General features: G+C 33.1%; 105 protein-coding genes and 5 pseudogenes (2 of these 110 cut by a window edge). 93 read left to right on the forward strand and 17 right to left on the reverse strand.

The features are described 5' to 3' along the window. Both G9F72_RS06525 and G9F72_RS26935 read left to right on the forward strand, forming a co-directional pair. Nucleotides 1-242: the end of a B12-binding domain-containing protein gene (locus G9F72_RS06525; protein ID WP_164956536.1), read on the forward strand. 391 nt of this gene lie to the left of the window's left edge; the window shows 242 of its 633 coding nt (coding positions 392-633); the start codon falls outside the window, past its left edge; its stop codon occupies nucleotides 240-242. A gap of 25 nt (nucleotides 243-267) precedes the next feature. After that, nucleotides 268-399: a hypothetical protein gene (locus G9F72_RS26935; RefSeq protein WP_263486783.1), complete on the forward strand. Its 132-nt coding sequence runs from the start codon at nucleotides 268-270 to the stop codon at nucleotides 397-399. On the opposite strand, the gene G9F72_RS27560 is transcribed toward G9F72_RS26935, so the two are convergent. Then, complete coding sequence (locus tag G9F72_RS27560) at nucleotides 376-726, reverse strand: AraC family ligand binding domain-containing protein (RefSeq protein ID WP_164956537.1); 351 nt, start codon at nucleotides 724-726, stop codon at nucleotides 376-378. The two genes, G9F72_RS26935 and G9F72_RS27560, sit on opposite strands and share 24 nt — an antisense overlap. A 213-nt stretch (nucleotides 727-939) precedes the next feature. On the opposite strand from G9F72_RS27560, the gene G9F72_RS06535 reads away from it, so the two are divergent. The 8 genes from G9F72_RS06535 to G9F72_RS06570 all read left to right on the forward strand — a co-directional run bounded on the left by G9F72_RS06535 (nucleotide 940) and on the right by G9F72_RS06570 (nucleotide 9,317). Next, nucleotides 940-1,986, forward strand: coding sequence for a uroporphyrinogen decarboxylase family protein (locus tag G9F72_RS06535; RefSeq protein WP_164956538.1), 1,047 nt, complete (start codon nucleotides 940-942; stop codon nucleotides 1,984-1,986). Between the two features lie 508 nt (nucleotides 1,987-2,494). Then, nucleotides 2,495-3,757 carry a PocR ligand-binding domain-containing protein gene (locus tag G9F72_RS06540; RefSeq protein WP_164956539.1) on the forward strand — a complete coding sequence of 421 codons (1,263 nt, stop codon included), beginning with the start codon at nucleotides 2,495-2,497 and terminating at the stop codon, nucleotides 3,755-3,757. A 30-nt stretch (nucleotides 3,758-3,787) separates the two neighbouring features. Then, nucleotides 3,788-4,099: a DUF6951 family protein gene (locus tag G9F72_RS06545; protein ID WP_164956540.1), complete on the forward strand. Its 312-nt coding sequence runs from the start codon at nucleotides 3,788-3,790 to the stop codon at nucleotides 4,097-4,099. Nucleotides 4,100-4,216: 117 nt separating this feature from the next. Continuing rightward, the gene (locus tag G9F72_RS06550; protein WP_164956541.1) at nucleotides 4,217-5,572 is read left to right on the forward strand and encodes a uroporphyrinogen decarboxylase family protein; all 1,356 of its coding nucleotides are present in this window, start codon (nucleotides 4,217-4,219) and stop codon (nucleotides 5,570-5,572) included. Nucleotides 5,573-5,587: 15 nt separating this feature from the next. After that, entirely contained in the window at nucleotides 5,588-5,878 is a 291-nt protein-coding gene (locus G9F72_RS06555) for a thioredoxin family protein (RefSeq protein ID WP_164956542.1), read from the forward strand. Further along, nucleotides 5,865-6,956, forward strand: coding sequence for a GTP-binding protein (locus tag G9F72_RS06560; protein WP_164956543.1), 1,092 nt, complete (start codon nucleotides 5,865-5,867; stop codon nucleotides 6,954-6,956). The genes G9F72_RS06555 and G9F72_RS06560 overlap by 14 nt, the downstream gene beginning before the upstream one ends. Nucleotides 6,957-7,117: 161 nt before the next feature. Continuing rightward, nucleotides 7,118-8,236, forward strand: a complete 1,119-nt coding sequence (locus G9F72_RS06565; protein ID WP_164956544.1) for a hypothetical protein — start codon at nucleotides 7,118-7,120, stop codon at nucleotides 8,234-8,236. An 811-nt stretch (nucleotides 8,237-9,047) separates the two neighbouring features. Continuing rightward, nucleotides 9,048-9,317 carry a DUF5110 domain-containing protein gene (locus tag G9F72_RS06570; protein WP_224675998.1) on the forward strand — a complete coding sequence of 90 codons (270 nt, stop codon included), beginning with the start codon at nucleotides 9,048-9,050 and terminating at the stop codon, nucleotides 9,315-9,317. Here G9F72_RS06570 and G9F72_RS06575 read toward each other — a convergent pair. After that, nucleotides 9,280-9,777, reverse strand: a complete 498-nt coding sequence (locus G9F72_RS06575; RefSeq protein WP_164956546.1) for a hypothetical protein — start codon at nucleotides 9,775-9,777, stop codon at nucleotides 9,280-9,282. The genes G9F72_RS06570 and G9F72_RS06575 overlap by 38 nt on opposite strands. A 557-nt stretch (nucleotides 9,778-10,334) precedes the next feature. After that, the gene (locus G9F72_RS06580; protein ID WP_164956547.1) at nucleotides 10,335-10,586 is read right to left on the reverse strand and encodes a DUF4277 domain-containing protein; all 252 of its coding nucleotides are present in this window, start codon (nucleotides 10,584-10,586) and stop codon (nucleotides 10,335-10,337) included. A gap of 498 nt (nucleotides 10,587-11,084) precedes the next feature. On the opposite strand from G9F72_RS06580, the gene G9F72_RS06585 reads away from it, so the two are divergent. The 9 genes and pseudogenes from G9F72_RS06585 (at nucleotide 11,085) to G9F72_RS06625 (ending at nucleotide 20,363) form a co-directional block, all read left to right on the forward strand. After that, nucleotides 11,085-12,233: an efflux RND transporter periplasmic adaptor subunit gene (locus G9F72_RS06585; RefSeq protein ID WP_164956548.1), complete on the forward strand. Its 1,149-nt coding sequence runs from the start codon at nucleotides 11,085-11,087 to the stop codon at nucleotides 12,231-12,233. A gap of 20 nt (nucleotides 12,234-12,253) precedes the next feature. Continuing rightward, complete coding sequence (locus G9F72_RS06590) at nucleotides 12,254-15,082, forward strand: ABC transporter permease (protein ID WP_164956549.1); 2,829 nt, start codon at nucleotides 12,254-12,256, stop codon at nucleotides 15,080-15,082. A 22-nt stretch (nucleotides 15,083-15,104) separates the two neighbouring features. After that, nucleotides 15,105-15,782: an ABC transporter ATP-binding protein gene (locus G9F72_RS06595; protein WP_164956550.1), complete on the forward strand. Its 678-nt coding sequence runs from the start codon at nucleotides 15,105-15,107 to the stop codon at nucleotides 15,780-15,782. Further along, complete coding sequence (locus G9F72_RS06600; RefSeq protein ID WP_164956551.1) at nucleotides 15,775-16,686, forward strand: ATP-binding cassette domain-containing protein; 912 nt, start codon at nucleotides 15,775-15,777, stop codon at nucleotides 16,684-16,686. Before G9F72_RS06595 ends, G9F72_RS06600 begins: the two co-directional genes overlap by 8 nt. A 32-nt stretch (nucleotides 16,687-16,718) precedes the next feature. Beyond that, a pseudogene (locus G9F72_RS06605) lies at nucleotides 16,719-16,976 on the forward strand (1,3-beta-galactosyl-N-acetylhexosamine phosphorylase N-terminal domain-containing protein); the annotation flags it as partial. 273 nt (nucleotides 16,977-17,249) lie between these two features. Further along, complete coding sequence (locus tag G9F72_RS06610; RefSeq protein WP_164956553.1) at nucleotides 17,250-19,562, forward strand: hypothetical protein; 2,313 nt, start codon at nucleotides 17,250-17,252, stop codon at nucleotides 19,560-19,562. 127 nt (nucleotides 19,563-19,689) lie between these two features. Continuing rightward, nucleotides 19,690-19,920 (forward strand): GH39 family glycosyl hydrolase, encoded by a 231-nt coding sequence (locus G9F72_RS06615; protein WP_164956554.1) that lies wholly within the window; start codon nucleotides 19,690-19,692, stop codon nucleotides 19,918-19,920. Further along, nucleotides 19,905-20,108 carry a GH39 family glycosyl hydrolase gene (locus G9F72_RS06620; RefSeq protein WP_164956787.1) on the forward strand — a complete coding sequence of 68 codons (204 nt, stop codon included), beginning with the start codon at nucleotides 19,905-19,907 and terminating at the stop codon, nucleotides 20,106-20,108. Before G9F72_RS06615 ends, G9F72_RS06620 begins: the two co-directional genes overlap by 16 nt. A gap of 78 nt (nucleotides 20,109-20,186) precedes the next feature. After that, nucleotides 20,187-20,363 (forward strand): hypothetical protein, encoded by a 177-nt coding sequence (locus G9F72_RS06625; protein ID WP_224675999.1) that lies wholly within the window; start codon nucleotides 20,187-20,189, stop codon nucleotides 20,361-20,363. An 89-nt stretch (nucleotides 20,364-20,452) separates the two neighbouring features. Here the strand turns inward: G9F72_RS06625 and G9F72_RS06630 are convergent, their stop codons facing one another. Continuing rightward, nucleotides 20,453-21,499 (reverse strand): uroporphyrinogen decarboxylase family protein, encoded by a 1,047-nt coding sequence (locus tag G9F72_RS06630; RefSeq protein WP_164956556.1) that lies wholly within the window; start codon nucleotides 21,497-21,499, stop codon nucleotides 20,453-20,455. 219 nt (nucleotides 21,500-21,718) lie between these two features. On the opposite strand from G9F72_RS06630, the gene G9F72_RS06635 reads away from it, so the two are divergent. The 6 genes and pseudogenes from G9F72_RS06635 to G9F72_RS06660 all read left to right on the forward strand — a co-directional run. After that, nucleotides 21,719-22,546 (forward strand): AraC family transcriptional regulator, encoded by an 828-nt coding sequence (locus tag G9F72_RS06635; RefSeq protein ID WP_164956557.1) that lies wholly within the window; start codon nucleotides 21,719-21,721, stop codon nucleotides 22,544-22,546. A gap of 19 nt (nucleotides 22,547-22,565) precedes the next feature. Further along, entirely contained in the window at nucleotides 22,566-24,848 is a 2,283-nt protein-coding gene (locus G9F72_RS06640; protein ID WP_164956558.1) for a glycosyl hydrolase family 95 catalytic domain-containing protein, read from the forward strand. A 513-nt stretch (nucleotides 24,849-25,361) separates the two neighbouring features. Then, the gene (locus G9F72_RS06645; RefSeq protein WP_164956559.1) at nucleotides 25,362-25,499 is read left to right on the forward strand and encodes a hypothetical protein; all 138 of its coding nucleotides are present in this window, start codon (nucleotides 25,362-25,364) and stop codon (nucleotides 25,497-25,499) included. 166 nt (nucleotides 25,500-25,665) lie between these two features. Then, nucleotides 25,666-26,013 (forward strand): ASKHA domain-containing protein, encoded by a 348-nt coding sequence (locus G9F72_RS06650; protein WP_164956788.1) that lies wholly within the window; start codon nucleotides 25,666-25,668, stop codon nucleotides 26,011-26,013. A 25-nt stretch (nucleotides 26,014-26,038) separates the two neighbouring features. Further along, nucleotides 26,039-27,301: a PocR ligand-binding domain-containing protein gene (locus G9F72_RS06655; protein ID WP_164956560.1), complete on the forward strand. Its 1,263-nt coding sequence runs from the start codon at nucleotides 26,039-26,041 to the stop codon at nucleotides 27,299-27,301. Between the two features lie 6 nt (nucleotides 27,302-27,307). Next, a pseudogene (locus G9F72_RS06660) lies at nucleotides 27,308-27,445 on the forward strand (HAD hydrolase family protein); the annotation flags it as partial. A 381-nt stretch (nucleotides 27,446-27,826) separates the two neighbouring features. On the opposite strand, the gene G9F72_RS06665 reads toward G9F72_RS06660, so the two are convergent. Beyond that, entirely contained in the window at nucleotides 27,827-28,933 is a 1,107-nt protein-coding gene (locus tag G9F72_RS06665) for a Gfo/Idh/MocA family protein (RefSeq protein ID WP_164956561.1), read from the reverse strand. Then, nucleotides 28,926-29,588, reverse strand: a complete 663-nt coding sequence (locus tag G9F72_RS06670) for a ThuA domain-containing protein (protein ID WP_224676000.1) — start codon at nucleotides 29,586-29,588, stop codon at nucleotides 28,926-28,928. The genes G9F72_RS06665 and G9F72_RS06670 overlap by 8 nt, the downstream gene beginning before the upstream one ends. Before the next feature lie 147 nt (nucleotides 29,589-29,735). Between G9F72_RS06670 and G9F72_RS06675 the strand changes: the two genes are divergently transcribed. The 12 genes from G9F72_RS06675 (at nucleotide 29,736) to G9F72_RS06730 (ending at nucleotide 45,956) form a co-directional block, all read left to right on the forward strand. After that, on the forward strand, nucleotides 29,736-30,575 hold the full coding sequence (locus tag G9F72_RS06675) for an AraC family transcriptional regulator (protein WP_164956562.1): 840 nt from the start codon (nucleotides 29,736-29,738) through the stop codon (nucleotides 30,573-30,575). Between the two features lie 127 nt (nucleotides 30,576-30,702). Next, nucleotides 30,703-32,019: a xylose isomerase gene (xylA, locus tag G9F72_RS06680; protein WP_164956563.1), complete on the forward strand. Its 1,317-nt coding sequence runs from the start codon at nucleotides 30,703-30,705 to the stop codon at nucleotides 32,017-32,019. Nucleotides 32,020-32,086: 67 nt separating this feature from the next. Further along, complete coding sequence (locus G9F72_RS06685) at nucleotides 32,087-33,268, forward strand: ROK family transcriptional regulator (protein WP_164956564.1); 1,182 nt, start codon at nucleotides 32,087-32,089, stop codon at nucleotides 33,266-33,268. A gap of 11 nt (nucleotides 33,269-33,279) precedes the next feature. Further along, on the forward strand, nucleotides 33,280-34,806 hold the full coding sequence (xylB, locus tag G9F72_RS06690; protein ID WP_164956565.1) for a xylulokinase: 1,527 nt from the start codon (nucleotides 33,280-33,282) through the stop codon (nucleotides 34,804-34,806). A 24-nt stretch (nucleotides 34,807-34,830) separates the two neighbouring features. Beyond that, the gene (locus G9F72_RS06695; protein ID WP_164956566.1) at nucleotides 34,831-35,883 is read left to right on the forward strand and encodes an aldose epimerase family protein; all 1,053 of its coding nucleotides are present in this window, start codon (nucleotides 34,831-34,833) and stop codon (nucleotides 35,881-35,883) included. A gap of 361 nt (nucleotides 35,884-36,244) precedes the next feature. Continuing rightward, on the forward strand, nucleotides 36,245-38,419 hold the full coding sequence (gene gnpA / locus G9F72_RS06700; protein WP_164956791.1) for a 1,3-beta-galactosyl-N-acetylhexosamine phosphorylase: 2,175 nt from the start codon (nucleotides 36,245-36,247) through the stop codon (nucleotides 38,417-38,419). 7 nt (nucleotides 38,420-38,426) lie between these two features. After that, nucleotides 38,427-39,479, forward strand: coding sequence for a uroporphyrinogen decarboxylase family protein (locus G9F72_RS06705; protein WP_164956567.1), 1,053 nt, complete (start codon nucleotides 38,427-38,429; stop codon nucleotides 39,477-39,479). 30 nt (nucleotides 39,480-39,509) lie between these two features. After that, nucleotides 39,510-42,323: an alpha-mannosidase gene (locus G9F72_RS06710; protein ID WP_164956568.1), complete on the forward strand. Its 2,814-nt coding sequence runs from the start codon at nucleotides 39,510-39,512 to the stop codon at nucleotides 42,321-42,323. A gap of 22 nt (nucleotides 42,324-42,345) precedes the next feature. Next, nucleotides 42,346-43,335 (forward strand): HAD family hydrolase, encoded by a 990-nt coding sequence (locus tag G9F72_RS06715; RefSeq protein ID WP_164956569.1) that lies wholly within the window; start codon nucleotides 42,346-42,348, stop codon nucleotides 43,333-43,335. Between the two features lie 496 nt (nucleotides 43,336-43,831). Continuing rightward, the gene (locus G9F72_RS06720; RefSeq protein WP_187356043.1) at nucleotides 43,832-44,059 is read left to right on the forward strand and encodes a GTP-binding protein; all 228 of its coding nucleotides are present in this window, start codon (nucleotides 43,832-43,834) and stop codon (nucleotides 44,057-44,059) included. Nucleotides 44,060-44,168: 109 nt separating this feature from the next. Continuing rightward, nucleotides 44,169-45,212 carry a uroporphyrinogen decarboxylase family protein gene (locus G9F72_RS06725; protein ID WP_164956570.1) on the forward strand — a complete coding sequence of 348 codons (1,044 nt, stop codon included), beginning with the start codon at nucleotides 44,169-44,171 and terminating at the stop codon, nucleotides 45,210-45,212. Between the two features lie 111 nt (nucleotides 45,213-45,323). Next, nucleotides 45,324-45,956 (forward strand): corrinoid protein, encoded by a 633-nt coding sequence (locus G9F72_RS06730; protein ID WP_164956571.1) that lies wholly within the window; start codon nucleotides 45,324-45,326, stop codon nucleotides 45,954-45,956. Here the strand turns inward: G9F72_RS06730 and G9F72_RS26940 are convergent. After that, nucleotides 45,949-46,080 (reverse strand): hypothetical protein, encoded by a 132-nt coding sequence (locus G9F72_RS26940; RefSeq protein WP_263486785.1) that lies wholly within the window; start codon nucleotides 46,078-46,080, stop codon nucleotides 45,949-45,951. The genes G9F72_RS06730 and G9F72_RS26940 overlap by 8 nt on opposite strands. A gap of 110 nt (nucleotides 46,081-46,190) precedes the next feature. After that, nucleotides 46,191-46,529 carry a hypothetical protein gene (locus tag G9F72_RS06735; protein WP_164956572.1) on the reverse strand — a complete coding sequence of 113 codons (339 nt, stop codon included), beginning with the start codon at nucleotides 46,527-46,529 and terminating at the stop codon, nucleotides 46,191-46,193. A 467-nt stretch (nucleotides 46,530-46,996) separates the two neighbouring features. Here G9F72_RS06735 and G9F72_RS06740 point away from each other — a divergent pair, with 467 nt between their 5' ends. From G9F72_RS06740 to G9F72_RS06890, 31 genes are all read left to right on the forward strand, one after another. Further along, complete coding sequence (locus tag G9F72_RS06740) at nucleotides 46,997-48,613, forward strand: response regulator (RefSeq protein WP_164956573.1); 1,617 nt, start codon at nucleotides 46,997-46,999, stop codon at nucleotides 48,611-48,613. 13 nt (nucleotides 48,614-48,626) lie between these two features. Continuing rightward, nucleotides 48,627-50,405 carry a sensor histidine kinase gene (locus G9F72_RS06745; RefSeq protein WP_164956574.1) on the forward strand — a complete coding sequence of 593 codons (1,779 nt, stop codon included), beginning with the start codon at nucleotides 48,627-48,629 and terminating at the stop codon, nucleotides 50,403-50,405. Nucleotides 50,406-50,429: 24 nt separating this feature from the next. Next, a complete protein-coding gene (locus tag G9F72_RS06750; protein ID WP_224676274.1) occupies nucleotides 50,430-51,395 on the forward strand; it encodes a substrate-binding domain-containing protein in 966 nt (321 codons plus the stop codon). Between the two features lie 204 nt (nucleotides 51,396-51,599). Continuing rightward, nucleotides 51,600-53,099 (forward strand): sugar ABC transporter ATP-binding protein, encoded by a 1,500-nt coding sequence (locus tag G9F72_RS06755; RefSeq protein WP_164956576.1) that lies wholly within the window; start codon nucleotides 51,600-51,602, stop codon nucleotides 53,097-53,099. Between the two features lie 51 nt (nucleotides 53,100-53,150). Next, complete coding sequence (locus tag G9F72_RS06760) at nucleotides 53,151-54,131, forward strand: ABC transporter permease (protein ID WP_164956577.1); 981 nt, start codon at nucleotides 53,151-53,153, stop codon at nucleotides 54,129-54,131. A 110-nt stretch (nucleotides 54,132-54,241) separates the two neighbouring features. Then, nucleotides 54,242-55,234 carry an ABC transporter substrate-binding protein gene (locus G9F72_RS06765; RefSeq protein WP_164956578.1) on the forward strand — a complete coding sequence of 331 codons (993 nt, stop codon included), beginning with the start codon at nucleotides 54,242-54,244 and terminating at the stop codon, nucleotides 55,232-55,234. Nucleotides 55,235-55,531: 297 nt separating this feature from the next. Continuing rightward, entirely contained in the window at nucleotides 55,532-56,536 is a 1,005-nt protein-coding gene (locus tag G9F72_RS06770) for a LacI family DNA-binding transcriptional regulator (RefSeq protein WP_187356044.1), read from the forward strand. A 118-nt stretch (nucleotides 56,537-56,654) separates the two neighbouring features. Then, complete coding sequence (locus G9F72_RS06775; RefSeq protein ID WP_164956579.1) at nucleotides 56,655-57,080, forward strand: RbsD/FucU family protein; 426 nt, start codon at nucleotides 56,655-56,657, stop codon at nucleotides 57,078-57,080. Between the two features lie 11 nt (nucleotides 57,081-57,091). Continuing rightward, a complete protein-coding gene (locus G9F72_RS06780) occupies nucleotides 57,092-58,882 on the forward strand; it encodes an L-fucose isomerase (protein WP_318010973.1) in 1,791 nt (596 codons plus the stop codon). A 140-nt stretch (nucleotides 58,883-59,022) separates the two neighbouring features. Then, entirely contained in the window at nucleotides 59,023-60,699 is a 1,677-nt protein-coding gene (locus G9F72_RS06785) for a ribulokinase (RefSeq protein ID WP_164956581.1), read from the forward strand. A 15-nt stretch (nucleotides 60,700-60,714) separates the two neighbouring features. Next, the gene (gene rhaB / locus G9F72_RS06790; RefSeq protein WP_164956582.1) at nucleotides 60,715-62,211 is read left to right on the forward strand and encodes a rhamnulokinase; all 1,497 of its coding nucleotides are present in this window, start codon (nucleotides 60,715-60,717) and stop codon (nucleotides 62,209-62,211) included. Nucleotides 62,212-62,436: 225 nt separating this feature from the next. Then, the gene (locus tag G9F72_RS06795) at nucleotides 62,437-63,198 is read left to right on the forward strand and encodes a DeoR/GlpR family DNA-binding transcription regulator (RefSeq protein WP_164956583.1); all 762 of its coding nucleotides are present in this window, start codon (nucleotides 62,437-62,439) and stop codon (nucleotides 63,196-63,198) included. A 164-nt stretch (nucleotides 63,199-63,362) separates the two neighbouring features. Further along, nucleotides 63,363-64,208 carry a class II aldolase/adducin family protein gene (locus G9F72_RS06800; RefSeq protein ID WP_164956584.1) on the forward strand — a complete coding sequence of 282 codons (846 nt, stop codon included), beginning with the start codon at nucleotides 63,363-63,365 and terminating at the stop codon, nucleotides 64,206-64,208. A 23-nt stretch (nucleotides 64,209-64,231) separates the two neighbouring features. Next, nucleotides 64,232-65,896 (forward strand): propanediol/glycerol family dehydratase large subunit, encoded by a 1,665-nt coding sequence (locus G9F72_RS06805; protein ID WP_164956585.1) that lies wholly within the window; start codon nucleotides 64,232-64,234, stop codon nucleotides 65,894-65,896. Nucleotides 65,897-65,909: 13 nt separating this feature from the next. Continuing rightward, nucleotides 65,910-66,554 carry a propanediol/glycerol family dehydratase medium subunit gene (locus G9F72_RS06810; protein ID WP_164956586.1) on the forward strand — a complete coding sequence of 215 codons (645 nt, stop codon included), beginning with the start codon at nucleotides 65,910-65,912 and terminating at the stop codon, nucleotides 66,552-66,554. Further along, nucleotides 66,554-66,952 (forward strand): diol dehydratase small subunit, encoded by a 399-nt coding sequence (locus G9F72_RS06815; protein WP_224676001.1) that lies wholly within the window; start codon nucleotides 66,554-66,556, stop codon nucleotides 66,950-66,952. The genes G9F72_RS06810 and G9F72_RS06815 overlap by 1 nt, the downstream gene beginning before the upstream one ends. Further along, nucleotides 66,949-68,763, forward strand: a complete 1,815-nt coding sequence (locus G9F72_RS06820) for a diol dehydratase reactivase subunit alpha (protein WP_164956587.1) — start codon at nucleotides 66,949-66,951, stop codon at nucleotides 68,761-68,763. Before G9F72_RS06815 ends, G9F72_RS06820 begins: the two co-directional genes overlap by 4 nt. A gap of 59 nt (nucleotides 68,764-68,822) precedes the next feature. After that, nucleotides 68,823-69,155: a glycerol dehydratase reactivase beta/small subunit family protein gene (locus G9F72_RS06825; RefSeq protein WP_164956588.1), complete on the forward strand. Its 333-nt coding sequence runs from the start codon at nucleotides 68,823-68,825 to the stop codon at nucleotides 69,153-69,155. A 15-nt stretch (nucleotides 69,156-69,170) separates the two neighbouring features. Beyond that, nucleotides 69,171-70,139 (forward strand): cob(I)yrinic acid a,c-diamide adenosyltransferase, encoded by a 969-nt coding sequence (locus tag G9F72_RS06830; RefSeq protein WP_164956589.1) that lies wholly within the window; start codon nucleotides 69,171-69,173, stop codon nucleotides 70,137-70,139. An 11-nt stretch (nucleotides 70,140-70,150) separates the two neighbouring features. Continuing rightward, the gene (locus tag G9F72_RS06835) at nucleotides 70,151-71,566 is read left to right on the forward strand and encodes an aldehyde dehydrogenase family protein (protein ID WP_164956590.1); all 1,416 of its coding nucleotides are present in this window, start codon (nucleotides 70,151-70,153) and stop codon (nucleotides 71,564-71,566) included. Nucleotides 71,567-71,578: 12 nt separating this feature from the next. Next, nucleotides 71,579-72,793: a zinc-dependent alcohol dehydrogenase gene (locus G9F72_RS06840; protein ID WP_164956591.1), complete on the forward strand. Its 1,215-nt coding sequence runs from the start codon at nucleotides 71,579-71,581 to the stop codon at nucleotides 72,791-72,793. A gap of 10 nt (nucleotides 72,794-72,803) precedes the next feature. After that, nucleotides 72,804-73,118, forward strand: coding sequence for a BMC domain-containing protein (locus G9F72_RS06845; protein WP_164956592.1), 315 nt, complete (start codon nucleotides 72,804-72,806; stop codon nucleotides 73,116-73,118). Nucleotides 73,119-73,138: 20 nt separating this feature from the next. Continuing rightward, complete coding sequence (gene eutM, locus G9F72_RS06850) at nucleotides 73,139-73,417, forward strand: ethanolamine utilization microcompartment protein EutM (RefSeq protein WP_164956593.1); 279 nt, start codon at nucleotides 73,139-73,141, stop codon at nucleotides 73,415-73,417. 12 nt (nucleotides 73,418-73,429) lie between these two features. After that, the gene (locus G9F72_RS06855; RefSeq protein ID WP_164956594.1) at nucleotides 73,430-73,747 is read left to right on the forward strand and encodes a BMC domain-containing protein; all 318 of its coding nucleotides are present in this window, start codon (nucleotides 73,430-73,432) and stop codon (nucleotides 73,745-73,747) included. Between the two features lie 88 nt (nucleotides 73,748-73,835). Next, complete coding sequence (eutM, locus tag G9F72_RS06860) at nucleotides 73,836-74,114, forward strand: ethanolamine utilization microcompartment protein EutM (protein ID WP_164956795.1); 279 nt, start codon at nucleotides 73,836-73,838, stop codon at nucleotides 74,112-74,114. A gap of 21 nt (nucleotides 74,115-74,135) precedes the next feature. Continuing rightward, entirely contained in the window at nucleotides 74,136-74,771 is a 636-nt protein-coding gene (locus tag G9F72_RS06865) for a phosphate propanoyltransferase (RefSeq protein WP_164956595.1), read from the forward strand. Nucleotides 74,772-74,885: 114 nt separating this feature from the next. Then, nucleotides 74,886-75,161 (forward strand): EutN/CcmL family microcompartment protein, encoded by a 276-nt coding sequence (locus G9F72_RS06870; protein WP_164956596.1) that lies wholly within the window; start codon nucleotides 74,886-74,888, stop codon nucleotides 75,159-75,161. Nucleotides 75,162-75,204: 43 nt separating this feature from the next. Next, complete coding sequence (locus G9F72_RS06875; protein WP_164956597.1) at nucleotides 75,205-76,551, forward strand: 4Fe-4S dicluster domain-containing protein; 1,347 nt, start codon at nucleotides 75,205-75,207, stop codon at nucleotides 76,549-76,551. Beyond that, nucleotides 76,544-77,092: a BMC domain-containing protein gene (locus G9F72_RS06880; protein ID WP_164956598.1), complete on the forward strand. Its 549-nt coding sequence runs from the start codon at nucleotides 76,544-76,546 to the stop codon at nucleotides 77,090-77,092. Before G9F72_RS06875 ends, G9F72_RS06880 begins: the two co-directional genes overlap by 8 nt. 19 nt (nucleotides 77,093-77,111) lie before the next feature. After that, a complete protein-coding gene (locus G9F72_RS06885) occupies nucleotides 77,112-77,306 on the forward strand; it encodes a hypothetical protein (protein WP_224676002.1) in 195 nt (64 codons plus the stop codon). A gap of 34 nt (nucleotides 77,307-77,340) precedes the next feature. Then, nucleotides 77,341-78,633 (forward strand): class II aldolase/adducin family protein, encoded by a 1,293-nt coding sequence (locus tag G9F72_RS06890; protein WP_164956599.1) that lies wholly within the window; start codon nucleotides 77,341-77,343, stop codon nucleotides 78,631-78,633. Nucleotides 78,634-78,719: 86 nt separating this feature from the next. Here G9F72_RS06890 and G9F72_RS27350 read toward each other — a convergent pair. Then, nucleotides 78,720-78,923, reverse strand: a pseudogene (locus G9F72_RS27350) (L-rhamnose isomerase); the annotation flags it as partial. 89 nt (nucleotides 78,924-79,012) lie between these two features. On the opposite strand from G9F72_RS27350, the gene G9F72_RS06900 reads away from it, so the two are divergent. From G9F72_RS06900 to G9F72_RS06910, 3 genes are read left to right on the forward strand one after another with little or no spacing between them, the layout of a single operon-like run. Beyond that, nucleotides 79,013-79,936, forward strand: a complete 924-nt coding sequence (locus G9F72_RS06900; protein ID WP_164956600.1) for an NUDIX hydrolase — start codon at nucleotides 79,013-79,015, stop codon at nucleotides 79,934-79,936. Between the two features lie 49 nt (nucleotides 79,937-79,985). Beyond that, the gene (locus G9F72_RS06905; protein ID WP_224676003.1) at nucleotides 79,986-80,630 is read left to right on the forward strand and encodes a cysteine hydrolase family protein; all 645 of its coding nucleotides are present in this window, start codon (nucleotides 79,986-79,988) and stop codon (nucleotides 80,628-80,630) included. A 22-nt stretch (nucleotides 80,631-80,652) separates the two neighbouring features. Continuing rightward, nucleotides 80,653-82,143, forward strand: coding sequence for a nicotinate phosphoribosyltransferase (locus G9F72_RS06910; protein WP_164956601.1), 1,491 nt, complete (start codon nucleotides 80,653-80,655; stop codon nucleotides 82,141-82,143). Between the two features lie 117 nt (nucleotides 82,144-82,260). On the opposite strand, the gene G9F72_RS06915 is transcribed toward G9F72_RS06910, so the two are convergent. Next, nucleotides 82,261-82,908, reverse strand: coding sequence for a hypothetical protein (locus G9F72_RS06915; protein ID WP_164956602.1), 648 nt, complete (start codon nucleotides 82,906-82,908; stop codon nucleotides 82,261-82,263). Nucleotides 82,909-83,342: 434 nt separating this feature from the next. Here G9F72_RS06915 and G9F72_RS06920 point away from each other — a divergent pair, with 434 nt between their 5' ends. Both G9F72_RS06920 and G9F72_RS06925 read left to right on the forward strand, forming a co-directional pair. Next, nucleotides 83,343-84,476 (forward strand): SPFH domain-containing protein, encoded by a 1,134-nt coding sequence (locus tag G9F72_RS06920; RefSeq protein ID WP_164956603.1) that lies wholly within the window; start codon nucleotides 83,343-83,345, stop codon nucleotides 84,474-84,476. A gap of 61 nt (nucleotides 84,477-84,537) precedes the next feature. Beyond that, the gene (locus tag G9F72_RS06925; protein ID WP_164956604.1) at nucleotides 84,538-85,656 is read left to right on the forward strand and encodes a hypothetical protein; all 1,119 of its coding nucleotides are present in this window, start codon (nucleotides 84,538-84,540) and stop codon (nucleotides 85,654-85,656) included. A 77-nt stretch (nucleotides 85,657-85,733) separates the two neighbouring features. Here the strand turns inward: G9F72_RS06925 and G9F72_RS06930 are convergent, their stop codons facing one another. Both G9F72_RS06930 and G9F72_RS06935 read right to left on the reverse strand, forming a co-directional pair. Further along, nucleotides 85,734-86,066, reverse strand: a complete 333-nt coding sequence (locus G9F72_RS06930) for an SdpI family protein (RefSeq protein ID WP_164956605.1) — start codon at nucleotides 86,064-86,066, stop codon at nucleotides 85,734-85,736. 142 nt (nucleotides 86,067-86,208) lie between these two features. Next, the gene (locus tag G9F72_RS06935) at nucleotides 86,209-86,427 is read right to left on the reverse strand and encodes a hypothetical protein (RefSeq protein ID WP_224676004.1); all 219 of its coding nucleotides are present in this window, start codon (nucleotides 86,425-86,427) and stop codon (nucleotides 86,209-86,211) included. 264 nt (nucleotides 86,428-86,691) lie between these two features. Here G9F72_RS06935 and G9F72_RS06940 point away from each other — a divergent pair. The 3 genes and pseudogenes from G9F72_RS06940 to gpmA form a co-directional block, all read left to right on the forward strand. Then, nucleotides 86,692-86,772 (forward strand): annotated as a pseudogene (locus G9F72_RS06940) (IS607 family transposase); the annotation flags it as partial. Continuing rightward, nucleotides 86,773-86,919 (forward strand): annotated as a pseudogene (locus tag G9F72_RS06945) (RNA-guided endonuclease TnpB family protein); the annotation flags it as partial. Nucleotides 86,920-86,972: 53 nt separating this feature from the next. Next, nucleotides 86,973-87,710 (forward strand): 2,3-diphosphoglycerate-dependent phosphoglycerate mutase, encoded by a 738-nt coding sequence (gpmA, locus tag G9F72_RS06950; RefSeq protein ID WP_164956607.1) that lies wholly within the window; start codon nucleotides 86,973-86,975, stop codon nucleotides 87,708-87,710. Nucleotides 87,711-87,812: 102 nt separating this feature from the next. On the opposite strand, the gene G9F72_RS06955 is transcribed toward gpmA, so the two are convergent. The 4 genes from G9F72_RS06955 to G9F72_RS06970 all read right to left on the reverse strand — a co-directional run bounded on the left by G9F72_RS06955 (nucleotide 87,813) and on the right by G9F72_RS06970 (nucleotide 90,807). Continuing rightward, entirely contained in the window at nucleotides 87,813-88,787 is a 975-nt protein-coding gene (locus tag G9F72_RS06955) for an ABC transporter substrate-binding protein (protein ID WP_164956608.1), read from the reverse strand. Next, nucleotides 88,774-89,535: an ABC transporter ATP-binding protein gene (locus G9F72_RS06960; protein ID WP_164956609.1), complete on the reverse strand. Its 762-nt coding sequence runs from the start codon at nucleotides 89,533-89,535 to the stop codon at nucleotides 88,774-88,776. Before G9F72_RS06960 ends, G9F72_RS06955 begins: the two co-directional genes overlap by 14 nt. After that, the gene (locus tag G9F72_RS06965; RefSeq protein ID WP_164956610.1) at nucleotides 89,495-90,286 is read right to left on the reverse strand and encodes an ABC transporter permease; all 792 of its coding nucleotides are present in this window, start codon (nucleotides 90,284-90,286) and stop codon (nucleotides 89,495-89,497) included. The genes G9F72_RS06960 and G9F72_RS06965 overlap by 41 nt, the downstream gene beginning before the upstream one ends. A 209-nt stretch (nucleotides 90,287-90,495) precedes the next feature. Beyond that, nucleotides 90,496-90,807 carry a hypothetical protein gene (locus tag G9F72_RS06970; protein WP_164956611.1) on the reverse strand — a complete coding sequence of 104 codons (312 nt, stop codon included), beginning with the start codon at nucleotides 90,805-90,807 and terminating at the stop codon, nucleotides 90,496-90,498. A 448-nt stretch (nucleotides 90,808-91,255) separates the two neighbouring features. Here G9F72_RS06970 and G9F72_RS06975 point away from each other — a divergent pair, with 448 nt between their 5' ends. The 9 genes from G9F72_RS06975 (at nucleotide 91,256) to uppP (ending at nucleotide 104,594) form a co-directional block, all read left to right on the forward strand. Continuing rightward, complete coding sequence (locus G9F72_RS06975) at nucleotides 91,256-93,013, forward strand: sigma 54-interacting transcriptional regulator (protein ID WP_224676005.1); 1,758 nt, start codon at nucleotides 91,256-91,258, stop codon at nucleotides 93,011-93,013. Nucleotides 93,014-93,247: 234 nt separating this feature from the next. Next, nucleotides 93,248-96,268 (forward strand): putative selenate reductase subunit YgfK, encoded by a 3,021-nt coding sequence (gene ygfK / locus G9F72_RS06980; protein WP_164956612.1) that lies wholly within the window; start codon nucleotides 93,248-93,250, stop codon nucleotides 96,266-96,268. A gap of 35 nt (nucleotides 96,269-96,303) precedes the next feature. Next, nucleotides 96,304-97,632: a putative aminohydrolase SsnA gene (gene ssnA, locus G9F72_RS06985; RefSeq protein WP_164956613.1), complete on the forward strand. Its 1,329-nt coding sequence runs from the start codon at nucleotides 96,304-96,306 to the stop codon at nucleotides 97,630-97,632. Nucleotides 97,633-97,716: 84 nt separating this feature from the next. Further along, the gene (gene thrC, locus G9F72_RS06990) at nucleotides 97,717-98,955 is read left to right on the forward strand and encodes a threonine synthase (protein ID WP_164956614.1); all 1,239 of its coding nucleotides are present in this window, start codon (nucleotides 97,717-97,719) and stop codon (nucleotides 98,953-98,955) included. A gap of 38 nt (nucleotides 98,956-98,993) precedes the next feature. Continuing rightward, nucleotides 98,994-100,481: a pyridoxal-phosphate dependent enzyme gene (locus tag G9F72_RS06995; RefSeq protein WP_164956615.1), complete on the forward strand. Its 1,488-nt coding sequence runs from the start codon at nucleotides 98,994-98,996 to the stop codon at nucleotides 100,479-100,481. Between the two features lie 339 nt (nucleotides 100,482-100,820). After that, a complete protein-coding gene (locus G9F72_RS07000; protein WP_164956616.1) occupies nucleotides 100,821-101,501 on the forward strand; it encodes a response regulator transcription factor in 681 nt (226 codons plus the stop codon). A gap of 2 nt (nucleotides 101,502-101,503) precedes the next feature. Beyond that, nucleotides 101,504-102,877 carry an ATP-binding protein gene (locus G9F72_RS07005; RefSeq protein WP_187356045.1) on the forward strand — a complete coding sequence of 458 codons (1,374 nt, stop codon included), beginning with the start codon at nucleotides 101,504-101,506 and terminating at the stop codon, nucleotides 102,875-102,877. 159 nt (nucleotides 102,878-103,036) lie between these two features. Further along, nucleotides 103,037-103,717, forward strand: coding sequence for a VTT domain-containing protein (locus tag G9F72_RS07010; RefSeq protein ID WP_164956617.1), 681 nt, complete (start codon nucleotides 103,037-103,039; stop codon nucleotides 103,715-103,717). A 91-nt stretch (nucleotides 103,718-103,808) separates the two neighbouring features. Next, nucleotides 103,809-104,594 carry an undecaprenyl-diphosphatase UppP gene (gene uppP / locus G9F72_RS07015; RefSeq protein ID WP_164956618.1) on the forward strand — a complete coding sequence of 262 codons (786 nt, stop codon included), beginning with the start codon at nucleotides 103,809-103,811 and terminating at the stop codon, nucleotides 104,592-104,594. 75 nt (nucleotides 104,595-104,669) lie between these two features. Here the strand turns inward: uppP and G9F72_RS07020 are convergent, their stop codons facing one another. Beyond that, on the reverse strand, nucleotides 104,670-106,133 hold the full coding sequence (locus tag G9F72_RS07020; protein WP_164956619.1) for an amino acid permease: 1,464 nt from the start codon (nucleotides 106,131-106,133) through the stop codon (nucleotides 104,670-104,672). 437 nt (nucleotides 106,134-106,570) lie between these two features. Between G9F72_RS07020 and G9F72_RS07025 the strand changes: the two genes are divergently transcribed. From G9F72_RS07025 to G9F72_RS07060, 8 genes are all read left to right on the forward strand, one after another. Next, nucleotides 106,571-108,334, forward strand: coding sequence for an N-acetylmuramoyl-L-alanine amidase (locus G9F72_RS07025; RefSeq protein WP_164956620.1), 1,764 nt, complete (start codon nucleotides 106,571-106,573; stop codon nucleotides 108,332-108,334). 128 nt (nucleotides 108,335-108,462) lie between these two features. Continuing rightward, nucleotides 108,463-109,140, forward strand: a complete 678-nt coding sequence (locus tag G9F72_RS07030; protein ID WP_164956621.1) for a YczE/YyaS/YitT family protein — start codon at nucleotides 108,463-108,465, stop codon at nucleotides 109,138-109,140. A gap of 146 nt (nucleotides 109,141-109,286) precedes the next feature. Next, on the forward strand, nucleotides 109,287-109,499 hold the full coding sequence (locus G9F72_RS07035) for a hypothetical protein (RefSeq protein WP_164956622.1): 213 nt from the start codon (nucleotides 109,287-109,289) through the stop codon (nucleotides 109,497-109,499). A 408-nt stretch (nucleotides 109,500-109,907) separates the two neighbouring features. After that, nucleotides 109,908-111,329, forward strand: a complete 1,422-nt coding sequence (locus G9F72_RS07040) for an amino acid permease (protein ID WP_164956623.1) — start codon at nucleotides 109,908-109,910, stop codon at nucleotides 111,327-111,329. Nucleotides 111,330-111,506: 177 nt separating this feature from the next. After that, complete coding sequence (locus tag G9F72_RS07045; protein ID WP_164956624.1) at nucleotides 111,507-112,283, forward strand: EFR1 family ferrodoxin; 777 nt, start codon at nucleotides 111,507-111,509, stop codon at nucleotides 112,281-112,283. A gap of 14 nt (nucleotides 112,284-112,297) precedes the next feature. Further along, the gene (locus G9F72_RS07050; RefSeq protein WP_164956625.1) at nucleotides 112,298-112,726 is read left to right on the forward strand and encodes a MarR family winged helix-turn-helix transcriptional regulator; all 429 of its coding nucleotides are present in this window, start codon (nucleotides 112,298-112,300) and stop codon (nucleotides 112,724-112,726) included. A gap of 52 nt (nucleotides 112,727-112,778) precedes the next feature. After that, nucleotides 112,779-113,813, forward strand: a complete 1,035-nt coding sequence (locus tag G9F72_RS07055; RefSeq protein ID WP_164956626.1) for a DUF362 domain-containing protein — start codon at nucleotides 112,779-112,781, stop codon at nucleotides 113,811-113,813. A gap of 168 nt (nucleotides 113,814-113,981) precedes the next feature. Next, a protein-coding gene (locus G9F72_RS07060) for a diguanylate cyclase (protein ID WP_164956627.1) crosses the window boundary here: on the forward strand, nucleotides 113,982-115,343 show its 5' portion. It continues 180 nt past the right edge of the window; the window shows 1,362 of its 1,542 coding nt (coding positions 1-1,362); the start codon lies at nucleotides 113,982-113,984; its stop codon lies beyond the right edge, outside the window.

Here is a 115,343-nt window from a genome sequence, read left to right on the forward strand (position 1 = left end):
CAGATAAAGCAGAGGAAGTAGGGGCACAAATTGTTTGTCTATCAGCTCTTTTGACAACAACAATGCCTGCCATGAAAGAGATAATTGACGAGTTTACTAAACGTGGAATTAGAGAAAAATACGTATTCATGATAGGTGGAGCTCCAATCACAACTAATTTTGCTAAAAAAATAGGAGCAGATTATTATACAGCAGATGCTGCAACAGCTGCTGAAGTTGCAAAGTCATTATTGGTTAGCTAGTTCAAATTCGAAGGAAAGATTAATAATGACAGTTATGACCTATCCAGGACTTGCTATAGTTAATAAAAATATTATGGATGTCATTACAAATGGAGAAAATCAAGCAGAGTATTGTAATGTAAAACCATTAATTTCATTGGTATTTCCACCAAATTAAAAAGTGTAGTTTAAATCGTATTGAGAGAACATGTGGGTTAGCTTTGCCAAAAACAGTCAGGAGTGATTTTGAATAATTAAGTATAAAAGTGGATTCCTCCATTGGCATTTCACTATCAGAAACCTGACTGTGCATTACATAGGGACCAGTGATATAAAACTCTCCTTTATTTACTGTGAGATCGGTATCTTGAATATTTATATGTCCCCTTCCAATAGGGATTATGTGAAAATCAAAGCCCGAATGACAGTGATTCATAACAGACCAGTCACTGCCTGCCTCTAATTTTGCAAAACTGATTACATTAATGTTAATACAACCTATCATTATATTTAAATTTACATTTTCAAGGTATTTTATGATTTTTTTTCATGATATCCCTCACTAATGTTATTTTTTCTTAATAAAATGTCATTATTTATCAACTAATATTATATAGAGTTATTCTATAATATATTTAAAGAAATAGATACTAGCTGAATGTATGGAAAAAAATGAGAAACCATTAATTTAAAAATAAAAACTGCAGGAGGAATTTTGATGAATTTTAAGCCGGATTATAACAATATGATTAAAGCCGCACGGAACATTAAACCAGACAGAATGCCATTATATGAACATATTATATGTGTGGAGATAATGGAGAAAATATTAGGCAAAAACTTTGCTGATTTGCTCAAGGGTAATAGAGATGAAAAAAAAGAGTTCTTCAGGAATTATACTAACTTTTTTAAGACTATGGGATATGATACTGTGAGTTTTGAGGGGTGTATTACTGAGATATTACCTGGGGGTGGCGCACTTGGAAGACAGCAACCTGGTGTAATTAAAAATAGAGAGGATTTTAAAAAATATCCCTGGGAATCAGTGCATGAAATATACTTCAATACCTTTGGCGAAGATTTTGAAGTACTTGGAGAAGTGATGCCGGATGGAATGAAGGCTATAGGAGGTGTTGGAAATGGAGTTTTCGAATGTGTTCAGGATTTAGTAGGATACATGGATTTATGTTATATATCAGTTGATGACCCTGAGCTTTACGCAGATTTATTTGAAAAAGTGGCATCAGTAATGAGAAGTATATGGTCAACTTTTTTGAGGAAATATGGAGATATATACGCTGTGTGCAGATTTGGAGATGACTTGGGCTTTAATACTTCAACATTAATATCCGCAGAGGATATTAAAACCCATATAATACCACAATATAAATCTATAGTTGAAATGGTACATAGCTATAATAAACCTTTTCTGCTTCATTCTTGTGGAAATATATTTGACGTAATGGAAGATATAATTAATATTGCTAAAATTGATGCAAAGCATTCTAATGAGGATGGGATAGCTCCATTTTCAGAATGGGTAGAGAGATACGGTAATAGAATAGGAAATTTTGGAGGTATTGATACAGATACTCTTTGTCAGCAAAGTCAAAATACAATTAAAGAACGAGTAAAAGAAGTAGTAGGATATTCTATAAACAAGGGTGGTTTTGCATTAGGCTGCGGGAATTCTATACCTAATTATGTACCGGTTGAAGGTTATCTTGCAATGGTAGAAATGGGTAGGAAGCTTAGGGGAGAATAACAAATTAATTAATGCTGTTAAAGCCGCAGTCAACAGGACTGTATATACCTAGGCATACTCTGCGTTCCAAGAATATAAATTCGGTTCACAGGGTATGCCTTATCTATGTTTACTCCTCAGCTATATTATTACTAACAGGTAAAACTTAGAAATTTTAAAATAAAACAGCATAATATTAGGTGCTTGTAGAACTACGCTGGCATAATTCCATTCTACCCAAAGACCCTTGTATTTTTGTTCACACAAGGTGTAACTTTATCATTTAGCTCAATGAAGTTAGAGCTATTTATATTAAAAATGAAAGTAAAAAAACCCCTAAAACAATATAGGGATTTTGTAATATATTGTGATGAGTATAGGTTATATTGTACGTAGATTGTTAGGAGCGCGGATGTAATTGACTTCAAAATAGATTTTGATTTTACTATTGAAGAAGATGAGCTTGATATTAATATAGGTGGAGTGATTAGCCTTTTACCCGGAATCTCAGGTTAAGGAGGAAAATTTAATGTATCTACAAAAGAGTAGTTTAGATAAAGAAACTTTAATAGATCATCTTAAAACCTATAATAAGTGTACTGGTGTGTTATGTTTTAATATTGATGAATTTGGTGAAACAATTCATTCTGAGGGAGAACCTTGTCAGTTTTGTATTAAATTCAAAGAATTAAGTCGAGAAAGATGTACCTGTAGCCAGTCACATCTTTATGCCAGCAAGCAATCAGAGAAAATTGGTGAGCCATATGTATATTTTTGTCCTAGTGGATTAGTCCACTTTGCAACTTCTATCGTTATTGGTGGGGTTTTTAAGGGAGCATTAATAGGTGGACCTATAAGAATGAACACCTCTGATGATTTTATGGTAGAGGATTTAGTTAAAATATACAATTTTTATGAGGATAGTAGGGAAATATTACAAAACTATGTTAAAAATGTACCTATTGTTGAACCTGGAAGAGTTAGGTATTTGGCAAAATTACTAGATATTATTTCAAAGGATATAATGTTTGAGGAAAGTATTATACTTTCCGAAAGAAAAAAGTTCTACGCTGAGCAGGCGGCAATTAATGAGGAAATACAAAATGTAAAATATAAAGACTATTCTGAACACATCTCAAATTACTATCCTGTAGAACTGGAAAAAGAACTGCTATCTAGAGTTAAAGTTGGGGATAAAAAAGGAGCAAAACTCATATTAAATGAGCTTCTAGGACATGTTTTGTTTAACGATGGTAGCAACATTGAAATAACTAGAGCCAGAGTGTTAGAGCTTATGATCGTACTTTCTAGGGCCGCAGTTGAGGGCGGAGGGAATCTGGAAATGGTTTTTGGACTTAATTTCAAATATTTAAGTGAGGTGTCTTCATTAAACAATGTTGAGAGACTTTGTCAGTGGATAATAAAAGTATTGGATACATTTAGTGAATGTATATATAATGTGGAGAATATTAATAATGTTCATATTATACAAAAATCTATGGAGTATATTAATGATAATGTTAGTGACAATATATCCTTAAATAGTGTAGCTGAATATGTTTATTTGAGCCCATCTTATTTTAGTAGATTATTCAAAAAAGAAATGGGCATAAATTTTATTGATTATCTAAATATGGTGAGAGTTGAAGAAAGCAAGAAATATTTGACGAATTTGAAGAGCGCATTAAGTGATATAGCTCATACTGTTGGATTTACAGATCAGAGCTATTATACGAAAGTATTTAAAAAAATTGAAGGGATTTCTCCAGGTCAATATAGGAAGATGACTTAATAAATATATCTATTAATGGAGGAGGTAAATATGAGCGTAGTTAATATTAATCCAGGTATTTGTGGGCTAATCTCTAAAATTATTATAGAAACTGAAGATATGCAGGAAGTGATCATTAAAATTGAATCGCTATGTCCATATATCATGGAAATGGCTAAGGAGATACAAGAAATTGACGGCTTTGTAGAATGTTTTGCGAAATTTCAAGATTCTAAAGTTTATAATGCAGCACAGAAGTATAGTAAGCATGTTGCATGTCCTGTTCCTTCCGGAATAATAAAGGGTATTGAGATAGCATGTGGGTTAGCTTTGCCTAAGCCAGTCAAAATAGATTTTGAATAATTTCATCACAATAAAATATTACTAAAAAGTATAGTCATATTACAATACAGAAGTTATGAAAAGGTTTATATTTGTATCATAGTAATAAATAATAAGAGTTTAGGAGGAATTATATATATGAATTCAAGAGAATTAGTTTTAGGAGCGTTGAAAAATGAAGAAGTTACAAGAGCTCCTTGGGTGCCTTTTGTAGGTTGCCATGGTGCAAGTTTAATTGGAGTAAACTGTGAGGAGTATTTTAAGTCAGTGGATAATATGGTTAGGGGTGTTACTAAGGCTTATGAACTATACAGGCCAGATGGACTTCCAGCATTATTTGATTTACAGGTTGAGGCGGAGGCTATGGGCTGTAAGCTTCAATATTCAGAAAATAATCCACCAGCAGTTACATCACATCCTCTTGAAGATGGAATAGAGTTAAAGGATTTGAAGATTCCAACAGAACTTGATGGAAGATTTCCAATAGTTTTAGAAGCTACAAGAAAAATTTGCAGCACCTTAGGTGATAAGATTGCTATCTATGGACTTATAACAGGACCTTTTACCTTGGCACTGCATTTAAAAGGTACAGATATATTCTACGAAATGATGGATGAGCCTGAAAATATTCAAGAGCTTATGGGTTTTTGCCTGGAGGTTTGTAAAAATACTGCAAGAATGTATATGGAGGCAGGAGTAGATGTAATTGCAGTAGTAGACCCTATGGTTTCTCAGATATCTCCTGAAAATTTCGAATCATTTGTTTCACCATATATAACCACCTTGTTTGAGTATATAAAGGGAAATGAAAAGCTGAGTTCTTACTTTGTATGCGGAAACGCCACAAGAAATATAGAACCTATGTGTAAATGCAAGTCTGACAGTATTTCTATTGATGAAAACGTTGCACTTGATTTTGCTAAAGAAATCTGTTCAAAGTACGGTGTATCTTTAGGCGGAAATATAAAGCTTACAGTTACCATGCTGTTTGGAACTCCTACGGACAATATTAATGATGCAAAAAACTGCTTACAGATAGGTGGAACTAAGGGTTTTATCCTTTCACCAGGCTGTGATATGCCTTTTAACACACCGGTTGAAAATGTTAAGGCTGTGACTAGTGTAGTTTACGGGGAGGTTTCAGAGTTCCTAGGAGCAGAGGGAAGTCTTGCAGATATAGATGTGCAGCTTCCAGACTATAAGAATGAACTTAAAGTAATTTTAGATGTTATAACTCTAGATTCAACTTCTTGTGCTCCATGCCAATACATGGTAGAAGCAGTTAAGGCTGCGGTTAAAGGACTTGAGGACAAGGTAGAGTGGAGTGAATACAAGATTAAGGAAAAAGAATCTGTAGTTAGAATGATTAAGCTTGGTGTTCAAAATATACCTACTATATGTATTGATGGAGAGATTAAATACATTAGTATAATCCCATCTGTAGAGGAATTAAGAAAGTCTATATTGGAAGTATTGAATAAAAAAGGATTGTAGAATAGGAGGCGAAACATGAGAGTGAAAATAGTTGTAGTTTTGCTGCAAGATCCATGTTCTGCCTGTTTTATTATAGGTGGACTTATGAGAGAAATGTTTGATAAACTGCAAAAGAAAATGGAAATTATTGATGTTGAATATAGGTGGCTTGAAAACTTGAAAAATCTCCACAGTATAGAAGGCTTAGAGGTAGAGAGTTTTCCAGCTATAATTATAAATGGAGAGCAGATAACCGCGGGAACAATACCAGATAAAAGAGAAATAATCAAAAGAATTGAGTGGGAGAGTGAGAATGGTGAGTGCTGAATTAATTGTTGTAGGCGGATTTTTAGGTGCAGGTAAAACAACTTCTATACTAAGTATAGCAAAATATCTTATCAGTTCAGGGAAAAAAGTTGGTATAGTTACTAATGACCAAGGTAGTGACTTAGTTGATACAAATTTTTTAAAAGCTTCCGGCATGACAGTACTTGAGGTAACTGGGGGCTGCTTCTGTTGCAATTTTGAAGAGTTTATAAATAAGGTACAAACCTTAGCAGAAAATGAAATGCCAGATGTGATTTTAGCTGAACCAGTGGGTAGCTGCACAGACTTAATTTCAACAATTTTCAAACCGATAGAACTAAAATACATGACAAAAGTAATACTAAGACCTCTTTCCGTAGTGGTAGATCCAAAGCGAATTAAAAGACTTCTAATAGAAGAAAATTCAGGCTTTCATTCAGAAATAAATTATCTATTTAGAAAACAGCTAGAGGAAGCGGATATAATTGTTTTAAATAAAATTGATTCTTTAGTCCAAGAAGAAATAAAAAAAATTACAGATTTTATTAAAATTAAATTTAAATCTGCTGATATAGTTTGTGTTTCGGCAAAAAATAATTTGAACATAGATGGATGGATCAACACAATTTACGACGTGAATGCCACAAAAGCAAGAACCTTAGATATTGACTACACAATGTACGGAGATGCAGAGGCAAGGCTTGGATGGCTCAACTTAACAGCTAGTTTAGTTGCAGATGAAAATGTTAATATAAGCAAGCTTATAGAAAAAGTTATGATTGAGTTGAAAGATGAGTTCATAAAAAATAGTTTTGAAATAGCTCATTTAAAAATCTACGGAGTTTCAGAAGATGATTGGTGCAAGGCAAGTATAACCACTATTCATGAGGAATTGGACTTCAGTAAAAAAGCTGAGAAAACTTCTTCAAGATGGAATGTTATAATCAATGCTAGAATTGATGCCAAGCCTGAGGTTTTAAAGTCTTCATTAGAAAAGATATTCTTTAGGGCAGTTGAGACAGAGAATATGAAGAGCGTAGAGTTAAGCATGGAATGCTTTAAGCCGGGAAAGCCTAATCCAACTTATAGAATGGCATAAAGTATGATAAAGGCATTTGTTATAAATTAGCACACAATTCATTGATGATTTTATATAAGGAAGAAAAAATGAAAGCTATTCTTCATGACATTACATTGATTTATGAATGTAATTATTCAAGGTGGAATTTAGGTTATTTTAAGAAATAAGGGGTGGAAAATATGAGTAATGCTAGAGCAAAAGTTATTGATGAAATTAAAAATAGGGTACAAGATTTGAATTTAAAGCAAGTTACAATTGGTATTGATGCTTTTATTGATAAAATTCAAAGGGTTGTAAAAAGTCAAACTGAAGAAAGGGAATGTGTTTTCTTTAATGATATTGGAGAATTTGGAGCACATTTAATTACTAAAAAGGGCATGAGTTGTGGTATTGAAGTTAGAGAAAGATTTACGAAACTAGGGGGAAATGCTCCTATAATGGCAAATGCACTTGGTAGTTTAGGTGTAAAACTTAATTGTGTGGCAGCAATGGGCTATCCGGAAATCCAACCAATTTTTAAAGAAATTTCTTATAATTGTACTTTACATACTATTGCCAACCCAGGATATACCACAGCATTAGAATTTAATGATGGCAAAATCATGTTATCTCAAAGGGAAGAACTATTAGAAATTACATGGAGCAGTTTAAAAAATTTACTTGGAATGGAAAAATTAAATGAATTTATATGCAAGGGAGATTTAGTAGGGCTTGTAAATTGGAATGGAATAAAACAATCAAATTCAATCTTTAGAGGGATATTACAAGATGTTTTACCAACTTGTGCTCCAAGCAAAGTGAAAGTAATTTTTTTTGATTTAGCTGATTGTTCAGAACGTAGCAAGGAAGATATTTGTGAAGCAATAGATTTAATAAGACAATTTGGAGACTATTTTAAGGTTATTCTTGGATTGAATGAAAATGAAACTAATTTGGTTTATAAAGCACTTAAATCTGAAAGGGGGAATAAAGATTTATTGACTATAGGTGATGAATTGTACAAAGAGCTTAAAATTGATGCATTAGTTGTACATACTCATAAAAGTTCTATTGCTTGGCATAAAGACGGAAGAAGTCAAATTAGTAGTTTATTTGTACAAAAGCCTAAGTTGTCCACAGGTGGTGGTGATAATTTTAATGCAGGGCTTTGCTTTGGTCAATTATTAGGCTTAAATTTTGAAAGTTCTATGTATATAGCAAATGCAACATCTGGCTATTATGTGAGAAATGGCAAGAGTCCTAGCATTGATAATTTAATTCAAACCCTAGTTGAGTGGGACGATTTGATGGAACAGTAATCCCTTCATTTTAAATAGTATATAATAAAATATTCTGAAAAGACATTGATTTTTAATTTGGGAAGTGTTTAATTTAATTAGCCTATCATCTATATATGTTAATCCTTATTTATATCTAAAGCAACATTGTCAATGCTTAATCAAATGCACGACGGCTTAAAATTCAAAAATGAGAAGCAACCTCGGTCGCAAGCTCCTTCGAAAAATTCCCCGGCAGACTGAGCGAAAACTATCAATAATTGTCCATTTATGGTATAATATAGTTAGAAGTGCGAGCTGCGAAGCGGCACGCGAAAGCGTGAAGTTTCCTCTTAAAAAGTAGAAGAAATCTATTTTCATTAGTAAGTTATTAACATATAGTAGGAAAATCCTATCAGGTAAGGTCTAACCAACTGCCTGTACCAAGTCCTTGGAGTTGAAGCGGTAACGTCAGATTTAAGCGTAGGATAGGGAGCAAACGAGCCGAAACAAAAGTGAGGTTATTGAGCCACAAAATTATTATCTAAATGAAGAGGTCGATACTGTGTTTACGGTAGCAGACAACATTATATACATCGTAGTGGTTAGATTTATATAACTCTTCCGGAGTCTGAGTGCTTGGCGAGTTTGATGATAAATGTGTTAATAGAACAGCTGAGGTCCTATAGTGTCTGAAATAAATCAGTATGCAAAATCAAGTAAGGGAACGAGCAAGACTAGCAAATGTATTATAGGAAGTCCGACTAATTCATAGTACCATAGAAACCTATGAAAGTAGGGGGAGGGAAGGGATTAGCACAACATAGACCAATTTATGTTCGGAAGCTCAATTATGTCAGCACCAATCGTAGAAAAGGACAAACATCCAGAAGGAACTATGCCTCTTTATATTAAGGAGAATTCCATAATTCCTACCCGTGAAGTTCAGCAGAAAACAGATGAAAAACCACTAACTAACCTTATACTTGATACTTACCTTGACGAAAAGGCTAACTATTCATTTTATGAAGATGATAATAATACCTTAGATTACAAGGAGAGTGGAGAGTTTAATATAACAAACTTCACAGTAGCAAAAAAGGTAATAAGCCGGGAGTTGTAGTTGGCGCTTTTTCACCTTTTTTTCCTTTTTTAACCTTGTGTTTACGTTTCTTCTGTTTTTGTGGTTTAAAGTTTTTATCATTAGATGCCCAAAGACGTTTAAAGAAGTCGTAGAAGGTGCCAACCCCAGGAATATGCCCAGGCTCAAAGCCACTAAGAATAGCGTAATATGGTACTCGTTTCATTTGATTAACCCATTCCGTAATGCCTATTTCAGGGTTGGTCATGAGGAAAAGAAGAAACGAACGAAGCATTGAAGCTGGGTCACGAGGCTTCAGACCCTTCGGGTCATAAGAATCTTGAAGCAAAGTAGTCAGGTAAGATAAGTCAATCATCCAAAATTTTGCGACAAGATGCCAGTCACTATTGACGATAACGAAGATGCCACCAGAATAGTGAACTCGGAGACGTTCAAGAACAGAATCTTGATAAATAGAATGTGAATTTAGTACAGGGTTCATATAAATACCTCCCATAATATTCAAAAAGGAAAATTTACACCTTTTTTAGCAATTATGGTGGCATTTTGAAAAAGTCAAGTGTTTTCGAGGAAAATTAGAAATATATTTGACCCTGACAAATTCCCATTTTGTATATATTAAAAACAAAATTCCTACCATAAAAGTAGGAGGAATGAACTAAAAGTATTTCAAGGGAAACCTTGAAACGCAACCCTCGGAAACAGAAACTTGCATACTTAAACCAAGAGAATGAATTTCTAAAAAAAATATTCAGATGGATCGACAGGCGAACTGGGAATACAAGCGGCACCATCCATCAAATATAAGCTCATCAAAGAAATGATTCAACGGGATAATAACCTGTTAAATATCAGCTGGCTTTGCGAATAGCTATATTTGTTATTTGATAGTATATTAATTTCTTCTTTTGTAAATATCTTATTGCTCATCTAACCTACTCCAATCTTCATTTGTTTTATTATACACAAAAATACCCTATAGAGTAGACTTTCTTTAATTGTCTACTCTATAGGGTACATTTTAATCAATGGGGTAGGCTATATATATATATATAGATAGGAAAGATGGGTTAGATCAATTTCACAATGAAAAATACCGTCTAAGTCAACAGCGGTATAAAACTCTTTAAGGTGATACAACGGCTGGTGTGTGCTACAAATATTAACAATTAACATTTCAGCTAAAACTCCGTAGGGGATATCAGATGTTCTACCACATTCTGAATCTAAGTATTTATTAAAAATATCAGGAACACCCATGCTCTCGCATAGTCCAACTGTAAAATTCATTTTCCCATTAAATATAATTACTTCGCTATAATGATACCTTAGTTTTTAAATTGATTATTTATCCTTAAATGAAATATAAAAACAGGAGTTTTGTTTACTTTTTGGAAAAATGTACGTTTTTTGGATAAATGTATGTTTTTTGATGTTTACATTTTTTAAATTCTGCTATATATTGAAAAGCAGTAGTCGTAAGGCTTTCCTTCCCATTTTTTTACACTAAATTCAGTATATACCCTTATAGAAAAAACCAAGGTAAAAGGACATTAACAATTAACTGGACTGTATGGGAAGAGACTGGCATGGCCTGTGAAATGGGATTTAACAATAAGAACAGCATATTTAAGTCAATAGCTATAAAAAAAATTCATAACTTGTTTAAAATAATTAGACATAAATAAAAAATGTTCCAAAATATATACAACATGGATAACTTCATAAGTATTTTGGAGCGATAGAATATAATATAATATTTAAGTGAAAAGGTGAGAGGTACATAATATGAAGAGTAAGAAAATGATTTCTAAAATTGTGTTAGCTACATTAGTTAGTAGCCTAATTGCATCAAATTTTACGGCCTGTAGCTTATATCCAAAGGAAGAACAAATGTTAGCGCCGCCACTAGTAGAAGCTCCCAAGCCTATTTATGACGAAGTCTCGGTAACTAAGGGAAATATTGAGAATAAGATAACAGGGACAGGTACTCTTGTTTCTGTAAACCAAGAAAATCTTTTCTTCAAATTTAAAGGTGGTACATTAAAATCCATTAATGTAAAGCTAGGGGATAAGGTTAAGAAGGGAGCTATAGTGGCAGAACTAGACACGGATAATTTAGATAGCAGAATAAAACAGCAGGAGCTTTCAGATAAAGAGGCACAGCTAACATTGGAGGATGCTAAGGCGCAGCTTTCTGAGGATATGAATAATCAAGCCACAGCGCAGGCAGCACAGGATGCTGTGAATGCTGCAAAAGCTCAAGGGAAGACTCCAAATCAAGAGGCTGAGGTAAAAGCAGCAAGGCTTCAAGATTTCATTGATCAAGTTAGAAAATCCACTTCTCAAGTTAAAAGAGCAGAATTTGATTTTGAAAGAAACAAGTTGGCTCTGGATGATTTACAGCTTGAGAAACAGAAATCAACCTTAACTTCTACCCTTGATGGGATAGTGGTTTATGTTGATACAATGAATGCTGGAGATTATGCAAATGCCTTTAAAACTTTAGTAACAGTGGCAGATCCCACTAAGCTTCAAGTTAAGTATACAGGAGACAAATTAGAGGTTTTTGATTTAGGCAAAAAAGTTGATTTAAAGTATAATTATAAGGATTATCAGGGCGTTGTAGTAACAAACCCTTCCAGTATGCCGTTTTCTACTAATACAGAAGCTAAAAAATATGTACAAATTAAAGTGGACAACCTCCCTAAAGAGGCATTAATTGGAGACGGCATAGATATAAATATGATTCTTGAAAAGAAAGAAAATGTTATAGTCTTATCGAGAAATTGTATACATAGTACTAATGGAAGAAACTATGTTGAAATGCTAGATAAAGGCTTAAAGGTTCAACGAAATGTAGAACTTGGATTACAGAATGCCACTGAGGTAGAGATTGTTAAAGGAATTAATGTGGGTGAAAAAGTAATAAAGTAGCTGTTAAAGAGGGTGAAAAAATGCTGCAAATGGTTTTAAGAAAAATGATAAAAAATAGATGGATGGTTTTATGTTTGTTAATTGGTGTCATCATTGCCACAGCTATGATGAGTAGTATTCCTGAATATACAGGCGGAATACTGCAGAAGGTTCTCACTAAGGATCTTGAAGATTATCAAGTGAAAAATAATGTTTTTCCAGGTACCTATTACTTAAAACATGATTTTTATTCCGATGATGTTAATGTAAGAAAATCCAAGTATGATGAATTTAATAATATTATAAAGGATGATTTTTATAAAACAATAAATATTCCCGCACTATATAAGGTAAATATCTTGAATTTTGAGTATTTAAATACTGAATTTATGAGTGAATATTTAAATAAAAAAGTAACAGAGAATATTATGATTAAAGCTATGTCTGATATGGATAAACATATTAAAATGCTTCATGGGCATCATCCTTCCAAAAGTAAAAGTGGGGATGTCTATGAGGTTATGATTAGCGAAACAGCAATGCATGATTTAGATTTAAAACTGGATTCCACCTATAATATAAAGAAAATAAATACTATAGATGATAATTTTAAGCCTATCAATGTAAAGATAGCAGGGGTTTTTGCTCCTGAAAGTACTAATGATACCTATTGGTATCAAGGAAAAGCTTCATATTCTGATAGTTTATTTATGGATTATTCACTTTTCTGTAATGAATTTATGAAAAGTAATGATTGTAAAGTATCAAGTGCTGAGTGGTATGCCGCCTTTGATTACCATAAAATTACGTTAAGTAATATAAGTGATATTACAACAAATTTGGATAATCAGTATAAATGGCTTAACTCAAATCAAGCAAAAGATATTAATATACCTTCCTTGGATACTTTAAAAAAATATGACGGAAGGCAAAAACAGTTGAAGACACTTTTGTGGGTGCTTCAGGTTCCTGTAATATTAATGCTGATATTTTATTTGTTTATGGTTTCTCAGCTTATTATGGAGGAAGAAAAAAATGAAATAGCTGTACTTAAGAGTAGAGGAGCTACTAGGGTACAAATTTTTAAAAGCTATCTTACGGAAAGTTTGATTTTAAGTGGTATAGCAATTATATTTGGACCTTTAATTGGTATGTGGATATGTAAACTTCTTGGAGCCTCTAACGGGTTTTTAAATTTTGTTCAAAGAACAAGTTTACCAATCTACTTAGATTACAATGCATATTTATATGCTTTAATAGCAATAGGTTTATTTATTTTAACCATGCTTATTCCTGCATTTTTTGCTTCTAAAACTACTATTGTTCTTTATAAACAGGAAAAGAGTAAAATTAATAAGAAAGCTATTTGGCAAAAATACTTTATTGATTTTGTGTTTATCGGTATTTCTAGTTATGGTATATACAATTATAATGTAAGACAGAATATCATGAATTACAATACTGGAAGTGTAACTGACTTACCTATCGATCCTTTACTATTTTTAATATCTACCTTTTTTATTTTAGGTGTGGGGCTACTATTTCTTAGAATTTACCCACATATTATTAAATTAGTGTTTTGGATAGGAAAAAAAACATGGTCTCCCACAGCTTATGCTTCCCTTTTGTCTGTATCACGTTCCACAGGGAAGAATCAGTTCTTAATTTTATTTTTGATTTTTACTCTTTCTATAGGTATTTTTAATGCAAAAGCTGCAAGGACCATAAATACAAATAATGAAGAGAAAATAAAGTATTCTATAGGGGCAGATGTTACCATAATGGCAAATTGGATTAATGGCGAACGTCCAAGACCCATGCCAGGAGCACCTATTACAGATTATGTAGTAACTTATACTGAGCCTGACTATAAACAATATGAAAGTTTATCAGGGGTAGCCTACGCTACAAAAGTATATACAAAAAATGACGCCTCTATAACTATGGGTGATAAAGACTCTAGAAACGTTTGTTTTATGGGTATTATCCCAAGTGAATTTGGTAAAACTGCGTGGTTTAGAACGGATTTACTAACTTATCATTGGTATAATTATTTAAATCTAATGACTAAGGATCCAAGAGCTTTTTTACTTTCACGTTCTTTCCAAAAAAAGTATAATATTAAGTTGGGAGATGAGGTAACTGTTACTCTTGGGGAAAGAGGATCCTTAAGTGGAATTGCTTATGCTTTTGTTGATTATTGGCCTACTTACAATCCACATCAAGTTAAGGATGAAAATTTACAGCAGGATTTAATAGTTGGGAATTTTAATTATGTGGAAGCAAATCTACCTATAGCGCCCTATGAGGTATGGATTAAAAAGCAAAATAATGTTACCAGTCAGCAGCTTTATGACGATATAAAAAAGAAGAATTTGAAAGTTAACAATCTAAAAGATACAAGTCAGGAGATTATAAAAAGTAAAAATGATCCTATCCTTCAAGGAATAAATGGGGCATTAACCTTAGGCTTTTTAGTTACCATGGCAATTACAGCAGTAGGATTTTTAATATATTGGATTATATCCATAAGGAGCAGAATACTTCAATTTGGTGTACTAAGAGCTATGGGGTTTACCTTCAAAGAGTTAATAAAAATGCTTATTTGGGAGCAGTTTCTTATATCTGTTACCGCAATTTTTATGGGAGTAATTATTGGTGGAGTTGTTAGTGATATCTTTGTACCTATGCTTAAGGTAGCTTTTAATACTTCGGAGCAGATACCACCATTTAAAGTTATCGCTTATGGTGGAGATTATATTAAAATATATGCAACAATAGGAATTATTTTATTGGCTGGTTTAATTATAATAGGAAGATTTGTATCAAAAATTAAAATTAATGAGGCAATTAAGCTGGGAGAAGATTAAGCTGTGTATTGGAGGTATAACAATGACAGAAATATTAAAAACACAGGGTATATGTCGTGATTTTAAATCGGGGAATGAAACCATACAAGCTCTAAAAAATATAAGCTTTAATGTAAAGAGCGGAACTTTAACCATTCTTAGAGGTCGCTCTGGTTCTGGAAAAACAACTTTAATAAATCTGTTGGGTGCTATGGATATGCCAAGTAATGGAGAAATATATTTTGATGGCGAAAATATTACAAACATGACTGAAATAAAAAGAGATATGCTGAGAAGAAAGCGCATGGGATTTGTTTTTCAGTCAGGAGCACTGATGTCTTATATGTCTGCGTATGAAAACGTTGATTTTGCACTTAGAATTGCAGGTTTTAATACTAAGGAAAGAGGAATTAGAGCTGAGGAATGTCTTGCCATAGTAGGCTTAAGTAAAAGAAAGGAACACAGACCTTCTGAAATGTCAGGTGGTGAACAACAAAGGGTAGCTATTGCTAGAGCAATTTCTCATAGACCTAAAATTATTTTTGCTGATGAGCCTACATCAGCCTTGGATTCATCTATGAGTATTCAAATAGTAAAAGCATTTAAAGAAATTATTGATAGAGAAGGCACCACTGTTGTTATGACCACACATGATCCAAGTATGATAGAAATAGCAGATCAGGTTATTACACTTCAGGATGGAGAGATGATGAATGAATAATGAAAGTAAGCCCATAATTGAATGTGAAAACTTAGTAAAAATATATAAAACTGAAGAAATAGAAGTAGTAGCACTTCAAGGCCTTGATTTAATTGTAGAAGAAGGGGAGCTAATGGCTATTATAGGGAATAGCGGTAGTGGAAAATCAACACTTCTAAATATGATTGGAGCTTTGGACAGACCATCTGCAGGAAAGCTATATGTAGATGGCAAGGATTTATTTAAGCTTACAGAAAAACAAATGGCTTTTTATAAGAGAGATACTGTGGGATTTGTATGGCAAAATAATGCAAGAAATTTAATTCCATACCTTACAGCTTTGGAAAATATAGAGCTTGCTATGAATATTGCAGGTAACAAAAATAAAAAAAGAGCATTAGAGCTTTTAGAAATGGTGCAGCTTTCTCATAGAAAAAACAATAAATTAAACCAGCTTTCGGGTGGTGAGCAGCAGAGGATAGCAATTTCAATTGCTTTAAGTAACAATCCAAGAATACTTTTGGCAGATGAACCTACGGGTGCAGTTGATACTAAAACTGCAGATCAGATACTTGACCTTTTTAGAGTTTTAAATTCTACTCAAAAACTTACCATTGTAATTGTTACACATGACAGAACTATTTCTAAGAAAGTGGATAGGGTTGTAGCAATCAGAGATGGCCGAACCAGTAGTGAATTCATAAGAAAAAAATCTTATGCAGAGGAACTAGAAGAGTTGGAAAAAGGTATAGTAGCTAATGCTGGTGAGGAAACTCATGAGGAATTAGCCGTCATTGATAAGTCGGGACGTCTGCAGATACCAAAGGAATATATTGAAGCTATAGGGATAAAAGGTAAAAACAAAATAAAAGTTGAATTAGAGGGTAAAAGAATCATATTGGTTTCACCTAATAGTGTTAAATAGTAGAGGTTTTATATCTTGTAATCAGTAAGTACTGGTTTGGCTATGGTTCAAGTGTAAGTCCTTTAACAATGGAAGGATTTGAAAAATCAAAAGGCTATAAGCTGAGACCTGAAGATATTATTGATGAAGGATATTATAACAATCCCTTCAGGATTCCATCAAGGCAATTTCTTGATTATATGGATTATATACAGGGTTTTGTGGCAGTTACAGCAAAAGAATGCGTTGATATTGCTCACAAACATGGCAGGGAAGCTATCATGTTCCTTGGTGACAATTGGATAGGTACCGTGTAATATTTTGGTGGATGTAATTCCACCGGAAAATGCCTTAGCAATGTATAAGACAGCACAAGAGTATGGTTCTTATAACAAATAAAATCAGAGTAACCATGGAAGATAGGACAATAAAATAAGAAAGAGGTAATAAAATTTTTTTATCACCTTTTTGAATTGTTTGAAAAAGATTCTGAATTTAAAGCTTTTTTGATGGACGGTAGGTCTTTATGAAAAGGCATGGCTAGAAATATGAAAAATAAAATATAAGCTGAGGAGGTACGAAAAATGTCAAATTTATATTTAAAAAAGTTTCAAGATAATAATTCTAGTCTGGGTATCAGCATAACAAAGTATGCTGGTTCTCACCCCATATATTCATGTGAAAGAGCTTTACATGAATTGGACGAAAATCAGAAGGTTTCTTTTTTAGATTCAAGCTGGGAGGTTAGCTATTCACTTACTGAGGTTCCAAATAATAAAGCTGCAATTGATGGAGAAATTACTTTCAAGCTTCTAAAGGGGCATTTAGAGCAGGCTAATATGTCTGTTAACATATTAGTTAATAACTGGTCAAAAGAAAACTACCTATTGATACCTGCTGCTGTATATAACGGAAATAGGTTTAAATCAGTTGAAATACCATATCCGCCAATGCTCACAAAGCAAGAGGATATAGGCGTTGATATTCCTGTTACCATCACCGATGTACCAAGGCTTAATGTTGCTAATGGAATGTCAAGAATTCAGCTTAGAACTGGAGATATGTCTACCCCTGCCATAGGTTTTCATGTAGCAAGCCTGAACAAGGGTTTTTTCATGATGACTACTCAGAATACCTCAATTGAAGATTTGGGAATTTCAATAGAGGAAAATGATGATAGAACTCAGGCTACAATATCGCTTTCAGCTCCTGTAGTTCGCAAAGATTATAAATATGGAATGTGTACCACTAAAGAAATATCGGATGATAGAGGATATGACTTTCATGAAAATGATGAGGCTACATTAAGGTTCAGAGTATACTTTTTTGATTGTGATAATATTCCTGACTTGTTTAAATATTTTATAAAAATAAGAAAGGATTTAACTGGAAAAGTTACCATGTATAACGAAATACCTTTTTCAAATGCTTGGGACATACAACAAACAAAGTATAACAAGGATAATTGGCAGAAAGAATTTGAGTTTTATAGGGTGTCGACTTCTGAATGTATATTTGGAGAATGGCAAACCGGATGGGTAGGTGGAGGAATGAACTCTTTTCCATTGCTATTTGAAGGAAATGAACTTTCAATAGAAAGGGCTATAAAAAATTTGGATTTTGCTTTTAGAAAAGCTCAGGCGACTTCAGGATTCTTTTATGGTATTGTATATCAGGGAAAGCCTTATGGAGATGGTTTTAATAATCTGGAGAATAAGTCAACTACACTTTTAAGAAAAAATGCGGATATAGTATATTTCATTATTAAGCAGTTTATGTTGATGGAAAGCAAAGGCCTTGAAAGTAAAATTTCTGATTCATGGAAGGAAGGTCTTAAAAAGGCCTGTGATGCGTTTGTACGCCTGTGGAACAAATATGGTCAATTCGGCCAATTTGTTGAAATTTATAAAGAAGAAATTATTATAGGTGGAACTGCAAGTGCAGGAATTGCACCTGCAGCACTTGCTTTAGCAAGTCATTATTTAGAAAATGACATATATTTACAAGTTGCAAAACAATCTGCTCAGTACTTTTATGATAATTTCACAAAAAAAGGAATCACCAACGGAGCTCCAGGAGAAATATGCCAGTGTCCTGACAGTGAATCTGCATTCGCACTACTTGAATCCTATATAATACTTTATGAAACAACTGGAGAGAGAAAATGGCTAGACATGGCAGAAGATGCAGCCAACCAGTGTGCTACTTGGTGCATGTCCTATGATTATAGGTTTCCTGAAGAATCTGCCTTTGGAAAGCTAGGGAGACACTCCGCAGGGGCTGTTTGGGCAAATGTACAAAATAAGCATGCTGCGCCAGGAATTTGTACAATGTCCGGAGATTCACTATTTAAGCTGTTTAGAGCTACAGGAAACAGTCTATATCTTGAACTCCTACAGGAAATTGCTCATAACATTCCTCAATATCTATCAAGGGAAGACAGGCCTTTGAGAATTTCTTGGTGTTTTGACAATGATGAGTATAATGGTGATGTTAGTACTAATGGTAATTACATACCTAGTGGCTGGATGAATGAAAGAGTTAATATAAGCGACTGGGAGGGAAGAGGAAATATCGGAGGTATACCCGGCGGTTCATGCTGGTGTGAAGTTTCTAATATGCTTACATATGTTGAGGTTCCAGGAGTATATATTCAGAAAGATACTGGATATGTTTGCGTAATTGATCATATTGAAGCAGAAGTAATTGAAAATAATGAGCAAAAGCTAGTTGTTGAATTAAAGAATACTACCAAATTTTCAGCGGAAGTAAAGCTCTTGGCAGAAAATACTTGGGATATGGAGAAAGTGTTAGGGCAGAATGCAATGCTTAATTGCCAGAGGGTAATTCTAGATCCATATTCAAATGAAATTATGACGTTTTATAAAAATATATAGTGTTGTCAAATTGAAGATTTGAGATTCATAAAATAAAAAATATTTTAAAGGGAGTTGGGATTGTGTTTAACACTATTCACAATATACAGGCTTCAACTCCCAATGAAAATATTTATTGGAGGTAACGATGACTAAAATATCTTTTAATGCAAATCAAACAGGAGAAGTTTTTGTTCCATATTGGCACAAACTTATTTGTGCGGGGCGAGCAGCAGAAGGTTTAAGAGAAGCTTGGAGAATTCAATTTAAGGAATTACAAAGGGAAATTGGATTTGAATATATAAGGTTCCATGGACTTTTACATGAGGATATGATGGTTTATCGTGAGAATAATATTATGGAATATCTGAAGTCTTAAAATGGTATTTTGAAGTTTGGAATGAACCTAACGATAACTTTTGGTCCTCTACCTTGGAAGAGTATTGCAAAATGTATGAATATACAGTTAGTGTAATTAAGTCAATAAATAATAATATAAAGGTAGGGCGACCAGCAGCTCCTGGTCATGCCACTGATGGGTTTTCAGATATTGTTGTAATTTTATAACTTACTGCGATAAAAACAATATTCCAGCTGATTTTATATCAACCCATCCATATCCCAACAGCTGGCCATTAGATATAGATGGAAATTGTGTTACAGCATATAGAGATTACTGCTTTAACTCAGTATGAAAGATATTCAATATTTAATGAAAAAAATCTCTCTGTGGAAATAGCTGCAGATGGACTTGAAGGTGATTATAGAATGTTAATAAAACCACATGATGTTGTGCTAATTGAACTTCAAAAACAGCTTTAAAATAAGCGGTAAATAACTAAGTGCTTAGTTATTTACTGCTTATTTGTAAATGAATATATATTTTGAAAGGAATAGTGTGTTGATATCTTTTAATGAATTGTTCCCTTATTTAGTCCATAATGGTAGCATTCATCTAATAGTGCCTCTAAACTCTCTAATTTGCAATCGTTGGTTAATCCGTTGCCTGCAGTAATCATAAACTTACCTTCTGGTCTGTAATAGGTATCCATTAAGAAGCGTACCTCCTGCCTTACTTCGTCCGGAGTACCCCAAGGAATTATTTGTTGTACATCGAAGCCTGCCCAGAAGCAGATATTTCCTCCAAATTTCTCTACTATGTTTTTTTCAGCCATTGTATATTTTTGAATAGGATGTATAACGTCAATGCCTATTTCAATAAATTCAGGCAAAAAGAGTTCAATATTACCGCAGGTATGTAGCCAAAAATGCATACCTAATGAATGGGCTTTATCTACTAATTCTTTGTAATAAGGTTTAAAAAATTCTCTAAATATTTCAGGTGAAAAGAAGGGACCTATTTGTGTTCCTATATCATCAGTTGTAAATATACCATCAAGGTTTAGTTCGCATTTTGCACGTTCAAGCACAGCAATGTAAAAATCAGTAAGTGCTCTAAACAAACGATGTATATTCTCAGGGTAAGTATAGAAGTCCATAAGTGCTTCGGTCATTCCACGGAGGCTCCAAAATCTTTCGAACAGCCAAAAACACCAGCATCCAATCCTATAACGACCATCATCTTCAGGATTATTAGGAAATATGCCTTTATAATTTGGATCAGGGAAATTATCTAAAATTCCTTGAAGCTGAGAATCCCAATCTGAAATTCCGATTACAGCGTCCAAGCCGACAGTTCCTTCACTAGAGGGTTTAGAATAATTAACCCATCTGTACTCAGGAGCATCTTCGGGAGCATCGAACACTTCTGGCATATTAAAGCATATTTGTTGAACATCTTCTGGATATTTACTTAGTAAATCTGCTACCTTATGCTCATTACTTTTAAAGGTACGGGGGTCTGTCCAAAAATTAAATATCATAGGTACACGATTGGCAGTTGATCTACCCTCAATTACTGATTTTACTACTTCACGAGTTAATGGATTAAAACTCATATTTACAGCTCCTAACTAATTTTTATTCTAAATATATCCAACCTCTTAATTCAATTTATATTTTAAAAGGAATTTAAGATCATGAATTAGATATTTATAAGATAATTATATAGTTCTAAAAATAAATAAAAAATAGGTTATATTGCTAATTACTGTATTATATTGCTGGAAAGTGATATAATTTTTTTTATAAATATTGTATCTAGACAGGAGAGAAAAATGGATATTTCATTTTTAAATTTAGTTGAACCAACTCTAGTAGGAGTAAACAGTGTTAATAAATTAAATTGTCCTCTAGCTGGCAGTAGATTTGGACCAAGAGTAGTAAAACATTATGAACTTGATTTAATAACCTGGGGTGAGGGGTATGTTATAACAGAAGGAAAGAAAATACCGGCCAATAAAGGAACCTTATTCTTCAGAAAACCAGGAATGGTAGTGGAAGGTATTACGCCATATTATTGCTATTTTATAGTGTTGGAGATGTTTAATAATGATGTAAATAGAAATATATCATTATCACATATACCAGATGTAATAGTTTTTGAGAATATATCATACATTGAAGAGTTATTTTTTAAATTATACAACGAATTTATTAGTCCAAGCGCTATAAGTCAATTCATTACTAAAACCTACCTTATGGAAATACTTCATTATGTTTTTACACAGTGGGAGTCAAAATATCGATTTAATAGTTCAAGTAGATCATTAAGGGCTAATTATCAAAAGATAATCTCAGTAAAAGAACACATTGAAAATAATATACAATTACAATTTACTCTTAATGAACTTGCTGACATGGTCAGCTTAAGCAGATATCATTTTTGTAGAATATTTAATGAAATAGTAGGTGAAACACCTATAAGCTACATTAACAAATGTAAAATAAACTATGCAAAAAGGCAGCTTATTGAAACTGACAAGAGCGTGAAAGAAATAATGCTTGATAGTGGATTTGAAAATGAATCTTATTTCTTTAGACTTTTTAAAAAATATACTGGAATCAGTCCATCAGATTATAGTAAAAAGTATAAATATTTATAGTACGTAAAGGGGAATGAAAATGGAATCATTAAGCATAGAAATACCTAATAAAAGACATGATTTATTTTTTGAGAGTCCCATAATGAACTGGGATGAAGCGCTGCCATTGGGAAACGGACTAACAGGATGCCTTGTATGGGGAAATGGGAATCCTATTAGTTTAAGTCTTGATAGAGGAGATTTATGGGATACAACACCAGCACCTGAAACTCTTGAGTCGGATTTTACATATAAAGAGCTGATAAAATTAGTAAAAAATCAAGATGATGAAGGAATAAGAAAAAAATTTGATGACTGCTATTCTAGGGTGACACCTACAAAAATTCCAACAGGTAAACTTGAGATAAGTTACGGAACATCCGCTGATATGGTAAAAAGTCACTTATCACTTAGTAGCGCTCTGACTGAAGTAAAACTGAATTTTGGAGAAAAGTGCTCCCGAATTACAACATTTCTTCATGCATCAAAAGCAGTTGGCTATATAGTTATAACTGGGGATGCAGTAATACCGGAGGTCAAAATTAAATCACCCAAGTTTGGGATAAAAAAAGAAAATGAAGTTGATAATATTCTTTCTGAAAAAGGAATATCAAATGGCTCTCTTCAGCAGCTTAAGTACCCTCCAGTGGAATGGGGAGAGGAAGGTTATCTTAATTGGTTTGTACAGAAGACTAGTGAAAGGCTTGAGTATGGTATAGTTCTGGCACAAAAGAAAATAGACGATAGACTTGAACTGTGCTATTATATCGCTTCAAATAATGATTGCAGCAAGGATTGGCTAGAAGAGGCAAAAAATAGAGTTATGAATGCGTTGGAAGAGGGTTTTGATAAAAATCTTAAAGAGCATGAAAAATGGTGGAAAAATTTTTGGCAGAAAAGCTCTATCTGCTTACCTGATAAAGAGTTTGAAAAACAGTGGTATCTAACAAACTATCTTTTCGGTTCATGTTCGCGAAAAGGAGCGCCGCCAATGCCGCTGCAAGGGGTATGGACTGCTGATAACGGACAACTCCCTCCATGGAAAGGAGATTACCATAATGACCTGAATACTCAGATGAGCTATTATCACTATCTTAAAGCGAATCATATGAAAGAAGGAGAAAGCTTTATTGATTTTTTATGGAACCTTGTGCCTCAGGCGCAAAAGTTTGCAAAGAAATTTTTTGATGCTCCTGGGCTTTGTCTGCCTTCTGTTATGAGTATTGATGGGAATGCTTTAGGAGGCTGGCCGATGTACAGCATAAATCTTACAAACCAAATTTGGCTTTGTCAGTCTTTTGAAAAGCACTGGAAATTTACAGGAGATGATGCGTTTTTAAGGGAAAAGGCATATCCCTATTTCAAAGAGACAGCCCTTTGTATATTGAGATGGCTTGAAACTGACGAAAGTGGTAAAATGATATTGCCATTGTCCAGCTCTCCAGAAATACATGATAATAGCCTAAAGGCTTGGCTCACTCCAAATAGTAATTATGACTTGGCATTGCTTAAATACCTATTTAAAAATCTTCATGAAATGTCTAGTATACTGAATAGTGATGACATAAAAAAGTGGCAGGAGGTACTTAGTAGATTGCCTGAACTTGCAGTAAATGAACATAATGTATTGATGTTAAGCCCTGATGAATCTCTTACTGAAAGCCATAGACATTTTTCACATGCAATGGCTATACACCCTCTTAATCTCATGGATTATAACGGATGTAATAGAGACAGGCAGATTGTTGACGCTACAGTAGAAAATCTTGAAGTGCTAGGTACAGGATACTGGGTTGGATTTTCATTTACATGGATGTCGGAGCTTTATGCGCTGCAGGGTAATGGAGAGGGTGCCGCTTACCAGCTGAAGCTTTTCTGGGACAATCTTTGTTCACAAAATGGATTTCATCTAAATGGGGACTTTAAAAAGCGAGGGATATCTTCTTTTCATTACAGACCTTTTACCCTGGAATCGAATATATGTGCTGCAGATGCACTGCAGGAGATGCTTTTGCAGACAAGTAACGGAGTTATTAGAGTATTTCCTGCAATTCTTGGTGCATGGAAAAAGGAAGGGGTTTCATTCCGAAACTTTAGAGGTGAAAATGGAGTTTTGATTTCTTCTGAAATAAAAAATGAAAAAGTTGAATACATAAAGCTGAAAATTGAAAAAGGAAGCTGTTTCAGAATACAGAATAGATTTGGAAAAGATGATATTGTTGTTGAAAATGCTTCGGGTAAACAGATGATTCATTGCAAACCAGGAGATATTTTCAGTATCAGTGTTCAAAAGGGAGAAGAATATACACTTAAAGTACAGTAATTCCAAAGAAAGAGAAAGATTGAGTCAATAACCTCCACTTGTAGAAGTGGAGGCTTGGGGATAAACCTCTAAGCCTTGATTGACTAGACTAAGTATTTAATTACTACGTTATTTAAATCATAATACCTACAAATGTTTAACCTAGTTTGTAGCTCTATTGCTTAATATTAAACAATTCTGAGGGGAGGAATAGTGTATTAAGTGTAAAAAGTTTAAATAACATTGTCTAAGGTTAACAACTCTGAAAGGAGGTAAACTTAAATGTTAGTTTACGTTATTAACAAAGAGGGAAAGGGAGCTTATAGAAGAGAATTTTTAGGGGAAATCAAGAATTATATGATAATGTTTTAACATTAAGGAAACTATCCTCTTTGCAAAAGTATTGGGGATAGTTTATTTTTATGATATATTTTGCACTTTATTGTCCATATTCAAATAATCATTACACTTAGGAACCTATTTGTAATATAATTGAATATATGTGTTATAAAAAAATGACGAAGCGCTGATATAATGAGAATTAGAACTGAATTTGATTTCAATATAGAAGAAAATGAAATAATAAGATTATTTGGCTATAAGGATTCGGAACCTGGGGATTATTTTAAAGGCGTGATTGTAGACAATATTAGGACAACATCTGTGGGGTAAATAAAATATTTTGGAGTAGTCTTGTAGATAATCTAAAAGGGACTAATCTGGGGATTACCCAAAGGTTATCCCCAGGTGATAAAGCTTGGCCTGTAAATGAATTTCAAAAGAGAAAATATACGAAACAATTTCTCATTGAAGAGAAAGGAAAGAATAATTTTCCTATATATTTTACTCAAAATACGTCCGTGAGGTTCAACTTGCAAAGGCAGCAATAAAAATATTAATTTATGAAAAAGGTAGTAATTTTTCACAAATAGAAAAAATATATGTAGCTGGTGGTTTCGGAAATTTTATGAATATAGATAGTACAATTAATATTGGAATGATTCCTAGGGAATTAGAAGGTAAAGTTTGTTCAATAGGTAATGGTGCTGGTAGCGGTGCTAAGATGTATTTATTATCAAAAGAGCAAAGGGAGAAAAAAATACAAATAAAGAAGGTTACAAAGTATATTGAATTATCAAATAGACCAGATTTTCAAGAACATTTTATGGATTCAATAATGTTTTGAAGCTCCCTACAAGGAGGAAAAATTAATGTATCTAAAAAAGAATAGTATAGATGAAGAAACTTTAATAGATCATCTTAAAACCTATAATAAGGGTACTGGTGTGCTATGTTTTAATATTGATGAGTTTGGCGAAACAATTCATTCAGAGGGAGAACCTTGTCAGTTTTGTATTAAATTTAAAGAGCTAAGTGGAGAAAAATGTACCTGTAGCCAGTCACATCTTTATGCCAGCAAGCAATCAGAGAAAATTGGTGAACCCTATGTATATTTTTGTCCTAGTGGATTAGTGCACTTTGCAACTTCTATAGTTATTGGTGGTGTTTTTAAGGGAGCATTAATAGGAGGACCTGTAAAAATGAATACCTCTGATGATTTTACGGTAGAGGATTTAGTTAAAATATATAATTTTAATGTAGACAGTAGGGAAATATTACAAAACTATGTTAAAAATGTACCTATTGTTGAACCTGAAAGAGTTAGGTATTTGGCAAAATTACTAGATATTATTTCAAAGGATATAATGTTTGAGGAAAGTATTATACTTTCCGAAAGAAAAAAGTTCTACGCTGAGCAGGCGGCAATTAATGAGGAAATACAAAATGTAAAATACAGTGACTATTCTGAACACATCTCAAATTACTATCCTGTAGAACTGGAAAAAGAACTGCTATCTAGAGTTAAGATTGGGGATAAAAAAGGAGCAAAACTCATATTAAATGAGCTTCTAGGACATGTTTTGTTTAACAATGGTAGCAACATTGAAATAACTAGAGCCAGAGTGCTAGAGCTTATGATCGTACTTTCTAGGGCCGCAGTTGAGGGCGGAGGGAACATGGAAATGGTTTTTGGACTTAATTTTAAATATTTAAGTGAGGTATCTTCATTAAACAACGTTGAGAGACTTTGTCAGTGGATAATAAAAGTATTGGATAGATTTAGTGAATGTATGTATAATGTGGAGAATATTAATAATGTTCATATTATACAAAAATCTATGGAGTATGTTAATGATAATGTTAGTGACAATATATCCTTAAATAGTGTAGCTGAATATGTTTATTTAAGCTCCTCTTATTTTAGTAGATTATTTAAAAAAGAAATGGGCATAAATTTTATTGACTATCTAAATATGGTGAGAGTGGAAGAAAGTAAAAAATATTTGACGGATTTAAAGATCACATTAAGTGATATAGCTCGTACTGTTGGATTTACAGATCAGAGTTATTATACGAAGGTATTTAAAAAAATCGAAGGTATTTCTCCTGGTCAATATAGGAAGAGTACTTAGGTGTAAAGGGACGGTTTGATTGCTATAGGAGATAACTTTAATGATATGGATATGATAGAATATGCAGGCCTTGGAGTTGCAATGGGAAATGCATCTGATTATTTAAAAGATGTGGCTGAATTTGTAACCAAATCTAATGATTAAGATGGAGTGAGACATGTTCTAGAAAAATTCACACTAAAATAAACAGAATTTTTAAAAGAGGTTGCATTAAAACCTGCAGTTCATATTTGAACTGCAGGTTTTTTTTGTAATTTCGAGATTTGTAATGTTTTCTTGTTTTAAGACTCTGTCCACGATAAAAATTGCTTTCTATCATTATATAAAGATTTATAACCTAAGTTTAAGGATAAGAAAACTGTAATACAAACAGAAGTACAAACTTTAATCATACCAGCGAGTGGTATGGTGTATTGAGGGTTGAATATGGATTATTCACAATCACTTACAAAAAAAATTAGAACAAAAAGCCCCATTGGCATAGTTTGATTCTAAATAATCAAACTATGCTTTTTATTTAACAGACTACTTGTCTAGTTTTCCAGGAAGAAGCCCTAAAGGCAAAGCAGAAGGACGTATTAGAGTACTTCTAAGCTGAATATGCTTGCCTTCTTTTGAAGAATCCTCGATAGCATGCATTATATCTAAAACATGGTAAGTTAAAGCTACATTAGCTCTATGATCTCGACCTGAGAGAAGCGCATAGGCCATATCTGCAACTCCAACTCCACGGCTATTTCCAGTATACCCATGAGTAAGAGGAATTTCCATCCACTCAGCTTGACCAGCTATTTTAATAAGAACGGGACCACCAAAGGTATTTGGATCAGGAACCTTTAAGGAACCCAAGCTTCCGTATATTTCAATATAGGGTAGATTTGCATCCCACACATCAAAGCTGGTTATAATTGTACCTATTGCACCACTAGCAAATTCTAATAAACCAGTTACATGAGTGGGTACTTCTACATCAATAACCTTTCCATAATTAGGTTCACTAGTAATAGTCCTTTGTGGAAAGGTTTTTCTTGTCATCCCTGAAACTGCAGCTACAGGACCCATTAAACTTAAAAGGGCAGTTAAGTAATAGGGGCCCATATCAAACATAGGCCCACCACCTACCTTATAGTAAAAATCTGGAGCTGGATGCCAGCTTTCGTGGCCGTGACAAGTCATAAAAGCTGTAGCGGCAACTGGTGTACCTATCCAGCCCTCATCTATTAACTTACGGCAGGTTTGTAAACCTCCACCCAAAAATGTATCAGGAGCACCTCCGACTAAAAGACCTTTTTCCTTGGCTTTATTAATTAATTTAATACCCTGTTCTCTTGTGAGCGCTAAAGGCTTTTCTACATACACATTTTTGCCAGCCTCAAGTGCAGCCATAGAAACTTCAAAGTGGGAATTCGGAGTAGTAAGATTTAGCACAATTTTAATATCTGGGTCGCGAAGGAGTTCTTCTACTGAACAGGCTTTTTTAATATTAAATTCTTCTGCCTTTTTAACTGCATTTTCTAAAATGATGTCTGCACAAGCAGAAACTTCGGTTATTTCAAACATAGTAGATAAATTTGTCAAATAAATTGAACTAATATTACCACAACCAATGATCCCAATCTTCACTTTATTCATTTTTACCACCTGCAGCCCATAGAAAGCCTCTTCTCATAATTTCAAGGGCAGATGGATTATTAAAAATATCTGCATGATGACCTAGAGAATTATAAAATACACGCCCCTTATTCCATTTTTTTGTCCAAACAACTGGCATCTCTACTACGCCGTTAGGAGAATGTGAACCTTCTACAATTGGGAAAGTGGTAGTAGCGAGAATTTTAATAGCTGGGTCTACATGTAGATAATATTGTTCGCTTTTAATAGTAAAATCCTGCAGTCCTTTAACTATTGGGCTGGTGCTATTTTTAATATTAACAGTATATTCTACACCATCATTTCCGGGATGAGCTACCCATTGCCCACCAGTCATAAATTGCCAATCACATGAATCTCTAAAAGAATCACACATTCCACCATGACATCCTGCAAGACCAACTCCAGAAGCAACAGCTTCTATAACGGGCGTCAGCTGCTGATTTGTTATAGTACCCATTGTCCAAACCGGAACTATTAGGTCCAAATTTTTCAATTTTTCACCATCTAAAAAGCTGTCTAATGTATCAGAAACCTCAACTTCAAAGCCGTTTTCAAATAATAATTTTTTAAAAACCTTAGAAACTTGAATGGGCTCATGACCACCCCAACCACCTTGTACAATTAATGCTTTCATTATAATAAAACCCCCTTTATCGCTAACTATATTATAGTAATAATTATAATGTTTATTAAATATATTACTAGCCAAATTAGTGGGTTGAGTAGACAGTTTTTGCTATGTTTGATATTATAAATATAACTTATTTTGAGGAGGTTTAGGATGGAAGCATTTCATGAAAATAGATCATACAGAGAAGGTATTCATTTATCAATTAGTAAAAGTAACAGTTTAGAATTTTTAGCCCATTGGCATGTTGATATTGAAATAATATACGTTTGTGAAGGGAACCTCCGTGTTGGGATAAATAATGAAAGTAGAATACTTACAAAGGGTGAATTAGCTATTTGCTCTAGTGGTGATATTCACTATTATGATAGTAAGGGTATGGAAAGCTCTAGTATCATATTAATATTTACTCCAGGACTTATTGGATTTAAGAGTGGATGGCCTGAGAATGGTAAATTTATATATCCCTTTATTGAGAGTGAGCTAAAGTTCAAAGGGACTAAATTACCTGAAGTTTCTAATGAAATTCTTAAATTACTTAATTGTATATATGAGGAAATGCAACAGGAAAATCAGTACTATAACTATTTTGTTAGGAGTAAGCTTTTTGAACTCTGTGGTATTATACTCAGATTTTTACCAGCGAGCTCAGTAGATATAAAAATAGATAATAGAAAGCTTCCTTTAATTAAAGCCATGAAGAAGACCATACATTATATAGAGAATAATTACAGTGAAGATATAACACTTGAATCTATAGCTAAGAAGGCAAATTTAAGTATGTTTTATTTTTCTAGAGTATTCAAGGATATTGTTGGAATGAATTATAAAACCTATTTAAATTGGGTAAGGGTCAATAAGGCAGAGAGCATGATAAAAACAAGCAATATGCCTATCACAGATATTGCTTTTGAATGTGGGTTTAATAGTATTAGATCTTTTAACAGGGTATACAAGGCAATAAAAGGAGATATACCCTCTAATTTGAGGTAATGGTTAAAATGTGAGTAATTTTTAATTCTAAAGATAATAAAATATAATAAAAATACTTTATAAAACCACTTTAAAAAGTTTGAAAAAATGTTATAATGTACTTAGGAAATATTTAGGAGGTAGTAAAATGAGTGAATTTTTTAGCGATATCCAAAAAATAAAGTATGAAGGCAAGGATTCTAAAAATCCTTTAGCCTATAAGTATTACAATGCAGATGAGGTTATTGATGGAAAGACAATGAAAGAGCATTTGCGTTTTGCTGTTGCTTACTGGCACACTTTCACAGCTGGTGGAAATGATCCATTTGGAATGCCAACTATGCAAAGAAATTGGGATAATTTAACTGGAATGGAGCTTGCAAGAGCTAGAATTCATGCTAACTTTGAGTTTGCAGAAAAATTAGGAATAGGTTATTTTTGCTTCCATGATAGAGACATTGCACCGGAAGGCGCAGACTTAGCAGAAACTAACAATAACTTAGATGAAATCGTTTTACTTGCAAAAGAACTATCAGAAAAATCTGGAGTAAAACTTCTATGGGGTACTGCAAATCTATTTAGCAATCCTAGATTCGTTCATGGTGCAGCTTCTTCTTCAAATGCAGATGTTTTTGCATATGCAGCAGCTCAAACTAAGAAAGCTTTAGAAGTAACAAAATTATTAGGTGGCCAGAATTATGTTTTCTGGGGCGGACGGGAAGGTTATGAAACTTTATTAAACACTGATATGGGATTAGAACAGGATAATCTTGCTAGGTTTTTCCATATGGCTGTGGATTATGCAAAAGAAATTGGGTTTACTGGTCAATTCTTAATTGAGCCTAAGCCAAAGGAACCAACAAAGCACCAATATGATTTTGATGTAGCTACAGTATTAGGCTTTTTAAGAAAATATGATTTGGACAAGTATTTTAAGATGAACATAGAAGCAAACCATGCTACTTTAGCTGGCCATACTTTTGAACATGAACTCCATTTAGCAAGAGTAAATGGTGTGCTTGGAAGTGTAGATGCAAACCAAGGAGATTCAAATCTTGGATGGGACACAGATCAATTTCCTACAGATCTGCGGTCAGCAACCCTTGCGATGTATGAAGTAATAAAGAATGGTGGACTTCATTCAGGGGGACTTAATTTTGATGCAAAAACGAGAAGAGCTTCCTTTGAAGCAGTAGATTTGTTCTATTCTCACATTGCTGGAATGGATACTTTTGCAAAGGGTTTTAAAATAGCTTATAAATTGCTTGAAGATAGAGTTTTAGAAAATTTTGTTGCTACAAGATACGAAAGCTTCAAGGACGGAATAGGTAAGGACATTGTTGAAGGTAAAGTTGGATTTAATGAATTAGAGAAGTACGCTTTAGATAATAGCAGTATTAAAAATGTGTCTGGCAGACAAGAAATGTTAGAATCTATTTTGAATCATTATATTCTTGAGGTATAATATTGATGACTTATAGAGCAGCGGTATATTACTGCTGCTCTAAATATTAGGATACGTGGTGAATATTATGTTAAATAGTAAAAGTAATATAGATCAAGAATCAATAAAAAATTCAAATAGAAAGAAAATACTTAATCTTATTGCTGAAAAAAGGGAGTATACAAAACAAAATATTTCAAAAGAAATTGGGGTAAGTATTCCTACCGTAATTGCAAATATCAATGAGCTACTAAAAGAAGGTTTAGTTGAAGAGGCAGGAGTTGAAGGATCAACAGGTGGAAGAAAACCTATTATTGTTAGATTTTTACCTGACTCTAAGTATTCGTTTGGAGTAGAATTCACATTAAATAATGTGAGAATTGTTTTAATTAATCTTGATGCTGAAATAAAATTTGATGCTAGTTTTAAAGTTTCAGATTTTAAAAATATTGATGACATTATTGAGAAAATTCATGAAATTACTAATAATGTGGTAGGGGAAGAAAAAATTAGTCATAAGGATATCCTTGGGATAGGTTTTTCACTTCCAGGTACAGTTAATGAAGAAAGCTTAATTCTTGAGTTAGCACCAAATATAGGTATGAAAAATGTTAGCTTTAAAAGATTTTTTCAGCTGTTACAGTTTCCTATATATATAGAGAATGAAGCTAATTCAGCCGCTTTTGGTGAGTTAAATCTAGGTATTGCTAAAAAAATGAGAAACTTAGTTTATCTTTCTATTAATGAAGGTATAGGAGCTGGTATAGTAATTCAAGATTGCCTATACAAAGGGAAAAATAAACGAGCTGGAGAACTGGGACATATGACCATTGTACCTAATGGAAAACTTTGTAATTGTGGTAGAAAAGGATGCCTTGAGCAATATGCATCTATAAAATCTTTAATGGAAGATTATAATTATAAAAACTCAAAGCCTGTAAGCACCTTAAATGAGTTTTTCTCTAGAGTGGAACAAAAGGAAGACCTTGCAATGTTAGCACTTGAAAAATATTTAAGTTTTCTTGCTATAGGAATTCAAAATATTTTGTTAATTCTTGATCCACATTATGTGGTTTTAGGTGGAGAAATAAGTGATTTTTCAGAGTACTATCTTAAAGATTTAAAAGAAAAAATATTTGTGGAAAACAGCTTTTATGATGATACTAATCTGAAAATATTTACATCTAAACTTAAAAAAGATTCTTCGATTTTAGGTGCAGCGCTACTACCTTTACAAAAATTATTTTCAATAAATGAAAAGATCATTTAGGAGGAGATTAAATGACCTATGTTTTAGGGATAGATATAGGAACTACCGGAACAAAAACTATATTGTTTGATGAAAAAGGTGTAGATATTTCAAGTGCGTTCAAGGATTATCCTTTGTATCAACCCAAAATCGGATGGGCTGAACAAAAACCTGAAGATTGGTGGGAAGCTGTAGTAGTTACAATAAGTTCAGCAATACAAGAAAGTGGAGTAAACATTGAAGATATTAAAGGAATAGGTTTATCAGGGCAGATGCATGGTTTGGTTATGATTGATAAAGAAGGACTGGTTTTAAGACCTTCAATAATATGGTGTGATCAAAGAACTTCTGAAGAATGCTACGAAATAACAAATGCAGTGGGCGCTGAAAGATTAATTGAAATAACAGCTAACCCAGCATTAACAGGTTTTACTGCATCTAAAATTATGTGGGTTAAAAAACATGAACCAGAACTTTATGAAAAAACTTATAAAATACTTTTGCCAAAGGATTATATAAGATTTATGCTTACTGGGGAATTTTGTACAGAAGTATCAGATGCCAGTGGAATGCAGCTTTTAGATGTTCCTAACAGAAATTGGAGTGATGAAGTATTAGAAAAACTTCATATTAATAAAGACTTACTTGGGAAAGTTTATGAATCACAAGAAGTTACTGGAACAGTTAATAAAACTGCTGCAAAACTTACAGGGCTTAAAGAAGGGACTAAGGTAGTTGGGGGAGCAGGAGATCAAGCTGCTGGAGCCATAGGAAATGGCATTGTAAGACCAGGAGTAGTTTCTTCTACAATAGGAACCTCAGGGGTAGTATTTGCACATACTGATAAAATTACTATAGATAAAAAAGGTAGAGTTCATACCTTCTGTCATGCGGTACCAGGTGCTTGGCACATAATGGGAGTTACTCAAGCAGCGGGATTGTCTTTAAAATGGTTTAAAGATAATTTGTGTGTTCTGGAAAACCAAAATTCAGCTTCATCAGGTGTTGATGTATATCAGGAGCTAAACTGCGAGGCTAAATCTGTAAAACCAGGTTGTGATGGTTTAATGTATTTACCTTACCTTATGGGAGAAAGAACCCCACATTTAGACCCTTATGCAAGAGGGGTTTTTTTTGGTCTTACTGCAAGGCATAACAAAAATGATATGCTCAGATCTGTTATGGAGGGGGTAGGCTATAGCCTTAAGGATTGTATGGATATAATTAACGAAATGGGTATAACAGTTAATGAAGTAAGGGCTTCTGGCGGTGGCGGTAAAAGCGAAGTTTGGAGACAGATTCAAGCGGATATGTTCAATTCTGAAGTAGTTACTATTAACTCTAGCGAAGGACCTGCTCTAGGAGTAGCAATTTTAGCTTTAGTAGGTCTGGGAGTTTATCCATCTGTAATGGAGGCTTGTGATACTATTATTCATAAGGTTACTTCTCAAAAACCAATTAAAGAAAATAGTAAATTGTATAGTAAATATCATGATATCTATAAACAACTATATGGAGCATTAAAGCCTGAATTTATTAATTTAAATAAGGTAAAATAAATTAAAATGAATGGTGGGTGAATTATGAGTATAAAAAAGGATTTTGGAACTGTAGATGGAAAGGCAGTATATTTTTTCACTATTAAAAACTCAAAGGGTATGGTTGCAGAAATTACTAACTATGGATCTACGTTAGTATCTCTAAAGGTCCTAGATAATAAAGGTGAGTTTAATGATGTAGTTTTAGGGTACGACAAATTGGAAGATTACTTAAAGTATAAATACTTTTTTGGAGCAACAATAGGGCGATTTGCTAACAGAATCGAAAATTCAAGTTTTGAGCTCAATGGAATCCAGTATAATGTAGCTAAAAATGATGGCGAAAATCATTTACATGGTGGATTAGTGGGATTTGACAAAGTAGTTTGGGAAGAAAAATCACAAAAGAAAGAATCCAATAGTAGTATTGAATTTTCTTACCTTAGTATAGATGGAGAGGAAGGATACCCTGGAAATCTTAATATAAGAGTTAAGTATACCGTTACAGAAGACAATGAATTGAAAATAGAGTATTATGCTATTTCGGACAAGGATACTATAGTGAACATTACTAATCATTCGTATTTCAATCTTTCAGGACAAGGGTCAGGAGATATTTTAAAGCATAAAATTATGATTAATGCTGATAAATTTACTATCAATGATAAATATTCTATCCCCACTGGTGAAATAGCTGAAGTGAACAATACTCCAATGGATTTTCGAAAACTTACCTATATAGGAGAAAATATTTCAAGTAGCTATGAACAAATTGTGTTTGGGAGTGGTTATGATCATAACTGGATAATTAATAATAGTGGTAAAAAACTTGTAAAGGCAGCTGAAGTTTATGATGAGAAAAGTGGGCGTGTCATGGAAGTTTATACAACTAAACCTGGAGTGCAGTTTTATTCAGCAAATTTTCTTGATGGTTTAGAACTAGGAAAAGGGGGTGCTAAATACATAAAAAACGGTGCGCTATGTCTAGAAACACAGTATTTTCCTAATTCGGTTAAACACAAGAATTTTTCTTCACCAATACTTAAAGCAAAGCAGAAGTATGAACATAGTACTATATATAAATTTTCTGTTAAGTAAGTTGCATTCCATAGAAATAAAATACGGGGAAAGCCAGTAGTACCACGTGGAGAAGGCATAATAAGTAATGATATAGCAACTTCATTAATACAAAAATAAAATTTACAAAGTAATAAAAACCTTGGAACTGAAATTTTTGTTTCAAGGTTTTATTAATTTAGTATTAATTTAGCATTGAATTTTTATTTGGTCTATATTTCGAAGAAAAGTATTAATTTTGTAGTTTACTTTCTTTAAAATTTATAGAATTGTTCTTTTATAATTGTTTTCCTCATACAAGTATCATGCTACCATGAAGTTATTCAGATTATTTTAATAATAAATAAGACTATTTGAAAGGATGAGATGATTGAAAGAAAATTTGCCGAAATTAAAAGGCCAAATTACTCTACCTACAGAGAGCGGTATAGACAAAGAAATTGCAATGCTTTATGAAAAATGGGGTTGCGATGCAGTGAGAGATTGCGATGGCACAAAGCTTCCCGATGAAATTAAGAAATTGGCTGAAAAAGTGTATTCTACATTTTTCCCTACAAGGGGTGATCAAGTTTGGGCAAGGCAGCATAAAGACCAAGCTCAGGAGTTATATCTTATGTCGGAATACAATACTGCCATATTAGATATTCTAGAGATAGATATAATGGCAGGGTATTTTGACCAGCAATTTGAAATTGACACTGTGCATGATCCCAAAAGCTGGTGGGAGGTAATAGATCGAACAACAGGGAAAATTATCGATCCTTCATGCTGGGAGTTTCATAGTGCAACAGGAAAGGTAAGAATTAGCAGTACTGAAAAGTATCATAACTATACTGTAGGCTTCCTTGTATACATGATCTGGGATCCTACACAAATGTTCAACCATATTACAAACAATTGGGGAGACAGACCTCATGAAGTGTCAAGTGATGTCTGCCATCCGGAAACTAGAAAAAATATGTTGGAATACCTTGAGCGTTGGCTTAAGGAACACCCAGATACTGATGTAGTAAGATTTACAACCTTTTTCTATCATTTTACACTTATTTACAATCAGCTGGGTATGCCTAAGTTTTTTGACTGGTTTGGCTATGGTTCAAGTGTAAGTCCTTTAACGATGGAAGAATTTGAAAAATCAAAAGGCTATAAGCTGAGACCTGAAGATATTATTGATGAAGGATATTATAATAATCCCTTCAGGATTCCATCAAGGCAATTTCTTGATTATATGGATTATATACAGAGTTTTGTGGCAGTTACAGCAAAAGAATGCGTTGATATTGCTCACAAACATGGCAGGGAAGCTATCATGTTCCTTGGTGACAATTGGATAGGTACTGAACCCTTTGGTAAGCATTTTGAAAAAATAGGTCTTGATGGAGTGGTTGGATCAGTTTCCTATGGAGCACAAATAAGGATGATTTCTGAAATACCAGGGCTTAAATATACAGAAGCTAGATTTATGCCTTACTTCTTTCCAGATGTATTCTTTGAAGGTGGCAATCCTTTAAAGGAACTTAACTTTTCTTGGATGGCAGGAAGAAGGGCTATTGCGAGAAAGCCTGTGGACAGGATGGGATATGGTGGTTATCCGTCACTTGCTCTAAAATTTCCGGAATTTATAGAAAGAGTAGGCAGTATATGTGATGAGTTTAGGGAAATCTACTCAAATATAAATGGAGACAAACCGTACAGCCCACCCTTCAAGGTGGCAGTATTAAACTGCTGGGGTAAACTGCGCTCCTGGTATGCAGGCTGTGCAGGTCGCGCTTCAGGCTATAAAGCAATATATTCAACCGGACAGGTGGAAGAAACCTTATGCGGCATGCCCTTTGAAGTGGAATATATAAGTTTTGATGATATAAAAGAAAATGGTATACCTGAAGATATTGGAGTAATAATCAATGTAGGTGCTGCTAATACTGCATGGAGCGGTGGGACAAACTGGATGGATGAGACAGTAGTTTCGAGAATAAGGGAATGGGTTAATAACGGTGGAGGATTTATTGGTATTGGTGAGCCCACTGCGTGTCAGCACCAAGGAAGGTACTTCCAATTATCTGACATACTTGGAGTGGAGAGAGAATCAGGATATTACCTTAATTATCCTAGATATGCCCAGTTGAGTACTGAGGAGCATTTTATAATGGAAGATGTTACAGATAAAATCAACTTCGGTGAAGAAATAATGTGGGTATATGGAAATGGAAAAGATGGAAAAATACTTTCCATGAACGGAGATTATGTTCAGGTTGCTGTAAATACATACGGCAAAGGCCGTTCAACATATTTTTCAGGGTTTGAGTATGGAACGGAAAACAACCGCCTTCTTCTTAGAACTATTTATTGGACGGCTGGGAAAGAGGATGATATGAAAAAGTGGCATTGCTCAAATATAAATACTGAATGCCATGCATACCTCAAAGCAAGGAAGTATGCAATTTTAAATAATTCTTATGAAAAACAGGAAACCCAAGTATACTGTGGAGACGGTAACAAGATGAATATTACTCTTGAACCAATGGAATGTAGATGGTTTGAGTTGGATTGGAGATAGATAAAAGATGAATAAAAAAGAAAGAGTTTTTACTACAATACGACATATGGAGCCTGACAGAGTTCCAAAAGGAGAATTATACATAGATCCGGTTCTGGCAAACAAGCTTCTAGGTAAGGAATATCCACTTGACTACTTTCATATGCAAAGGGATCTAGAAGTAAGGGACCTTCTTAATATAGATATTATAAATCTTGGAGAATGGCCCTGTGAGGAAATAGGTGTCGACGAGAAAGGATATAAGAAGTTTAGAAGCGTATACGGCGAAGAGTATATATTCAATGGCAAAAGCAAACACGTTGTAAAACCTCCCTTTGATGATATTGAGGATGTAGATAAATACCTTGTTCCTGATATTAAAAAGTGTACAGGCAAGATTATAGAGGAATATGCATCCAATACCGACATGTTTATTATGGCCCAAATAGGAGGACCTATCAGCATGATAAACGAAATGATAGGTATGGAAGACTATCTTGTGTACTGCTTGACAAATACGGATGAGATCATTACTCTCGGAGAGAAAATCATGGAGTATGAGATTGCCAAGGCCAAACTGTTCATTGATAAAAAGGCCGACGCAATTCTTATTGCTGATGATATGGCCTTCAATTTGGGTACTTTCTTTAATCCTGAGTTAATGAGAAGAATAGCCTTCCCACTATACAAGCATGCAATTAGAGAAATAAAGAAATATAAAGATGTTCCAGTGTTCCTTCATACTGATGGTAATATTATGAAGGTTGTGGATGATATAGTAGAGGCGGGCTTTGATGGTTTACAGTCAATTCAGCCATCGGCAGGCATGGATATTGCAAAAATCAAAAAAGAATATGGAGATAAAATTTGCATTATGGGTAATATAGATCTGGACTATGTAATGTCATTTGCACCTCCAGAAGAGGTTCAGGACATAGTAAAAAAGACAATTGATATTGCAGCACCGGGTGGGGGTTTTATTCTAAGTACATGTAATATTTTGGTAGATGCAATTCCGCCAGAGAACGCCTTAGCAATGTATAAGACAGCCCATGAGTATGGAGGTTACAATAAAATATAGTTCTATTTGATATAGGAGGCATAAATAAACATGGATAAGATAAACAAAGCTTATGTAGTAACTCACACACACTGGGACAGGGAGTGGCGTTACCCATTATGGGAAAACAGGATGTATTTAGTCAACCTTATGGAAGAGCTTCTTGATATATTGGATACTAACCCAAATTATAAATCCTTTTTACTGGATGGGCAAACAGTTGTTATAGAAGATTATTTACAAGTAAGACCAGAAAACAGAGAAAAAATTGAAAAGTATATAAAAGAGGGAAAGCTACAGGTAGGTCCATGGTATACTCTGCCTGACCTTTATCCATTAGATGGAGAATGGCTTGTTAGAAATCTTTTAAAGGGAACTAGATGTGCAAAAAGTCTTGGTAAATGTTTAAATGTAGCTTATGAATCCTTTGGTTGGGGACAGATATCACAGTTTCCTCAAATATATAAAAATTTTGGGCTAGATGTAGCAATAGTAGCAAAGAATGTATCTAAAGAACGTGCTCCAGAAAGTGAATTTTTGTGGGAAGGGGCAGATGGAACTAGAATACTTTCCACAAGACTTGGACAGCATGGTAGAGCTAACTTTTTTATGAATTCATATTTGAAGATAATGAATGGTGTGGACTTTTTATCTGATGACTATAAGCTTGGCGTAGAAAATGCAGGAGTTATGTATCATCAGGCAGATGAAAAGAATTTCTATCAGGATTATTTAAAGCTTACCAGCACAGAAAAATATAATCCTGAATTTCTTAAAGAGGCTGTGGAAATTGCAATGAAGGCTACTGAAGAAACTACTGTAAAATCACATAGAGTTATTATGAATGGCTCTGATTCTACTACAGCGCAGCCTATGCTCACTGAAATTATAAAAAAGGCCAATGAGGTATTTGAAGATACGGAATTTATTCTTTCAACTATGGAAGAATATACTGATAAGCTTAAGGAACTGGTGGATTATGATAGGCTTAAGATTGTAAAAGGAGAACTTAGAGATGGCCCATCAAACTCATGTTCAGCAAATGCACTAATGACAAGACCAAACATCAAGATGTTGAACAAAAAACTGCATAATGCGCTTGTTAAATATGCTGAACCATTATCAGTAACTAGTCATATGCTTGGTAAAAAGTATGATTCAAATTTTTTAGATATAGCAATTAAATATATAATGCTGTCACACCCTCATGATTCTATAAATGGAGTAACACAGGATAAAACTGTAGATGATGTGATGTATATGCTGAATCAAGCATTGGAAATAAGCGAGGTAATAACTAATACTGTCTGTGCAGAGATTATTAAGAAAATAGATACAAGCTCCTTTGATCTCCAGGATATAGTATTAATAGCTGTTAATCCATCACCAGTTAAAAGAAATGAAGTCGTAAAGGTATATATTGATACTCCTCAAGATATGAATATATGGGATTTTGATATTATAGACTCCATGGGTAAAAATATTGATAAGCAGCTTATTTCCAGAAAAGAAGAAATTGTTCCTGTAAATGACCTTCATGCAAGACCATGGCCATTTTATATAGACAGGCACTGTGTTTATATGAATGCAGAGGATATACCCGCAGGAGGCTATAAAGTTTTAAAGGTTGTGCCGAAGAAAAACTTTAACAGAAAAGCAGTGTTTTGGCCAGATACTAGAATCAGCAGAGGTGAGGGGATAGGTAAGGCTTCGAATATATTAGAAAACGAAAATTTAAAGGTTACTGTACAAAATAATGGAACAATAAATATTTTAGATAAAAATAATAATAAAATTTATAATAATTTAAATTATTTTGAAGATACAGGAGATTGCGGAGATTACTGGATTTACTATCCTCCATATCACAATAAAACTTATTCCAGTGAAGGGTGTAATGCAAGGATTTGGCTTGAGGATAATGGATTATTATCAGCGACAATTGCATCAGAGGTTAAGATGACTTTACCTGCTTATGCTTTTAGACATGAAAATGGTGTAAAAGGTGAAAGTAAAAGAAGTGATGAAGAAAAGGTAGTTAGTATGACAAGCTATTATACACTAAAGAAGAATTCAAAAAAGGTTGATGTAAGGCTTAAAGTAGACAATACCATTGAAGATCATAGATTAAGAGTTATGTTTGACACAGGTATAAAGACTAAATATATAGATGCAGCAGGTCACTTCACAGTAGACAGAAGACCAGTGACACCTGCTTTGGATAGAAATGGAGAGTATTATCCTGAAATGGAGACACTTCCACAACAAACCTTTGTAGATGTAAGTAATGGGGAAAATGGTTTGGCAGTAGTTAATAATTGTCTCATTGAATATCAAGTAATAGATAATGAAAAGAGTACCCTAGCTCTTACTTTGCTAAGAGGTGTGAGAAATATAATATGTACGGAAATGCGTTCTGCAGGAGCATTTCCACAGCAGAAAGGTGGACAAAGTCTGGGTATTTTGGAATATGAATATTCTATTTACCCACATGAAGGAAATTGGGAGTCTGCTGCTGTGTATAGTGAAGCTGAAAGCTTGAATGTTCCAATAAAACTAATTCAAACCTCAAGGAATGAAGGTGGAGAGCTTCCACTCGAATGTAGCTTCTTCAGTATTGATAATGAAGCTTTAGTACTTTCAACCTTTAAAAAAGCTGAGGATAGTGACGCCTTTATTTTAAGAGTATTTAACCCTTCTGAAAGAACTATTGAAGGAAGAGTAAATATTTATGCTTCAATTAAAGAAGCACACTTAGTAAATTTAAATGAAGAAAGACTTGAAGCTTTAGTAGTTGAAAATAATCATACGGTTAAAATTATAGCAGAGCCAAATAAAATAGTAACAATAGAGATGGTATTTTAAAAGCATTGGAGGAAAGTCAATTATGGTAAAAGAAATAATACCTGGACTAGGTAGTATTGAAGCAGGTAGCTTTATAGATTTGAAGATAGGGGGAGAAGGTATCTTTAAAGTAGGAGAAGGTGGAGTAAAAAGAATATTAACGCCTACTGATAAGAAGGTAGAATTCATAGTATATTCTGACAAAACCCTTTCCTATATAAAATCTGCCATGGGATATCCAGCAATCTATCCAGTTAAAGAGGTTAGTTTTGAAGGCCCTGCAGAAGCAGTACTTATGGATTTAGATGGTACTAGTGTTCATAGTGAAGCCTTTTGGATGTGGATTATTGAACAAACCATTGCTAGGCTTATGGGAAAACCAAAATTTAAACTTCAGACAGTTGATGAGCCTTTTGTATCAGGACATTCAGTATCTGAGCATCTACAATATTGTATAGACACATATTGTCCTAGTAAGAGTGTTGAACAAGCAAGAAATTATTATTATGAAATAACCAGTTATGAGATGAATCAGATTATGGCAGGACGAGGAAGGGAAGGAGCCTTCACTCCAAGTCCAGACTTAAAGGAATTTTTATACACATTAAAAGAACATAAAATAAAAATAGGGCTTGTAACCTCAGGTCTTTATGAAAAGGCATGGCCAGAAATATTATCGGCATTTAAAACACTAAAAATGGGAGACCCTTTAGATTTTTATGATGCTATAATAACTGCCGGAAGTGCAATAAGAAAAGGGCAAACAGGGACCTTAGGAGAGCTTGCTCCTAAGCCCCACCCATGGCTTTATGCGGAGACTGCCAGAGTAGGACTTGGAATAAGCCCTGCTAGAAGACATAAGGTTATCGGAATAGAAGACTCCTCAGCAGGTATTGTATCAATTAGACTTGCTGGTTTTGCAGCAATTGGAGTTGATGGAGGAAACATAGAATCAAGTGGTGTTAAGCCATTAGTTCATTCTCAATATAAAAATTTGATGGATGCACTTCCTTTGATACTGGGGGAGAAATAAAACATATATTATAATATTAAACTTAATAGTTATTTCTAAATTGAATTCTAGGTTTGGTACCTAGATTTTTTTTTGGTTAGGAGAGTGTTAGCGTTGAAATAGATGCTTCAGTACTTATATCACTATCCATTTTTCAATGCTATGATATGATTAAGTTACAAAAACAATCGCAGTATTTTTAAATATCTTCAGGGATATTTATGAAAACCCATCCTATTTTAGTAGATTTTTCAAAAAAATAAATGGGCATAAGTTTTATTGACTATCTAAATATGGTGAGAGTGGAAGAAAGTAAAAAATATTTGACGGATTTAAAGATTACATTAAGTGATATAGCCCTTACCTTTGATTACATCACAATAAAATATTACTAAAAAGTATAGTTTTATTACAATACAGAAGTTATGAAAAGGTTTATATTTGTAGCATAGTATTCAATAATAAGAGTTTAGGAGGAATATATATATATGAATTCAAGTTGAGTGGGAGAGTGAGAATGGTGAGTGCTGAATTAATTGTTGTAGGCGGATTTTTAGGTGCAGGTAAGACAACTTCTATACTAAGTATAGCAAAATATCTTATCAGTTCAGGGAAAAAAGTGGGTATAGTTACTAATGACCAAGGTAGTGAATTAGTTGATACAAACTTTAGCAGAAAAAATATTTTTAAAAGCAGCTTTCACAGAGGATATGAAGATTCTAGATTTAACCATGGAGTGCTTTAAGCCAGGAAAGCCTAATCCAACTTACAGAATAACATAAAGTAATATAACGGGTTACTAGAGAAAATGGAGGCAAAAATAAAAGAATAGAATATGGTTGGAGGTATAAATTATGAAACCAATAGAAAGAGTAGGATTATCATTACAACATAAGGAAGCTGACAGGGTACCAGTTTATCCATTACTAAATGGTGCTTCAAGAAGACTGGTAGGTGCTGACTATAAAACTTGGGCAAATAATGCACAGGTTACTGCGGATGCATATATTAAGGTAACAGAACAATTTGGCTTAGACGTTATCGTCACTTTAACAGATCTTTCAGTGGAAGCAGCAGACTTTGGGCAAAAAATTATTTATCCTGAAAGTGAAGCAGCACATCCTGATTTTAAAGATAGATTTATAAAGTCTATAGAAGACTATTCACTTGTTAAGAAATTAAATCCAAAGGAAACTCCAAGAATGAGCGAGCATATAAAACTTTGTGACCTTTTGGTTAAAGCCAAGGCACAAGAAGTCCCAATTGTAGCTTTTGTATTTGGTCCACTTGGAATACTTGGAATGCTAAGGGGCGAACAGGATTTATTCATGGATATTCTAGAAGAACCAGAAGCTCTTATAGCTCCTCTAGATGCCATAACAGATACTTTATTTGATTATGTAGATGCACTTATAGATACAGGAGTACACGCTATAATGTTTGACACATTGTTTGCATCTCAGTCCATAATGAGTAAGAAAATGTGGGTTCAAACAGAAGGACCACTTGTTAGAAAATTAGCAGAACATGTTCACGCTCGCGGCTGCATGGTTATGATTCATAACTGTGGTAATGGAATCTATTTTGATGTTCAAATAGAAGCAATGAAGCCAGAAGCCATATCCTTCCTTCACATACCAGATGATTGTACTTCTTTCGAAGATATAAAATCAAAGTATGGAGATAAAACAACTTTAATTGGAAATATTTCTCCAACTTGGCTAATAAGTGCTTCAACAGAAGAAATAGAGGCAGAATGTAGGAAAGTAATAGATGCCTTTAAAAAAGATGGAGGATTTATACTTGCAACAGGTTGCGAATATCCAGCAAATGCAACTTTTGATGCGGCTGAGACAATGATAAGAATGGCATCAGAATACGGAAGTTATAAAAATTAAAATTTAATAAAATATTACTAAAAAGTATGCTTTTTTACAATACAGAAGTTATGAAAAGGTTTATATTTGTATTATGATAATAAAATATAAAAGTTTAGGGAGGAATTATATATGGATTTAAAAGAACTTTCATTATTTGTACAAAAGGGCAATGCTAAAAAAGTTAAAGAATTGGTTAATATAGCTCTTGAAGAAAAAATTGATGCTGAGCAAATATTAAATGAAGGGCTAATATCAGCTATGGGTGAAGTTGGAATCAAATTTAAAAATAATGAAATTTATGTTCCAGAAATGTTAATTGCTGCTCGAGCTATGAATGCTGGAATGCAAATCCTTGAACCAATTCTTACAGCGGCTGGAGTTAAAGCAATAGGCGTTGCTGTTATAGGAACTGTTAAAGGAGATTTGCATGATATAGGTAAAAACCTTGTTAGAATGATGCTTAAAGGTTGTGGTATAGAAGTCTATGATATTGGGGTAGATGTTTCACCAGAAGCCTTCGCAGATAAAGCTGAAGAGGTAGGAGCACAAATAGTTTGTTTATCAGCTCTTTTGACAACAACAATGCCCTCCATGAAAGATGTAATTGACGAATTTACTAAACGTGGAATTAGAGATAAATACATATTCATGATAGGTGGAGCTCCAATTACAACTAATTTTGCTAAAGAAATAGGAGCAGATCATTATACAGCCGATGCTGCAACAGCTGCTGAAGTTGCAAAGTCATTATTGGTTAGCTAGCTTCAAAAATAGTGGGAATTGATTTTGAATAATTAGATATAAAGGTGGCAAGAGGAGATTTATCGTCTAACTTATCACCTTTTAAATTGGAGATTTGATAATTATTTACTACTGGTTTTTCCAAATAATTTATCTATTTCTATAGCTGCATCATCAAGGGCTTCCTTAGCGTCTATTTCACCAAACATAACAGATTGAATTTTGGGGAAAAGCAGGTTAGAAGCAGGTATCCATTCAGCTATATGTATACCAATTATAATAGTCTAAATAAAAAGCAATGCGTCCATCTACAAAATTATGGGCAACATCATCCCAAAGATAATTTATCATGTCTTTGGGCATAGAGTTGGACCCATATAATTCCTTTAAAATTGAAACTGCCTCAACCCCCTTTTCGCTATTGAAATCACTTTTGCTATTAGCTGATATAAAGTTACCACCTAGTGAGGTTAAGATTTCATAAAACCTTCCTGTTAAAGCTTCTTCTTTTCCAGCAAATACGGTTCCATAAAGAGATTCTCCTTTCGTAAAGAATTTAGCCACGTCAACGAAATCAACCCAATTTTCGGGCACCTTCAGATCTTTATTATATTTTTTCCTAATTATTTATCTAAAGGTTCTAGATAGGGTATATATTGTGTGAAATAGCTGGAATGATTTGATATTATATCATAAGCTACAGTGCCTGCTTCAAAATCCATTCGAAGTTTCTTATCTAATTCAAAATGATTTGATTTAAAGGTTATTTCTACTTTTACATTATTCAGCTTTTCAAACTTAGATATCTCACTATACAGTTTTTCCTAATCTCCACCACCAATAAAAGCACATCTTATTATAGAGGGGTTACCACTACCTCTATGTCCTAATGTACTATTAAATAGAACATATGCTAACAGCATACATTTATAGTTAAGAATTGCAAGAAAAATCAATATTTATATCACTATCCATTTTTTCTATCCTATGATATGATTAAATTGCAAAAATAATATATTGTTTATAGATAAAATGAATCGTTTCAATAAAAGGGGGACACCATGTATAAGCTTATTATTATTGAAGATGAATTGATATTAAGAAAAAATATAATTAAAAAGATAGAATGGGAAAAGTATGGGTTTTGTGTTGTCGGGGAGGCTGAGAATGGAAGAGATGCAATAGATGTAATCGATTGTACGAATCCTGATGTGATTATTACAGATATAGATATGCCTTTTATGAATGGGCTGGAGCTATCAAAAATTGTAACAGAAAAATATCCAATGATAAAAATAGTTATTCTCTCAGGGTTTGATGATTTTAAATATGCACAACAGGCCATAGAACTCAATGTAGCAGAATATGTACTGAAACCGATTTCATCAGAAGAGCTAATCAAAACATTAGTAAAAATCAAAGTACAAATAGATGAAGAAATTTTTAAAAAAGAAAACCTACAAGAATTAAAGGAACATTACTTAAAAAGTTTACCAGTGATGAAAGGAAACTTTTTGAGTTCGCTTGTGGTTGGCAAGCAACCCAAAGAAGGTATTTTAAACAAAGCCCTTTATTATAATATAGACCTATTGGGTGAAGTGTTTGCATGTGCAGTGGTTAGTATTGATAAAAATATGTTTAATGATAACAATTTTAGCCAAGAAGAGGCAGAACTTAATAGATACGGTGTATTTAATATAATTGAAGAGGTGATTTTAAAGCACTCCTTGGGGATTGTATTCTCACATTATGATTATATTATCGCTATAATGAAGAATGATGAAAAAAACAAAGAATATATGGTAAGTAAAATATTTATGGCTCTAGAAGAAGCAAGGCAATGCATAGAAAAATATATGCAATTTACAGTTACTATTGGAATAGGAAGTTTGTGTACAAGTATTGAAAATATAGATGAGTCTTTTTTTGGTGGGTTGGCTGCATTAGAGTATAGATTTGTTGCTGGGAATAATAAATTAATCTACATTGACGATTTAGAACCACAAAAGACTAAAAAGATGGTTTTTGATGATGATAAAGAACACATGTTGTTATCGAGTATTAAATTTGGCACGGAAGAAGATATTTATAGTGCACTTGAAATTTTATTTGAAGATATTACAGAAGTGAAAGCCTCTTTTAGTGATTACCAAATATATCTTTTAGAGATTCTCGCGGCAATCACAAAGATGTCAAAAGATCTTGCACTAAATTTTTCGTCAATTTTGGAACCAAATTATAATATTTTTGTTGAAATATTTAAATTTAACACAATAGGTGAGGTGAAAGAATGGTTTGAGTTGGTCTGTATAAAGCTTATGCAATCAATTGGAGGCAAAAGGGAAAAATCAGCAAAAATACTTGTAGATAAGGCACAAGAGTATATAAGGGAAAATTATACAGATAGCGAACTTAGTTTAAATAAGGTCAGTAGTTTTATTCATGTTAGTCCTAATTATCTTGGAACTATCTTCAAAAATGAAGTTGGCGAAACATTTGTAAATTATCTATTACAAATCAGGATGGAAACTGCCAAGAATATTTTATGTTCTACAAATTATAAAAATTTTCAGATAGCTGAAAAAGTAGGGATATCTGATCAGTATTACTTTAGCCATTGTTTTAAAAAGTATTTTAAAAGTTCACCGAATGAAGTTAGAAAAAGTTTTCAAAAGTAAGGAGTTGCGAAGCTTGAATGTAAAAATCAAAAAAAAGTTTACTAGTATAGTAAGAATGATTAGAAATGCATTTCAAGTGAACAGTATACAATCTATTATTACGGTTTCTTTTATTTTAATTACTGTGACTGGAATGGTTTTGATGAGTATAACCCTTTACAATAAATTTTATCAGACTACAAAAACAAATGCAGCTATAAGTACTTCTCAAATTATGGATCAGGTAAATATAAATTTAGGATATTACGTTAAGGGAATGAATGAAGTATCAAATTTAGTAAATACAGAATTAAATAACAGTGCATATAATAGGGGAAATGATATAAGCAAGGTATTGAAAATGGCTACAAAGCTAAGAAATGATATTGTTACTTTAGCGGTTTTTTCTAAAAATGGAGAACTGGTAACTACTTCTTCTAGTGGAAAGTTAAAAAAAGGTTTGAATGTTCAAGAAGAACAATGGTTTAAAGAAGAGAAGCTGAAACCGGAGCAGTTTCATTTTTCATATCCACATGTGGAAAATTTATTTGCAGGACAGCATTTATGGGTAGTTTCACTAACTAGACAAACAAACGTTATTTATAAAGGTATTATTGAAAAAGGTATTTTACTTGTAAATATGAATTTTAGTGCAAGTGATGAATTGTGCCACAAAGTAAGTCTTGGAAAAAGAGGCTATATGTATATTATAGATAAGGATGGTAACCTAATATATCATCCTCAACAGCAGATGATTTATGCTGGGCTTAAAAAAGAAAACATAGAATTTGCAGTGAATCATAAAGAAGGAAATTACATTGAAAATTATAATGGTGAGCAAGCTGTTGTGAGTATAAAGAATGTAAAATACACTGAATGGAAGCTAGTTGGAATAAGTTATTATAATGATATAATAACAACAAAAAAAGACATTTATTCCTATTTTATCATTATATTGATTGTGAGCATCTTTAGTGTTTGCTTTATTTCAATATTAATATCAGCAAGAATTTCTAGTCCTATTAAGAAACTTGAAAAACTTATGAGCAGGGTGGAAAAGGGCGAGCTTAATATTTATTCAGAGGTAGAAGGAGAAAGGGAAGTAAAGCAACTATCGAAAACCTTTAATTTAATGATTTTTCGAATCAGAGATCTTATGGAACAAATTGTTGATGAGCAGGAAGAAAAAAGAAAGAGTGAAATAAAAGCATTGCAGGCTCAAATTAATCCTCATTTTCTATATAACACCTTGGATTCAATTGTATGGATGGCAGAGAATAATGAAAAAGAAGGAGTTATAAAAATGGTTACTGCCTTAGCTAATCTTTTTAGAATTAGTATTAGTAGGGACGGAGATATTATTGATATTAAGGGGGAATTACAACATGCAAGGAGCTATTTAATCATACAACAAATTAGATATGGGGATAAATTTGATTTTATTATCGAAGAAATGTCAGCATCTGTCTTACAAAATAAAACATTAAAGATTATATTGCAGCCTATTATTGAAAATGCAATTAATCATGGCATAAAACGAATGGTGGATAAGGGAAATATTAGAATTAGTGGACAAGTTATAGAAAATAAAATATGCCTTTCAGTGAGTGATAATGGAATTGGAATGTCTCTAGAAAAGGTTTCTAAATTACTTCGTAAGGAACAAAAGGTAGAGGGACATTCAGGTATAGGAGTAAAAAATGTTCATGAAAGAATCCAGTTGTATTTTGGACTAGAGTATGGTCTGGAAATAAGCAGTGAAGTAGATGAGGGAACTACAGTGAAAATATGGCTCCCTTTTATAGGAGAGTAGGAAGGCGGCTAAAACTTGAAATACATGTTTAAGATAATTTTATTAATAGAAACATTTCTTGTTTTGTTTTTTAGTGTAGGGTGTGTAAGTACAGATATAGCAACCGTGGAGAAGAAAAAAACTATTGCAGTGATTGTAAAAACTAAGGGTAACGATTTTTGGAAAACTGTAATGCTTGGAGCAGAAGCTGCTGCAAAGGAATTCGATGTAAATGTGGAGTTTACTTGTCCGCCAAATGAAAAAGATGCAGACGGGCAAATTGAACAAGTAAATCGTGTAATTAATAAAAAAGTAGACGCAATTGTTCTTGCCGCCTGTGATTACGAAAAACTTGTCCCTGTAACAGAAAAAGCAATTGACAAAGGGATACCTGTAGTAATTATCGATTCAGAACTCAATTCTTCTAAAATATCAAGCTTTATTGCAACAGATAATAAGGAGGCAGGAAATCTAGCAGGACAAAAGCTTTTAGAGATAGCTGGAGAACAGTGTAATGTAGTAGTTATGAGTTTTGTAAAAGGCACAGCCACTGCAAACCAAAGGGAGAAAGGTCTTTTTGAAGTAATAAATAAACATCCTGGTATTAAGGTATTGGATATACAATATTGCTATTCAGAAGCAGAAATTGCAAGAGAGCAAACAAAAATGGTTATAAAAAAATATGATAAAATTGATGCAATAGTAGCGCTGAATGGTCCTGCTGCAATGGGGGTAGCGGATGCGATACAAAATATGAATTTGCAAGGAAAAGTTAAAGTGATTGGATTTGACAGCACTCACGAAGAGATTGACTTTATGGAAGCGGATGTAATACAAGCAACAATAGTACAAAATCCCTTTAATATGGGCTATTTAGGGGTGAAAAGTGTTTTAGAAGTTTTAAATGAAAAGTCGGTTCCTAAAAATGTGGATACGGGTTCAAAAGTAATAGATAAAAAAAACATGTATACGCCAGAAAATCAAAAGTTACTTTTTCCTTTTGTAAATTGAAATTAGCTCCCTGTAGGGAGCTTTTATTTTTTTGAATTTATTAACAAATTTACAACATAGTTGAATATTCTAAAAATTCAGTTGATTTTTGTATTATAAATAAATTGATTGGATGATAATATATAAGCAAGTACAAGGTATATATTAGATGAAAACGTTTTTAGAAGTAGATAAAAACTTGTAATAGATTGGAGGCGATACTACATGGGTGAAGTTATAGTTTCAATGGAAGGGATAGAAAAATATTTTCCAGGTGTTCATGCACTTAATCAATGTAAATTTGAATTGCGAACAGGAGAGGTACATGCATTGCTTGGAGAAAATGGTGCGGGTAAGTCTACCATGATGAAAATTTTGACCGGTGTATATAGGAAAGATGATGGTACAATTTTTTATAAAGGTAAGGAAGTTGATATTCAGGGGCCAAAGGATGCGCAGGAGTTAGGAATTGCAATTGTTCATCAAGAATTGAATCTTATGCCACATCTTACTATAGCACAAAACATTTTCATAGGACGTGAAATCATAAAAGGAACCAAGTTCATATTAAATGAAAAGGGAATAAATGAAATGACCCAGAAATTATTTGATCGAATGCATCTTGATTTAGATCCTCGTACGAAGGTTGCAGATATTTCTGTTGCAAAACAACAGATGGTAGAAATTGCAAGGGCACTTTCCTTTAAGGCAGAGGTTATTATTATGGACGAACCAACAGCAGCTTTGGCGGATTCAGAAATAGAAGAACTCTTTCGCATGATTTATGAACTCCGTGATAGTGGAGTTGGAATTGTATATATATCTCATCGAATGGAGGAACTAAAAAAAATATGCGATCGTGTTACTGTTATGCGTGATGGATGTTATATAGATACAGTAAAAATGAAAGATGTTACTGTAGACCAAATTATTCATATGATGGTAGGTAGAGCAATTTATGATACTGTCAAACCTTGCATAGGTGATTGTAGTACAGAAGTTGTATTAGAGGTTAAAAATCTAAATAGAGGTCGTATGATTAAAAATGTAAGTTTTCATTTAAATAAAGGCGAAATATTAGGATTTTCAGGTCTTATGGGGTCTGGGCGTACAGAGGTAGCACGTGTGATTTTTGGCGCAGATAATATAGAGTCAGGAGAAATTTTTATAAAAGGTAACAAAGTTCACATCAAGTCACCTGGTGATGCAGTTAAACATGGAATAGGTTATCTTTCAGAAGATCGTAAACGATATGGTCTTACTGTTGGAATGGATGTAGAATCTAACATTGTTCTTTCAACTTTCAATAAATTTATAGGCCCTTTTGGTTGGGTAAATGCTTCTAAAACTAAAGATATAGCAGAAGAAATGGTTGTAAATCTTGGGATTAAAACACCTAGTATTTCGCAAAAAGTAAAATTTTTATCCGGAGGAAATCAGCAAAAGGTGGTAATTGGTAAGTGGCTTACCCGGGATAGTGAAATTTTGATATTCGATGAACCTACCCGTGGTATTGATATAGGGGCAAAGAGCGAGATTTATAAGCTACTTAACGACTTAGTAGCTAAGGGCAAGTCAATTATAATGATATCATCTGAGTTACCTGAAATATTGCGTATGAGCCATCGTATTATGGTGATGTGTGAAGGGCGGATTACAGGAGAGCTAACTGCAGCAGAAGCTACGCAAAAACTTATTATGCAATATGCTACAAAGCGTGAGTAACAAAACACTGCTGAGTGTTTTAAAAAATATTGACTCTAGGGGGGCTAAAATATGAAAAGTACAATAGTTGAAAGTAAATTTATTAGAAAAGAAATCCTAGCTGGTGGCGTTACCACACAGAAGCTTCTGGCATTTGGTAGTTTAATTGCAATATTTATAGCATTTTCTGTTGTATCACCAAACTTTGCTAAGTTTGATAATATAGTTGGAATTCTGCTTGCAACAGCAGTTACAGGTATATTAGCTGTTGGAATTACTTTTGTAGTTATTACTAGTGGTATTGATTTATCAATTGGTACGGTAATGGCGTTCTCAGCAGTTTGTGCTGGTTTGTTTATAACTAATATGAAACTTCCTATTTTTGTAGGAGTTCTAGGAGGCATAGCGGCTGGTGGATTATGCGGGTTCTTGAATGGTACAGCTATAGCGAAGGCAAAAATACCACCTTTTATTGCAACTTTGGGCATGATGATGATAACAAAGGGTCTTTCACTGGTGTTATCAAATGCAAGGCCAATATATTTTAATGACACACCTGCTTTTACAAAGATTTCTACTGGGACAGTTTTTGGAATTCCAAATGCAGTTTTAATATTCTTTGTAGTTGCTATAATAGCAAGTTTAATCCTATCAAAAACAGTACTTGGTAGATATACTGTGGCAATTGGAAGCAATGAAGATGCAGCAAGATTATCTGGCATCAATGTAGATAAATGGAAAATAATAATATATACGCTTTGTGGAATTTTTGCGGGAATAGCCGGAATTATAATGGCGGCTCGTTTAAATTCAGCACAACCTGCTTTAGGAGCTGGTTATGAAATGGATGCAATTGCAGCAGCAGTTATAGGCGGTACTTCACTTAGTGGTGGGGAAGGAACTATACTCGGTACAGTAATTGGAGCATTTATTATCTCAGTACTTACAAATGGGCTTAGAATAATGTCTGTTCCACAGGAATGGCAAACTGTAATTACTGGTTGCATTGTTATTTTGGCAGTTTATATGGACATTAAACGTCGAAGAAAATAAAATGTAAACATTTAACAGCTTATTTCTACCCGGTTTCTACTGCTTAGAGGGATTTATTCTAAAGGGCAGAGTAATATATTATATTAAAAATTAAAGGGGGAACATTAAAAATGAAGAAATTATTTTCTGTTACTTTAAGTTTAGTTATGGCGGCGTCTATATTTAGTGGCTGTGGACAAAAGCAAGCAGAGGTGGCAACAACAACACCTTCAGAAACACCAGCAAAGACTGAGAAAATTTATATTCCTGTTATTTCAAAAGGCTTCCAACATCAATTTTGGCAAGCTGTAAAACAAGGAGCTGAAAAGGCTGCAAAACAATACAATGTGGAAATTACTTTTGAGGGACCAGAAACAGAAACTATGGTTGATAAACAAGTAGAAATGTTACAGGTGGCATTAGGAAAGAAACCAAGCGCAATATGTTTAGCTGCATTAGACAGTAAAGCTTTGATTCCACTATTGGAGAAAGCAAAAGAACAAAACATTCCAGTTATTGGTTTTGATTCGGGCGTAGAAAGTACAATTCCAGTTACAACTTGTGCTACAGATAATAAAGCTGCATCAGCAGTTGCAGCAGATAAAATGGCTGAACTTATAGGTGGTAAAGGTGAAATTGCTATGGTTGTTCATAGTCAAACAAGTTCTACAGGCGTTGATCGTCGTGATGGATTTGTAAATCAAATTAAAGCAAAATATCCTGATATTAAAATTGTTGATATACAATACGGTGATGGAGACCAGCTTAAATCTACAGATCTTGCAAAAACAATTTTCCAAGCACATCCAAACTTAAAGGGATTTTTCGGAACAAATGAAGGATCGGCAGTGGGAGTTTTGAATGCAGTTAAAGAGTTAAAGAAAGAAAATAAAGTTGTAATTGTTGGTTATGATTCTGGTAAACCTCAAATGGATGGCATTAAAAGTGGAGTTCAAGCAGGTGCAATTACACAAGATCCGATTGGTATTGGTTTCAAAGCGGTTGAAGCTGCTGTAAAGGCAATCAAAGGCGAAAAGTTAGAAAAAACTATAGATACTGGATTCCATTGGTATGATAAGAAAAACATAGATAATGAAGACATAAAAGCTTTGTTATATAATTAATTGATATTTATCATATAAGATATACTTAATAACTAATCTTATTATAATAAATATATGTAAAAATGCACAAATATAAAAAAGAAGTAGAGATAAAGGTTATGCTACTTCTTTTTTATTAAACTCAAGAAATCATAGCTGAAATTAAAGCAATTCTTTCAAAAATAGAAAATAAAACAATAATGAAAATCCACACAAAAAGCAAACCTAAAAAAAAGTATTGACTAAAAATCAATAAAAGTCTATCCTATAATCAAAGTGAAACGTTTTATATTTATATAGATAAGTGTAGGTGAGAGTATGGGAGCAACAATTAAAGATATATCCAAAAGTACGGGGTTATCTCTAGGCACGATTTCAAAATTTATTAATGGTGGAACCGTTCTTGAGAAAAATAAAATTATTATTCAACAAGCAATTGAAAAAATGGATTTTAAAGTAAATGAATTGGCTAGGGCACTTAAGACAAGTAAAACCATGACAATAGGGGTTTTAATTCCATCACTTGAAAATATTTTTTGTACATGTGTTGTATCTAATATAGAAAATATTCTTCTTAAAAACGGCTATTCAACGATTATATGTGATTATCAAGATAATCTACTTCTAGAAAAAGAAAAACTTAATTTTTTAATGAATAAAAGAGTGGATGGAATGATTATTGTTCCGCTATCTGAAATTGAAGAGGAAATTGAAAAAATAATACAAAGTAAAATTCCTATTATTCTAATTGATAGAATGTTAGAATTATCTCGGTGCGATATGGTATTAGTAGACAATTTGAACGCATCCTATGAAGCTGTGGAACATCTTATTGTAAACGAACACAAAAGGATTGGTATTATAAGTGGACCCAAGGAAGTGTATACTGCTCAAGAGAGGCTAAAAGGCTACGTAAGGGTGCATGAAGATTATTCTATGAAAATAGATGATGAGTTGGTTAAGTATGGAGATTATAAATTGGAAAGCGGATATGAGAAATTGATTGAATTTTTATCTATGGATTTCCCTCCTACAGCGGTATACGTAACTAATTATTATATGACGCTAGGAGCAATGATAGCAATCAATGAAAAAAATCTGAGAATTCCGGAAGATCTCTCCATTATAGGATTCGACAATCTTGAGATGGCTAGAATTTTCAAACCAGCCTTATCTATTGTAGTACAACCAATGAAACAAATTGCAGAAACCTCAGCAAATCTTTTATTAAAAAGGCTTTCTGGTGATTACAATGGCTTTCCACATATAGAGAGATTGAAAGCAAGAGTTCTATTGCAACAATCTGTGAAGTCTTTGATTTAATGGGTTAGTTAGGTTTTGTGTTACAAAAACACAAAACTTATGCTTAACATATGAAACGTTTCATAAATTATTTATAAAATAAAGTAATACCAATATAGAAATAGGGAGGAATTAAAACATGTTAAAGCATATTCCCAAAATACTATCTCCAGATTTGATGAAAATTTTATTGGAAATGGGTCACAGCGATGAAATTGTAATAGCAGATGGAAATTTTCCAGCAAGCACCTGTGGAAAAAGATTGATTAGATGTGATGGTCATGGGGTTCCAGAAGTTTTAAGTGCAATTTTAGAGTTTTTTCCTTTGGATACTTATTCAGAGCATTCTGTTTCCTTGATGCAGGTTGTACAGGGAGACATAACAAAACCAGTTATATGGCAGGAGTATAAGGATATTGTTGAAAAAATGGAGCCAACTGGTTTAGAATTTGAATTTATAGAACGTTTTGAGTTTTATGAGAGAGCTAAAAATGCATATGCAGTAATCGCAACTAGCGAAGCTGCTCTATATGCAAATATTATATTAAAAAAAGGTGTAGTATAAAGGAGGAGTTTATAATGAGTAATAGACTAAATGGAAGTTTACCAAAAGTAGGAATAAGACCAATTCTTGATGGCCGTAGAAAAGGGGTAAGAGAATCTCTAGAAGAGAAGACAATGAGTATGGCAAAGGCACTAGAGAATCTTATAAAAGAAAATCTTAGGTATCCTAGTGGAGAAGTTGTAGAGTGCGTGATTGCTGATAGTACAATAGGTGGAGTTGCAGAGGCAGCAAGATGTGCAGAAAAATTTGCAAGGCAGGGAGTAGGTCTTACAATCAGTGTTACTCCAAGTTGGTGTTATGGAACAGAAACTACGGATATGGATCCTTATATGCCAAAGGCAATTTGGGGATTTAATGGAACAGAAAGACCTGGTGCTGTGTATTTGGCAGCTGCACTTGCGGGACATAGTCAGAAGGGACTACCTGCTTTTGGAATATATGGCCACGATGTTCAAGAAGTAAATGATAGTGAAATTCCAGAGGATGTAAAAATAAAACTTTTACAATTTACAAAAGCAGGATTAGCGGTTGCATTAATGAGGGGAAAATCTTACTTATCTTTAGGCAGCGTTTCAATGGGAATCGCAGGATCAGTAGTAGAACCAAATTTCTTCCAAAAATATCTTGGAATGAGAAATGAATATGTAGATATGTCAGAATTTATAAGAAGAATTGAAGAAGGTATATATGATAAAGAAGAATATGAAAAGGCTTTAAAGTGGACAAAAGAAAATTGTAAAGAGGGAAAAGATACAAATAAAGTTGAATATGTTAAGAATAGAGAACAAAAGGACAAAGATTGGGAAACAGTTGTAAAAATGACGCTGATTACAAGAGATTTAATGGTTGGAAATCCAAAGCTAGCAAAACTTGGATTTGTTGAAGAAAGTGAAGGACATAATGCAATAGCATCAGGGTTCCAAGGTCAAAGACATTGGACAGACCATTTTCCAAATGGAGATTATATGGAAGCAATCCTTTGTTCCTCTTTTGATTGGAATGGAATTAGAGAATCATTTGTAGTTGCAACAGAAAATGATAGTTTAAATGCAGTATCTATGCTGTTTGGTCATCTTTTAACCAATACAGCTCAAATATTCTCGGATGTCAGAACTTATTGGAGTCCAGAAGCTGTAAAGAGAGTAACCGGAAAAGAACTTACAGGTATTGCAAAAAATGGAATAATACATTTAATCAATTCTGGTGCTACAACTTTGGATGCCACAGGAAAGCAATCTAAAGACGGAAAACCAGCAATGAAACCATTTTGGGAAATTACTGAAGCAGAATTGAAGAAATGTCTAGATTCAACAAAATGGGATGCAGCAGAGTTTGAATATTTTAGAGGCGGCGGTTTTTCTTCTTGCTTCTTAACAGAAGGTAATATGCCTGTGACAATGACAAGAGTAAATCTAATTGATGGCCTAGGACCCGTTATTCAAATTGCAGAAGGATATACTGTAGAGCTACCAGAAGAAATACATTCTGCACTAAATAAACGTACAAGTCCATCTTGGCCTACCACTTGGTTTGCACCTATATTAAATGGCGAAGGTGCATTTAAAGATGTATATTCTGTAATGAATAATTGGGGTGCGAATCATGGAGCCATTAGTTATGGACACATAGGGTCAGATATTATCACTCTTGCAGCCATGCTTAGAATTCCAGTTTGTATGCATAATGTTTCTGAGGATAGAATCTTTAGGCCAAGTACTTGGAATGCATTTGGAACAAAGGATAAAGAAGGAGCAGATTTTAGAGCTTGTGAAAACTTCGGTCCGCTTTATGGTAAAAAATAAATAATATAGTTAGTAAATTTAAACTATTTTAATATAAATAATATATAAGAAAGTACTGATATTATCAGTACTTTTTTTGTAAAAGTATAAGTGTGAAAACAAGACTTTATTGTGAAAATTAAAAATGGGGAGAGGTAACCATGAAGAGTAAAAAATATAGTATTGGATTAGATTATGGAACTCAATCTGGACGAGCAGTTTTAGTGGAAATAAAGAGTGGTGATGAGATTGCAACAGCGATTATGGCCTATAGTCATGGCGTAATTGATGAATATTTGCCAGGAACGGATATTAAACTTCAATTGGATTGGGCACTTCAGGATCCTGATGATTATTTGGAGGTTTTATACAATACAGTGCCTCGTTTATTAGAAGTGTCAAAAGTAAGGGTAGAAGATATAATTGGTATAGGTATAGACTTTACAGCTTGCACCATGATGCCTGTAGCAAAGGATGGGCAAGTATTGTGTCAGAAGGACGAATATAGAAAAAATCCTCATGCTTGGGTGAAACTATGGAAACACCATGCAGCTCAAAGACAAGCAAATAAATTAAATGAGATAGCAGAAATGAGAAAAGAAGAATTTATGCAATATTATGCAGGAAAAATGTCCTCAGAATGGTTGATGCCTAAAATTTATCAAATTCTTGAGGAAGCACCAGAAATATATGAAGTGACAGACAGATTTATGGAAGCCTCGGACTGGATTACAATGAAGCTAACCGGCGTTGATATAAGAAACACTTGTACCGCTGGATATAAAGGTTTATGGAATAAAAAGAGTGGATATCCAAATAAATTTTTTTTTAAAGCGGTGGATAGTAGATTGGAAAATATTATAGAGGATAAGTTAAATGCTGAAATTAGACCAATTGGAAGTAAAGCTGGAAGTTTAATTTCAGCAATGGCGAAAAAAATGGGCTTGAGAGAAGGTATTGCTGTGGCTGTAGGAAATGTGGATGCACATGTGGCAGTACCAGCAGTGAATATTGTAGAAGAAGGTAAAATGCTGATGGTTATGGGAACATCTACTTGCCATTTAGTGCTTGGAAAGGAAGAAAAGTTCATTGAAGGCGTTTGTGGTGTTGTAGCTGATGGAATTATACAGAATTATTATGGCTATGAAGCAGGTCAAGCAGCGGTTGGGGATATTTTTCAGTGGTTTGTGGCAAATGCTATGCCAAAAGCATATTTTGAGGAAGCAGAAAATAAGGGAATAGATATTTATTGTTTACTTGAGGAAAAAGCAGCAAGGTTAAAGCCAGGACAAAGTGGACTTTTAGCATTAGATTGGTGGAATGGAAGCAGATCTGTTCTTATGGACTCAGATTTGACAGGTATTATCCTTGGATACAATATTCTTACTAAACCTGAGGAGGTATATCGGGCTTTAGTGGAAGCCACAGCTTTTGGAACTAATCGAATTGTTGAGGCTTTTAATAATGGAGGTGTAGAAATAAAAGAACTATATGCATGTGGAGGTTTGGCAGAAAAAAATAAGATGCTTATGCAAATTTATGCAGATGTTACAAATATGGAAATTCGAATCTCAGATTCAGCACAAACACCAGCACTGGGTGCAGCAATTTTTGGTGCAGTGGCTGCTGGAAAAGAAAATGGAGGGTATGATACTATTTTCGACGCAGCAAAAAATATGGCAAGGCTAAAAGAAAATGTATATAAACCAATTGCAAGCAACGTTCAGATATATAAAAAGCTGTATATAGAGTATAGAAAGCTTCATGATTATTTTGGACTTGGAGAAAATAATGTAATGAAGACTTTGAAAAATCTTAAAAAAGACACATTAGATTAAAAGGAGGGGATGAAAATGGAAAATTCAAATACTGCTGCTTCTCAATTTCTTGCTTTTGATTTTGGGGCAAGTAGTGGACGTGCTATTCTTGGCGAAATCAAAGAGAACAAACTAACATTAAAAGAAATACACCGATTTTCAAATGAACCAGTAATATTTTCAAAACACCTACAGTGGGATATATTAAGACTTTGTCATGAAGTGAAACAAGGAATATTAAAATGTAAAAATGAGGGAATCCATATAAGAAGTATAGGAGTAGATACCTGGGGTGTAGATTTTGGTCTGTTAGATGAAGAGGGAGAATTAATGGGAAATTCTTACCATTATAGAGATGAAAGAACTCAGGGAATGATGGAAAAGTGTTTTACAAAAATCCCCAAAGAAGAGTTATTTAAAGAAACAGGACTCCAATTTGCATCCTATAATACTATTTACCAATTGTTATCTATGGCCGAGAAGAGAGACAAAAAACTTTATGATGCCAAAACACTTTTACTTATGCCGGATCTAATAAATTATATGCTAACGGGAGAAAAGGTATCGGAATTTACAGAAGTTACAACTACACAATTATATGATTATACAAAATCTTGTTGGAAAGAAAATATTTTAGAAAAATTAAATATTCCAAAGCATATATTTACGGGGATTATAAAACCAGGAATGACTGTGGGGTCTTTAAAAGAAGATATTTGTAGGGAATTGAATGTTCCATCTATAAAAGTTATTGCAGTAGGTGGGCATGATACTGCGTCAGCAGTAGCTGCAGTTCCAGCAGTGGGAGAAAATCACGTATTCATAAGCAGCGGTACATGGTCCTTGCTTGGCATAGAAAATGATAGACCTATTATAAATGATAAAGTATATAAATACAATTTTACAAATGAAGGTGGAGTAAATGATAAGGTTTTACTGTTAAAAAATATTATGGGCTTATGGATTCTCCAAGAATGTAAAAGAGATTGGGAAAAACAAGGGAAAATTATTGGATTTCCAGAATTGGTGAGTTTAGGCGCCTCTGAAGAAGGTGGTAAATCATTTATAGACCCTGATCATGAATTGTTTTATGGACCAGGAAATATGCCAGAGAAGGTAAAAGAATTTTGTAGGAACACAAATCAAATTATACCAGAGAGTATTGGTGAGATTGTTAGATGTGTAGAGGAAAGCCTAGCATTAAAATACAGATGGGCAATTGAAAAATTAGAAGAGATTACCTCTAAGAAAATAGATACTGTTCATATGGTGGGTGGAGGAATACAGGATACACTATTATGTCAATTAACTGCAAATACTACAGGGAAAAGAGTAGTAGCTGGGCCAGTAGAAGCAACTGCAATTGGAAATATAATTGTACAGGCACAGGCTTCAGGTATAATTAAAGATGTGGCTCATGGAAAAGAAATTATAAGGAATTCTTTTGAAATGGTAGAATATAAAGCAATGGATAATGAAAAATATGCAGTAAATTATGAAAGGTTTTTAAAAATAATATCTCAAAACAAATAAATATCTTAGTTTAATAAAAAATATTTTAATTAAAGGAAGTCATAGGCTTCCTTTTTTTAGACCTATTTTACTACATACTACTATAAAATACTAATAGAACATGTTATAATAAATTTCATAATAATAAAAATAACAATCAAATAAAGGAAAAACAACAAGTATAAAGAAAAATATATTGAATAGTTAGTGTTTTGATTATGTCTTAGGAAGGGAAGGGTAAAATTAATGTTGGCAATAGAAAGAAGAAGAAAAATAATAAGTTTGCTGGAAGAAAGAAATAGTGTACTAGTTCCAGAACTAAGTAAAATTTTTAAAGTAACTGAAGAAACTGTGAGACGTGATCTTGAGAAGCTTGAAGGGGAGGGTTTTTTAAAAAGAACATATGGTGGAGCAGTTATTAATGATAGCATAAATGCGGAGCTTCCTTTAAAAATAAGAGAGGTTACAAATATTGAAGGCAAAAGAGCTATTGGAATTAAGGTGGCGGAATATATAAAAGATGGGGATACTATTATGGTTGATTCCAGCACAACTGCACTTCAGGTAGCAGAGAGAATTAAGGATAAGAGGAAAATAACTGTAATAACTAATTCTGTAAAGGTAGTTTCTGAGCTTTCCAGCGCAAGGGATTGCAAAGTAATTTCAACAGGAGGAACTCTAAGGGAAAGTTCTATGTCTTTTGTAGGGCACCTAACAGAGGATTCCATACGGAATTTTAATGTGGATATAGCTATAATTTGCTGTAAAGGGTTAGATACAGAAAAAGGAATAACTGAATCAAATGACATGGAGGCAGAAGTTAAAAAAGCTATGATTACCTCTGCAGATAGGACTTTCCTTGTGGTGGATTACACGAAATTTAATAAAATATCTTTTATTAAAATGCTTAAGATAGAAAATATAGATATGATTTTTACTGATAAAAAACTTTCGGAAGAATGGGAACAATTTATAGCTAATAAAAATGTAGAATTAGTGTATTGCTAATAAATAATAGCTAATAAAATGATAGAAATAACAAATAAATAAAAACCAACAAATATATGATTATATTTGTTGGTTTTTCTTTACTTTAGTTGACTTTAATATCTATATTTGATAAAATGAAATGAAGAAAATAAAAGAAAAACAAACACTAGGGGGCATTAATAATGGTTGCAGAATATGAAATTAAAAAGTTTATGTGTGAAATAGGTAAACGAGTTTACAACAATGGTTTTGTAGCAGCAAATGACGGTAATTTTTCAGTAAGAATAAGTCAAAATGAAATACTAACTACTCCTACAGGAGTAAGTAAAGGGTATATGACTCCAGACATGATTTGTAAAGTTAACATGAAGGGTGAAATAATTCAAGCAACAGGAAATTATAAACCATCTTCAGAACTTAAAATGCATATAAGAGTTTATGAGGAAAGACCAGACGTAAAATCAGTTGTACATGCTCATCCGCCTTATGGTACAAGCTTTGCAATAGCAGGTATTCCATTAACAAAGCAGATAATGCCTGAAGCTACAATATTTTTAGGATGCATTCCAATAGCTGAATATGGTACTCCATCTACACATGAAATTCCAGATGCCATTTCAAAATATCTTCAAAGCTATGATGCAATACTATTAGAAAATCATGGAGCACTTACTTATGGTGGAGATTTATTGGCAGCATATTTTAAAATGGAATCTTTAGAATTCTATGCAAAATTAATGTATCATTCAATTATGCTTGGTGGACCAAAAGAATTAAGTAATTCACAAGTAAAGGATTTATTAGACCTAAGAGAGAGATTCCAAGTTCCAGGAAAACACCCAGGTAAATTATGTCTAAATAATTCTTGTACAAATAAAGAGGTTTGTGCTTCAAAAACAGGAGCAGGTAAAGATTCAAAATGTGATTGCAAAGAAAATAAAGTAGAATCAAATAAAGTAGAGTCAAATGACATGTCCGCACTAGTGGCAGAAATTACCAAAAGAGTTCTTAATGAATTAAACAAGTAAATCCTCGAAAGTGAGGGAGTGTAATGAAAAGGTCTAAACGGTTTGAAATGTTAGAAAAAAGGCCAATTAATCAAGATAGCTTTATGAATGAATGGCCTGAAAAAGGATTCACAGCTATGGAAAGTCCATATGACCCTAAACCATCCATTAAGATAGAAAACGGTATTATAGTTGAGATGGATGGAAAAAGAAGAAGTGAGTTTGATTTTATAGATTCATTTATAGCAGACTATGCTATAAATATAAATCAGGTAAGCCAGTCTATGGAAATAGACAACTTAACTATAGCAAGGATGCTAGTAGATATCCATGTAAGTAGAGAAAGTATTATAAAGATATTTTCAGGGTTATCTCCATCTAAAATTATCAAAATATTAGGTGAACTTAATGTGGTAGAAATGATGATGGCTATGCAGAAAATTAGAGCTAGAAAGACCCCGGCTAATCAAGCCCATATCACTAACTTAAGGGATAATCCAGTGCAGATAGCGGCGGATGCTGCGGAAGGCGCACTAAGAGGTTTTAGAGAGGAAGAAACTACTGTAGGTGTTGCTCGGTATGCTCCATTTAATGCTATCGCACTTTTAATTGGTTCCCAAATAGGGAAACCAGGAGTTTTAACACAGTGCGCAGTGGAAGAAGCAACAGAATTAGAATTAGGCATGAGAGGTTTTACCACCTATGCTGAAACTATATCTGTATATGGAACTGAAAGTGTATTCATTGACGGGGATGATACCCCTTATTCAAAAGCCTTTTTAGCTTCAGCTTATGCATCTCGTGGGCTTAAAACAAGATTTACTTCTGGTACGGGATCAGAAGTCCTTATGGGAAATGCAGAAAATAAATCTATGTTATATCTAGAAACTAGATGTCTTATGGTAACAAAGGGTGCTGGTGTTCAAGGTATACAAAATGGAGCAGTTAGCTGCATTGGAATTACCTCCTCTGTTCCATCTGGAATAAGAGCCATACTTGCAGAAAATCTTATAGCTTCATTATTGGATTTAGAGGTTGCGTCTAGTAATGATCAGACATTTACACATTCAGATATAAGAAGAACCGCAAGGACAATGATGCAATTTCTTCCTGGAACAGATTTTATTTTTTCAGGATACAGTGGTGTACCTAATTATGACAATATGTTTGCAGGTTCAAATTTTGATGCAGAGGATTTTGATGATTACAATGTGCTTCAAAGGGACTTAATGATAGATGGCGGACTAAGGCCAGTTAAAGAAGAAGAAGTGATAAATGTTAGATATAAAGCAGCTAAGGTTCTTCAAGCTCTTTTTAGTGAACTGGGTTTAAGTAAAATAACAGATGAAGAGGTTGAAGCAGCAGCTTATGCACACGGAAGTAAAGATATGCCTGCTAGAAATGAATTAGAAGATTTTGAAGCTATTGAAGATCTTATGGGTAGAGGACTTACTGGAATCGACATTGTGAAAGCTCTTGTGAAAACTAATTATGAAGATGTAGCGGATAGTATTTTAAGTATGTTAAAGCAGCGAATATCAGGAGATTATCTTCAGACTTCTGCAATACTCGATGATAAATTTAATGTTAATAGCGCAGTCAACAACGCTAATGATTATCAGGGACCTGGTACTGGCTATAGGGTACAAGGTGAAAGATGGGAAGAAATTAAAAATATACCAAACATCATTAACCCTGATGATATATAAAGGTGGTGAAGGCATGGATTTAAATGAAAAACTAATAGAACAAATAACAAGAATTGTAGTGGAGCAGTTAAAACAAAATAAAAAACCTACAAAAATTAGTAGTGTGGAAATGATAGATGGCTATGTGGAAACGGGAATTGCGGTTAAAGGCAGAAATCCTAAAGAGGTGGTTATAGGGGTTGGTCCTTGCTTTGGTAAATTTGTAAGGAATACAATTGCGGGAATTAGCCATGTGGAAGTTTTAAAGCAGCTACTTGCTGGAATTGAAGAAGAAGGTATGAAGCCCAGGGTTGTAAGAGTTGTTAAAACCTCTGATGTAGCATTTATAGGAAAAGAAGCAGCAATGCTAAGTGGGTCTGGAATAAGTGTAGGAATACAATCTAAGGGAACAACGCTAATTCATCAAAAGGATTTATATCCCTTAACAAATTTAGAGCTTTTTCCTCAAGCACCTCTAATTACATTAGAAATGTATAGGGCTATAGGTAAAAATGCAGCAAAATATGCAAAAGGAGTGTCAGTTATTCCTATTCCTGTACAAAGTGATTTTATGTCAAGGCCTAAGTATCAGGTAAAGGCTGCAATAATGCACATAAAAGAAACTGAACATGTTATTAAAAATGGTAACTCAATAGAAATAGAAAGGGAGGAGTTATAATGATAAAATATCCACTATCGGAAAATATGCCTCCTGAACTAATAAAATCTAAGACAGGAAAATCTTTAGCTGATATTAATATAAGCAATATATTAGATGGAAAAATAACTGCAGATGATATAAAAATTTCTAAAGAGACCCTAATAATGCAAGGGAAATTTGCTAGCGAAGCTGGAAGGCCTCAGTTAAATGATAACTTTGTAAGAGCTTCAGAGCTTATAGAAGTTCCAGATGCTGAACTACTAGAAATATACGAAAAACTAAGACCTAATAGATCCACTAAAAGTGAGCTTTTAGAAATTGCCAGAAAGCTTAAAGAAGAATATGCTGCAACTCATTGCTGCAAATTAGTGCTAGACGCTATGGAAGTTTATGAAAAAAGAGGTCTTTTAAAATGAAATTTTTCGCAGGGGTTGATATAGGAAATTCTACTACAGAAGTATGTATTGCCTCTGTAAATGAAAAGGAAGAAATTGATATCCTAAGCAGTAGCCTTACGACAACTACAGGCGTTAAAGGTACTATCAAAAATGTAGAGGGTATTATCACTGCCTTAAAGGTAGCCATGGATAAAATTGGGAAAGACTTATCTGACTTAGATAGTATTAGACTTAATGAAGCAGCCCCAGTAATTGGGGACACTGCCATGGAAACCATTACAGAAACTATAATAACTGAATCTACAATGATTGGGCATAACCCATCAACACCAGGTGGAACTGGCCTTGGAATAGGTGAATTAATTAGAATAGACAAATTAGATAGGATGCAAAAGGAAAAGAGCTATATTGTAGTAATTCCTGAAAGTGTTGATTATGAAATTGCAGCTTCTGCAATAAATGTATTCACGGCCGCTGGCTATGAAATAGTTGGTGCTATAGCTCAAAAAGATGAGGGAGTACTAATTAGTAATAGACTTACTAAAATAATACCAATTTTAGATGAAGTAAAGTATATAGATAAACTTCCACTGGGAATAAAAGGTGCTGTAGAGGTAGCTGATAGTGGCTTTACCATACATACCTTGTCAAACCCCTATGGGATTGCTTCAATCTTTAATCTTTCCGCAGATGAAACAGGTCAAATTGTGCCTGTAGCCAAAAGTCTTGTGGGAACAAGATCGGCTGTAGTAATTAAAACCCCAAAAGGCCAGGTGAAGGAAAAAGTTATACCCTCAGGGTCTCTTTATATTCATGGGGCTACCAAGTATCAAAAAATTGATGTAGATGCAGGAGCCGTGGAAATTATGAAGGCTTTAGCCGGTGTATCAGAAATTAAAGACATTGAAGGTGAGTCTGGTACTAACATTGGAGGCATGATCAGTGGCGTTAAAAATGTTATGGCAGAGCTCATAGGAACTAGAATTCAAGATGTAAAAATAAGAGATTTACTGGCAATAGATACAAATCTTCCAGTTAGAGTACAAGGCGGTATAGCTGGAGAGACCTTTATGGAAAAAGCTGTTGCAGTAGCAGCTATGGTAAAAGCAGATAAAATACCTATGATTAAGGTGGCCAGTGTACTAAGTGAAAAACTAGGAGCAAGGGTTAATGTAGCAGGCGTTGAAGCTGTAATGGCTTCTCTAGGAGCATTGACTACTCCGGGGGTTAAACTTCCACTTGGAATACTAGATTTAGGTGGTGGTTCAACGGATGCGGCAGTGCTTGATGAAAAAGGGGTTGTAAAATCTACACATTTGGCTGGCGCTGGGGAACTGGTAACAATGCTAATTAACTCAGAGCTTGGGTTAAAGGATAGAACACTAGCAGAAGAAATTAAAAAGAATCCCATTGCAAAGGTAGAGAGTTTGTATCATATAAGGATGGAAAATAGGGAAGTGAAATTCTTTAACAGTCCAATAGATTCTAAGTTTTTCGGAAGATTGGTGGTTTTAAAGAAGGAAATGATACCTATATATGCAGATGTTTCTCTAGAGAAAATAGTAGAAGTAAGAAGAAGTGCAAAAAAGAGAGTTTTTGTAGAGAATGCATTGAGAGCCTTAAAAGATATAGCACCAATGAATAATTTAAGAAATATTCCCAATATAGTTTTGGTTGGTGGATCAGCTTTAGATTTTGAAATTCCTGAAATGATTATGAGTGAACTTTCAAAGTATAAAATTGTTGCAGGTAGAGGGAATATAAGGGCCCTAGAAGGACCGAGAAATGCTGTAGCTACAGGGCTGATTCTATCATATATTTCCAGTTAACATCAGGAAAGATGATTAGTAATGCCAAAAGTGATAACTAATCTAAGGGAGATAATAATATGAAAAGTAAAAGCCCTGTTATAGTGGTTTTTGTTACTAAAGATGGAGAATGCTTTTTAAAAGAAGTATTAGCAGGAATAGAAGAAGAAGGTATTCCTTATGAAGTGGAAAGGGAGCAATATGGCTCATCTAGCGAACTTGCAACGAAAGCTGCTTCTCAGTCACTTTTGGAAACTGGGATAGGTATAGATGAAGAGTTTGCTAGTATAACTATATGTAAGTTACCTAGAAATAAACCACTACAGTGTTATAGATGTTTAGATAATGATAAGCTGAGACTTGTAGGTAATAATGCAGCTAGAATCATTAAAGGGATACCTTTAAAATATTAAAGGGCTGGTGGTAATATGAGTATCACTACAAAAAACGGTGATAAGGGTTATACAAACCTTTTAAATGAAAAAATGGTAATTAAAAGTGATCCTAGGGTAAAGCTTCTTGGTGAAATAGACGAACTTTCTAGTTATTTGGGATTACTTAAGAGTGAAATAGATGATGATAAAATAAAAGATGAGATAAATAATATACAAGGGAATATAAGTAATGTAATGGCACAGGTTGCCGCGGGAAACCATGATAAATATTACTTAGCAGTGGATAATTTAATAGAGATTGAAAAGTTAATAAGCAAGTATGAAGGTATGTCTATTCCACAAAATAAGTTCATTATTCCTGGAGACAATAGAGTTTCCGCTATTACTGACATATGTCGTGCTATAACTAGAAAAGTTGAGAGGCAGTTAATCTATGTTGATTCCACAAACAAAATAGAAGAAAATAGTAAAAAATACTTTAACCGCTTATCAGATTATCTGTATGCAGTAGCTAGATATATAGATTTTAAAGATGAAATTACTAAGAAAGTAAAAGAATCTTTAAAGGTGGAACTTATAATAGATGGAAAAGAAAAGGTTTTGAATCTTGAAGCAGCTAAAAAACTGCTAGGTCAAATTGAAATTAAGGCAACAAATATTGGTTTACCTGTAGTTATAGCCATAGCAAACCAGTGGGGCACTATAATAGCAGTACATTTTATGGATGGAGCCCTTCCAGGAAGCTATGATATAGCTGTTAACAAAGCATACACCTCAGCTATATTTAGACTAGGTACTTTAAAACTAGGACAAATGTCTAAAGTCGGGCAAACACTGCAAGGTATTAATGATACAAATAGCAGAATTGTTATATTTGGAGGAGGATATCCTCTGATGATTAATAATAAGGTTGTAGGTTCTGTAGGTGTAAGCGGTGGAAATGGCGAACAAGATGATGAAATTGCTCTATTTGGAACAAGTCTTATGGAAAAATTGAATTAAGGGGGGGGCAAATGTCAGTTAAACAAGAGGATATAGAAATTATAATAAAACAAGTTCTTTCAAATATAAAGAATGCAAAAAAAATATCTACAAACACATCTATAGGGTCTTCAGTTGGTATTTTTGAGGACATGAATGATGCAATAGAAGCTGCCACCGTTGCTCAGAAAAAAATAAAGGTTATGACTATTCAGCAAAGAGAATCTATAATAGTGAAAATCAGAGAAAAAACTATTGAAAATGCTAGAATACTGGCTGAACTTGGCGTTGAAGAAACTGGTATGGGTAGAGTTGATCATAAGATTCTAAAGCATGAACTTTTAGCTAATAAAACCCCAGGTACTGAGGACATAAAAACAATAGCTTGGTCTGGTGACAAGGGATTAACATTAGTAGAAATGGGACCTTTTGGAGTAATTGGGTCAATAACGCCTTCCACAAATCCAAGTGAAACTATTTTATGTAACAGTATAGGTATGATAGCAGCTGGAAATACAGTGGTTTTCAATCCTCACCCAGGTGCAATTAAGGTTTCACTTATGGCTGTGAAAATTGTTAATGAAGCATCTATGGAAGCTGGTGGACCAGCAAACATAGTAACAACTGTTTTTAGTCCTACCTTGGAGTCCTGTAACATTTTAATGAAGCATAAAAATATAGCCTTAATTGCTGCCACTGGTGGCCCTGGTGTTGTAACAGCGGCGCTTTCCTCAGGGAAGAGAGCTATAGGTGCAGGGGCTGGTAATCCTCCCGTTGTTGTGGATGAAACAGCAGATCTTCCAAAGGCCGCAAGGGACATAATAGATGGAGCTAGTTTTGATAATAATCTTCCCTGTATAGCTGAAAAGGAAGTAGTAGCAGTAAAAGAAATTACAGATGAGCTTATGTATTATATGGTTCAAAATGGAGCATACGAAATTACTCCAGAGGAAGCTGTAATGTTGACTAGATTAGTATTTACTGATAATAAGGGTAAGTTATCCTTAAATAGGGATTGGATAGGAAAGGATGCATACAAAATATTAAGAGCCTTAGGTAAGGAAGTTAATGAAAATATAAGATGCATAATATTTAAGGGACCAAAGGATCATCCATTAATAATAGAAGAATTAATGATGCCAATCTTAGGTATTGTAGAAGTAGAGGACTTTGATGAAGCAGTTCAGGTTGCAAAACTCCTTGAACAGGGTAATAGACACTCAGCTCATATGCATTCAAGGAATATTCAAAATTTGACTAGGCTTTCAAGGGAAATTGATACTGCAATATTTGTAAAAAATGCACCTTCTTATGCAGCACTAGGTTTTGGTGGAGAAGGATACTGCACCTTTACTATTGCAAGTAGAACTGGAGAAGGTCTTACATCAACAAAAACCTTCACAAAAAGTAGAAGATGTGTATTAGCTGATGGTTTATCAATAAGATAGGGAGTTGAAATAATGGAAATAAGTCAAATTAATATTGAAGATATTGTTAAACAGGTTATGAAAGAAATGGTGGAAAAAAATACGGATAGCAAAAGTTCACCTGGAAGTGGTTCGATTTCTAAAATGAGCCATGTAGCTATGCTTACTGGTGAGAGGAAAATAGAAGTAAAAGAATTTAAAATCCCTGAAATAAGTGATGATGAAATACTTGTTAAGGTTGAAGGTTGTGGAATTTGTGGTACTGATGTACATGAATACAAAGGAGACCCTTTTGGTTTAATTCCTGTAGTACTAGGTCATGAAGGATCAGGAGAAATAGTTAAAGTTGGTAAAAACATTAAAATAGATACAGCTGGAAAATCAGTTAAACTTGGTGACAAATTAGTATCTTGCGTTATACCTTGTGGGGAATGTGAGCCATGTTTAAGCAATCCAGGAAGAGCTAATCTTTGTGAAAATGCAAAAATATTTGGACTTCTTCCAGATGATGAAGTTCATCTAAATGGATGGTTTGGTGAATACCTAGTACTCAGAAAAGGTGCAACTTTTTTCAATGTAACTGGTATGAATCTAAATCAAAGACTCTTAATTGAACCTGCAGCAGTAGTAGTACATGCAGTGGAGAGGGCAAAGACAACGGGGCTACTTAAGTTCAATAGTAAAGTAGTTGTGCAAGGCTGTGGGCCAATAGGACTCCTTTTAATTTCTGTAGTTAGAACTCTTGGTGTGGAACATATAATAGCGGTAGATGGTGATGAAAATAGATTGAAAATGGCTAGAAAGATGGGGGCAACTAAAACTGTGAACTTTATGGAGCATAATGGAATAGATGCTTTAACTAAAGCTGTTTATGAGGCTTGTGATGGTATAGGTGCAGATTTTGCTTTCCAATGTACTGGTGTTCCAAAAGCAGCGGCAAATATCTGGAAATTCATAAAACGTGGTGGTGGTCTTTGTGAGGTTGGTTTCTTTGTTAATGGCGGAGATTGTACAATAAATCCTCATTTTGATATATGTAATAAAGAAGTTACGTTAGTAGGTTCTTGGACTTATACCCCTCAGGATTATCCAACAACTATTGACTTTATAAAAAGAGCAACTGGTATAGGGCTTCCGCTTGAAGAGTTAATAACTCATAAATTCTCACTAGATAATTTAAATGAAGCTATGGAAGTTAATATGAAGCAAGAAGGAATAAAAATTATTTATGTAAATGAAAACTTTTAGGTGGTGAAAAATGGCAGAGGGTGTAGGATTTCTTGAAGTATATGGCTTAACTGCAGCTTTTGTTGCAGCAGATGCAGCTTGCAAGGCTGCAAATGTTAGAATAGATGCTTTTGATCATAATAAACCAGCCAATGCAGATAATTTACCAGTACCACTACTTGTTTTGGTTAAAATGAGAGGAAGTATTGAAGATGTTAAAGCGGCAATGGATGCAGGGGAGCAGGCTGCTAAAAAGGTATCAGGAGTGGTTACCACTCATATTATAGCCAGACCAGATATGGATACTGAAAAATTATTAAAAATAAATTCATTAACAAAAAAATAAAATTTTAGGAGGATATTAATATGACTCAAGAAGCTTTAGGAATGGTAGAAACAAGAGGTCTTGTAGCAGCAATAGAAGCAGCGGATGCAATGGTAAAGGCAGCAGACGTAACACTTATAGGAACAGAAAAAGTTGGTTCAGGACTTGTAACAGTAATGGTAAGAGGAGATGTAGGTGCTGTTAAAGCAGCAACAGAGGTTGGAGCGGCTGCAGCACAAAGATTAGGAGAACTTGTAGCAGTTCATGTAATCCCAAGACCACATGGCGATGTGGAAAAAATTCTTCCAAGCACAAAGTAGGAGATTTATTTTATGAAAGCATTAGGTTTTGTAGAAGTATCGGGAGTAGTAGCAGCAGTTGAAGCTCTAGATTCTATGCTGAAAACTGCGGATGTTGAGTTTGTTACATGGGAAAACAAGCTTGGTGGAAGACTTGTAACCATAGTAATAACTGGTAGCATATCCTCAGTTAATGAGGCAGTGGAAATTGGTAGTGCAAGGGCAAACGCAATAACTAAAACTGTTGCACATGCAATAATTGCAAATCCTCATGAAGAAGTTATAAAATTAATCCAAATAAGCGCTAAAAAATTAAATCTAGCGAAAAGTGGTGAAGCACGTGAGTTCTGATGAGTTAAATATACAAGAAATAGAAAACGAAGCAGAAAAAAATGAGAATAATTTAAGTAAGCAAAACATTATGAAGGGGGATATTAAAATGGAACATCAAGCATTAGGAATGGTAGAAACAAGAGGACTAGTAGCAGCAATAGAGGCAGCGGACGCAATGGTGAAGGCAGCTAATGTTATATTAATCGGAACAGAGAAAATCGGTTCAGGACTTGTAACTATAATGGTAAGAGGGGATGTAGGGGCAGTAAAAGCTGCAACAGAAGTTGGAGCAGCTGCAGCGCAAAGACTAGGAGAACTTGTAGCAGTACACGTAATACCAAGACCACATGGTGATGTAGAAAAGATACTTCCAACAGTAAAATAATTAGAAAAGTAAGGGATAATTATGGATAAAGATGAATTAGTTAAAATTATAACAAAAATGGTTAAGGAAACCATAACTAATAATGATAATATCCTTGTACCAGTAGGTGTTTCTGGAAGACATGTACATTTGTGTAGAGAACATATGGACATTCTGTTCGGTAAAAACTCTCAGCTTGAAAAAAAGAAGGATTTAATGGGAGGGCAATTTGCGGCGCAGCAGTGTGTAACAATTATTGGAGGGAAGCTTAGCTCATTAGAAAATGTTAGAATCCTTGGTCCGCTCCGAAAAGAAAGTCAAATTGAAATATCAAAAACTGATTCTATAAAGCTTGGGGTAAAAGCCACAGTAAGGGAATCCGGTGAACTCAAAAATTCTGCACCGATTACATTAGTAGGACCTATTGGTGCAATTACACTTATTGAAGGATGTATAGTTGCTAAAAGGCATATTCATATGTCAAACCAGGAAGCAGAAAAATTTGGTCTACAAAATAACCAAATTGTAGATGTGAAAGTACCCGGAGGACGGGGTGGGTTATTAGGTAATGTACAGATTAGAACTGATAATACCTATACTTTAGAAATGCACATCGATACAGATGAGGCTAATGCAATGGAAATCAAATGTGGAAGTTTACTCCAGATAGTAAAATAATTAAAAGAGTACCAAGTGCCAGTAGACGGATTTTATAGCTGGTACTTGGTATTTCCACAATAAATTAGAAAAAAATTAAATTTATATATATATATTTAAGGGAGTTGCGTATTTATGATTATTGGTAAGGTAATCGGTAAAGTTATTTCTACAAGAAAAAACCCTAAATTAGTAGGAAATAAATTTTTAATTGTTGAGCCTTTAGGTGATTTTGGGTTTGATGCCAACAATAGAATTGTAGCTGTTGATAATGTTGGTGCTGGGGTGGGTGAAATTGTTCTTGTTGTCACAGGTAGTTCGGCTAGGGCTATATGTGATGTAGACAATGCCCCAATTGATGCTGCCATCGTAGGAATTGTAGATAATGAGAAGGATATAATGTTAGATTAATAGACTTACTACACTAATAGATATAGTACAACGGGGTGAATAAATGGAAATTGAAGAATTAAAAGCAAAATTACGAGCTTTTGGTGTTGTTGGAGCAGGTGGAGCAGGCTTCCCAACCTATGCTAAATTAAATAGTTTAGCTGAGGTTGTAATATTAAATTCTGCAGAGTGTGAACCACTTCTCAGGGTGGATAGGCAACTATGCAAATATTATACAGAAGAAATATTAAGTGCTTTGGAGTTAATCGTAAAGACTTTAAATGCAAAAAAAGGAATTTTTGCAATTAAATCAGAATATAAGGAAGCTATTGCTTCTTTAAAAGAGGTTATATATAAATATACGAATATAGAAATAAAAATATTAGAAAATGTTTACCCTGCTGGGGATGAAGTTGTACTTGTATATGAGGCTACTGGAAAAATAGTCCATGGAGGATCGTTGCCAATAGAAGTAGGTGCTGTGGTAGTAAATACTGAAACTGTATTAAATGTTTATAATTCGGTATATTTAGATAAGCCAGTTACCCATAAATATGTAACAATAACTGGTGAGGTGAATAATCCAACTACAATAAAAGTTCCCATTGGAACATCTATAAGACAATGCATTGAGTTTGCGGGCAACCCGAAAATTGAAAATTTTAAAATAATTTTAGGCGGGCCAATGACTGGGAGAATTGGAGCTTTAGAAGATGTAATAACTAAAACTTCTAAAGCTATAATTGTACTGCCAGAAGGACATTCAACAATTATAAAAAGAAATTTAAAAACTTCTATTAAAATAAATAGAGCCAGGTCAGTTTGTTCACAGTGTAGAATGTGTACTGATTTATGTCCCAGATATCTTTTAGGACACAATATTCAGCCACATAGAATAATGAATGCCTTAGCAAATGGACTAACAAGTGATATAGAAGCATTTACTTCTGCCAATCTTTGCTGTGGTTGTGGAATTTGCGAAAACTATTCATGTTATCAAGGACTAGCACCCTCTTCAATAATCGGGGAATTAAAAGATAGACTAAAAGAAAAAGGTGTTAAGAATATTACATCTAAGGTAGGAAGCAAGGTAAATGCAAGAAGAGAAGGCAGAAAAGTTCCTATGGAGAGATTAATAGCCAGGTTAGGACTTACTAAGTACAATATAGAGGCACCACTAGTAGAAGAGTTGTACAGTGTAAATAAAGTGGTTATTAAGCTAAATCAACATATTGGAGCAGTTACTACTTCCGTGGTAAAAGCTAATGACCTTGTAGAGGTTGGCGATTTAATTGGAAAAATAGAAGATGGTAAATTAGGAGCTAATATACATGCTAGTATTTCTGGAGTAATTACTGCGGCTAACAATAAGGAAATAACCATAGAAACAAGGAGGTATATCAATGGATAAGGCCATAGGACTTGTTGAATATATAACTGTGCCTGGGGGTATTAGAGCTGCAGATAAAATGCTTAAAACTGCAGAGGTTGAAATACTTGAGGCTCAAACAGTTTGCCCAGGAAAATATATGGTGCTTATTTGCGGTAAATTGAGTGCAGTTAATGCGGCTATAGAGGCAGGCAAATTGGAGTTCGAAGAAAATATAATAGATAGTTTTATTTTAGGAAATCCCCATGATTCCATATTTAGTGCTATAAGTGGAGTATCAGATCCTGGTGAAGTTGAAGCACTGGGAATAATAGAAACCTTTTCAGGAGCATCTATAATAGTAGCTGCAGACACAGCGGCTAAAACTGCTAAAGTAAATCTAATAGAAATAAGAATTTCTCGTGGAATGTGTGGCAAATCCTATCTACTAATGTCAGGAGAAATTGCAGCGGTGGAGGCTTCAGTTGCAGCAGCTTGCAAAAGTGCCAGTGAAGATGGAATGCTTTTAGACAAAGCAATTATTGCTAGACCTGATCCCAAACTATGGGAAAAATTGTTATAAGGCTCTATCAATATCTTTTTTGAATTTTAATTTTAAATATAAAAAAGAGATTAAAATAAATGAAAACACTGAGGCTTTAGTTGTAGATAACGAAGATCAAATACTAAAAAAAGAAGACCAGATTTTAGGTGTTGGGTCTAAAGCAATAATGGGAAGGAATATTTTTTATTGGACTATATATGTTTATAGCAAATATTTTAATAATAATAATTGATAATATAATTTTATAAAAATAGGGAGGATATTGTATGAATTTTGAATTGTTACATCCAGCGGATCAGTTAATAATGATTATGGAAAGAATTTATGGTTATGGTATGACAACCACTTCCGGTGGTAATCTTTCAATAATGGATGAAAATGGAGATATTTGGATTACTCCAGGGGGAATTGACAAGGGTGCACTAACTCGCAAGGATATTATAAGGGTTAAACCAGATGGGACTATAATTGGTGACCATAAGCCTTCTAGTGAATTCCCTTTTCACCAATTAGCTTATAAGAGTCGGCCGGATTTTAAAGCAGTTCTTCATGCTCATCCACCAGCATTAGTTGCATTTAGCATTGTTCGGAGAATACCTGATACAAACCTGGTACCTAACGTACATAATGTATGTGGAAAAGTTGGCATGGCGGAGTATGGACTTCCTGGAAGTACAGAACTAGGAGAAAAAATAGCTTTAGAGTTTAAAAAGGGCTTTAATACAGTAATTCTGGAAAATCACGGAATTGTTGTTGGCGCTGATAATTTGTTTGAGGCTTATAGGTCTTTTGAGACTTTAGATTTTTGTGCAAGGATTGAAATTTATGCTAGGAGCATAGGTACCCCTATAGCTTTAACGGAGGATGAAATTGGACTGTCAAAAAATAAGCAACATATAAGTATGGAAGAATTCCTTCCAAGTAGCTTTAGCAGCTTAGAGAGAGAAGCAAGAAGAATTATGTGCGAACTAATACATCGGGCTTACGATCAAAAGCTTTTTACTAGTACAGAGGGTACTTTTTCACGAAGACTTGAGGGTGATTCCTTTCTTATAACCCCTTTTAATGTGGATAGAAAGTATATTCAGCCTGAAGATATAGTTAGAATTGACAATGGCTGTAAGGAAGCAGGAAAGACACCAAGTCGTTCGGTTATGCTTCATAAGGCTATTTATGAAAAGCATCCTCATATTAACTCCGTAATAATTGCTCATGCACCAAACATTATGGCATTTTCTGTTACAGATGTAGATTTTGACTCAAGAACTATTCCAGAAAGTTATATACTTCTTAGAACTATTCCAAAGGTGGCCTATGGGTCGGTATTTATGGAAACAGAGAAGCTAGCTGAGATGTTTATACCTAAAACTCCAATAGTACTGGTGAAAAATGATTGTATTATAGCTACTGGAAGTAGTTTAATCAATGCTTTCGACAGGCTTGAAGTAGCTGAATATAGTGCAAAGGCTATTATAGCTTGTAAAAATTTAGGCTCTATTGTAGCTATTGATAATGAAAAAATTGCTGAGCTAGAGTGTGCTTTTAATTTAGAAAAATAGGATAATAAAAAATATATAATTGGAGACCTTGATATAATTTGTAATATAAGATTATCAAGGTCTCTGCCATTTTTTCCAGTAAGCTGACCCTCGGGATTTTCAAAACCTGCCACGTCATCACCTTGCCAACAATGGATAGAAATTGCAATCTTTTCTAGTTTTGATAAAACATCATCAGTATTAACACCAAATTCAGAATATTTTTCTTTGTCTGCTAAATATGAATTTATTATTATTAATTGATTTTCTAAATATAGAAAACATTGTAAAATATCTTGACTTTGTACTATAGTAGTGCTAAGGTTATAGTATTAAAGTAGTACAAAGAAGAACAACTGTACATAGTCATAAAAATAATAAATTAGAAAGGAAAATGATTATGAGTAGTATAGATATAAAAAACAAAGATGGATTAACAGAAAAGGAGTTTTTAGATAGTTACATACCAGGCAATTATAGTAGGCCATCCAATACAGTTGATATGTTACTTTTTACGGTAGATGATGTACCAGTAGAGGGGAAAGACCCTGATAAAGCACTTAAAATGCTTTTAATAAAAAGGGCAGACCATCCATACATGGGATGCTATGCTATTCCAGGAGGTTTTGTTCATATTGATGAAGCTTTAAGCACTGCTTGCTATAGAGAACTTAAAGAAGAAACTAATGTTGAAAGCGTATATTTTGAACAGTTAAAAACTTTCGGTGATTTAGTAGACAGAGACCCAAGAATGAGGGTTATTTCAATAGCTTATTTGGCCTTAGCTGATAAAAATAATATTAAGCCAGTAGCTGGAGATGATGCTACTTATGCGCAATGGTTTACGGTAAGGAAAAATTTTATTTCCACTAATAATTCAGGAACTGAGAGAGTTGATACCTACAATCTAATTTTTGTTTCTGATGACGGTGAGGTTAAAATAGGGTATCTTATCACTGAGAGATTTGTTAAAAATGGTATTATTTCAATTAAAGTACCTTCTTATGAGCTTCTAGAATGGAGTAAAGAGGAACTTGCCTTTGATCATATTGATTTGGTATATTGTGCTATTGAAAGATTAAAAAATAAAATAGAATATACGCCCATAGCATTTACTCTTTTACCTAAGTATTTTACCCTAAGAGAAGCTCAAAAACTTTATGAAACAATACTCAATGTAGAAAAGCCTTTTTCAAGAGCTAATTTTAGACGAAAGATTAAAAAAATGGTAATAAAGACTGAAAAAGAAAAATTAACAGCAGGAAGACCTGCCATTTGCTACATGTTTAATGAAAGCTGGGAACATAGTTTTTTTGATGAATAATGAAAATAAAATATATAAATAGGAAAAGAGAATTTATATGATGGCTTTAATGATAAATAAAATATTTGATATGGAAAAGGAGATAAGTGGTAAGATACTTAATTTAGCGGACCTTCCAAAAGAAAAAACAGCACTAATTGTAGTAGATATGGTAAATGGCTTTGTGCACCAAGGTGCATTATCATCACAAAGAGTTACAGAAATAATAAGTAATTTGGTAGCTATTAACGAAAGGACAAATGGGTTTAAAAAAATATTTTTCTTAGATCAGCATGATGAAAATTCAGTGGAGTTTAAAAATTATGCTGTACATTGTTTGAAAGATAGCATAGAGTCGGAGCTTATTCCCGGTTTAAGAGAAGAGGCCACTACCTTTCATAGCAATACTACAATGATACCTAAAAATAGTACTAATGGTTTTCATGCACCAGGATTTAAATTATGGCTTGATGAGAACGAAGACATCATTGAAAACTATATTATTGTAGGCTGTGAAGTTGATATTTGTGTAAGTCATTTTGCTACAACCTTAAAGACATATTTTAACCAAAAGAACCTGTGCAGAAGAATTATCGTTCCTGTGGACTCCGTTGAAACTTTTGATTTTGGAATCCACGATGGGGATTTAATGAAAGTTATTTCTCTATGGGAAATGCAATCGAATGGTATAGAAGTAGTAGATAGTATAATATAAAAATTAAGAGGGAGCGATTTATTTGAGCAAAATATTAAACAACTTCAATATTAAAGATGAAAGAAACCTTTCAATGTTAATGGATTTTTATGAACTAACAATGTCAAATGGTTATTTTGTAAATGGGCTTTCAGACACTATTGTGTATTTTGATATGTTTTACAGAAAGAATCCGGATGGAGCCGGTTACTCAATAGTTGCTGGCCTTGAGCAACTTATTGATTTTATTAAAAAACTAAAGTTCACTGGAGAAGATATTGAATACTTAAGAAGTAAAGGAATTCTAGCAGAGGAATTTTTACAATACTTATTAGCTTTTAAATTTACTGGAGATGTTTATGCAATACCAGAAGGGACGCCAGTATTTCCTAATGAAGCACTTGTTACTGTTAAATCAAAGGTAATTGATGCACAGCTTATTGAAACAATGCTTCTATTAACAGTTAATCACCAAAGCTTAATAGTTACTAAGGCCAATAGAATTGTTAGGGCTTCAAAAGGAAGACCAGTTTTGGAACTGGGAGCAAGAAGAGCGCATGGAGCTGACGGAGCTATAATTGGGGCAAGAGCTTCTTATATAGGGGGCGTAACTGGTACCGCCACTGTAATGGCAGAAACCATGTTTGGAGTTCCTGCAACTGGTACCATGGCTCATTCCTGGATACAATTATTTGGAGATGAATATAAGGCATTTGAAACCTATGCAAAAACCTACCCAGATTCATGTACACTGCTTGTTGATACTTATAATGTTTTAAAAAGTGGTATTCCTAATGCTATTAAAGTTTCAAGGGATGTTCTAGAACCAATTGGAATGAGATTAAAAGCAATTAGACTAGATAGTGGTGACCTTGCATACCTTTCAAAGAAAGTAAGAGTTATGCTTGACGACGCAGGTCTTTCAGATTGTAAGATAGTAGCTTCCAATAGTTTAGATGAATATATAATTACAGAGTTATTAAACCAAGATGCTAAAATAGATATATTTGGTGTTGGTGAAAGAATGGTTACTGCGAAATCAGAACCGGTATTTGGTGGAGTTTATAAATTAGTAGCTGTTGAAGAAAACGGAGAAATTTCTCCAAGAATTAAATTAAGTGAAAATGAAGAAAAAATAATTAATCCAGGATATAAAATGATTTGGAGATTATTTGATAAGGACACTAATATGGCGATTGCTGATGTTATAACATTGGCGAGTGAGGTTATTAATGAATCAAAGCCTTATATTATCTTTGACCCAGTTTCTATTTGGAAGAAGAAAAAAGTCACTAATTTTTATGCTAAAAAGCTTCAAGTTCCAGTTTTCCTTAAGGGAGAATGTGTATATGAGTTACCAACAATTGAGGAAATAAGGACCTACTGTAAAACTCAAGTAGACAGTATATGGGAGGAAGTTAGGAGGTTTTCTAATCCTCAAAAATACTATGTAGATTTATCTAAGGAACTTTGGATGGTTAAACAGGAATTAATTGAAAGGTATAAAGATTCAGAAGAAAAAGATGAAATATAGAATATAAAACAATTAAATAATATTAAACTGAAAAAAGGGAGTTCAATTATTGAACTCCCTTTTAATATATATGATATTAAATTTTGAACTAAGCCGCATAGTGTTTGGTGTGAAATCTTATGTGAAATATGCTAGCCTAATTATATCTTTTGGCCGTCTTTTATTCCAAAGCAAGTCTAAATCTATCTTTCGACGCTCTCCATAGGTGGATACAGTTATATAATATATATTATCCTTAGAATTAAGCTTTAAATCAGTTATAGTCATCCAGTGCCAAGTATATTCTTTAAATTCAACTAATGGATGTTTAAGGACTAGGATGGCAATGGGAAGTTTTTGAGATAGTGCCATAGAAATAAAGTTTATTGCCTCTTGAATAGTAGCAGCATTATCATCTAAAATATGGGAAGCTAAAGATATGCCTCTTTTACTTGCAAAAGCCAAGACACTATCTGAGAATTTGCGAACAGAGGTAAGTCCAAAGATTCCTGGCTTTACATATTTTCTGATTTCAATCATATGCAGAGTAAAATCCACCTTACTTACAATACACTTATAAGCGTATAGTGCATTATATTTATCAGTAAAGGTTTGAGCTAAATATGCAGTTATATTTGCTGCAGCAACAGGTCCACAACCACTAAGCTTATGAAATTTCTTTGGGAACCAATACTGATTGCCACCATAATATGAAATTTCTGAGTCATATATATTAAATTGAATCTCTTCAAAGTTAGTATCTTTAGGTGTAATGAAATTTTCCATGGTTATCACCCCTTTATATGATTTTAAATTATTTTAGAGCAGATTTTAATAAGCAAGATTAATTTTAGTTATTATCTAATATACTATAGTTCTTATTAGGTGTAAACAAGGTAAATATGGCATATAAATAAGATATATTCTATTCACTTACTTATACTATATTCACAATTATAAAATCGCTGATATTTTATAAAAATTACTACCATTTATTTTTAGCAAGTAAAATCAAAAACTCATAGTACAGAATAATAATGCCATAGCTTATGGAATGTTCACAAGAAATAGTGCTGTAAAAAAGGGATTTTGGAACTGAGTATAGAAAATTATAATTAGATAGATTTCTAAATAAAATAATTGTTATGTACATAAGGGACACAAGGCACATAACAATTAATAACTGTTATGTGCTATAAAGGAATACAGGAGGGGTAAATATGGGACTATTTGACTTTATTAAGAATCAATTTATTGAGGTAATAGAATGGACGGATAATACTACAGATACAATGGTATATAGATTTCCAGTAGAAAGCAAAGAGATAAAAATGGGAGCGCAATTAACTGTAAGAGAATCTCAACTTGCGGTATTTATTAATGAAGGCGTTATAGCAGATATATTTTATCCCGGTAGATATATTTTATCTACTCAAAATATGCCTATAATCACTAAGCTAAAATCATGGAAGTTTGGCTTTGATTCGCCTTTTAAAGCAGAAGTGTATTTTGTTAATTCAAAACAATTTACAGATCAGAAATGGGGTACCTCAAATCCTATAATGATGCGTGACAGTGAATTTGGAATGCTTCGATTAAGAGGGTATGGTATTTATTCATATCGAGTTAATAATGCTGAAATATTTTTAAAAGAGGTTTTTGGAACTAATCAGCAGTTTGATACTGAAAGCATTGCAGGACAATTAAAACGTACTATTTTATCAGGGATTACAGATTTATTAGGTGAAGCTAAAATTCCTGCACTAGATCTTGCTATGAATTACGATGAGTTAAGTGAGCAGGCTAAAAATAAATTACAACCTAAATTTTATGAATTTGGATTTGAACTTAAAACACTAGTAATAGAAAATTTATCTCTTCCTGAAGAAGTCGAAAAAGTTATGGACAAGAGGACTTCCATGGGGGTGCTTGGAAATCTAAATCAGTACACTCAATATCAAGCAGCAGAAGCAATAAGAGATGCGGCTCAAAATACTTCCGGTATTGCTGGTGCAGGAGTTTCTATTGGGGCTGGAGCTGCTATTGGAAATATTATGGCAGAGTCACTAAAAGGAAATTCTTCTTCGCAAAATCCTTCTGTGAATAGTACAGTTGAATGCCCTCACTGCCATTCACAAGTATTAAATAATCATAAATTTTGTCCGGAATGTGGAAAACCATTAGAAGAATTAAAGAATAAATGTAATAAATGTGGAGTAGATATTGATAGGAATGCAAAATTCTGTCCAGAATGTGGTCAGGCTCAGAATTTAGAAAAAATTTGCACAAAATGCAGTGCTAAAATGTCCCCAAATGCAAAGTTTTGCCCGGAATGTGGAAATGCAAATACTTAGATTTTGAAAAAATATGAGAGCATACTGACAATTATTTAAAAATGTATTAGGGGGAGATTATATGGGGGAAACACCATGTACTGATGATAGTAATATTAAACAGGAACAAACAGAACGTTTTCTTTGCCCAGCCTGTGGCGGTAATATGGTATTTGAACCAAAGAAACAAAAATTAGTTTGTTTATATTGTTCAAGTGAAAGTGAAGTTAACTTTGAGAAAACAAATATAATTGAAAATGACTTTTATACTGCAGAGAAGATTAAAAATGTGAATTGGGGAAATGAAAAAAGAATAATTAAGTGTGAGAGTTGTGGTGCAGAGACTTTACTAGATGAAAATAGCACAGCACAGTTTTGTGCCTTTTGTGGTTCTTCACATATTATAAAAACCCAGCAAGAAGCAGGTATAGTACCTGAGTCACTAATACCCTTTGTTATATCTAAAGATAAAGCTGGAGAATTATTATCAAACTGGATAAAAAAATTGTTTTTTGCTCCTAGAGCACTTAAAACTAGTTATAACATGAACAAAATGAATGGGATATATATACCTTTCTGGACTTATGATAGTGAGACATTTTCAGATTATACTGCAGAACAAGGCACCTACTACTATGTAACTGAAACTGAATGGGTTGGTCAGGGTGCTGAAAGAAAGCAGGTTACAAAGCAAGTTAGAAAAACATCCTGGAGCGTTGCATCTGGTAATTATTCTAAGTTTTTCAATGATATATTAATTAATGCGTCATCGCAAATTAATAAACATATAATGAGTAAATTAGAACCCTTTAATCTAAATGAGCTAGTTCAGTATAAACCAGAATTTTTATCAGGGTTTTTAGCTGAAAGGTATAGCATAGATTTAAAATCAGGTTGGAATTTAGCTGAGGAGAAAATAGAAAGTAATTTAAGGGATGAGATTAGGCAACAAATAGGTGGAGATGAAGTAAGAAACTTAAGCTTTTCAACCTCCTATGATGCTATAAAATTTAAACATATTTTGCTACCTATATGGATTTCTGCGTATATTTATAAAGTTAAAGTATACAGATTTATGATAAATGGGCAAACCGGTGAAGTTGATGGAGAATCTCCAGTTAGTGTTGTAAAAGTAATGTTATTAATCTTAGCTATTTTAGCTGTGACTTTTGGAGCATATTTTTATTTTTCAAATAAATAGGAGATTAGAAAGTGTGTAATCGAGCCTCGTCAATAGGCTAATTAAAAAAGGGACTAACTCAAAAGCTAATGGTTATATTATAGTTTTCTGCTTCCATCATTAGTAAAAGTTCTTCTCAAATGAAGTTCATCTACTAAAATCATAATTACAGCACCAATTAGAAATATAATAACTTGATTATAGTCGCTACCAACTTTAATTAATTGATTTAATATAAATCCTAAAGCAATATAACTGAAACCAATTATTATAAAACTGTTCGCCGAGTATTTATGAGCCTCATTCCATGTATCTTGATTAATCATTGAAAATTTAGTTCTATACCCCCACATATTATTAATTTTTTTTGGTGGAACTATCTTAAATATTAAGCCACAAATTATGAATAATCCTCCTATAGTATAAAGCATTTTATATACCCCCATGATTTATTTAGATTTGAATAATAATTTTATATAGTGTCTTTATTAAATTATATACAATATTAATATAATTTACAAATATTTAGTATATGAATATATTGCTTTGCTAATCTTAAAGATACTATTCGGATTAAACAAAATAAATTATATCCTCAATTTTAAATTTCTTATTTGTTACCCCAAGTCTTTGAGCGGGAGTCACATTTTTACCTTTGTATTTATATGTCTCACAAAAATTTAGAAAGGTTCTTAAAATTGTCAAAGAATATTGAGCATACATTGGATTAAAATTAGCGTATATATAACTTTTACTTTCTCCACGACTTGATATAATTAACAGTCTAGCCATCTTCGGGTTCATTTATAGTGGGTCCGCCAGAGTATCTAGTTACAGGATAATTAGCTATCCATCGTTGCCTCCTTTTTCAGTACCTTTAAAAGCTCCTTATACTAATAAGGCAATCTTATCATTAAAAGGTAAACAAAGTTATTAAAAAAATATTTGAAATGCTTTTTATAGAGACGTTTTTAGATTTAATGGATATGTATAATGATTTGGAGTATAATAATCTAAATACAAATAATCGTAGATGAAGTCTTTAAAGGTATAGGGAGTGGACTTGAAATAATTGTTGTAAATAACGAAACTTTATCACCACAAGAAGAAATGGTTCAAGATTTAATCAATATTATTCTTTCAAGAAAATATGAGAGTTTAAAATTAAAAAATAAAAAAGAAGGAGGAAATGCTACTAGACAAAATATATCCAAACAAATAGTCAAGGTACAAAACCTTCATCAAAATCTATCTAATATTACAAAAGTAGATACATTGAAAAAGGAAAAATCTTGATATGGGTATGTTTGTCCATATTTTAAGTAGCAGTGATTAAATTGATTAAGCTAGTATTAATAAGACATGGCGAAAGCCTTTGGAATAAAGAAAATAGATTTACCGGATGGACAGATGTAGATTTATCAGAGAATGGTTTAATTGAGGCAAGGAAAGCAGGCGAAATACTTAAGCAAAATGGGTATACCTTTGACATAGCATATACGTCCGTATTAAAAAGGGCAATTAGAACTCTTTGGATTGCACTGCATGAGATGGACTTGATGTGGATTCCTGTATATAAGTCATGGAAGCTCAATGAAAGACATTACGGCGCTTTGCAAGGATTAAACAAGGCGGAAACTGCAGAGAAATATGGTGATGAGCAAGTTCATAAATGGAGAAGGTATGTAGATGTAAGACCACCAGAACTTTTGAAAACCGATGACAGATATCCAGGCAAGGAATTAAAATATAGCTCATTAAGAGAAGATGAGATTCCCACAACTGAAAGTTTAGAGGATACTGTAAAAAGGGTTATGGTTGAATGGTTTGAAGAAATAGCACCAAAAATTAAACAGGGTAATAAGGTTATAATTTCTGCACATGGAAATACGTTAAGAGCTTTAGTAAAATATCTGGATAACATATCCAGCGATAACATTGTAAATTTGAATATACCTACAGGTATTCCGCTTGTATATGAATTAGATGATAATTTGAAGCCTATTCGTCACTATTATTTAGAACTAGCTGGTAAATTGCCTCAAGAGACAATTCCAAAAACATTTGCGGAATAAAACAATTAAAGAAAGATAACCACGAAAAACTGCTGAAATATTTAAATATATTTCAGCAGTTTTTTCTGGTTTAAATATAATTCATTTATAAGATGAAAGGTATTATTTAAAATTAACTAATAAGCTTTTAATATCAACGGTTTTAGTTAACATTCCATTTTGCTTTAGAAAATCTTGAGTTTTATTAAGCTCTGTTATATCTTTTTCTGTTATTTCAGGATTAAAGTCATATAAGCCATACATACTTTTAACTTGATCCAATGTGAGCTTTGTCTCATCTGCAGTTAACTTATAAGTTTCATCTTGTTTATCCTTCATAAATTGTAGGCTTTTCTCATGAACTGCAAGATATCTTTTGGCTATATCAGGATATTTTTCTAAAAACTTTCCACTGGCTGCTATTACAATTGTTGCATCTAAAATTCCTTCACCAGTTGTGAGTATTCGTGCTCCATTTTTCTCAGCACTCGCAACGGAAGGGCCGGCCACAAGAGCTGCATCTACTTTTCCAGCTAGAAGAGCTGATACACTAGCTGGTATTGCCATATTGCTGAATTGCACATCATCTGCTTTTAAATTCTCTTTTGTAAGGGCACCAAGAAGTAACTGATGAAGTATTGTTCCCTTAGGACCAACTACTTTTTTTCCTTTAAGATTTTTTATAGTCTTTATAGCTGGATCCTTTACCATTATTGTAAATGCTTTTGGAGCTCTGCTGTATACTCCAATAATTTTAATATCAACCCCATTTGCCCCTGCAAGAATCACTGAAGTTGCACCAATGGCATTACAAAAATCAAGGGAACCTGCGGCTATTGCCTCTGTCATCTTTGAACCCTCTGTTATTTCGGGGTATTTAATATTAATATTATCTTTAGAAAATTCATTTTCAAAAAGCTGTTTTTTCTTTTCAATTATAGATGGTACATTTAAGGGTGCCTTCACATAAGAAATGTTAAGAACCTTAGGGTTCTCTACTTTTGGTGTACTTGCTTCTTGTTTTGGTGCACAACCAGTAAAAGAAGTTAAAATAATCAATGCACTTACAATAAAACTTGTTTTTTTATAAAAATTCATTTTGTTCCTCCTCTAGTAATTTATTAAAAATATTTAGAACTTCATTTTTATGGTGAAAAAATTCCAGACTGCTAGTATCTCTATAATAATTCATACTAACAGGCATTTCTTTTATTATATTGCCATTATCCATTACAATAATTTTTTGACCAAGGGATATAGCTTCTTCAATGTCATGAGTCACAAATAGGATTGTTTTACCACTTTTTATAAAAATATTTATCAATTCATTTTGAAGCTTTTTCCTATTAAATGCGTCAAGTGCTCCCAAGGGCTCATCCATAAGTATTATTTGTGGCTCATAACATAGAGTTCTTCCAAGGGAAGTTCTTTGAGCCATGCCTCCTGAAATTTGTGAGGGATAGGCTTTTCTAAAATTATACAGACCTAGTAGTTTCAAATAGGTGGATACTTTTTCTGCAACATAGTTTTTATCCTTACAGTTGATAAGGGAAAAAGCCATGTTCTCTTCCACAGTAAGCCAGGGCATAAGTCTAGGTTCCTGAAACACTATGGATACTTTATTGTTATCACTATCATTTGAATGAGTTAGTTCAATAGTGCCGCAAGTCTTATCCTCAAGACCACAGAGTAACTTTAATAGGGTTGTCTTGCCACAACCACTTTTGCCAACTATTGTTACAAAGCTTCCATCTTCAACAGTTAAATTAATGTTTTTTAGTGCATGGATTTTTTTATTTCCGATTTCATATGTCTTGGACAGATTTTTTATTATTAGGCCTGCCATATTCTATTCCCTTTCCGTTTGAACGCATAATATTTTTTGTTATTTTAATAAAAAAGTAATCAATAAAATAACCTAAAAGTCCTATAGATAATATGCCAACAATAACAATATCCGGTCTTGACAGCTGCTCCGCATCTATTATCATGTATCCGATTCCTGAAGATGCCGCTATAAGCTCAGCCCCCATTAGTGACCTCCAGCTATAACCCAAACCAAGTTGAATGCCTGTTATTATTGATGGTACTGCTTGAGGGAAGATGATTTTAAAGAACTTATCCCTTTTGCTAAAGTGAAATATTTCTCCAACCTCAAGAAGTTTTTTATCATAGTTTGTAACGCCATTTAAGGTATTTGAAAAAATAGGGAAAAATGTTGCTAAAAAAATAACAACAAATTTTGAAGATTCACCTATGCCGAGCCATAATATTAATATTGGTATCATGGCAATAGGGGGGATATGTCTCATAAATTCCAGAAAGGGTTCTAAATAAGGCATTGCCTTTGGCTTACTTCCTAAAAATATTGCAAGCGGAAAAGCAAAGGCAAAAGTTATTGCAAATCCAACAATAACTCTTGCAAAGCTTACCATTAAATTCTTAAGAAGGGCACCAGATTTAAGCAGTTCAAAAGCCGTAGCTAAAACTATGTTAGGTGACGGAATTATATAGCTGTTAAATACATGCAGCTTATCTACGATAATCCAAACTATTATTATGACTAATGGGATAATCAATCCTTTTATTTTTTTCATATATATTCCTTCCGTACTGCGTTATAATAAAATGCAAATAAAAAAAGCTCTCCAAATGGAAAGCATAATATAACAAAACCTCAGTTAATAAAATCTGTGTAGTTTGCATATCTTCTTTCCTTTCAGATTAGAAAAAGTCTTTTCTGTTAGGGTTATTTTAGGATTATCAAATAAAAAAAGAAAATCTCTAATTATCTGATTTAGGGAAACTATTTAATTATAATTTTAACTACTTGATGTTTTTTAAAATTAATAAATGGTGGCAGTCCAGCTGCTTTCTTAAGATAATCAAAAAATACTTCTTCATCTGGCATGATTTCAATATGAGCCGACATCTTTTCTTTAACAAAAAAGCCTAGACTTAATTCCACATCTTTGCCTACTGTAGTGAAGTGCTTCATTTTGCGTGATAATCTACCTGTTGCAAAATAAAGTGAACCATTTTCATAGAGATAAGAAATAATGGGTTTTCTACCGTTGTAATGGACCCTTAAGAATCCCTTAGATTTAAATTGAAGCATATAATTCCTCCTATTGCCTAAAGGCATATATAGTTATATTCAAAATTCTACTTTATTGTCATATTGCTATATATTACCACAATAGCTGCATGCTTTCAACTTTTAAAATATGCTATTATCTTTGTTTGAATATACAAATAGCGTTTAATTAGTATTAGATAGAGTTAAACATACGAAATATTCAGTTTAATTAAGTTAAATGGAAAGATAAATGATGCTTTAGATGAAAATGAAGAGGATAAAGGGAATTATTAGCCTTTGTTTCAGATAAAGATTTCTCATAGATAAAAAGACATAAAATAGCCTATATCTTAATTTACTTAGTAATTAAAGATATAGGCTATTTTACCTTTACATAAATATGCAAAAAGCTTAAAATTAAATTAGATACAGTTTGAATATTATTATATAAAGTTGAATTATTATTTTCGAAGGGGGAGTAAAAGTATTGAACTCCATATTAAAAAACATACAGGAAGCAGTAATTAAATATGCAAATATTATATCCCAGATTCTACAGGTAGAGGTCGAAATTGTAGATGATAATTTAATTAGAATAGCAGGCACAGGCATTTATAAAGATAAAATCGATGAAGATATATCCAAAGAGGGATACGTTTATAAAAAAGTTATAAAATCTGGAGAATCTCAGATTATATATGATCCAGGTAAAGATAAACTTTGCATACCTTGTCCTAAAAGAGATTTTTGTGTTGAAGAATTTGAAATGAGTACACCTATAAAATTGAATGAGAATACTATTGGAGTCATTGGTTTAATATGTATTAACAACGATCAAAAGAAGCACCTAATGGCCAGTTTTGATGTATATATGGCTTTCCTGCAGCAGATTTCTGAGTTTATAAGTAGTACCGCCTATGAAAAAAGAGAAAAGATGAGAACGCAGACCTTGCTACAACTACTAAATTTTGTAGTTGATAAAACTGAGCAAGGGGTAATTATAATAAACAAAGACAATTGTATTAATCATATAAATGAAAATGGATTAAAGGAACTAAATTTATCGGGAAATTTTACAAATCACAAAGTGAAAATTAAGATAAGCGGTGATAATGTTTTTGACCTTCAAGAATATGAACTAATGGTAGATAAAGAGGTTTTCAATGTTATTGGCAGTGTGCATTCTATAAAATTTAATGAAGCGCAATATGATAGGATGTTTTTCTTTCAAGATGCAAAAAAATTTAAAGAAAAATTATCAAATTTTGCTGCCTTTAATAAAGTAATAAAAAGTGTGGATATTTTTGGTGAATCTGTGCAAATTCTTAAATTAAAGCAAAATGTTAAAAAAATTGCAATGTCCTCATCTACAGTACTTATAACAGGAGAAAGTGGTACTGGAAAAGAGATGTTTGCAAGAGCTATCCATGATGAAAGTAACAGGAAGGACAAGCCATTTATTGCTATAAATTGTGGGGCCATTCCAGATATGCTTCTAGAGAGTGAACTTTTGGGATATGCAAAAGGCGCTTTTACAGGAGCAGATCCTATGGGTAAAATGGGCAAGTTTGAATTTGCTAATAAAGGTACTATACTACTAGATGAGATAGGAGACATGCCTCTTTATCTTCAAACTAAACTACTAAGGGTGCTACAAGAAAGAACCATTGTGAGAATAGGCTCAAATAAAATTATAGATATTGATGTTAGGGTGATAGCCACAACGAATAAAGATTTAGTAAAAGCCATAAAAGAAAACGAATTCAGAGAGGATTTATACTATAGATTAAATGTAATCCCTCTTGAAATCCCTCCGCTCAGGGAACGAAAGGAGGACATAAAACTACTTATAGAAACTTTTCTTGCAAAATATTGCAATTTATTTAATAAAAGCTTTTTAGATATAAAATTAGGTGAGGACATATGGCAAATATTTTATAACTATGAATGGCCAGGGAATGTACGAGAACTGGAGAATGCTGTGGAATATATTATTAATATGATGGGTACGGATGGGATTATAACAAAAGAAATTTTACCTAAAAGTATTTTTAATAATACAGCTAATATTTTTAATAATGAGGATGGGATATACACACTTAAATATCTTGAAAAAAACGCAATAAAAAATGCGCTGGTAAAATATGGTGAAACTACTGAAGGTAAAAAAAATGCAGCTATAAAGCTTGGAATAGGAATAGCAACATTATATAGAAAAATTGAAGAATATAATTTATCAAAATGATAATTTGTCGCTTCTAGGCACTTTGAATGATTGAAAATTCAAATAAAAGTGTTTTTATCATAATGATAATTTTTATCATTATGATAATTTTTTTTATAAATTTTTAATGACATACACATTGCAACCCTTGATATAAGCTATGTATTTACGCAATAATATTGGCACAATTATTGCGTAATATATTATAGAATTAGAATTATTGCCAGTGCTATATATATTTGAGGAGGAAGATTAATGAGTGATAAGATGCGTCCAATTTCCTTTGAAAGAATGGTTATGTGGATTACTAGTGAATTAAAAGAAAAAGAATCTATTTTTGGTATTCAAAGGAGTAAATTCTACAATAACAAAAGTGGAAAATATATTAAGATGTTTGGTGAAAAGTTGTCATCTCCAATTGGACCTGCAGCAGGTCCAAATTCTCAATTAGCACAAAATATTGTTGTTTCCTATTTAACAGGATCACGTTTTATTGAACTAAAAACAGTACAAATTATAGATGGTGAAGATATAACTGTTGCTAAACCTTGTATAAATGCGCAAGACGAGTGCTACAATGTTGAGTGGTCTACTGAACTTACAGTTCCAGAGGCTTACGCGGAGTATGTGAAGGCTTGGTTTTTGATTCATGTTTTGATGAAAGAACTGAAACTTAGCGTGGAAAAAGACTTTATGTTTAATATGAGTGTAGGCTATGATTTAGCAGGTATAAAGTCTCCTAAAATAGATGACTATATTGAAGGAATGCGTAATGCATCCACTACTGGGATTTGGAAGGAATGCAAAACAGTAATTCTATCTAATATTGATATGTTCCATAATTTTAATAAAGAGGATTTGGAGAAAATTTCTCCTGTTATTTGTCCATCCATAACATTGTCTACACTACACGGATGTCCTCCAGACGAAATTGAGAGGATATCTAATTATTTGCTTAAAGAAAAAAGCTTGCATACTTACATAAAAATGAACCCTACTATTTTGGGCGAAAAGTTTGTAAGGGATACTTTAGATGAAATGGGTTATGAATATATTAAGGTTAACGCACATCATTTCGTAAATGATTTACAGTTCGATGATGGAATAGCTATGCTAAAACGTCTGAAAATAATAGCTAAGGGACTTAATTTAGAAGTGGGAGTAAAACTAACCAATACACTACCATCTAGAATTGAAAATAATGAATTGCCAGGGGAAGAAATGTACATGTCAGGTCGTTCACTTTATCCTTTGTCAATTACATTAGCAAGTAAACTCGCTAGAGAATTTGATGGAGACCTTCTAATTTCTTATTCAGGGGGTGCGGATGCATTCAATGTTGAAAAGATTTTAGCTACTGGTATTCAACCAATTACAATTGCAACTACAGTTTTAAAACCAGGTGGTTACGCACGAATAACACAAATGGCTGAAAAAGTGGAGGCACAACTTAAAAATGATTTAACGAAAATTGATGTAGAGCTATTAGAAAAACTCGCTAGTGGAGCGTTAAAGGACAAGCATCATCAAAAGGAGCTACGTACTGTAGGAAGCAGAAAACTTTCTTCAAAGCTACCACTTTATGATTGTGCCATAGCACCTTGCAGCATTGGATGTCCCATTAACCAACAAATTCCAGAATATGTTGCATTAGTTAAAGAAAAAAAATATGATGAGGCCTTTTCTATAATTGCGAAAGATAATGCTTCGCCAGCCATTACAGGAACTATATGTGATCATCAGTGCCAGTATAAATGTACAAGGCTAGACTATGATGAATCTGTTTTAATAAGAGATATGAAAAAAATTGCAGTACTTAACGCTGAAGATAAATTTAACGCTGCCATTATCCCAGCAGAGATAAAAAGTGATAAGAAGGTTGTGATTATAGGTGCAGGTCCTGCAGGGCTTTCAGTAGCACTTTTCCTTCGAAGAAATGGGGTAGAAGTAACTGTAAAAGATAAAAAATCTAAAGCCTATGGAATTGTAGAGCATGTTATTCCAGAGTTTAGAATTCCAGCTGCTATGATTAATAAGGACTTTGAAATGGTGAAAAGCCAAGGAGTAAAATTTGAATTTGACGCTGATGAGAATTTCAATATTGAGGAACTTAAAAAACAATATGATTATGTAGTAATTGCAATAGGGGCAGAAAAACCAGGTGCCTTAAACCTTGCAGAGGGGGAAAGCGAAACAATTAATGCTATTTCTTTCCTTTCAAACTTTAAAAGAGAGAAAGGTAATGTGACCCTTGGAAAGCATGTATGTGTTATTGGTGGTGGAGATATTGCAATGGATACGGCAAGAGCTGCTAAAAGAGCTATAGGCGTTGAAACAGTTTCCATTGTTTATAGAAGAACAAAACAATATATGCCGGCGGATGCAGAAGAAATTCATGCTGCAATGTCTGATGGAGTTATTTTTAAAGAACTTCTTGCACCTAGTGAGATTATTGATGGAAAACTTATCTGCACTGAAATGGTTTTAGGAAATAGAGATGCATCAGGTAGAAGAAGTCCCGTTTCTACTGGTAAAACAATAACACTTGATGCAGATACAGTTATAGTTGCGGTAGGAGAACGAGTTGACAGTGATCTAATGAAAAAAATAGGAGTTGAAGTTGATTCCAAGGGTTTCCCAGTAGTAAGTAAAGCACTTGAAACAAGCATTGCTAATGTTTATGTTGGAGGCGATGTTAAAAGCGGACCAGCTACTATTGTTAAAGCCATGGCAGATGGAAAAGTGATTTCTAAAGATATTTTATCAAAACTTGGTTTAAGTGTGGATTTTGATAAAAAGGCTATTGTTGATATGGATGAAAAAGATCTATATAGCAAAAAAGGTATCTTAAATGATCCGATTACCAATGAAAAAGAAGGAGAAAGGTGCCTTGCTTGTGATAAAATTTGTGAACTATGCGTTGATGTTTGTCCTAATAGAGCAAATATGGTTATTAGAGTGGAAGAGGGTTTCAATTCTACTCATCAAATTATTCATTTAGATGGCATGTGCAATGAATGTGGTAACTGTGGTATTTTCTGCCCTCATGATGGCAATCCCTATAAGGATAAAATAACTGTTTTCTGGAGCGAAGAAGATTTTGTAGATAGTACTAATAAGGGATTCACTTTAATAGATAAGGAAGACAATAGTTGCAAGGTTAGAACAGAAGAGGGCAATGTTGTAAATTATACTTTGGGACAAGAAAATGTTATATCAAAAGAAATGCAAAACATGATAAAAACTTTTATAAACAATTATAGTTATATGTTATAGTTTTTTAAATTTAGATTTTGACTGGAGGAAAATGAATGTTACTTATTGGAAACGGTAAAGTTATCACAAGGGACGAAGCAAGGCCTATTATTGACAATGGTTGCATCGCTGTAGAAGGAAATAAAATCATTGAAATTGGTTTAACTAAAGACCTTAAAGAAAAATATAGCTCGGCAAGATTTATGGATGCTAAAGGACGACTTATTATGCCAGGGTTTATCAATACTCATATGCATTATTATAGTACCTTTGCTAGGGGCATGGCCAATGATAGCCCCGCTGCTACAAAATTCTCGGATATTCTAAAAGGCTTATGGTGGAGACTTGATAAAACATTAACCCTAGAAGATGTTTATTACAGTGCAATAGGGCCAATGATAGATGGAGTAAAAAATGGTGTAACAACTGTTTTCGATCATCATGCCAGTCCCTATGCAATTACAGGAAGTCTGTTTAAAATTGCAGAGGCAGCAGAAAGCATAGGTATTCGTAGTAATTTGTGTTATGAAACCTCAGATAGAGATGGAGAAAAAATTGCTCTTGAAGGAATTACTGAAAATGTGGATTTTATAAAACATTGCAATAAAAAAAATGATGATATGCTTAAGGGAATGTTTGGACTTCATGCTTCAATGACAATTTCAGATTCCACATTGGAAAAATGTATGGATTCTATTTCAGGGTTAGATGCAGGTTTTCATGTTCACACAGCAGAAGGTATTGAAGATGTGGAAGACTGCAAAGCAAAGTATGGTATGGGTATTGTGGAGAGATGGAACAAGTCTGGTGTTCTATCTCCTAAGACCATAGCAGTACATTGTATTCACATATCAGAAAAGGAAATGGATATGCTTAAAGAAAAAGATGCAATAGTTGTCCATAACCCTGAATCTAATATGGGTAATGCTGTAGGAGCATCACCAATACTTGAAATGCACAAAAAAGGTATTCTTCTTGGCCTTGGAACAGACGGTTACACTAGCGACATGATGGAATCGTACAAGGTTGGAAATATTATTCATAAGCATGTGAAATGTGATTCTACTGTAGCTTGGGGAGAAATCCCTGAAATGCTATTCCAAAATAATAGGAAAATTACGGAGAGATTTATTTCAAATCCAGTTGGTATTTTAAAACAAGGAGCTTTGGCCGATATTATCATTGTAGACTATAATCCACCAACACCAATAAATGAAAATAATATTAATAGTCATTTGCTATTTGGTATTAATGGACGTTTTGTAGATACAACAATTATAAATGGTAAAGTGGTCATGGAAGACAGAAAGCTTGTGAGCATTGATGAAGAAAAGATTATGGCAAAAAGCCGAGAGCTAGCAAGGGATGTTTGGATCAGATTTTAATAAATAAAATGCTGCGATACATTAGTATGGTTACATTGATCCTATAATATATGCATAAAATCTAAAGAAAATAGAGGTGGAATAATGAAAAAAATTAAGCATTTGAAATGCTCAAAATGCGGAGCAGTTGTAAGTGAAGAGGTTATGTATAACTGCCCCCACTGTGGAACTTCCGGCACTCTTGATGTTATTTATGATTTGGATTTAGTTAAGAAGGAATTAACTAAAAAATATTTGAAGGAAAATAGTGACACTAATATATGGAGGTACCTTCCAATCCTTCCTCTAGAGGGCTTAACTGGAGCAGCACCGCTTCAAATAGGAATGTCGCCACTATATAAATCTTGCAGACTTGAAAAACTTTTAAATATAAAAAATGTTTACGTAAAAGATGAAGGAAGAAATCCTACTGCCTCCTTTAAGGACAGAGCTTCAGCTGTTGGTATTGCAAAAGCTATAGAACTTAAAAAAGATGTAATATGTGCTGCCTCCACAGGCAATGCAGCATCTTCAGTATCTGGATTTGCAGCTTGTATGGGAATTGAAAATTATATTTTTGTTCCTGAGGCAATTCCAGAAGGAAAGCTTGCACAACTTTTAGTATTTGGAAGCAAGGTAATCCTAGTAGATGGAGATTATGACACCGCCTTTGATTTTTGCCTAAAGGCAGTAGATCATTTTGGATGGTATAACAGAAGTTGCGCTATTAATCCATATTTGGTTGAAGGTAAGAAAACAGCAGCTTTTGAAATATGCGAGCAGTTAGATTTCAAAGTTCCTGATAAGGTAATTATGTCTGTTGGGGATGGTTGCTCTATTGCTGGAGTTTGGAAGGGTTTTAAAGAATTTTATGAACTAGGCTTAATTGATAAGCTACCAGTAATGGTATCAGTACAAGCTGAGGGATCAAATCCTGTAAATAGAGCTTATATAAACAATAAATTTGAATTTGACTATGTGGCTCCAAAAACAATAGCAGACAGTATTTCTGTAGGGATACCGAGAAATGGATATAAGGCACTTAATGCCTTAAATGAAAGTAAGGGAATTGCAGTAGATGTAAGTGATGAAGAAATATTAAATGCCATGACAGTTCTTGCAAGACATACAGGAGTATTTGGAGAACCTGCAGGTGTAACAGCCTTTGCAGGACTTATGAAACTGGCAAGTGCCGGAGTTATAGGACCAGATGAGAGTGTAGCTTTCATTGTTTCAGGTAGTGGACTAAAGGATGTAAAATCTGCTCAAATGGCGGTTACAAAGCCACAGAAGATTAAGCCAGATCTAGATTTGCTTATAAAGTATTTTGAAGATAACAAATAAAAACAAAATAAATATATATATAAAGAGGAGGATTTTAATTGAAAAATTTAATAGATTTAACAATCAATGAAGAGCAACTTAAAAAAACCGTGGAGAGTGCTAAAGAAAGAAATGTTGTTATACCAACTTTTGCTCAGATGAAGGATCCTAGTAAGATACCTGCAGAGATTAAAGAAAAATTAAAAACTACTGGTTTATGGGATATTGATCCTGTTAATTTGTTCAGAATTTCTTGGAAAAATCAACCTGTAAAAGAGGGTGGACTATACAATGACCTACCAAACTATATAGAAATTCCTTCAGAAATATCAGGTGTTAAAGCAAGAATTTTTGCAATGGTTGGAAAGTATTTTCCAGTTGGATGTCATAAGGTTGGAGCAAGTTTTGCTTGCCTAGTTCCACGTTTAGTTACTGGACAATTTGACCCTACTTTTCATGAAGCAGTTTGGCCATCAACAGGTAATTACTGCCGTGGTGGAGCTTACAATTCTGCATTACTTGGATGCAAAGCTGTTGCTATATTACCTGAAAATATGAGTAAAGAACGTTTTGACTGGCTTTCAAAAGTAGCTGGAGAAGTTATTGCAACTCCTGGTTGTGAAAGTAATGTAAAAGAAATTTATGATAAAACATGGGAACTTAGAAATACTAGAGATAACGTTGTTATATTTAACCAATTTGGTGAACTTGGCAATCATTTATGGCATTATGAAGTAACTGGTAATGCAATGAACGACATTGTTAAAGCTGAAGCTGGTAAAAATGGAAGATTTGCTGGTGTATGCTTAACATCAGGTTCAGCAGGTACACTTGGAAGTGGAGACTTTATGAAAGATCAATACCCAAATTCTAAAATAGCAGTTGGTGAAGCACTCCAATGTCCAACACTACTAAATAATGGTTTTGGTGATCATAGAATTGAAGGTATTGGTGATAAACATATTCCTTGGATTCATAATGTTCGCAACACAGATATGGTTGTTGCTGTTGATGATAATGATGCATTGGCTATGTTTAAGCTATTTAATGAACCAGCTGGAAAAGCATATTTAAAGCAGCAAGGAATTTCAGAAGATCTAATTGAAAAACTTTCATATGTTGGTATATCTGGTGCTGCAAATATCCTAACTTGTATTAAATTTGCTAAATACTATGAGTTAACAGAAAATGATATGGTAATGACAGTACTTACAGATTCAGCAGAAATGTATGGATCAAGACTAGAAGAAATGAAAACAGAAAGAGGCAGAGATTATTCAGAAGTTGATGCTGCTATTGATCATAACAGAAGTGTTTTAGGTGTTAGAACAGACAGTATGGAAGAGTTAACTTACCAAAGTAAAAAACGCATTCACAACCTTAAGTACTACACTTGGATTGAGCAACAAAAGTACGATTTGGATGAGTTAAATGCACAATGGTATGATTATGAAAATTATTGGGGAAAACTGCATCAAATGGGACCAGAACTAGATAAACTTATCGAACAATTCAATGAAAGAACTGGACTTACAAAGTCAAAGTAAGCCATAATAAAGATAACAGAAGCTATTGAAGACAGATATATCGTCTCAGCAAATTTAGTAAAAAGCAAATAAAATATAAAACGCCAGTTGGGTTGCAGATTAACGTGCAACTTGCCTGGCGTTTTTTTGATAATTATTTTTAAAGTTTGTCCTATAAAAATGATTACTTTATTAAAATTATTTATAATTTAATAGGGCGTTATGGAATCTTCACCAAATTTAAATAGTGAATAAAGAAAAGGTGTGGATGAATATGGCTAAGAACGTGATAATAGTGTATATTAGTAATATATAGTGGGCCACTAGCTCACTATTTCAGTATAAAAGGGTGGTGTTATCTTGAAGGATTTTAGAATTCTTTTAGTGGAAGATGAAAAACTAATGTCAATGTTCGTTGAAATGGAATTAAATCATGAAGGATATGATGTTGATTTGGCCTACGATGGACGAGAAGGTCTAAATATCGCAGAGGAAAATCAATATGATTTAATACTCCTTGATATTATGATACCTGGAATTAATGGAATTGAGGTTTGCAGAAGAATAAGACAATCCTCCACGGTACCTATAATTATGCTTACGGCAAAAAGTGATATATCAGACAAGGTCTTGGGCCTTGATGTAGGTGCAAATGATTATCTCACAAAGCCCTTTGCAATAGAAGAACTATTAGCAAGGATTAGGGTGTATGAAAGAAATAAATCCATAAGCAATAACAGGGACGAAATCAAAGTGAAAGATATTGTCATGGATAATAAGGCTCATAATGTTAAGCGAAATGGCAAGGAGATTGAACTTACAAAAAAAGAGTATGACCTTTTAGAGATGCTGCTGATAAATAAAGATGTTGTGCTTACAAGATCGCAGTTAATCGAAAAGGTATGGGGTTATGACTACATAGGAGATACTAATGTAGTAGATGTGTTTATAAGGTATTTACGAAGTAAAATTGATGATGGATTTGAAGATAAACTTATAACTACTATAAGAGGTGTTGGATATGTTGTTAAAGGTGAATAATTATGAATTTTAAAATTATTAAAAGTGCAAAAGTTTCTGTAAAATTAACTGTAGTTTATGCAGTGATGTTCTCATTAGTTTTGCTGATTTTAAATGCATCCGTTTTATATGGAATAAAATATTACTTGTATAGCCAGGCAAATAAGCAAGTAGAAGATGTTAAAATAATGGTGTTAAATAAGGCTATATCAAAGACAGAACAAGTAGATCTATCCGATAAAAAAATAATTTCAGATGTTCCATCTAAAGAAAATATATCTATAAGGATAGTAAAAGAAGATGGAAAGGTATTAAACATATCCACGGAGTTTAAGTATAGTATTAAAATTAAAGAACCCTTTGATAAAATTAAAAAAATTAAAGAGAATGATAAACATTTGGTATTTAAAAATTTAAAAATTGAAACCGTGAAATATGGTCCCGTGTATATTCAAATAGTGAAGGATATGGAGAATGAATATGACTTCCTTACAATTCTATTTGCACTTATGGCAGTAGCCGATTTTATAGGGATTATTGCTTCAATTTTACTTGGGTATAGTATAAGCAAAAAAATGTTACAACCAATAGACTATATAACTAAAGCTGCTGATAATATTAGCATTAATAATTTAAAGGAAAGGATAGAGGTCACAGGTCCCGATGATGAACTTAAAAGACTAGGTAATACATTTAATAAAATGATAGATAGGCTCCAGGGAGCCTTTGACAGGCAAATTCAATTTGTATCTGATGCATCACATGAGCTTAGAACTCCTATTGCAGTTATCCAAGGTTATGCAAACTTACTTGATAGATGGGGAAAAGATGATAAAGAAGCCTTAGAAAAGTCTATTCATGCTATTGTGCTAGAAAGTAGTAACATGGAAAACTTAGTCGAAAAACTATTATTTCTTGCAAAGGGTGATAGCGGGAATCAAATAATAGAGAAAAGTGAATTTTGGCTAAATGAGCTTATTTCCGAAGTGGTGAGTGAAAGTGTACTTATAGACCCTAGGCATATTATATCAAGCCACAGAAATGATCCTGTAAGTATATTTGCAGATTATAAAATGATGAAGCAGATGCTCAGGATATTCATTGAAAATAGTATTAAATTTACGCCAGAACAAGGGGAAATTGATATAAGTTCAGAGATTTGCAATAAAACAGTAAAGATTATTATTAGTGATAGTGGCGTAGGAATTCCAAAAGATGAAATCCAAAATATATTTGAAAGGTTTTATATTGTAGATAAGTCTAGATCTAAAGAAAAAGGTGGTACTGGGCTTGGATTATCTATTGCTAAATGGATTATAGAGATGCACAAGGGAACTATAAATGTAGTAAGTGAGGAAAGCATTGGAACAAAAATAACTATAATATTAAACATCTAGATTTCAGATTTATCTGTTGTCTAGGTGTTTTTTTATTATTGATATCATAATTCTTAAGCTAAATCTCAGACTTTTTTAATCTAATCTTAATCTTCCAAATATATAATAAAAAACATGGGAAAACTTATAGAAATGTTATTCAACGAAAGGGGAAAAATTATGGACATTTTAATTAACTTTATAAATGGATTAATGCATATTGATAAGTATTTAGCTTTAATAATACAGCAGTATGGCATATTAACATATGTTATTCTTTTTATTATTATCTTCATTGAAACAGGCTTGGTTGTTATGCCACTATTGCCAGGAGATTCAATGTTATTTGCAGCAGGAGCACTAGCAGCAATTGGATCAATGAATATATTTACTCTTCTAGTAGTAGTATATCTTGCTGCAGTACTTGGGGATACTGCTAATTATTATATTGGTAAAAAAATTGGGAAAAAGATACTCGCGAAAGAAGAAGTAAGATTTATAAATAAGGAGTATTTAATAAAGGCTCAGAAGTTTTATGAAAAACATGGTCAAATGACAATAGTGATAGCAAGATTTATTCCTATAATTAGAACCTTCGCACCTTTTTTAGCGGGTATTTCCGAAATGAATTACTCTAAATTTATACCTTATAATATGATTGGTGGAGGATTATGGGTAAGTTTATTCTTAGGCATGGGTTTCTTATTTGGTAATCTATCGTTTATAAAAAATCATTTTTCTTATGTTTTAATAGCTATAATAATTATTTCATTACTGCCTGGAGTTATAGTGTTTATAAAAGAAAAGAGAAAAAAAGGGGAAAATAATGAAGATGATATCCTTAGCGCGGAGAGTAAATAGCTCCATCAAAAGTTCGTCGTCTTTATAAAAAAATAGTATAAATAGGATATTTCAAAATGAATATAAAACTTTAAAGCAGAGGAGAAATTATATGAATATTTTACAAGCTATTGTTTACGGAATAGTACAGGGAATTGGGGAGTTTCTCCCAATATCAAGCACAGCTCATTTAGTATTAGTTCCATGGTTTTTTGGATGGAAGGATCCTGGCGTTGCTTTTGATGTAGCATTACATCTAGGAACTTCAGCAGCAGTAATTCTATTTTTTTGGAAAGATTGGGTTAAATTAATTAATGCTGGAATTCGGAAACCTAAATCAAAGGATGGAATGTTATTTTGGCTACTTGTTTTAGCAACAATTCCTGGCGGTTTATTCGGAGTTTTATTAGATAAATATATGGAAGCCTTTAGAAACCCTGCTCTTATTGGAGTTACACTTATTGTTTTGGGTATAATATTATATTATGCAGATAAAAATAGTGCTGAAAAAATTAAACTAGAAGATATAGGATTAAAAAGAAGTCTTATAGTTGGTATTTCTCAAATATTTGCAATAATACCAGGTGTATCACGATCAGGTATTACTATGTCTGCAGGTCGTTATTTAGGAATAGAAAGAGAAGCTATAGCTAAGTTCACTTTTTTACTATCAACTCCCATAATAATTGGAGATGCATTATATCATGCCACAAAAATGGGAACTGTTACTATAGATAAAACACCATTTATTGTAGCTGTTTTAACAGCTGCAGTCGTAGGCTTTTTAAGTATTAAATTTTTACTGAATTATTTAAAAACTAAAGGATTTGGGGTATTTTCTATATATAGATTTGTTTTAGGTACCGTAGTTATAGCTACATATTTTATTAGAGGTTAGAAAAAGAGCTAAAGCTGGCATGCTTTAGCTCTTTTGTTGCAATTTTTTAAATATATAAACTAGAAGTCTTCTAAATTATATATTTATATCCTCTGACCTATTTATATCATTTTTTTTATTTGATATCTTTGCGATTAAAGGTAGAATAAGTCCGAGTCCTAAAAGAACAAATGGCGTTAATAAATTAAGTACAAGTTGGAAAGTGTACTCTGATTTGTTTGTTGCTGCTTTTGGGAACATTCCCATGATGCATGCAAATGCTGTAAATGCGAAACACCATAAACCTATTATGAATGCTAGTTTATCATTCTTTATAAATTTATATTCAGAAGAGAATTTCTTTTTAGCAAAGCCTCTTAAGGCCATGTATGCTAAGAATACCCACAAATACCTTATTGGCATAACAATTGAATTTAGGTCTAATAACCAGTTAAATAAAGTATTCATATCTCCAATACCTAAGGCTGGTACAATTATTAAAATTCCAACTAAAACAGCGGTCATTTTGTATCCATTAATTGGAGCTCCATATTTGTTTGTTTTCATTAGACTAGCAGGAATATATTTTTTATCTCCTTCTGCAAATAATATTTTTAGTGGAGCATCAATGGAGAATGCTAATGCAGAAATTTGAGCAAGCATATTCGCAATAGCATACAAAATTAGGAATAAGTTTCCTACTCCGTAGTAGTTCCCCAATGTTTTAAATGCGTAGTACTGTCCATTCATTTTTAAATCTACTGGGATGTGATTTCCATCAAACATCATTCCCATTGCAACTGAACCGAGTAATGCTGATACTGCAACCATTATTGCAAGTACGATCATTCCCTTAGGGAAATTTCTTGATGGGTCTTTTGTATCATTAACATAAGGTGCTATTTTTTCACATCCACCTACTGCAAACACTAGCATAGATATTGTTGTGAAATATGCAAAGTTGAAATCTGGAATAAATGATTTGAATGTTATGTGTGCTGTTGCAATTTTCACACCTGTAATTGAAGGTGCTGCGATTACCATCACTATGTATAGCATTGACATTACAAATACAGATATCCCTGCTATGGTTCCTATTTTCTTCAATGAATTAACACCCCTTGAAGCAAACCATATGAAAAATAAAAATAGTAATAATGTTATTGATTGCAGCACTAGTGGACTAAAACCCTTTATGAATTTTCCGTTTTGTGTTGCTACCCATCCTAATGCTATTAAAATTGACTGAGGTTTTTGTGCTAAATATGGTACATGAACTACCCAATAAGTCCATCCTGCTAAGTAAGCCAGGGTTGGCCCCATTGTAGATTTGATCCATGTACTAACCCCTGCTTTTCCGTCCTGAAATGTAGACCCTAATTCCCCTACCATTAAAGCATAAGGTATAAAATATAATGAAATAATAAGTACCCATGATCCAACAACGTGTAAACCTTGATTGGCAAAGTTATTAACAACATTTCCAAATCCCCATACCATAACAAAAGCAATAAGTGCTAGATTTTGCCACGTAAGCTTTTTAACTTCTATCTTGTTCATTTTATGAACTCCCTCCAATAAATTAATTTATAATTGCTTTTAATCGTTTACAAGGACTATATTTCTCCAAAATTTTCCCTGATACCCATATACAATAACATTATTCGCATTTTTTTGCAACATTTCATGCTTATTTTTCTATTTCCTGAAATATTATGTATCATTTTTTAATTATTACCATATTTTTTAAGTAATTTGTTCTTTATTAATGTTCTTAGCATAAGATTGTTATAAAAATTTACAGACAAATGTTATAGTTTAATACTTCTTTTAAATTTGTTAAAAAAAATATTAAAAAATATTTATAAATCCTACAGAATAGAATGAAAATGTAGTATACTTAACTCAGAATTAATACCACAATTTACAATCATATTTAAAATTATGTAAATTATCCTTAATTAAATATGATAACTATGGGGATTCAGGAGGGCTATATGAAAAATATCTTTAAAACATTTATAACTATAATTTTAGCTTTTGCATTGTGTATACCTATGCAAATAATAGTTAAGGCTAGCACGTATACGGACATAGGCGCTAAAAAGAATGTGGTTGTTAGTAAACCTTGGACAGTGAGTTTTAATAAATCACTAAGTTCTACTACTGTGAATAACACAAATATTAAGGTGGTCGGCCAGGATAGCAAATTCATAGACATTAATGTTAGTTTAGCTAATAACAATAAAAATGTAATAGTAAGGCCTATACAAAATTATGAAGCCAATAAGGACTATACTTTGATAGTGACGGAAAAGGTTAAATCTACAGACGGAAAGCCTCTTCCTAAAGAAGTTAGAATGGATTTTAGTACAGGTGCACCTACAAAACCAAGTGAGTTCACTGTATGTATTGATCCCGCTCAGTACTTTAAAGAGATCACTGGTAAAAATGGTGCTAAGGCTAAGGAGATAAATTTAAGTACAGCGTTAAAACTAGGTAATATCCTAAAAGCAAGAGGATTCAAAGTTGTATATACTAGAGAAAGTGATTCAGTATCCTGGAATGTGAGTAATGAGGATGATGCAAAAGCTGCAATAGCGAAGAATGCAAAGGCTGATGTTTTTTTGAGTATAAACACTAATTCATATCCACTAGATACTTCAAATGGAATTGAAACATATTACCAATCGGATGTTAGTAATAAGAATAAACTGCTAGCAGGATTAATGCAAAGCGAACTTATAAAAGCAACAGAGGCTAATGATAGAGGAATAAAAGACGGAAGTTTTGAAATATTAAATAAGACAAGCTGTCCATCTGTAGTTTTGGAATTAGGATTCCTAAGTAATCCAGAAGAAGAGATGTTATTAACTAATGAAAAGTATCAAAATAACGCTGCTAAGGCTATAGCAAATGGGCTAATGAAATATGCAGGTTTTGCAAATACGGATTCTAACTACGATTCTATTTTTAATGTATCTTCAGTGGGAGATATAATAGTTAATTTGGAAGTAGGTAATCAGTATACTTTCCCTAAAACTGTACTGGCCACTATGAGTAATAATTCAAAAAAAGAGGTTGAAGTAGAATGGCCTGAGGCTTTAGTTTCTTTAACTAAGGCAGGTACTTATACCTATGAAGGAATTATAAAAAATTATGATAAGAAAGTGAAAGTTACAATTAATGTAAAAGAGGTAGCTTTAAAGAAGTATAAAGTGGTTTTAGACGCAGGGCATGGAGGAGCGGATTCAGGAGCAGTAGGAGCGATGGGTACTAAAGAAAAGACTATAGTACTCGCAATTACTTTAAAAGTAGGAAATATATTGGCTAAGAATGGTGTTGACGTGGTATACACAAGAACAATTGATAAAACCCAGAGTCTTCAAGCAAAATGTGATGTTTCAAATAATGCTAAACCAAATTATTTTGTAAGTATACATGCCAATAGTTTTTCAGTTCCCACAGTAAGTGGTATTGAGACTTTTTATAAGAGTGGTAGTGCAGCCGGACAAAAGCTAGCTCAAGCTGTTCAAACTGAGTTAATTAAAGCAACCGGAAGAGTAGATAGGAAAATTAAAACAGCAGGTTATTATGTTTTAAATAATACAAATACTACAGCTATATTGGTAGAAACATCCTTCGTGTCTAATGCAGCAGAGGAAAAACTATTAATTACAACAACTTACCAAACAACATTAGCCCAGGCAATTTCAACAGGTATTTTAAAAAGTTTAGGAATCACTAAAATAGTGTTATAAAGCTAATAAATGTGATTAAAAAGAGTGAAATATATAAGAATATATTTCACTCTTTTTTTCTTTGCTAATATACATAATTATCTTATAATTATATTATAAATTACGTTTAAATATTGGAGGTTTCTTGGATGAAAAAATCTTTATTAACTTTAGTAAGATTATTTGTAGGTCTTTTTCTATATGCAGTGGGTATAGTTTTAACTATTAATGCAAATCTAGGATTATCCCCTTGGGATGTTTTTCACCAAGGTATATCAAAACTTTCAGGGATTACAATGGGACAGGCAAGCATTATGGCTGGACTGGTGATTGTCATACTAGACTGGGTACTTGGGGAAAAAGTTGGACTGGGAACTATATTCAATATGTTGTTTATAGGTATCTTTATGGATTTATTGATGCTTAATCATCTGGTGCCTATTTTTAATAATATAATAGCAAGAGTAATAATGATGTTTCTTGGAATGTTTGTTATAGGGATTGCTAGTTATTTTTATATTAGTGCAGGACTCGGGTCTGGCCCTAGAGATGGATTAATGGTATCACTAACAAAAAAGACTCAAAAATCTGTTAGATTTATTAGAAATTGCATTGAGTTTACAGTATTGGTTGTTGGGTATTTTTTAGGGGGAACGGTAGGCTTTGGAACACTAATTATGGTAATTGGCGGAGGCTATTTTGTACAGTTTGCATTTAAGCTATTTAAATTTGATGTTAGAAAAGTTCAACATAAATTTATTGATGACTATGTAAAAATTATAAAAGAAAGGTTAGTAAATAAGAAAGAAGACTCTAGCATTAATTAACGTGTTATAAATTTATAAGAGGTAAATCTTTCGATGACAAGTGAGGGCAACAATTATTGGTGCTCTTTTTTGATTTAATATATATAGGGTGACACACAATTATAAATGCTAGTTAAACAACTATTTTTAGCATAAACTTGTATAATATGAAATCTCTTAGTAAAGTAATTCATATAGATAAAGATTTTCAAGCAGAAGGAGAAAAAATCAGATTAAGAACCTTCACAAAAGCTGCCACTTATGGAGACTTATACATGGTTTCAGATCTAGTACCTTTTGCCACTGAGGTTTCCATATTTATTGATGGGAAAGAATACAAAAACCTTCCATATGGTGCTGCAGGAGGGCAACAAAACTAGAGCACACCTCCAATTGGAGAGAGCAAGACTTATGTTAAGATTGTGGTTAAGAGTAGTGGGAAGGAATATAAAGTAGATATTCAGTAAGTATTAGTTGGATATATTCGACAAATAATGATATAATAATACTAATAATGACGCCTTACTTTGAGTTTTTGTTGGGCTTTTATACAATGATTATTTCAGAAAGAGAGGGTCATTATTTTTTTATTATAAAAATAACTTAAAACCTTGCTAAAGTTTTTGCATTAGCTCAAGGTGATATTGTATTTTTAGAATGAATTAGGCGAAAACGGAGAAACTATCATAGAGACTATTGTCATAGAGGCTAATAAAGTTGGGTTTTGGAGATGGCAAAGATTTAGCAAAGTGAAATAAATAGTTAGTATTAAAGGAGGATTTTTTTTAATGGCAGAAGATAATAAAAAATTAGGACTTGGGTTACTTGTGGCTTTGGGCATAGGTACTATGATTGCATCAGGTATTTTTAATAGCCCTACAGACCTAATAACAACAACAAATCCCATGGCAGTTCTCATTTCATGGGGTATTGGAGTTTTTGGCGTAATAATGATCGGATTGGTATTTTACATGCTTTCAAATAAAAGACCAGAATTAAAAGGTGGAATTTATTCCTATGCTAAAGAAGGGTTTGGTGATTTCGTAGGCTTTAATTCAGCTTGGGGGTACTTTACAAGTTCTTTTCTTGGAAACATTGCATTTATTATTTTAATTTTCAAGACTATTAATAGTTTAATTGGGGAAGGATATTCTATGCCTCCTATTTTAGCATTTGTACTTGCTTCAATTATTTTGTGGATATATTATTTTGTAATAAAAAGAGGTATAAGACAAGCTGGTATACTGAATTTAATAGTTACAATCGCTAAAGTTATACCACTATTTTTAGTAATTATTTTTGGATTTTCAGCTTTTAAAATAGGTATATTTAATGTGGCCAATTGGCAGACAATTTTAGCATCCAGTGGTGACACCGCTAGTTTAGGTAAACAGATAAGTGGAGCCATGGGAACAATTTTATGGTGCTTCGTAGGTGTAGAAGGTTTAGTAGTTTTGTCTCAAAGAGCAGAATCTCAAATATCCGTTGGCAAAGGAACAATAATTTCACTTATTATAACAGCAATACTTTATGTATCTATATCTATATTGTCAATGGGAATTATACCAGCTAAGGATTTAATTGCAGCACAAACACCACTGGCAGCCGTTTTAGCACAAACTGCATTGGGAAGTGCAGGTGCAATTATAGTTAAAGTTGGAATTTTAATTTCTGTCATGGGCGCTTTGCTTTGTTGGCTTTTGCTAACCACAGAAATTTTGTATATTCCGGCTGCTCAGGATGGGCTAATGCCTAAGTGGTTTAAAGTAAATAATGATAAAAACGTACCTATTAATGCTTTTATATTTTCAATGCTAGCAACACAAGTAGGAATGCTTGCTATGCTTTCACCAGCACTACAAAAGGCTTATTATGTTGCCACACATATAGGTACAACTAATATATTAATACCATACTTATTATCTTCTATGTTTGCATTCAAGGTATATCATAAAGAAAGTGGGCATTTTAAAGAAAAGCTTATAGCCATACTTGCAATCATATATTCAATTTATGTTATATATGCAGTAGGAATTGGATATTTAGGGCTTGCATCTATAATTTATGCTATTGGTATAGGTTTTTATTTAAGAGCCAAAAAAGAAAAAAATGAAGCTATTACTCATAGAGAAAAGGTAGCCATGATAGCAATGGTTATATTGGCAATAGTTATGACAGTAGCAGCAGTTACTGGTAAAATCAAAGTTTAACGATATTTCAGAAGGATTTTAATAGAATATGTATTTGAAAAATCAAATACGTTTTTTATTTTGATAACCACTTGACAGTGACAATGATTTACAATAATATTATATACAGTGGAATAGTTCCATATGGAACTATTCTATTTTTTTTGAAAAATAATAATAAATAGGAGTGTTTTTTCTATGAAGACAACAATTTACTATTTTAGTGGTACAGGAAATTCTTTAAAGGTAGCAAAGGATATTGTAGCTAAATTAAAAGATACAGAGATTATACAAATTTGCAAAAATACTGTGGTGAATAATTACGTAGCGGGGAATAAAATTGGGATTGTTTTTCCTGTATATTCTTTTGGAATGCCTCTTTTAGTTAAAGAGTTTATTGAAAGTGTTGAAATCCCTAAGGATGCATATGTTTTTACAATTGTGACCTTCGGAGCAGCAGCGGGTGCTGCCATTGACCAATTAGAAAAGCTATTAAATTATAAAGGCCTTGAGCTTTCAGCAGCATTTAAAATGAAAATGCCAGGAAATTATCAAGTAATGTATGCACCGTTCTCAGAGGAAAAACAAAAGAAGGACTTTAAAAATGAAGAAGGAAAAATCACTGAAATTGTTAGAAGTATAAATAATAATGAAATAATTAAATTTAGTGGAGTAGGCGAAAGCATAATGAAAGCTGTTGGTGGTATGCTTTATACTAGATTTAAACCTTATGAAAAAGATAAAAATTTCTGGACAGACGAGAAATGTAATGGTTGTGGTATATGTTCAAAGGTGTGTCCTGCTAATAATATAAAAATGATAGAGGAGAAACCGCAATGGCAACATAAGTGTGAGCAATGCGTTGCATGTATGCAGTGGTGTCCAAAAGAATCGATTCAATATAAAAAAGTTACAGTAAACAGAGGTCGGTATCATCATCCAGATGTAGTGGTCACGGAAATATTTCAGAAGTAGAAGGAAGTGTGATTATGTGTTATTCAGGCGGTTGCGCAGAAAAATTGATTTCACTGTTTAAATCTATTCAGGGGTGCTTAAAATCTATTTCACAAGAATTTGAACTAACAGTTCCTGAAATGATGATAATGCTAGAACTATATGAAAATAAAACAATGTCCCTTAATGAACTTAGTGAAAAGATAGAGTTTCCTAAAAGTTCGGTTTCAAGGATAGTAGATGGACTTGTAAATAGGGAATACGTTTCCCGGAAAATACCAGCGGAAAATAGAAGGATGGTTAATTTATCTATATCTACTAAGTGCTTAAAGTGCATTGATGTAGCTGGTATTAATGATAGATTTGACGATGTAGTTGTTGGGGGACTCGAACCAGAAAAGGCGGAGAGAATGATTTCAGGATTAGAGGAACTTAGCTCAATTTTAAACAAAGACAGGAAATAAAAATTTAATTTATTAAGAGAAAATTTTAAAGTATAGAGAGGTGGTTTTCTTGGTGAACAAGGTATATTTTAAAGCTATTGATTCATACTCCAAAACAGAAGAGATAAGTAATGCTGCCAGCGAACTTTTAAAAAAGCTTGTAGAAGAAGAAAGTATAAGTCTTGAAAAGTTCATACCCCTTAAAGTTCATTTTGGGGAAAAGGGAAATAAAACTTTTATAGGATCTAAAAATTTTGCTGGAATAATAAATTATTTAAAAGAAGAAAATGTAGATAGTGCATATATGGAGACTAATGTTCTCTATAGAGGAGAAAGAACTACAAAAGAAAAGCACTTAAAACTTGCTTTGGAACATGGTTTTACAGAGATTCCTATAATAATAGCGGATGGAGAACATGGTGAAGCTTATGAAGAAATTGAGATTAATAAAAAGAATTTTAATAAGTGTAAAATAGGAAAAGAAATTGCTAATAAAAAACAACTAATTGTTATTAGTCATTTTAAAGGACATGCACTTGCTGGGTTTGGTGGTGCTATAAAGCAACTTGGAATGGGCTGTGCATCAAGAGGTGGAAAACTTGCACAACATGCAAACTCTATACCTAAGATAAGCTCTTTTAAATGCAAAGCTTGCAATGCCTGTGCAAAAATATGTCCAGAGAATGCAATAACTGTGGATAAAAAAGCAAAAATCGATAAAGACAAATGTATTGGTTGTGCTTCCTGTATGACGATTTGTCCCTATGGTGCTATCTCTAATAGTTGGTTTGCATCAATTTCTAAGTCCTTTAATGAGCGGCTTGCAGAATATGCTTATGCGGCTGCAATTGATAAAAATAATATTTATATAACTTTTGCTTTTAATATAACTAGAAACTGCGATTGTGATGGACATAACATGAAACCAATAGTAGCTGATGTTGGGGTTTTTGCTTCTATTGATGCAGTAGCAATTGATAAGGCTTGTCTTGATGTGCTTGATAAAAACAATGGTAAAACTGTATTTAGAAGAGGAAGAGCTACTCTTGATTATGCAGAAAAGATAGGCTTAGGTAGTAAACAATATGAACTTGTTGAAATGAAATAATTAAAAAAATATTTAATGCGTTGGTAGATAGAATTAAGGTTCTTGAACAAACGCATTTTCTTTTGTTTAGGAATAGTCGGTGGTAAAGAAAATGATTTAGAGAATATTTAGAATTTGTTCGAATTATGGTATAATTTATATTATTAAGGGTAGAGAGGAAATAAATGCATGGATAAAAGTAGTTTGTTTGCAGCATTTTCATTAGTTTCTGTATTTATATATATGTATGTTGGAATTTACACATTTAGACAAAACATAAAATCAATTATTCATAGATTTTTTCTTCTATTATGTACAAGTTATGCAATTTGGTCTTTTGCTTATGCTTTTGCATATGTATCAAATGATAGATACGTTTTTGCTTTATGGAACAAGGTATCTGCCATTGGTTGGTGTAGTTTTAGTGCAATTTCACTATATTTAGTTCTTCTAATTACTGAAAGTAGAATAATAAAGAAAAGGATAGCTAGAGTTTTGATATTTTCTCCAGCAGTTTTATTTTTATATATGTCAGTATTTCTATTTGGAGAGGGTATAAAAACTTCAATACTTGTAAGTAAATTTTTTTATATTGGTGATTTTTTATACAATTTTACGTTTTTACTCCTTAGTATAATAGTTTTGTTTATTTGGGGATTAAGAACTGATAGTAAAAGGATAAAAAAACAATCAAAGATATTAGTATTGTCAAGCATAATTCCATTTTGTCTAAATCTATTAACTCAAACAATAATACCCATATTTGGGCTTGTAAATTTCCCTTATATGGGACAATTGTATTCTGTTATTATGATTATAGGAATTTATATAGTAATTACAAAATATAAGTTTTTAAGGCTTCCAGAAAAGTTCTTATTAGAGGAAATTGGAAACAAAATAATTGAGATGGTTATATTACTAGATGAAAAGTCTGAGATTATAAAAGTTTCTAAGCATACTTTAAATTTGTTGAATTTTGAAAAGGATGAACTACTTAGTAAAAATATTAGTTGTTTATTTGATAGAAATGATAAGAAAAAAATTGACTTAGTAAATATTAAGAAACAGGAAAAAAAGTATAATGATATAGAAATACTAAGTAAGTATGGCGAAAAGATTCCAACTAACATAACTTATATACCTATTTTTGATAATGAAATTCATGATTTTATAGGAGCAGTTCTTGTTATACAGGATATTAGTATAGAATATGAATTGAGAAGGAAGAATGAAGAACTGCAGGAGAAAACTATTAGAGATGGTTTGACTAAACTATATAATCATCAATATTCAGTAGAAATAATTAAATGTGAAATAAATAAACTTAATGTAGATATAAATAAAAAAGAATTGTCACTGTTGATGCTTGATATTGATTTTTTTAAAAATGTTAACGATACATATGGTCATTTATTTGGAGATTATGTTCTTGAAACTGTATCAAATATTTTAGTTACTAATGTTAATGATAAAGGATATGTTGGAAGGTTTGGAGGAGAAGAATTTATAATAATACTTCCGCAAATAGGAATTGATGAAGCTTTTGGTATA

Origin of the sequence: Clostridium estertheticum (genome assembly GCF_011065935.2) — a bacterium.
In the GTDB taxonomy this organism is placed as follows: domain Bacteria; phylum Bacillota; class Clostridia; order Clostridiales; family Clostridiaceae; genus Clostridium_AD; species Clostridium_AD estertheticum_A.

Excerpts from the sequence above, each read along its gene's own strand:
- G9F72_RS06965 (WP_164956610.1), bottom strand. The coding sequence starts at position 90,286 with ATGAAAAAAATAAAAGGATTGATTATCCCATTAGTCATAATAATAGTT.
- G9F72_RS06675 (WP_164956562.1), top strand. The coding sequence starts at position 29,736 with ATGGAAGCATTTCATGAAAATAGATCATACAGAGAAGGTATTCATTTA.
- G9F72_RS06640 (WP_164956558.1), top strand. The coding sequence starts at position 22,566 with ATGGAATCATTAAGCATAGAAATACCTAATAAAAGACATGATTTATTT.
- G9F72_RS26935 (WP_263486783.1), top strand. The coding sequence starts at position 268 with ATGACAGTTATGACCTATCCAGGACTTGCTATAGTTAATAAAAATATT.
- G9F72_RS06740 (WP_164956573.1), top strand. The coding sequence starts at position 46,997 with ATGTATAAGCTTATTATTATTGAAGATGAATTGATATTAAGAAAAAAT.
- G9F72_RS06755 (WP_164956576.1), top strand. The coding sequence starts at position 51,600 with ATGGGTGAAGTTATAGTTTCAATGGAAGGGATAGAAAAATATTTTCCA.
- G9F72_RS06635 (WP_164956557.1), top strand. The coding sequence starts at position 21,719 with ATGGATATTTCATTTTTAAATTTAGTTGAACCAACTCTAGTAGGAGTA.
- G9F72_RS06955 (WP_164956608.1), bottom strand. The coding sequence starts at position 88,787 with ATGAATTTTTATAAAAAAACAAGTTTTATTGTAAGTGCATTGATTATT.
- G9F72_RS06725 (WP_164956570.1), top strand. The coding sequence starts at position 44,169 with ATGAAACCAATAGAAAGAGTAGGATTATCATTACAACATAAGGAAGCT.
- rhaB (WP_164956582.1), top strand. The coding sequence starts at position 60,715 with ATGGAAAATTCAAATACTGCTGCTTCTCAATTTCTTGCTTTTGATTTT.
- G9F72_RS06845 (WP_164956592.1), top strand. The coding sequence starts at position 72,804 with ATGGCAGAGGGTGTAGGATTTCTTGAAGTATATGGCTTAACTGCAGCT.
- G9F72_RS07020 (WP_164956619.1), bottom strand. The coding sequence starts at position 106,133 with ATGAACAAGATAGAAGTTAAAAAGCTTACGTGGCAAAATCTAGCACTT.
- G9F72_RS07005 (WP_187356045.1), top strand. The coding sequence starts at position 101,504 with ATGAATTTTAAAATTATTAAAAGTGCAAAAGTTTCTGTAAAATTAACT.
- G9F72_RS06575 (WP_164956546.1), bottom strand. The coding sequence starts at position 9,777 with ATGAACCCTGTACTAAATTCACATTCTATTTATCAAGATTCTGTTCTT.
- G9F72_RS06715 (WP_164956569.1), top strand. The coding sequence starts at position 42,346 with ATGGTAAAAGAAATAATACCTGGACTAGGTAGTATTGAAGCAGGTAGC.
- xylB (WP_164956565.1), top strand. The coding sequence starts at position 33,280 with ATGACCTATGTTTTAGGGATAGATATAGGAACTACCGGAACAAAAACT.
- xylA (WP_164956563.1), top strand. The coding sequence starts at position 30,703 with ATGAGTGAATTTTTTAGCGATATCCAAAAAATAAAGTATGAAGGCAAG.
- G9F72_RS06795 (WP_164956583.1), top strand. The coding sequence starts at position 62,437 with ATGTTGGCAATAGAAAGAAGAAGAAAAATAATAAGTTTGCTGGAAGAA.
- G9F72_RS06585 (WP_164956548.1), top strand. The coding sequence starts at position 11,085 with ATGAAGAGTAAGAAAATGATTTCTAAAATTGTGTTAGCTACATTAGTT.
- G9F72_RS06610 (WP_164956553.1), top strand. The coding sequence starts at position 17,250 with ATGTCAAATTTATATTTAAAAAAGTTTCAAGATAATAATTCTAGTCTG.
- G9F72_RS06750 (WP_224676274.1), top strand. The coding sequence starts at position 50,430 with ATGTTTAAGATAATTTTATTAATAGAAACATTTCTTGTTTTGTTTTTT.
- G9F72_RS06615 (WP_164956554.1), top strand. The coding sequence starts at position 19,690 with ATGACTAAAATATCTTTTAATGCAAATCAAACAGGAGAAGTTTTTGTT.
- G9F72_RS06905 (WP_224676003.1), top strand. The coding sequence starts at position 79,986 with ATGATAAATAAAATATTTGATATGGAAAAGGAGATAAGTGGTAAGATA.
- G9F72_RS06760 (WP_164956577.1), top strand. The coding sequence starts at position 53,151 with ATGAAAAGTACAATAGTTGAAAGTAAATTTATTAGAAAAGAAATCCTA.
- G9F72_RS06550 (WP_164956541.1), top strand. The coding sequence starts at position 4,217 with ATGAATTCAAGAGAATTAGTTTTAGGAGCGTTGAAAAATGAAGAAGTT.
- thrC (WP_164956614.1), top strand. The coding sequence starts at position 97,717 with ATGAAAAAAATTAAGCATTTGAAATGCTCAAAATGCGGAGCAGTTGTA.
- G9F72_RS06730 (WP_164956571.1), top strand. The coding sequence starts at position 45,324 with ATGGATTTAAAAGAACTTTCATTATTTGTACAAAAGGGCAATGCTAAA.
- G9F72_RS06600 (WP_164956551.1), top strand. The coding sequence starts at position 15,775 with ATGAATAATGAAAGTAAGCCCATAATTGAATGTGAAAACTTAGTAAAA.
- G9F72_RS06565 (WP_164956544.1), top strand. The coding sequence starts at position 7,118 with ATGAGTAATGCTAGAGCAAAAGTTATTGATGAAATTAAAAATAGGGTA.
- G9F72_RS06925 (WP_164956604.1), top strand. The coding sequence starts at position 84,538 with ATGGGGGAAACACCATGTACTGATGATAGTAATATTAAACAGGAACAA.
- G9F72_RS06915 (WP_164956602.1), bottom strand. The coding sequence starts at position 82,908 with ATGGAAAATTTCATTACACCTAAAGATACTAACTTTGAAGAGATTCAA.
- G9F72_RS06580 (WP_164956547.1), bottom strand. The coding sequence starts at position 10,586 with ATGAATTTTACAGTTGGACTATGCGAGAGCATGGGTGTTCCTGATATT.
- G9F72_RS06710 (WP_164956568.1), top strand. The coding sequence starts at position 39,510 with ATGGATAAGATAAACAAAGCTTATGTAGTAACTCACACACACTGGGAC.
- G9F72_RS06935 (WP_224676004.1), bottom strand. The coding sequence starts at position 86,427 with ATGGCTAGACTGTTAATTATATCAAGTCGTGGAGAAAGTAAAAGTTAT.
- G9F72_RS06930 (WP_164956605.1), bottom strand. The coding sequence starts at position 86,066 with ATGCTTTATACTATAGGAGGATTATTCATAATTTGTGGCTTAATATTT.
- G9F72_RS07010 (WP_164956617.1), top strand. The coding sequence starts at position 103,037 with ATGGACATTTTAATTAACTTTATAAATGGATTAATGCATATTGATAAG.
- G9F72_RS06800 (WP_164956584.1), top strand. The coding sequence starts at position 63,363 with ATGGTTGCAGAATATGAAATTAAAAAGTTTATGTGTGAAATAGGTAAA.
- G9F72_RS06970 (WP_164956611.1), bottom strand. The coding sequence starts at position 90,807 with ATGCTTCAATTTAAATCTAAGGGATTCTTAAGGGTCCATTACAACGGT.
- G9F72_RS06825 (WP_164956588.1), top strand. The coding sequence starts at position 68,823 with ATGAAAAGTAAAAGCCCTGTTATAGTGGTTTTTGTTACTAAAGATGGA.
- G9F72_RS07030 (WP_164956621.1), top strand. The coding sequence starts at position 108,463 with ATGAAAAAATCTTTATTAACTTTAGTAAGATTATTTGTAGGTCTTTTT.
- G9F72_RS06535 (WP_164956538.1), top strand. The coding sequence starts at position 940 with ATGAATTTTAAGCCGGATTATAACAATATGATTAAAGCCGCACGGAAC.
- eutM (WP_164956593.1), top strand. The coding sequence starts at position 73,139 with ATGACTCAAGAAGCTTTAGGAATGGTAGAAACAAGAGGTCTTGTAGCA.
- eutM (WP_164956795.1), top strand. The coding sequence starts at position 73,836 with ATGGAACATCAAGCATTAGGAATGGTAGAAACAAGAGGACTAGTAGCA.
- G9F72_RS06785 (WP_164956581.1), top strand. The coding sequence starts at position 59,023 with ATGAAGAGTAAAAAATATAGTATTGGATTAGATTATGGAACTCAATCT.
- G9F72_RS06595 (WP_164956550.1), top strand. The coding sequence starts at position 15,105 with ATGACAGAAATATTAAAAACACAGGGTATATGTCGTGATTTTAAATCG.
- G9F72_RS06900 (WP_164956600.1), top strand. The coding sequence starts at position 79,013 with ATGAGTAGTATAGATATAAAAAACAAAGATGGATTAACAGAAAAGGAG.
- G9F72_RS06815 (WP_224676001.1), top strand. The coding sequence starts at position 66,554 with ATGATAAAATATCCACTATCGGAAAATATGCCTCCTGAACTAATAAAA.
- G9F72_RS06670 (WP_224676000.1), bottom strand. The coding sequence starts at position 29,588 with ATGAAAGCATTAATTGTACAAGGTGGTTGGGGTGGTCATGAGCCCATT.
- G9F72_RS07025 (WP_164956620.1), top strand. The coding sequence starts at position 106,571 with ATGAAAAATATCTTTAAAACATTTATAACTATAATTTTAGCTTTTGCA.
- G9F72_RS06810 (WP_164956586.1), top strand. The coding sequence starts at position 65,910 with ATGGATTTAAATGAAAAACTAATAGAACAAATAACAAGAATTGTAGTG.
- G9F72_RS06655 (WP_164956560.1), top strand. The coding sequence starts at position 26,039 with ATGTATCTAAAAAAGAATAGTATAGATGAAGAAACTTTAATAGATCAT.
- G9F72_RS06840 (WP_164956591.1), top strand. The coding sequence starts at position 71,579 with ATGGAAATAAGTCAAATTAATATTGAAGATATTGTTAAACAGGTTATG.
- G9F72_RS06960 (WP_164956609.1), bottom strand. The coding sequence starts at position 89,535 with ATGGCAGGCCTAATAATAAAAAATCTGTCCAAGACATATGAAATCGGA.
- G9F72_RS06555 (WP_164956542.1), top strand. The coding sequence starts at position 5,588 with ATGAGAGTGAAAATAGTTGTAGTTTTGCTGCAAGATCCATGTTCTGCC.
- G9F72_RS06665 (WP_164956561.1), bottom strand. The coding sequence starts at position 28,933 with ATGAATAAAGTGAAGATTGGGATCATTGGTTGTGGTAATATTAGTTCA.
- G9F72_RS06630 (WP_164956556.1), bottom strand. The coding sequence starts at position 21,499 with ATGAGTTTTAATCCATTAACTCGTGAAGTAGTAAAATCAGTAATTGAG.
- G9F72_RS06625 (WP_224675999.1), top strand. The coding sequence starts at position 20,187 with ATGGAAATTGTGTTACAGCATATAGAGATTACTGCTTTAACTCAGTAT.
- G9F72_RS06720 (WP_187356043.1), top strand. The coding sequence starts at position 43,832 with ATGGTGAGTGCTGAATTAATTGTTGTAGGCGGATTTTTAGGTGCAGGT.
- G9F72_RS06820 (WP_164956587.1), top strand. The coding sequence starts at position 66,949 with ATGAAATTTTTCGCAGGGGTTGATATAGGAAATTCTACTACAGAAGTA.
- G9F72_RS06890 (WP_164956599.1), top strand. The coding sequence starts at position 77,341 with ATGAATTTTGAATTGTTACATCCAGCGGATCAGTTAATAATGATTATG.
- ssnA (WP_164956613.1), top strand. The coding sequence starts at position 96,304 with ATGTTACTTATTGGAAACGGTAAAGTTATCACAAGGGACGAAGCAAGG.
- G9F72_RS07040 (WP_164956623.1), top strand. The coding sequence starts at position 109,908 with ATGGCAGAAGATAATAAAAAATTAGGACTTGGGTTACTTGTGGCTTTG.
- G9F72_RS06645 (WP_164956559.1), top strand. The coding sequence starts at position 25,362 with ATGAGAATTAGAACTGAATTTGATTTCAATATAGAAGAAAATGAAATA.
- G9F72_RS06685 (WP_164956564.1), top strand. The coding sequence starts at position 32,087 with ATGTTAAATAGTAAAAGTAATATAGATCAAGAATCAATAAAAAATTCA.
- G9F72_RS06545 (WP_164956540.1), top strand. The coding sequence starts at position 3,788 with ATGAGCGTAGTTAATATTAATCCAGGTATTTGTGGGCTAATCTCTAAA.
- G9F72_RS06695 (WP_164956566.1), top strand. The coding sequence starts at position 34,831 with ATGAGTATAAAAAAGGATTTTGGAACTGTAGATGGAAAGGCAGTATAT.
- G9F72_RS06705 (WP_164956567.1), top strand. The coding sequence starts at position 38,427 with ATGAATAAAAAAGAAAGAGTTTTTACTACAATACGACATATGGAGCCT.
- G9F72_RS06875 (WP_164956597.1), top strand. The coding sequence starts at position 75,205 with ATGGAAATTGAAGAATTAAAAGCAAAATTACGAGCTTTTGGTGTTGTT.
- G9F72_RS06835 (WP_164956590.1), top strand. The coding sequence starts at position 70,151 with ATGTCAGTTAAACAAGAGGATATAGAAATTATAATAAAACAAGTTCTT.
- G9F72_RS06540 (WP_164956539.1), top strand. The coding sequence starts at position 2,495 with ATGTATCTACAAAAGAGTAGTTTAGATAAAGAAACTTTAATAGATCAT.
- G9F72_RS07045 (WP_164956624.1), top strand. The coding sequence starts at position 111,507 with ATGAAGACAACAATTTACTATTTTAGTGGTACAGGAAATTCTTTAAAG.
- G9F72_RS07050 (WP_164956625.1), top strand. The coding sequence starts at position 112,298 with ATGTGTTATTCAGGCGGTTGCGCAGAAAAATTGATTTCACTGTTTAAA.
- G9F72_RS27560 (WP_164956537.1), bottom strand. The coding sequence starts at position 726 with ATGATAGGTTGTATTAACATTAATGTAATCAGTTTTGCAAAATTAGAG.
- G9F72_RS06775 (WP_164956579.1), top strand. The coding sequence starts at position 56,655 with ATGTTAAAGCATATTCCCAAAATACTATCTCCAGATTTGATGAAAATT.
- G9F72_RS06830 (WP_164956589.1), top strand. The coding sequence starts at position 69,171 with ATGAGTATCACTACAAAAAACGGTGATAAGGGTTATACAAACCTTTTA.
- G9F72_RS06805 (WP_164956585.1), top strand. The coding sequence starts at position 64,232 with ATGAAAAGGTCTAAACGGTTTGAAATGTTAGAAAAAAGGCCAATTAAT.
- G9F72_RS06870 (WP_164956596.1), top strand. The coding sequence starts at position 74,886 with ATGATTATTGGTAAGGTAATCGGTAAAGTTATTTCTACAAGAAAAAAC.
- G9F72_RS06880 (WP_164956598.1), top strand. The coding sequence starts at position 76,544 with ATGGATAAGGCCATAGGACTTGTTGAATATATAACTGTGCCTGGGGGT.
- G9F72_RS06560 (WP_164956543.1), top strand. The coding sequence starts at position 5,865 with ATGGTGAGTGCTGAATTAATTGTTGTAGGCGGATTTTTAGGTGCAGGT.
- G9F72_RS06865 (WP_164956595.1), top strand. The coding sequence starts at position 74,136 with ATGGATAAAGATGAATTAGTTAAAATTATAACAAAAATGGTTAAGGAA.
- G9F72_RS06765 (WP_164956578.1), top strand. The coding sequence starts at position 54,242 with ATGAAGAAATTATTTTCTGTTACTTTAAGTTTAGTTATGGCGGCGTCT.
- G9F72_RS06590 (WP_164956549.1), top strand. The coding sequence starts at position 12,254 with ATGCTGCAAATGGTTTTAAGAAAAATGATAAAAAATAGATGGATGGTT.
- G9F72_RS06770 (WP_187356044.1), top strand. The coding sequence starts at position 55,532 with ATGGGAGCAACAATTAAAGATATATCCAAAAGTACGGGGTTATCTCTA.
- G9F72_RS06855 (WP_164956594.1), top strand. The coding sequence starts at position 73,430 with ATGAAAGCATTAGGTTTTGTAGAAGTATCGGGAGTAGTAGCAGCAGTT.
- G9F72_RS06920 (WP_164956603.1), top strand. The coding sequence starts at position 83,343 with ATGGGACTATTTGACTTTATTAAGAATCAATTTATTGAGGTAATAGAA.
- G9F72_RS07035 (WP_164956622.1), top strand. The coding sequence starts at position 109,287 with ATGAAATCTCTTAGTAAAGTAATTCATATAGATAAAGATTTTCAAGCA.
- uppP (WP_164956618.1), top strand. The coding sequence starts at position 103,809 with ATGAATATTTTACAAGCTATTGTTTACGGAATAGTACAGGGAATTGGG.
- G9F72_RS06570 (WP_224675998.1), top strand. The coding sequence starts at position 9,048 with ATGTCAGCACCAATCGTAGAAAAGGACAAACATCCAGAAGGAACTATG.
- ygfK (WP_164956612.1), top strand. The coding sequence starts at position 93,248 with ATGAGTGATAAGATGCGTCCAATTTCCTTTGAAAGAATGGTTATGTGG.